Source organism: Aureimonas sp. SA4125, assembly GCF_019973775.1.
GTDB lineage: Bacteria > Pseudomonadota > Alphaproteobacteria > Rhizobiales > Rhizobiaceae > Plantimonas.
Window position 1 is genome coordinate 2,936,603 of sequence record NZ_AP025032.1, and the last position, 113,625, is coordinate 3,050,227.

At 66.4% G+C, this 113,625-nt stretch carries 104 protein-coding genes and 1 riboswitch (1 of these 105 running past the window's edge); of the genes, 46 read left to right on the plus strand and 58 right to left on the minus strand.

Annotated features, from left to right (window positions below; translation table 11 throughout):
* Positions 1–68, plus strand: the 3' end of a protein-coding gene (gene hemA, locus Sa4125_RS13830) for a 5-aminolevulinate synthase (protein ID WP_223998632.1). Its footprint begins 1,147 nt before the window's first position; 68 of the gene's 1,215 nt are visible here — the last part of the coding sequence; the start codon falls outside the window, past its left edge; it ends in the stop codon at positions 66–68.
* 156 nt (positions 69–224) lie between these two features.
* On the opposite strand, the gene Sa4125_RS13835 is transcribed toward hemA, so the two are convergent.
* The 12 genes from Sa4125_RS13835 to Sa4125_RS13890 all read right to left on the minus strand — a co-directional run bounded on the left by Sa4125_RS13835 (position 225) and on the right by Sa4125_RS13890 (position 10,936).
* Positions 225–617 (minus strand): GFA family protein, encoded by a 393-nt coding sequence (locus Sa4125_RS13835; protein ID WP_223998633.1) that lies wholly within the window; start codon positions 615–617, stop codon positions 225–227.
* A 232-nt stretch (positions 618–849) separates the two neighbouring features.
* The gene (gene pufM / locus Sa4125_RS13840) at positions 850–1,773 is read right to left on the minus strand and encodes a photosynthetic reaction center subunit M (protein ID WP_223998634.1); all 924 of its coding nucleotides are present in this window, start codon (positions 1,771–1,773) and stop codon (positions 850–852) included.
* A gap of 108 nt (positions 1,774–1,881) precedes the next feature.
* Positions 1,882–2,706, minus strand: coding sequence for a photosynthetic reaction center subunit L (gene pufL / locus Sa4125_RS13845; protein ID WP_223998635.1), 825 nt, complete (start codon positions 2,704–2,706; stop codon positions 1,882–1,884).
* 118 nt (positions 2,707–2,824) lie between these two features.
* Entirely contained in the window at positions 2,825–3,013 is a 189-nt protein-coding gene (gene pufA, locus Sa4125_RS13850) for a light-harvesting antenna LH1, alpha subunit (RefSeq protein ID WP_223998636.1), read from the minus strand.
* Between the two features lie 12 nt (positions 3,014–3,025).
* Complete coding sequence (gene pufB, locus Sa4125_RS13855; RefSeq protein WP_223998637.1) at positions 3,026–3,247, minus strand: light-harvesting antenna LH1, beta subunit; 222 nt, start codon at positions 3,245–3,247, stop codon at positions 3,026–3,028.
* Positions 3,248–3,365: 118 nt separating this feature from the next.
* Complete coding sequence (locus Sa4125_RS13860) at positions 3,366–3,602, minus strand: hypothetical protein (protein ID WP_223998638.1); 237 nt, start codon at positions 3,600–3,602, stop codon at positions 3,366–3,368.
* A gap of 50 nt (positions 3,603–3,652) precedes the next feature.
* Complete coding sequence (bchZ, locus tag Sa4125_RS13865) at positions 3,653–5,128, minus strand: chlorophyllide a reductase subunit Z (RefSeq protein ID WP_223998639.1); 1,476 nt, start codon at positions 5,126–5,128, stop codon at positions 3,653–3,655.
* Positions 5,128–6,603, minus strand: coding sequence for a chlorophyllide a reductase subunit Y (gene bchY, locus Sa4125_RS13870; protein ID WP_224007808.1), 1,476 nt, complete (start codon positions 6,601–6,603; stop codon positions 5,128–5,130). The genes bchZ and bchY overlap by 1 nt, the downstream gene beginning before the upstream one ends.
* Positions 6,604–6,775: 172 nt before the next feature.
* Positions 6,776–7,789: a chlorophyllide a reductase iron protein subunit X gene (locus Sa4125_RS13875; RefSeq protein ID WP_223998640.1), complete on the minus strand. Its 1,014-nt coding sequence runs from the start codon at positions 7,787–7,789 to the stop codon at positions 6,776–6,778.
* On the minus strand, positions 7,786–8,721 hold the full coding sequence (gene bchC, locus Sa4125_RS13880; protein WP_223998641.1) for a chlorophyll synthesis pathway protein BchC: 936 nt from the start codon (positions 8,719–8,721) through the stop codon (positions 7,786–7,788). Before bchC ends, Sa4125_RS13875 begins: the two co-directional genes overlap by 4 nt.
* A 134-nt stretch (positions 8,722–8,855) precedes the next feature.
* Positions 8,856–10,052: an acetylserotonin O-methyltransferase gene (locus tag Sa4125_RS13885; protein WP_223998642.1), complete on the minus strand. Its 1,197-nt coding sequence runs from the start codon at positions 10,050–10,052 to the stop codon at positions 8,856–8,858.
* 5 nt (positions 10,053–10,057) lie between these two features.
* A complete protein-coding gene (locus tag Sa4125_RS13890) occupies positions 10,058–10,936 on the minus strand; it encodes a polyprenyl synthetase family protein (RefSeq protein ID WP_223998643.1) in 879 nt (292 codons plus the stop codon).
* Positions 10,937–11,033: 97 nt separating this feature from the next.
* Between Sa4125_RS13890 and crtD the strand changes: the two genes are divergently transcribed.
* On the plus strand, positions 11,034–12,605 hold the full coding sequence (gene crtD, locus Sa4125_RS13895) for a 1-hydroxycarotenoid 3,4-desaturase CrtD (RefSeq protein ID WP_223998644.1): 1,572 nt from the start codon (positions 11,034–11,036) through the stop codon (positions 12,603–12,605).
* Positions 12,606–12,850: 245 nt separating this feature from the next.
* The gene (locus tag Sa4125_RS13900; protein ID WP_223998645.1) at positions 12,851–13,474 is read left to right on the plus strand and encodes a hydratase; all 624 of its coding nucleotides are present in this window, start codon (positions 12,851–12,853) and stop codon (positions 13,472–13,474) included.
* A gap of 3 nt (positions 13,475–13,477) precedes the next feature.
* Here Sa4125_RS13900 and bchO read toward each other — a convergent pair whose 3' ends face one another.
* Genes bchO through bchI form a run of 3 tightly spaced genes read right to left on the minus strand, consistent with a single transcriptional unit; the run spans position 13,478 to position 17,313 of the window.
* Complete coding sequence (bchO, locus tag Sa4125_RS13905) at positions 13,478–14,419, minus strand: alpha/beta fold hydrolase BchO (RefSeq protein WP_223998646.1); 942 nt, start codon at positions 14,417–14,419, stop codon at positions 13,478–13,480.
* Positions 14,420–14,422: 3 nt separating this feature from the next.
* Entirely contained in the window at positions 14,423–16,291 is a 1,869-nt protein-coding gene (locus tag Sa4125_RS13910) for a magnesium chelatase subunit D (RefSeq protein WP_223998647.1), read from the minus strand.
* On the minus strand, positions 16,288–17,313 hold the full coding sequence (gene bchI / locus Sa4125_RS13915; RefSeq protein ID WP_223998648.1) for a magnesium chelatase ATPase subunit I: 1,026 nt from the start codon (positions 17,311–17,313) through the stop codon (positions 16,288–16,290). The genes Sa4125_RS13910 and bchI overlap by 4 nt, the downstream gene beginning before the upstream one ends.
* On the opposite strand from bchI, the gene Sa4125_RS13920 reads away from it, so the two are divergent.
* Together Sa4125_RS13920 and dxs are read left to right on the plus strand one after the other, a co-directional pair.
* Positions 17,295–17,900: a cytochrome c family protein gene (locus Sa4125_RS13920; RefSeq protein ID WP_223998649.1), complete on the plus strand. Its 606-nt coding sequence runs from the start codon at positions 17,295–17,297 to the stop codon at positions 17,898–17,900. The genes bchI and Sa4125_RS13920 overlap by 19 nt on opposite strands.
* A gap of 162 nt (positions 17,901–18,062) precedes the next feature.
* Complete coding sequence (gene dxs / locus Sa4125_RS13925; protein ID WP_223998650.1) at positions 18,063–20,003, plus strand: 1-deoxy-D-xylulose-5-phosphate synthase; 1,941 nt, start codon at positions 18,063–18,065, stop codon at positions 20,001–20,003.
* Positions 20,004–20,353: 350 nt separating this feature from the next.
* On the opposite strand, the gene Sa4125_RS13930 is transcribed toward dxs, so the two are convergent.
* The 3 genes from Sa4125_RS13930 to Sa4125_RS13940 form a co-directional block, all read right to left on the minus strand.
* Entirely contained in the window at positions 20,354–20,647 is a 294-nt protein-coding gene (locus tag Sa4125_RS13930) for a hypothetical protein (RefSeq protein WP_223998651.1), read from the minus strand.
* Between the two features lie 160 nt (positions 20,648–20,807).
* Positions 20,808–21,404, minus strand: a complete 597-nt coding sequence (locus Sa4125_RS13935) for a response regulator (RefSeq protein ID WP_223998652.1) — start codon at positions 21,402–21,404, stop codon at positions 20,808–20,810.
* On the minus strand, positions 21,397–23,694 hold the full coding sequence (locus Sa4125_RS13940) for an ATP-binding protein (RefSeq protein WP_223998653.1): 2,298 nt from the start codon (positions 23,692–23,694) through the stop codon (positions 21,397–21,399). Before Sa4125_RS13940 ends, Sa4125_RS13935 begins: the two co-directional genes overlap by 8 nt.
* 296 nt (positions 23,695–23,990) lie before the next feature.
* Between Sa4125_RS13940 and ppsR the strand changes: the two genes are divergently transcribed.
* The gene (gene ppsR / locus Sa4125_RS13945; protein WP_223998655.1) at positions 23,991–25,379 is read left to right on the plus strand and encodes a transcriptional regulator PpsR; all 1,389 of its coding nucleotides are present in this window, start codon (positions 23,991–23,993) and stop codon (positions 25,377–25,379) included.
* A gap of 411 nt (positions 25,380–25,790) precedes the next feature.
* Positions 25,791–26,294 (plus strand): MarR family transcriptional regulator, encoded by a 504-nt coding sequence (locus Sa4125_RS13950; RefSeq protein WP_223998657.1) that lies wholly within the window; start codon positions 25,791–25,793, stop codon positions 26,292–26,294.
* 152 nt (positions 26,295–26,446) lie between these two features.
* Here Sa4125_RS13950 and Sa4125_RS13955 read toward each other — a convergent pair whose 3' ends face one another.
* Positions 26,447–26,821 carry a response regulator gene (locus Sa4125_RS13955; RefSeq protein WP_223998664.1) on the minus strand — a complete coding sequence of 125 codons (375 nt, stop codon included), beginning with the start codon at positions 26,819–26,821 and terminating at the stop codon, positions 26,447–26,449.
* Between the two features lie 510 nt (positions 26,822–27,331).
* On the opposite strand from Sa4125_RS13955, the gene Sa4125_RS13960 reads away from it, so the two are divergent.
* Genes Sa4125_RS13960 through Sa4125_RS13975 form a run of 4 tightly spaced genes read left to right on the plus strand, consistent with a single transcriptional unit; the run spans position 27,332 to position 31,295 of the window.
* Positions 27,332–28,030, plus strand: coding sequence for a GntR family transcriptional regulator (locus tag Sa4125_RS13960; RefSeq protein ID WP_224007810.1), 699 nt, complete (start codon positions 27,332–27,334; stop codon positions 28,028–28,030).
* 45 nt (positions 28,031–28,075) lie between these two features.
* Positions 28,076–28,972 (plus strand): dihydrodipicolinate synthase family protein, encoded by an 897-nt coding sequence (locus Sa4125_RS13965; RefSeq protein ID WP_223998666.1) that lies wholly within the window; start codon positions 28,076–28,078, stop codon positions 28,970–28,972.
* A gap of 12 nt (positions 28,973–28,984) precedes the next feature.
* Entirely contained in the window at positions 28,985–30,292 is a 1,308-nt protein-coding gene (locus tag Sa4125_RS13970) for an FAD-dependent oxidoreductase (protein ID WP_223998668.1), read from the plus strand.
* A 1-nt stretch (position 30,293) separates the two neighbouring features.
* Positions 30,294–31,295, plus strand: coding sequence for a 4-hydroxyproline epimerase (locus Sa4125_RS13975; protein ID WP_223998670.1), 1,002 nt, complete (start codon positions 30,294–30,296; stop codon positions 31,293–31,295).
* Here Sa4125_RS13975 and Sa4125_RS13980 read toward each other — a convergent pair.
* From Sa4125_RS13980 to Sa4125_RS14010, 7 genes are all read right to left on the minus strand, one after another.
* Entirely contained in the window at positions 31,292–31,525 is a 234-nt protein-coding gene (locus tag Sa4125_RS13980) for a hypothetical protein (protein ID WP_223998673.1), read from the minus strand. The genes Sa4125_RS13975 and Sa4125_RS13980 overlap by 4 nt on opposite strands.
* Positions 31,526–31,656: 131 nt before the next feature.
* A complete protein-coding gene (locus Sa4125_RS13985; protein ID WP_223998674.1) occupies positions 31,657–32,676 on the minus strand; it encodes an endonuclease/exonuclease/phosphatase family protein in 1,020 nt (339 codons plus the stop codon).
* Positions 32,677–32,687: 11 nt separating this feature from the next.
* A complete protein-coding gene (locus Sa4125_RS13990) occupies positions 32,688–33,602 on the minus strand; it encodes a sugar phosphate isomerase/epimerase (RefSeq protein ID WP_223998676.1) in 915 nt (304 codons plus the stop codon).
* Positions 33,603–34,712 carry a sn-glycerol-3-phosphate ABC transporter ATP-binding protein UgpC gene (ugpC, locus tag Sa4125_RS13995; protein ID WP_223998678.1) on the minus strand — a complete coding sequence of 370 codons (1,110 nt, stop codon included), beginning with the start codon at positions 34,710–34,712 and terminating at the stop codon, positions 33,603–33,605.
* 41 nt (positions 34,713–34,753) lie between these two features.
* Positions 34,754–35,668 carry an ABC transporter permease subunit gene (locus Sa4125_RS14000; RefSeq protein WP_223998680.1) on the minus strand — a complete coding sequence of 305 codons (915 nt, stop codon included), beginning with the start codon at positions 35,666–35,668 and terminating at the stop codon, positions 34,754–34,756.
* A 7-nt stretch (positions 35,669–35,675) separates the two neighbouring features.
* On the minus strand, positions 35,676–36,560 hold the full coding sequence (locus Sa4125_RS14005; protein ID WP_223998682.1) for a sugar ABC transporter permease: 885 nt from the start codon (positions 36,558–36,560) through the stop codon (positions 35,676–35,678).
* A gap of 74 nt (positions 36,561–36,634) precedes the next feature.
* A complete protein-coding gene (locus Sa4125_RS14010; RefSeq protein ID WP_223998689.1) occupies positions 36,635–37,981 on the minus strand; it encodes an extracellular solute-binding protein in 1,347 nt (448 codons plus the stop codon).
* Between the two features lie 590 nt (positions 37,982–38,571).
* On the opposite strand from Sa4125_RS14010, the gene Sa4125_RS14015 reads away from it, so the two are divergent.
* A complete protein-coding gene (locus Sa4125_RS14015; protein ID WP_223998690.1) occupies positions 38,572–39,573 on the plus strand; it encodes a 2-hydroxyacid dehydrogenase in 1,002 nt (333 codons plus the stop codon).
* 39 nt (positions 39,574–39,612) lie between these two features.
* On the opposite strand, the gene solA is transcribed toward Sa4125_RS14015, so the two are convergent.
* The 5 genes from solA to hutF form a co-directional block, all read right to left on the minus strand.
* Positions 39,613–40,755 carry an N-methyl-L-tryptophan oxidase gene (gene solA / locus Sa4125_RS14020; protein WP_223998691.1) on the minus strand — a complete coding sequence of 381 codons (1,143 nt, stop codon included), beginning with the start codon at positions 40,753–40,755 and terminating at the stop codon, positions 39,613–39,615.
* The gene (gene hutH / locus Sa4125_RS14025; RefSeq protein ID WP_223998692.1) at positions 40,752–42,287 is read right to left on the minus strand and encodes a histidine ammonia-lyase; all 1,536 of its coding nucleotides are present in this window, start codon (positions 42,285–42,287) and stop codon (positions 40,752–40,754) included. The genes solA and hutH (Sa4125_RS14025) overlap by 4 nt, the downstream gene beginning before the upstream one ends.
* On the minus strand, positions 42,284–43,564 hold the full coding sequence (hutI, locus tag Sa4125_RS14030) for an imidazolonepropionase (protein WP_223998694.1): 1,281 nt from the start codon (positions 43,562–43,564) through the stop codon (positions 42,284–42,286). The genes hutH (Sa4125_RS14025) and hutI overlap by 4 nt, the downstream gene beginning before the upstream one ends.
* Positions 43,557–45,071, minus strand: coding sequence for a histidine ammonia-lyase (gene hutH / locus Sa4125_RS14035; RefSeq protein WP_223998696.1), 1,515 nt, complete (start codon positions 45,069–45,071; stop codon positions 43,557–43,559). The genes hutI and hutH (Sa4125_RS14035) overlap by 8 nt, the downstream gene beginning before the upstream one ends.
* 130 nt (positions 45,072–45,201) lie before the next feature.
* Entirely contained in the window at positions 45,202–46,581 is a 1,380-nt protein-coding gene (gene hutF / locus Sa4125_RS14040) for a formimidoylglutamate deiminase (RefSeq protein ID WP_223998698.1), read from the minus strand.
* A gap of 108 nt (positions 46,582–46,689) precedes the next feature.
* Between hutF and hutC the strand changes: the two genes are divergently transcribed.
* The 3 genes from hutC to Sa4125_RS14055 all read left to right on the plus strand — a co-directional run bounded on the left by hutC (position 46,690) and on the right by Sa4125_RS14055 (position 49,764).
* A complete protein-coding gene (gene hutC / locus Sa4125_RS14045; protein WP_223998700.1) occupies positions 46,690–47,430 on the plus strand; it encodes a histidine utilization repressor in 741 nt (246 codons plus the stop codon).
* Between the two features lie 100 nt (positions 47,431–47,530).
* A complete protein-coding gene (gene hutU / locus Sa4125_RS14050; protein WP_224007811.1) occupies positions 47,531–49,204 on the plus strand; it encodes a urocanate hydratase in 1,674 nt (557 codons plus the stop codon).
* Positions 49,205–49,206: 2 nt separating this feature from the next.
* Positions 49,207–49,764, plus strand: coding sequence for a HutD family protein (locus Sa4125_RS14055; RefSeq protein WP_267461332.1), 558 nt, complete (start codon positions 49,207–49,209; stop codon positions 49,762–49,764).
* Positions 49,765–49,803: 39 nt separating this feature from the next.
* Here the strand turns inward: Sa4125_RS14055 and Sa4125_RS14060 are convergent, their stop codons facing one another.
* Positions 49,804–51,735: a PAS domain-containing sensor histidine kinase gene (locus Sa4125_RS14060; RefSeq protein WP_223998704.1), complete on the minus strand. Its 1,932-nt coding sequence runs from the start codon at positions 51,733–51,735 to the stop codon at positions 49,804–49,806.
* 316 nt (positions 51,736–52,051) lie between these two features.
* On the opposite strand from Sa4125_RS14060, the gene Sa4125_RS14065 reads away from it, so the two are divergent.
* From Sa4125_RS14065 to Sa4125_RS14080, 4 genes are all read left to right on the plus strand, one after another.
* Positions 52,052–52,822, plus strand: a complete 771-nt coding sequence (locus Sa4125_RS14065; RefSeq protein WP_223998705.1) for an exodeoxyribonuclease III — start codon at positions 52,052–52,054, stop codon at positions 52,820–52,822.
* Positions 52,823–52,996: 174 nt separating this feature from the next.
* A complete protein-coding gene (locus Sa4125_RS14070; protein WP_223998706.1) occupies positions 52,997–55,012 on the plus strand; it encodes an AI-2E family transporter in 2,016 nt (671 codons plus the stop codon).
* A 135-nt stretch (positions 55,013–55,147) separates the two neighbouring features.
* Entirely contained in the window at positions 55,148–55,732 is a 585-nt protein-coding gene (locus tag Sa4125_RS14075) for a TRAP transporter small permease subunit (protein ID WP_223998708.1), read from the plus strand.
* A 93-nt stretch (positions 55,733–55,825) separates the two neighbouring features.
* Complete coding sequence (locus tag Sa4125_RS14080; RefSeq protein WP_223998710.1) at positions 55,826–57,448, plus strand: TRAP transporter large permease subunit; 1,623 nt, start codon at positions 55,826–55,828, stop codon at positions 57,446–57,448.
* A 245-nt stretch (positions 57,449–57,693) separates the two neighbouring features.
* Here Sa4125_RS14080 and Sa4125_RS14085 read toward each other — a convergent pair whose 3' ends face one another.
* The 7 genes from Sa4125_RS14085 to thiC form a co-directional block, all read right to left on the minus strand.
* Positions 57,694–58,800: a TRAP transporter substrate-binding protein gene (locus tag Sa4125_RS14085; RefSeq protein WP_223998712.1), complete on the minus strand. Its 1,107-nt coding sequence runs from the start codon at positions 58,798–58,800 to the stop codon at positions 57,694–57,696.
* Between the two features lie 186 nt (positions 58,801–58,986).
* Complete coding sequence (locus Sa4125_RS14090; RefSeq protein WP_223998714.1) at positions 58,987–59,772, minus strand: hydroxymethylpyrimidine/phosphomethylpyrimidine kinase; 786 nt, start codon at positions 59,770–59,772, stop codon at positions 58,987–58,989.
* Positions 59,772–60,422: a thiamine phosphate synthase gene (locus Sa4125_RS14095; RefSeq protein ID WP_224007813.1), complete on the minus strand. Its 651-nt coding sequence runs from the start codon at positions 60,420–60,422 to the stop codon at positions 59,772–59,774. Before Sa4125_RS14095 ends, Sa4125_RS14090 begins: the two co-directional genes overlap by 1 nt.
* An 11-nt stretch (positions 60,423–60,433) precedes the next feature.
* Positions 60,434–61,225 carry a thiazole synthase gene (locus tag Sa4125_RS14100; RefSeq protein WP_223998716.1) on the minus strand — a complete coding sequence of 264 codons (792 nt, stop codon included), beginning with the start codon at positions 61,223–61,225 and terminating at the stop codon, positions 60,434–60,436.
* Position 61,226: 1 nt separating this feature from the next.
* On the minus strand, positions 61,227–61,424 hold the full coding sequence (gene thiS, locus Sa4125_RS14105) for a sulfur carrier protein ThiS (protein WP_223998718.1): 198 nt from the start codon (positions 61,422–61,424) through the stop codon (positions 61,227–61,229).
* Positions 61,421–62,458, minus strand: coding sequence for a glycine oxidase ThiO (thiO, locus tag Sa4125_RS14110; RefSeq protein WP_224007815.1), 1,038 nt, complete (start codon positions 62,456–62,458; stop codon positions 61,421–61,423). The genes thiS and thiO overlap by 4 nt, the downstream gene beginning before the upstream one ends.
* An 11-nt stretch (positions 62,459–62,469) precedes the next feature.
* Positions 62,470–64,269: a phosphomethylpyrimidine synthase ThiC gene (gene thiC, locus Sa4125_RS14115; RefSeq protein ID WP_223998721.1), complete on the minus strand. Its 1,800-nt coding sequence runs from the start codon at positions 64,267–64,269 to the stop codon at positions 62,470–62,472.
* Between the two features lie 85 nt (positions 64,270–64,354).
* Positions 64,355–64,470, minus strand: a riboswitch (TPP riboswitch).
* A gap of 275 nt (positions 64,471–64,745) precedes the next feature.
* On the opposite strand from thiC, the gene Sa4125_RS14120 reads away from it, so the two are divergent.
* Together Sa4125_RS14120 and Sa4125_RS14125 are read left to right on the plus strand one after the other, a co-directional pair.
* Positions 64,746–65,801 carry a diguanylate cyclase gene (locus Sa4125_RS14120; RefSeq protein WP_223998726.1) on the plus strand — a complete coding sequence of 352 codons (1,056 nt, stop codon included), beginning with the start codon at positions 64,746–64,748 and terminating at the stop codon, positions 65,799–65,801.
* 96 nt (positions 65,802–65,897) lie between these two features.
* Entirely contained in the window at positions 65,898–67,085 is a 1,188-nt protein-coding gene (locus Sa4125_RS14125; protein ID WP_223998727.1) for a bis-aminopropyl spermidine synthase family protein, read from the plus strand.
* A gap of 2 nt (positions 67,086–67,087) precedes the next feature.
* Here Sa4125_RS14125 and Sa4125_RS14130 read toward each other — a convergent pair whose 3' ends face one another.
* From Sa4125_RS14130 to Sa4125_RS14140, 3 genes are read right to left on the minus strand one after another with little or no spacing between them, the layout of a single operon-like run.
* Positions 67,088–67,333 (minus strand): acyl carrier protein, encoded by a 246-nt coding sequence (locus Sa4125_RS14130; RefSeq protein WP_223998728.1) that lies wholly within the window; start codon positions 67,331–67,333, stop codon positions 67,088–67,090.
* Positions 67,330–69,036 carry an HAD-IIIC family phosphatase gene (locus tag Sa4125_RS14135; protein ID WP_223998729.1) on the minus strand — a complete coding sequence of 569 codons (1,707 nt, stop codon included), beginning with the start codon at positions 69,034–69,036 and terminating at the stop codon, positions 67,330–67,332. Before Sa4125_RS14135 ends, Sa4125_RS14130 begins: the two co-directional genes overlap by 4 nt.
* Positions 69,036–69,398 carry an S-adenosylmethionine decarboxylase gene (locus tag Sa4125_RS14140; RefSeq protein ID WP_223998730.1) on the minus strand — a complete coding sequence of 121 codons (363 nt, stop codon included), beginning with the start codon at positions 69,396–69,398 and terminating at the stop codon, positions 69,036–69,038. Before Sa4125_RS14140 ends, Sa4125_RS14135 begins: the two co-directional genes overlap by 1 nt.
* 204 nt (positions 69,399–69,602) lie before the next feature.
* Between Sa4125_RS14140 and Sa4125_RS14145 the strand changes: the two genes are divergently transcribed.
* Positions 69,603–70,157 (plus strand): GNAT family N-acetyltransferase, encoded by a 555-nt coding sequence (locus Sa4125_RS14145; protein ID WP_223998731.1) that lies wholly within the window; start codon positions 69,603–69,605, stop codon positions 70,155–70,157.
* 18 nt (positions 70,158–70,175) lie between these two features.
* Here the strand turns inward: Sa4125_RS14145 and Sa4125_RS14150 are convergent, their stop codons facing one another.
* A complete protein-coding gene (locus tag Sa4125_RS14150) occupies positions 70,176–70,937 on the minus strand; it encodes an SDR family oxidoreductase (protein WP_223998732.1) in 762 nt (253 codons plus the stop codon).
* A 106-nt stretch (positions 70,938–71,043) separates the two neighbouring features.
* The gene (locus tag Sa4125_RS14155) at positions 71,044–71,520 is read right to left on the minus strand and encodes a TspO/MBR family protein (protein WP_223998733.1); all 477 of its coding nucleotides are present in this window, start codon (positions 71,518–71,520) and stop codon (positions 71,044–71,046) included.
* Positions 71,521–71,671: 151 nt separating this feature from the next.
* Here Sa4125_RS14155 and Sa4125_RS14160 point away from each other — a divergent pair, with 151 nt between their 5' ends.
* Positions 71,672–72,859, plus strand: coding sequence for a glycosyltransferase family 4 protein (locus Sa4125_RS14160; protein ID WP_223998734.1), 1,188 nt, complete (start codon positions 71,672–71,674; stop codon positions 72,857–72,859).
* 19 nt (positions 72,860–72,878) lie between these two features.
* On the opposite strand, the gene Sa4125_RS14165 is transcribed toward Sa4125_RS14160, so the two are convergent.
* The 7 genes from Sa4125_RS14165 to Sa4125_RS14195 form a co-directional block, all read right to left on the minus strand.
* A complete protein-coding gene (locus Sa4125_RS14165) occupies positions 72,879–74,534 on the minus strand; it encodes an FGGY-family carbohydrate kinase (protein ID WP_223998736.1) in 1,656 nt (551 codons plus the stop codon).
* Between the two features lie 117 nt (positions 74,535–74,651).
* Complete coding sequence (locus Sa4125_RS14170) at positions 74,652–76,118, minus strand: mannitol dehydrogenase family protein (RefSeq protein WP_223998751.1); 1,467 nt, start codon at positions 76,116–76,118, stop codon at positions 74,652–74,654.
* A gap of 153 nt (positions 76,119–76,271) precedes the next feature.
* Complete coding sequence (locus Sa4125_RS14175; RefSeq protein WP_223998753.1) at positions 76,272–77,279, minus strand: ABC transporter ATP-binding protein; 1,008 nt, start codon at positions 77,277–77,279, stop codon at positions 76,272–76,274.
* A gap of 14 nt (positions 77,280–77,293) precedes the next feature.
* Positions 77,294–78,124 (minus strand): carbohydrate ABC transporter permease, encoded by an 831-nt coding sequence (locus Sa4125_RS14180; protein WP_223998755.1) that lies wholly within the window; start codon positions 78,122–78,124, stop codon positions 77,294–77,296.
* Positions 78,125–78,127: 3 nt separating this feature from the next.
* Positions 78,128–78,991 (minus strand): sugar ABC transporter permease, encoded by an 864-nt coding sequence (locus tag Sa4125_RS14185; RefSeq protein WP_223998757.1) that lies wholly within the window; start codon positions 78,989–78,991, stop codon positions 78,128–78,130.
* 202 nt (positions 78,992–79,193) lie between these two features.
* Complete coding sequence (locus tag Sa4125_RS14190; protein ID WP_224007817.1) at positions 79,194–80,501, minus strand: sugar ABC transporter substrate-binding protein; 1,308 nt, start codon at positions 80,499–80,501, stop codon at positions 79,194–79,196.
* 181 nt (positions 80,502–80,682) lie between these two features.
* Complete coding sequence (locus Sa4125_RS14195) at positions 80,683–81,639, minus strand: sugar-binding transcriptional regulator (protein ID WP_223998760.1); 957 nt, start codon at positions 81,637–81,639, stop codon at positions 80,683–80,685.
* A 202-nt stretch (positions 81,640–81,841) separates the two neighbouring features.
* On the opposite strand from Sa4125_RS14195, the gene Sa4125_RS14200 reads away from it, so the two are divergent.
* The 4 genes from Sa4125_RS14200 (at position 81,842) to Sa4125_RS14215 (ending at position 86,072) form a co-directional block, all read left to right on the plus strand.
* Positions 81,842–83,239, plus strand: coding sequence for a circularly permuted type 2 ATP-grasp protein (locus tag Sa4125_RS14200; protein WP_224007819.1), 1,398 nt, complete (start codon positions 81,842–81,844; stop codon positions 83,237–83,239).
* A gap of 6 nt (positions 83,240–83,245) precedes the next feature.
* Positions 83,246–84,193, plus strand: coding sequence for an alpha-E domain-containing protein (locus tag Sa4125_RS14205; RefSeq protein WP_223998762.1), 948 nt, complete (start codon positions 83,246–83,248; stop codon positions 84,191–84,193).
* A 208-nt stretch (positions 84,194–84,401) separates the two neighbouring features.
* The gene (locus Sa4125_RS14210) at positions 84,402–85,151 is read left to right on the plus strand and encodes a proteasome-type protease (protein ID WP_223998764.1); all 750 of its coding nucleotides are present in this window, start codon (positions 84,402–84,404) and stop codon (positions 85,149–85,151) included.
* Between the two features lie 279 nt (positions 85,152–85,430).
* Positions 85,431–86,072 (plus strand): GGDEF domain-containing protein, encoded by a 642-nt coding sequence (locus Sa4125_RS14215; RefSeq protein ID WP_223998766.1) that lies wholly within the window; start codon positions 85,431–85,433, stop codon positions 86,070–86,072.
* Positions 86,073–86,143: 71 nt separating this feature from the next.
* Here Sa4125_RS14215 and Sa4125_RS14220 read toward each other — a convergent pair whose 3' ends face one another.
* Positions 86,144–86,509 carry a DUF971 domain-containing protein gene (locus Sa4125_RS14220; protein ID WP_223998768.1) on the minus strand — a complete coding sequence of 122 codons (366 nt, stop codon included), beginning with the start codon at positions 86,507–86,509 and terminating at the stop codon, positions 86,144–86,146.
* A gap of 138 nt (positions 86,510–86,647) precedes the next feature.
* On the opposite strand from Sa4125_RS14220, the gene moaA reads away from it, so the two are divergent.
* Together moaA and Sa4125_RS14230 are read left to right on the plus strand one after the other, a co-directional pair.
* Positions 86,648–87,676, plus strand: a complete 1,029-nt coding sequence (gene moaA, locus Sa4125_RS14225) for a GTP 3',8-cyclase MoaA (RefSeq protein ID WP_224007821.1) — start codon at positions 86,648–86,650, stop codon at positions 87,674–87,676.
* 1 nt (position 87,677) lies between these two features.
* Positions 87,678–88,157: a hypothetical protein gene (locus Sa4125_RS14230; RefSeq protein ID WP_223998770.1), complete on the plus strand. Its 480-nt coding sequence runs from the start codon at positions 87,678–87,680 to the stop codon at positions 88,155–88,157.
* An 87-nt stretch (positions 88,158–88,244) separates the two neighbouring features.
* Here Sa4125_RS14230 and Sa4125_RS14235 read toward each other — a convergent pair whose 3' ends face one another.
* The gene (locus tag Sa4125_RS14235; protein WP_223998772.1) at positions 88,245–88,817 is read right to left on the minus strand and encodes a hypothetical protein; all 573 of its coding nucleotides are present in this window, start codon (positions 88,815–88,817) and stop codon (positions 88,245–88,247) included.
* Positions 88,818–89,047: 230 nt separating this feature from the next.
* On the opposite strand from Sa4125_RS14235, the gene Sa4125_RS14240 reads away from it, so the two are divergent.
* The 6 genes from Sa4125_RS14240 (at position 89,048) to Sa4125_RS14265 (ending at position 95,439) form a co-directional block, all read left to right on the plus strand.
* Positions 89,048–90,016 carry a DMT family transporter gene (locus Sa4125_RS14240; RefSeq protein WP_223998774.1) on the plus strand — a complete coding sequence of 323 codons (969 nt, stop codon included), beginning with the start codon at positions 89,048–89,050 and terminating at the stop codon, positions 90,014–90,016.
* Between the two features lie 351 nt (positions 90,017–90,367).
* The gene (locus tag Sa4125_RS14245; protein ID WP_223998776.1) at positions 90,368–91,168 is read left to right on the plus strand and encodes an ABC transporter substrate-binding protein; all 801 of its coding nucleotides are present in this window, start codon (positions 90,368–90,370) and stop codon (positions 91,166–91,168) included.
* Positions 91,169–91,315: 147 nt separating this feature from the next.
* Complete coding sequence (locus tag Sa4125_RS14250) at positions 91,316–92,026, plus strand: ABC transporter permease (protein ID WP_223998778.1); 711 nt, start codon at positions 91,316–91,318, stop codon at positions 92,024–92,026.
* Positions 92,023–92,820, plus strand: coding sequence for an ABC transporter permease (locus Sa4125_RS14255; protein ID WP_223998779.1), 798 nt, complete (start codon positions 92,023–92,025; stop codon positions 92,818–92,820). The genes Sa4125_RS14250 and Sa4125_RS14255 overlap by 4 nt, the downstream gene beginning before the upstream one ends.
* Positions 92,821–92,962: 142 nt before the next feature.
* On the plus strand, positions 92,963–93,832 hold the full coding sequence (locus Sa4125_RS14260; RefSeq protein ID WP_223998782.1) for an NAD(P)-dependent oxidoreductase: 870 nt from the start codon (positions 92,963–92,965) through the stop codon (positions 93,830–93,832).
* Positions 93,833–94,056: 224 nt separating this feature from the next.
* Positions 94,057–95,439, plus strand: a complete 1,383-nt coding sequence (locus Sa4125_RS14265) for an IS5 family transposase (protein ID WP_223998784.1) — start codon at positions 94,057–94,059, stop codon at positions 95,437–95,439.
* 215 nt (positions 95,440–95,654) lie between these two features.
* Here Sa4125_RS14265 and Sa4125_RS14270 read toward each other — a convergent pair whose 3' ends face one another.
* Positions 95,655–96,140: an Lrp/AsnC family transcriptional regulator gene (locus tag Sa4125_RS14270; RefSeq protein ID WP_223998786.1), complete on the minus strand. Its 486-nt coding sequence runs from the start codon at positions 96,138–96,140 to the stop codon at positions 95,655–95,657.
* Positions 96,141–96,239: 99 nt separating this feature from the next.
* A complete protein-coding gene (locus Sa4125_RS14275; protein WP_223998788.1) occupies positions 96,240–96,851 on the minus strand; it encodes a glutathione S-transferase in 612 nt (203 codons plus the stop codon).
* A gap of 143 nt (positions 96,852–96,994) precedes the next feature.
* Between Sa4125_RS14275 and Sa4125_RS14280 the strand changes: the two genes are divergently transcribed.
* The 3 genes from Sa4125_RS14280 (at position 96,995) to Sa4125_RS14290 (ending at position 99,505) form a co-directional block, all read left to right on the plus strand.
* Positions 96,995–98,500: an ATP-binding protein gene (locus Sa4125_RS14280; RefSeq protein ID WP_223998790.1), complete on the plus strand. Its 1,506-nt coding sequence runs from the start codon at positions 96,995–96,997 to the stop codon at positions 98,498–98,500.
* An 80-nt stretch (positions 98,501–98,580) separates the two neighbouring features.
* The gene (locus tag Sa4125_RS14285) at positions 98,581–98,793 is read left to right on the plus strand and encodes a DUF1289 domain-containing protein (RefSeq protein WP_223998792.1); all 213 of its coding nucleotides are present in this window, start codon (positions 98,581–98,583) and stop codon (positions 98,791–98,793) included.
* A gap of 4 nt (positions 98,794–98,797) precedes the next feature.
* A complete protein-coding gene (locus Sa4125_RS14290; protein WP_223998794.1) occupies positions 98,798–99,505 on the plus strand; it encodes a TIGR02281 family clan AA aspartic protease in 708 nt (235 codons plus the stop codon).
* A 12-nt stretch (positions 99,506–99,517) separates the two neighbouring features.
* Here Sa4125_RS14290 and dusA read toward each other — a convergent pair whose 3' ends face one another.
* Both dusA and Sa4125_RS14300 read right to left on the minus strand, forming a co-directional pair.
* Positions 99,518–100,579: a tRNA dihydrouridine(20/20a) synthase DusA gene (gene dusA / locus Sa4125_RS14295; protein ID WP_223998796.1), complete on the minus strand. Its 1,062-nt coding sequence runs from the start codon at positions 100,577–100,579 to the stop codon at positions 99,518–99,520.
* A gap of 263 nt (positions 100,580–100,842) precedes the next feature.
* Positions 100,843–102,087 carry a porin gene (locus tag Sa4125_RS14300; protein WP_223998798.1) on the minus strand — a complete coding sequence of 415 codons (1,245 nt, stop codon included), beginning with the start codon at positions 102,085–102,087 and terminating at the stop codon, positions 100,843–100,845.
* Between the two features lie 487 nt (positions 102,088–102,574).
* On the opposite strand from Sa4125_RS14300, the gene Sa4125_RS14305 reads away from it, so the two are divergent.
* From Sa4125_RS14305 to Sa4125_RS14335, 7 genes are all read left to right on the plus strand, one after another.
* Positions 102,575–103,783 (plus strand): IS256 family transposase, encoded by a 1,209-nt coding sequence (locus Sa4125_RS14305; RefSeq protein ID WP_223998301.1) that lies wholly within the window; start codon positions 102,575–102,577, stop codon positions 103,781–103,783.
* A 121-nt stretch (positions 103,784–103,904) separates the two neighbouring features.
* Positions 103,905–105,040, plus strand: a protein-coding gene (locus Sa4125_RS14310) for an IS3 family transposase (RefSeq protein WP_223998800.1) whose coding sequence is annotated in 2 segments (ribosomal slippage) — positions 103,905–104,172 and positions 104,172–105,040 — 1,137 coding nt in all. Because the reading frame shifts where the segments join, the coding sequence is not laid out codon by codon here.
* A 520-nt stretch (positions 105,041–105,560) separates the two neighbouring features.
* Positions 105,561–105,842, plus strand: a complete 282-nt coding sequence (locus tag Sa4125_RS14315) for an acyl carrier protein (protein ID WP_188850385.1) — start codon at positions 105,561–105,563, stop codon at positions 105,840–105,842.
* Between the two features lie 120 nt (positions 105,843–105,962).
* Positions 105,963–107,168 carry a beta-ketoacyl-ACP synthase gene (locus Sa4125_RS14320; protein WP_223998802.1) on the plus strand — a complete coding sequence of 402 codons (1,206 nt, stop codon included), beginning with the start codon at positions 105,963–105,965 and terminating at the stop codon, positions 107,166–107,168.
* Positions 107,169–107,180: 12 nt separating this feature from the next.
* Positions 107,181–108,461 (plus strand): beta-ketoacyl-ACP synthase, encoded by a 1,281-nt coding sequence (locus Sa4125_RS14325; protein WP_223998804.1) that lies wholly within the window; start codon positions 107,181–107,183, stop codon positions 108,459–108,461.
* A 28-nt stretch (positions 108,462–108,489) separates the two neighbouring features.
* Positions 108,490–109,533 carry a zinc-binding dehydrogenase gene (locus tag Sa4125_RS14330; RefSeq protein WP_223998806.1) on the plus strand — a complete coding sequence of 348 codons (1,044 nt, stop codon included), beginning with the start codon at positions 108,490–108,492 and terminating at the stop codon, positions 109,531–109,533.
* Positions 109,530–110,447 carry a lipid A biosynthesis lauroyl acyltransferase gene (locus Sa4125_RS14335; protein ID WP_223998808.1) on the plus strand — a complete coding sequence of 306 codons (918 nt, stop codon included), beginning with the start codon at positions 109,530–109,532 and terminating at the stop codon, positions 110,445–110,447. The genes Sa4125_RS14330 and Sa4125_RS14335 overlap by 4 nt, the downstream gene beginning before the upstream one ends.
* 171 nt (positions 110,448–110,618) lie before the next feature.
* Here the strand turns inward: Sa4125_RS14335 and Sa4125_RS14340 are convergent, their stop codons facing one another.
* Positions 110,619–111,023, minus strand: coding sequence for a L,D-transpeptidase (locus Sa4125_RS14340; RefSeq protein WP_224007824.1), 405 nt, complete (start codon positions 111,021–111,023; stop codon positions 110,619–110,621).
* 285 nt (positions 111,024–111,308) lie between these two features.
* On the opposite strand from Sa4125_RS14340, the gene Sa4125_RS14345 reads away from it, so the two are divergent.
* On the plus strand, positions 111,309–113,312 hold the full coding sequence (locus tag Sa4125_RS14345; protein ID WP_223998809.1) for a bifunctional diguanylate cyclase/phosphodiesterase: 2,004 nt from the start codon (positions 111,309–111,311) through the stop codon (positions 113,310–113,312).
* Positions 113,313–113,625: the final 313 nt, after the last annotated feature.

A 113,625-nucleotide genomic window follows, 5' to 3' on the forward strand; every position in this document is an offset into this window, starting at 1 on the left:
TCGACCATCTCGTCGACGCCCTGTCGGGTCTCTGGTCGCAATGCGCCATGGCGCGGGCGGTCGCCTGAGACAGGGGCTTCACGCACGAGCGCCCGGCGCCCCTATCCAGAGCACTTGCGGCAGCGCCGCTCGGCAGTGACACCGCACTGTCGTCGCCTGCCGGTTCGGTCAGCCCCGCAGTCAGAACATGGGGGATGAGCAATACAGACCGCGCTCCTGATCAATCAGGCGAAGGCCTCGTGCTGTGGCAGGTCGTCGGTGATGTCGAACCACGGCGCCTTTGAACCGACGAAGATGTGGTGCGTCGGACGAATGCTCGGCGTGTCGACGAGCGTTCCCATGGAAACATGGACGAAGGCCCCGTCCCGAACGACGGCGTAGAGCAGCGACCCGCACTGGCCGCAATGGACGTATTGTCCCTCGTCGCCATAGCGGGCGGTGAACGCCTCCTCTTCGACGACTGCGATCTTTCCTGACGCGATTCCCGCCAGCGGCTTGAAGGCCGAGCCCGTCGCACGCCGGCAATTCGAGCAGTGGCAATTGACCGCGTAGGAGAAAGCGTCCTCGACGGCGTAGCTGACCGCCCGGCATCGGCACTGGCCCGTGAGACTTCTCATCACCTCACTCCCCCGAGATCGCCAGCTGCCCGGGGCACCGCGGCGGCTCATCGAGAGCGCTGGCGCGACGTCGGCTGTCAACATTTCCTATCCTCCGCCTGCGGACAACGCCAATGCCGATGTCGGTCTGCGTTCCGGCGACCGCGCCGGCAGACGCCGAAAACGAAGAAGCCCGGCCGCCTGCGCGGGCCGGGCTTTTTCGGCTGCCTTGCGGCCGGGATCGGCCACCCTCCTAAAGCGGGGCGAGCCCGTGCTTCTGGCCCCATTCGAACCAGTTGTCGACGACGGTTCCGCTGAGCAGAATGCCGATGGCGCCGGTCAGCGGGCAGAGGACGGCGAACCACCAGGCCCAGCGATGGATGGACTCGAAGGTGGCATTGAAGCCCATCGTCCAGCGCCAGAACAAGGCGGCCCGCTCGGCCGCGGTGCCGCGGTCGACGATCTGCTCGATCTCGCGTTCGCCGCCGAGGCGGCTGACGGCTAGGATCGTCGCCCCGTGCATGGCGAAGAGCACGGCCGAACCGTAGAGGAAGACGATCGAGAGCATGTGGAAGGGGTTGTAGAAGAGATTGCCGTGGTTCAGCGAAAAGTTGTTGGTCCAGTCGAGATGCGGGAAGATGCCGAAAGGCACCGCTTCGCTCCACGATCCCATCAGGATCGGCCGGATGAAGCCGAGGCTGAGATAGAGGAAGATCGCCGCGGCGAAGGCCCAGGGGATGTGGGTGCCCAATCCGAGCGCCCGCGCCCGCCGATACATTCGCGCCCACCACAACAGGATCGAGGCGGTCAGGAAGAAGCCGGCCATCAGCCACCAGCCGCCCTCCTTCAGCGGCGGGAAGATCTTCAGGCCGTGTTCGGGCAGCGGCGGATCCAGGGACAGCCAGAAGAACTGCTTGATGAACTCCTGGGGGCTCCAGTTCACCTTGGCCAACATGTTGAGGCCGATGATCTCGATCGCGATGAACCCGCACATCAGCGACAACAGGCCGAGGATGCCGAGGTAGAACGGCCCGATCTGGGCATCGCCGATCTTGCCGAGCCAGTAGGAATAGCCCGGCCGCCCCTGTCTTCCCCAAATGCCGGCCGGCAGGGGCACACCCAGATCGGGCTCGCCGCGTAGCTGCACGCGGGTGAAGATGTTTTGATACTCGGCCATGGAGACCTCCTCGCCTCGAAACCTGTCAGGGAATGCCGTTCGTCTCTGTGCCCGTCTCTGCGCTAGCGAGCCTGGTGGCGCGCGCCGGCGTCGCCGGCTCGCCCGCCGCTAGCTCCAGACGGGGATGCGCTGCCACCAGTCCCACCATTCCGGCCAGCCTTCGGCCCAGAGCGGTCCGGAGATGACGATGCAGACGGCGCTGAAGAAGGACGCCGAGACGGCGAGGAAGAGCCCCAGGCGGTGGATGCCGAGCGTTCCGATGGAATAGCCGATCGTGTCGCGGAAATAGGCGTTCTCGTGCTCGGCCGTCTTTACATACCGCCCCTTGCCCGGGTTCGTCGCCGAGAGGATCAGCCCGCCATGCAGCGCCAGCGCCAGGCAGTTGGTGAAGAAGAAGGCGATCGCCAGCATGTGGACGGGGTTGTAGTGGAAATTGCCGTACTGGTAGCCCGTGTTCGACACCCAGTCCAAATGCGTGATGATGCCGTAGGGAAAGCCGTTGGCCCATGAGCCGAGAAGCACCGGACGGATGACGACGAGCGTCACGTAGGAAAGGATGGCAAAGCCATAGGCCCAGGGAATGTGCATTCCCATGCCGAGCTTGCGGGCGATTTCGGCTTGCCGGAAGGCCCAGGACATGAAGGCGCCGATGGCGCAGATGGTAATCACCTGCCAGAGGCCGCCCTCCTTCAGGGGAGCAAAGCCGAGGCCGACTTCTTCCGCCGGCGGATTGATGCTGATCTGCCAGAGGTTCCACGTCGGACCGATCGCCGCGCCGTAGACGATCAGCAGCGTGCCGAGCGTGGCGAAGAAGATGGTGGTGACGCCGAAGAATCCGACCCAGAACGGTCCGACCCAGAAATCGAACAGGTCGCCCCCGACAAGGGTGCCGCCGCGCACCCGGTATTTTCGCTCAAAGCTGAGCATGGCCATGGCCTATCCCTCCCTGGAAAGCTCTTGCACAGCGTCGGCACCCCGGCGCGAGGGGGGTGCGGGCGGCGGGACATACCGGCCGCCCACACATGTTTGTCTGTCCGGACGCCTCGCCCGGTCAGGCTGCGCCCACCGTCTCTTCGATGGTGAGGGATGCCGCCGGCGCGGGCGCCTGCGGGCCTTCCAGCCAGTTGAAGCGGTTGGTGCTCAAAAGGATGAAGTGAATCACGAGCGCCAGGATGAACAGGAACCCGAACAGGGCGACGAGCGTCCTGCGGGGATCGAAAAGAAGCCAAACTCTCCACATGTCCGTTCCCTCCTAGCTCAGCATGGTGAGGACGGTGCCGGCGGCATGCCGCACCCCGTCTTCGAGCGCGGCGTAGCCGTTGGGGCCGGGAAGCCACGGACGCCACATCCAGGCCAGGATATGGGCGACCACGGCGACACCGACGAAGACCAGGAAACTGGTCATGAAGATGCTGTGGAATTCCTTGGCTTCCGGCTCGGACATGCCGGAAACGGGACCATCATGTAGGGACATTTTCTACCTCCTTCTTCAGGCCTTTCGGCCAGCCGCCGCACGAACGATGCGGCCGTCTTGCCGCAGCCCTTCTCGGGCCGCGACTTTCTCCGGACGTCGCCGGCCGGAAAGGCGCCGTTCACATGAAGGCGAACGGAATGCAGGCCGCGGTGGCCGCCCTGGCCTCGGCAAAGACCGAGCGCCGCGGTCCGGTCTCGTCGCGGCGACGATGTCCGGCAAGGCCGCCAAGGCGGCCGGCGATCGTCGTCAGGAGCATGGGCAGGTAAGCGACGCAGAAGATGAGCCAGTATTCGCGGCTCTCCGCGCGCCGGCGGCTGAGATAGTCCGAATGCTTGTGCGTTCCGACACTGGCCATCGTCGTTTCCTCCCCATCATGCCTTCCCCGGACCCGCGCGTGTTTGCGCGTCAGGCCGGTTCCGGCGATCGCTGCAATAATCGGGCGACGCGCGAGGCGCTCACCCGTCCCTCGCCGGACCGGCGCGTCTCGTCCTCGACGAGGTCGCGCAGCCTCTTGGCGGCGGAAATCCTGACCAGCACCGGCTGCGCCTCGACTTCGGCATCCATCAGCGCCAGCGCATCGGCATCCCAGGGCAGTTCACGGTGCAACCGGCTCGCCGTCGGCTCGACCTTGTCGAGCTCGGCCGCCAGCGGCAGGATCCTGAACAAAGCGTCGAACAGCGCGTTGCAGACTTCCTGGACGATGTAGGTGGCGCCGGAAAATCCCATGAAGGGCGTGCCGGTGTGGCGCCGGATGATGGCGCCGGGAAAGGACGCCGGGATATAGGAAGAGCGCCCGCCGGCCTCGGCGGCATACATGCGCTCGTTGAACGAGCCGAACAGCACCAGCGGCGCCTTGCTCTGCACGGCCTTGCGAACCGCGTCGTTGTCGGTCTTCTCGCCGGCGCGCCGGGCGATCGCGAAGGCGCAGGGGAAACCCATGTCCTCTTCGAGGAAGTTCCGGATCCCCCGCGCGTAGGTCTCGCTGGCGACGATGCCGAAGCTCGCCGTCGCGAAGAAATCCTGCGTCACCGAGCGCCAGAGATCCCAGAGCGGCTTGATCGTCGTCATCTTCTCCCGGGCGATGAAGGGTTCGGGATCGACGCCCGTCAGCTCTCCCAGCCGCCGCAGGAAGGCGGTCGTCGAATGCAGCCCGATCGGCGCCTGCAGATAGGGCTTGTCCAGCGCCTCGCAGAGTTTCCGGCCGAACTCGCGGTAGAGGCAGATGTTGACCTCGGCATCGGCGAGCTTGCCGATATCGGCGATGTCGGTGCCGAGCGGAAAGACGAGATTGACCTCGCAACCGATCCCTTCGACCAGACGCCGGATTTCGGCGAGGTCCGACGGCATGTTGAAGGTGCCGTAGATCGCCCCGACGATGTTCACGCGGGGTTTTCGTGCCGTCGGTTCACTGACTTGCGCTTGCGCCTTCGGCGTCTTGATGACGGGCCGCTTCGGCTTCTTCTGGCCGAACTCCTTCCACAGCCAGGACAGCGCCCGGTCCGCGGTCTGCCACTGGTCCTCGTCGATGGTGCGCGGCAGGAAGCGCATGATGCGCGTGCCTTCGGGCGTCACGCCGCCACCGATCATCTCGGCGATCGAGCCGGTGACGACGACGCTCGGCTTCTGCGGGTCGAGCACCGCGTGCGCCCGCTTCATCGCCTGTTCCGTGCCCGTCTGTCCCAGCTCCTCTTCGCCCAGACCCGTGACGACGATCGGCAATTCGTGCGGTGGCAGGGCGTCGGTGTAATGCAGGACCGAGGTCACCGGCAGGTTCTCGCAACCCACCGGTCCGTCGATGATGACCTGCAGTCCCTTCACCGCGGTGAAGACATAGACCGCCCCCCAGTATCCGCCGGCGCGATCGTGATCGAGGACGAGCATCAGAAGTCCTCCATCGAAACGGAGGCCTTTGCCGCCACCAGCGGCGCCTTGGCCGCCGATGGCTCTGCCGGAAGGCGCATCGCGTCGGGCCAGATTCCCGAGGTGTGACCGGCACCGACGCCCTCGAAGAAGGCAGTCATGGTGTCGAAGCGCTTCTGGTTGCCCACCGCCGCATTGATCACGGCGGCCAGCGAGCCCGCGCCGGCAGGGCCCATCAGCGGACGGGCGGAGATCAGATTGGTGAAGTAGAGCGACGGGATGCTCTTCTGCTTGGCGTGCTGGACCACCGGCGTCGTGCCGATGGCGAGCTGCGGGGCAAAACTGTCGACGGCGGCGATGTCCTTTTCCAGCGACGCCCGGAACTCGACGTGGACGCCGTGGGCGTCGAGCCAGGCGGCGTCCTCCTCGTTCCACCGCGTCTTCGGGCAGGCAGTACCGACATAGCGCAGGTCCGCCCCGGACTCCTTCAGGAGGCGACCGACGATCAGCTCCGAGCCCTCGTAGCCTGACAGGGTGATGCGCGCGGTGATCGGTGCGGCGGCAAGGGCCGCGCGCGTCGCGTCGAGGATCGGCGCCTTGGCGGCGTCCACCTTGGCGGCCGAAATGTTGCAGGCCGCGCCGATCGCGTCGAGCCAGGCGGAAGTTCCCTCGACGCCGACCGGTGCCGAGCCAATGACGCTGCGGCCGGCCGCCTGGAACTCGCGGACGCTCGCCGTGTAGAAGGGGTGCAGCGCCGCGACGACGGCGCAGTCGAGCGCGGCATAAAGCTCGCGCCATTCGCGCGTCGGCACGACGGGCCCGGCGGCCAGCCCCATCGGCTCGAGCATGCGGCCGATGGTGACCGGATCGGCCGGAAAGATCTCGCCGAGGAGCGTCACTGTCGGCAGGCCGGACCGACCGCCGCGCGGCTCGGGCACCGGGCCGGCCGCGACCTCGTTGCGGGCATAGGCGAGCATGGCGCCGGCGAGGACGTCCTTTGCCTCGGCATGGGTCGGCACGCCGAAACCGGGAACGTCGATGCCGATGACGCGCACGCCGTTGATCTCCTTCGGCAGCGCCCGGAGGGGTACGCCGGACGCGGTGGGCACGCAGAGATTGGTGACGATGATCGTGTCGTAGAGCGCGGGATCGGCGAGGAGATGGACCGCGTCGCGGATGTCCTCGTAGAGCTTGCCGGTGACGAGCGTCTCGGAACTGAAAGGCACGTAGCCGACGGTGCGCTTGGCGCCGTAGAAGTGCGAGGTGAATGTCAGGCCGTAGACGCAGCAGGCCGAGCCCGAGAGCACGGTCGCCGTCCGTCGCATGCGCAGACCCACCCGAAGCGAGCCGAAGGCCGGGCACATCGACTGCGGCTGGTCGTGCGGCCCGAGCGGATAATCGGTGCGCAGCGTCTGCAGAAGCTCGCCATTGCCCGCGGCCTCGGCCGCGCGCGTCAGCTCCGCCTTGCCGCCGTGACAGCCCGAGGCCTCCGGCATCGTCGGCGCGGCGGCTTCCTGCGAAACGACCGCGCGCCCGCCGTCCAAACCCGGCGCCGTGCTCAAGCTCTTGTCCGTCGCCTCGTCGATCGCGGCCAACCCGGCGCGGTCGTAGACGACTTCCTGCGGGGGCGGATCTCTGTGGGGAATGGTGGGGCGCTGGTTCATCGTCTCAGACCGCGTCGTAGACGACTTCGAGGGACGGCTTGGCGACGACGATGCCGCCGCGCATGTCGGCCTGGCTCGCCGGCTCGAGCACGACGTTGCCGCCGGTCTGGTCGCAGGAGAAGAGACCGAGCAACTCGTCCTGAGTCAGCGGTGTCGGGCGCTGCGGCAGCGAGGTCGCGACGTTCTCCGCCAGTTCCTCGAACAGAGGTCCCCAGCGCGTGCCGGGTTCGCCGATGATCTGGTAGTTGGCGCTTTTGCGGCGAATGTCGTCGTCGGCGGGAATGGCCGCGAGCACGGGGATGCCGACGGCGGCGGCGAAGGCCGCGGCCTCTCCCGTGCCGTCGTCCTTGTTGATGACCATGCCGGCGATGCCGACATTGCCGCCGAGCTTGCGGAAATAGTCGACCGCCGAGCAGACATTGTTGGCGACGTAGAGCGACTGCAGGTCGTTGGAACCGACGACGATGACCTTCTGGCACATGTCGCGGGCGATCGGCAGACCGAAGCCGCCGCAGACGACGTCGCCGAGAAAGTCGAGGAGGACGTAGTCGAAGCCCCAGTCGTGAAAGCCGAGCTTCTCCAGGAGCTCGAAGCCGTGGATGATGCCGCGACCGCCGCAACCGCGGCCGACCTCCGGCCCGCCGAGCTCCATGGCGAAGACGCCGCCCTTCTTGAAGCAGACGTCGCCGATCTCGACTTCCTCGCCCGCCGCCTTCTTGCGCGACGAGGTCTCGATGATGGTCGGGCAGGCCCTGCCGCCGAAGAGCAGCGATGTGGTGTCGCTCTTCGGGTCGCAGCCGATGAGAAGGACACGTTTTCCCTGCTGCGCCATCATGTGCGAGAGGTTGGCGAGGGTGAAGCTCTTGCCGATGCCGCCCTTGCCGTAGATCGCGATGATCTGCGTTTCCTTTTTCGCCTCGCCCGTCGGCACGGCGTCCGGCTCGAACGCCGCCTCCGCCCGGACACTGTCGACGAGGGCCTGGAGCCCGCCTTCCGGCGTCTTCGTCAGCGCGTTCATGCCGCTTTTCTCCAGTCGAGCACCATTTTCAGGCAGGCCGGATCGGTGAAGGCCGTGGTGTAGGCGGCCTCGTATTGATCGGGCGAATGGGTGTGGGTGATGAAGCCGTCGAGCGACAGCCGCCCGGCCGACAGGAGCTCGCCCACCGCCACCAGGTCGTTGCGCCGGAACTCCGCCGCGACGCGGATGGACGCCTCGCGCATGAAGGCCGGCGGAAAAGCAAAGGAGAGCCGGTCGTAGAAGCCGGCGAGCACGATCTCGCCGCCCGGCGCGAGGCGCTGGACCAGGCTGTCGAGGATGGTGCCGTCGCCGCTGACGTCGCAGATCCGGCGGTAATCGCGGCGATCGTCGCCCTCCGGCGCGATCACGCGGTAGCCCTCGCCGCCGCCGCGCCGCGCGGGATTGTTCTCCCAAACAGTCGGCTCGCCGCCTCCGGCAACGACGATCCGGGCAATGAGGCGGCCGAGCACGCCATGGCCGACGATCAGTTCGGGCGCCTTGCGCGTGTCGGGACAGACGGCGTGATGGGCGGTGGCCGCGAGCGCCATCAGGATGGCCCGCTCGCCGAGGCTCTCGTCGACCGGCATCGCCTTGGCACCGGCGACGACCACGCGAGACGCCGCGCCGCCAAAAAGGCCCCGCGCCTCGCGATAGCAATTGGCACCGGGCACGAAGACCCGTTCGCCGACCCGCCTGCCCGACTCGCGTCCGGCCTCGACGATCCGGCCGATCGACTCGTAGCCTGGAACCAGCGGATAGCTGAAGCCTGGAAAGGGCGGCATCGCCCCCGACCACAGAAGCTTTTCCGTGCCGGTCGAAATCCCCGTCCATTCCATGTCGACGACGACGTCGCCCGCTTGGGGGTCGTTCAGTCCAAGCTCGGAAAGGGCGAGCTGGCGGGGTGCTTCAAGGATGATCGCCCAGGCCTTCATCGCGCCGTCCCTCCCTTTCTCGCTGGCCACCGCCTCCGAACCATCACCAGAGACGAGGGCTGCAGCGGCGACTGTCAGATTATATTTACGGTATCAGTTGTCAAATAGATTATACACTTTTCACAACAGCGGGATCAGAACGGGCCGCTGCAGCGCGGTTTTGCCGTCAGCAGACGGGCGATCAACGGCGTGTGGGTCGGCCATGCGGTGACGTGTTCGAAACCGGCGACCGCCAGCATGGCGGAGATTTCTTCGAGCGTTCGCGGACGTCCCTGACCCATGGCGAGGAGGTAGAAGCCGAAATAGGCGTCGCCGCTGGCCCGTGCCCCTTGCGTGCCCGCCATCGGTTCGGCAACGAGAAGCGTCCCACCCGGCGCGATGGCCCGGCGGACGGCCCTGAGAAGGGTCAGCACCTCGTCGTCGTTATGATCGTGGAGGATGCGGTTCAGCGTCACGAGGTCCGCGCCGCCAGGCAACGGGTCGGCCAGAAAACTTCCTCCGATGACCGTCGAACGCCGGCCGAGCCCCGCTGCGGCAAGGCGTTCGCGGGCGATTCCCGCGACTTCCGGCAGTTCGAACAGCGACAGCGCCAGTTGCGGCGCATGCGCCCCCGCCGCGATCAGGAAGGAAGCGTCGCCCCCGCCGACATCGAGGATGTGACGGTGCCGGCCCAGCGGATAGGCGTCGAGGATCTCGGCGGCGACGAAAGCCTGCGACGCCGCCATCAAGGCGGTGTAGCCGGCATGGCCGAGCGAATCGGCATGGTCGGCCGGGCCGGGTAGACGAACATCACCGCCGCGGTCTCCGGCATACGCCCAAAAACGGTTCAACTCGGGCTGAAATCTTCCGGCCAGAAGCGCCACCGGATCTTCCAGATCGCGATAGAGCATGTCGTGATGCCGGATCATGGCCGCGACGCCGGGATTGGCGACCATGGCGGCGCCGAGCGGGCCGAGGGCGAAGCACCCGTCCCGCCGCGGCTCGACGAGGTCGAGCGATGAAGCGGCACGCAGCAGCCTGAGCGTGGCCTCCCGCGACAGGCCGATGCGCGCGGCGATCACCTCGGGCGCCAGCGGACCGGGTGCAAGGAGGCCGAACAGCTCCACCTCGACGCAGGCGCGCAGGATCTGCGAATAGACGAAGCCGGCCGTGAGATCGAACAGCGCCGCGGCCTGCCGCCGGGCGAACAGGCGCGTCAGCGGGAAGCGGGCGGCCCACCGGCGGAAGGCGGGATCGGCGACCTTGCGGTTGCGCAGGTCGCGCAGCCGGTCGAGCCAGCCGGACATCCTCGGCGCTGCCGGCGTACCGTCGAGGAGAGGCTCGGCCGTCACCCCCGTCAGGCCGCGTGCTGCGCGGCTTCCTTCGGCAGGAACCGGCTGGCCTGGGCAAGGATCTGCGCCCGCAGAGCATCAGCGCCCGGGCAGTCCGGCACATGCGCGGCCGCCTCCTCGACGAGCGCCATCAGCCGCCGCGCCGCGCCGGTGATGCCGAGTTCGTGCACCGCGTTCGGCCGCCCGAGCACCGCGTCCTGGCCGACCGGCTTGCCGAGCGCGCGGGCATCGCCGACGACGTCGCTGATGTCGTCGGCGACCTGATAGGCTTCGCCGAGACGATGGCCGAGCGTGCCCCAGGGCTCGGCGGCGCAACCCGCCGCAGCCGCCCCCGCCATCGCCGCCCCGGCAAACAGCGCGCCGGTCTTGGCGCGCTGGTAGAGAACCAGATCGGGATCCGCCTCGCTCTCCCAGCCCTGGCCCGCGACGATGCCGTGCGGCATGCCGACGGCCCGTGCGATGATCAGCGACAGGCTGGCCGCGCGCAGGGGATCGGCGACCGCGGCCATGGCGGCGGTCTCGAAGGCGAGCATGATCAGGCCGTCGCCGGCCAGAAGCGCCAGCGGCTCGCCAAAAGCCGCGTGCACCGAGGGCCGCCCCCGGCGCAACGCCGCATTGTCGAAGCAGGGCATGTCGTCATGCACCAGCGAGGCGCAGTGCAGGAGCTCGATCGCCGCCGCCGCCGCGGTCGCGACGACGGGCTGGTCGTCGCCGCAGGCCGCAGCAACGGAGAGGCAGAGCCGCGGCCGGATGCGCTGCCCGCCCGGAAACACCGCATGGCAAAGCGCTGACGATAGGCGCGGCGGCGCCGCGGGACCGGTCACCCGCGCCAGAGCGCGGTGGAGACCGTCCTCGATTCTTGCTGAAGCATCCTCTCCCGGCATTGCCGCTTCCTCCCAGTGTCAATTTGTGTAGACTAGGATGCATGTAAATCACAATGGACACAAGCCTGTGCACGGCACCCCCGAGACGCCCTTTCGAATGCCCCTCGCCTCCCGTCACGTCGTCGTCGTCGGCGCGGGCGTCGGCGGGCTCGTCTCCGCCCTGCTGCTTGGGGCGGCTGGCCTGCGGGTGACGGTCGTGGAGCGCGGCGAACGCGCCGGTGGAAAGCTGCGCGAGATCGACGTCGCCGGCCAGGGCATCGATTCCGGCCCGACAATCTTCACCATGCGCTGGGTATTCGAGGCGATCTTCGCCGCGGCGGGCGCGAGGCTGGAGGATCATGTCGGCCTGACCAGGGCCGGCGTCCTCGCGCGTCATTCCTTCGATGACGGATCGGTCTTCGATCTCCACGCCGACCTCGAAGAGACCGTCGCGGCCGTCGAACGGCTCGCCGGACCGGCAGAGGCCAAGGGCTACCGGGCCTTCTGCGAGCGGACCGAGGAAGTGTTCCACACGCTGAACGGCAGCTTCATGGAGCATCCCGCGCCGAGCCCCCTCGGCCTTGCCCGCTCGTCGGGCATCGGCGGGCTTGCCGCCCTGTCGCGCATCCAGCCGTTTACGCCGCTGTCCACCGTCATCGCCCGCTACTTCAAGGACCCGCGGCTGCGCCAGCTGTTCGGGCGCTATGCCACCTATTGCGGCGCCTCGCCCTTCCACGCACCAGGGCCGCTGATGCTCATCGCCCATGTCGAACGCCTCGGCGTCTGGCTGGTCGAGGGCGGCATGTCGCGCCTTGCGGAGGCGCTGGAACGCCTGGCGACCGAGCGCGGCGTCGTCTTCCGCTATGGCACCGACGCGGCCGAACTGACCCTCGGCCAGGGACGGACGACCGGCGTAAGGCTGCACTCCGGCGAGCATCTTCCGGCCGATGCCGTCGTCTTCAACGGCGATCCGGCGGCCCTCTCCGCCGGCCTTCTCGGCGCCCCGGCCAGGACGGCCCTGCCCTCCTGGCCGAAGCGCGACCGGTCGCTGTCGGCCGTGACCTTTTCGCTTCGGGCGCGCGCATCCGGATTTCCGCTGTCGCGCCATTCCGTCTTCTTCTCCCGCGATTATGCCAGCGAGTTCGAGGACATCCTCGTGCGCAAGCGCCTGCCCGAGGATCCGACCATCTACGTCTGCGCGCAGGACCGCGACGCGTCCAACGGCCCGCCGCCCGACGGGCCCGAGCGGCTGTTCCTCCTCGTCAATGCGCCAGCCACCGGCGACAGCAATCCCTTGAGCCAAGCGGAGATCGCATCATGCGAGAGACGGGTGATGGAACGGCTGGCGCGCGCCGGCCTGACGATGACGGATGGGCTGACGCCGCCGGTGGTGACGACACCGACGCAATTCGCGGCGATGTTTCCAGGGACGGGGGGCGCGCTCTACGGCCGGGCGTCGCGCGGCTGGGCCTCGTCCTTCCAGCGCCCAAACGCGCGGACGAAGATCGCCGGCCTCTATCTCGCGGGCGGTGCCGTCCATCCGGGCCCTGGCATCCCGATGGCGGCACTCTCGGGACGCCACGCAGCCGTTTCGCTGATGGCGGACCTGGCTTCGACCGCACCGTCCCGGCAGGCGGCTACGTCTGGTGGTATCTCGATGCGATCAGCGACGACGGACGCAACGCCCTGACGATCATCGCCTTCATCGGCAGCGTCTTTTCGCCCTATTACGCAGCGGCCCGCCGGCGCGGCCCGGCCGATCCGCTCGACCATGTCAGCATCAACGCCATCCTCTACACGCCCGGCGGCAAGCACTGGACACTCACCGAAAGAGGGCGCGGGCAGATTGCACGGACGGCCCATCAACTTGCCATCGGGCCGAGCAGCCTTTCGTGGGAGGATGGCCGCCTCGTCATCGACATCGACGAATGGACCGTGCCGATCCCGCGCCGCCTTCGCGGACGCATCACGGTCGAGCCCGGCCCGATCTTTTCGGAGTCGTTCGGCCTCGACGAGGCCCGCCGCCATCTCTGGCGCCCGATCGCGCCCTGCGGCCGGGCCGAGGTCGCCTTCGACCGTCCGGCGCTGGGCTGGCAAGGTTCCGCCTACATCGACATGAATGCCGGGGCCGAACCGCTGGAGGCGGGGTTTCATCGCTGGGGCTGGGCGCGGGAAGACGGCGCCGGGACGACCCGGATCCGCTACGACGTTGTCGCCCGTAGCGGCGAGCGTCGGCGCCTTGCCCTCGAATACGGTGCCGACGGCAGTGCGCGCCCGATCGAGCCGGCGCCGCTCCACAGGCTGCCGAGCACCGGCTGGCGCGTCGGGCGCGAGGCGGGAGCGGAGGGCGGCACGCCGCCGCGCGTCCTGCGCACGCTGGAGGACACGCCCTTCTACAGCCGCTCGATGCTCGGCTGCGCCGGGGATGGCGGCGAGCGCCGGGCGATCCACGAAACCGTCGATCTCGACCGCTTCGCCACGCGCTGGGTGCAGACGCTCCTGCCCTTCAGGATGCCGCGGTGGACGCGCGGCGCGACGCCGCTGCTGGGCAGCCCGTGAGCGTCAGGCCGATGCCGAGGTTGCCAGCGACCGGGTATCGGCCCCGGACGCCGCGACGTCCGTACGGATCCCGAATTCGCCGGCCAGCCGAAGCACCAGCGCGGCGATGGCCGCCGGCTGCTCCTCATGCACGAGGTGCCCGCCATGGCCGAGCGCCACGACACGGGCGGCAGGCGTGCGGGCCGCGATCAACTCGGCATCGCCGGGCGGCACCGCCCTGTCGCCGTCTGCCGTGACGAGGACAAGCGGCCGGTCGAGTCGCGCCAGCCGGCGTTCGAGCCCGGCAAGATCCCATTGCGCCATCATGCCGAGCGTTCCCGCCACATGGCCGGGACGGGAAAACAGGCGGGCGTAGAGGTCGATGCCGCGGGAGTCGATGATCGAACCGGTGTCGGCGAGAAGCTTTGCCGTCGCGCTGCGCGATCTGGCGCGGTGGGCGAAGAAACGCGGCGCCAGCGGGTTCAGGAACAGGAGCTTGGCCAGCGGCGAGAACAGCGCCGCGCCGGGAATGGGGCGGAGCGCGCCGTTGAGGGCGATGATGGCATCGGGCCGGATCCTCGCCTGCAGCGCCATGGTGGCGAGGATCGCCGCCCCGGCCGAATGGCCGATGGCAAGGCGCGGCGCAAAGCCCATGCGGGCGAGCACGCCGCCGACGAGACGCGCCATTCCGTCCAGAGACAGGCCATCGCGCGATGGCCGCTGCGTGAACCCGTGACCGGGAAGGTCGAGCAGGAGCACGTGGAATTCCCGCGCCAGGAGCGGTGCCAGATCCCGGAAGGAATGCGTCGCCGCGCCGGTGCCGTGAAGGAGGAGCAGCGCCGGCCCCTGCCCCATTTCCTGCACGTGCCAGGTGAGCCCGCCCGACGGCAGGAACCGGCTGTGCGCGCGGTTCGGCCAGTCGCGGCCGTCATGGGCCCAGACGGGAACTTGCGGTTCGCCGAGCATGCGTCAGGTCTCCATCCGCGCACCGACCTCGCGCGCCATGGCACCCGACCCCGCGCGCGGCAGCGGGAGATATTCGGCACCGAGCGCGCGGGCAAGTTCCACTGCCCGCGCCTGCGGCCGCTGCGCCGTGTCGATGAGAAGCGCGCGGATGCCGGCACCGCGGAACTGCCGCGCGGCCCGGCCCGTATCCTCATCGACCCGCGCGCGCTCCGTGCTGCCGTCGAGGGCGACATTGCCGCGGCCATCGGTAAGGAAGACGGAGATCACGCTCTGCCCGCGGCGGGTCGCGGCAAGCGCCAGGCGCAGCGACATGATGATGCCGCCCGGCAAGGGCGTGCCACCGCCGCCCGGCAGCGCCGACAGGCTTCGCTTGGCCCGCAGGAGCGAGCGTGTCGGCTCGAGCAGCGTCTCCGCCTGCCGGCCGCGAAAGGCGACGAGCGCCACGCTGTCGCGCCTGACATAGCATTGCGCAAGCAGGAGCTCGATCGCGCCCTTCGTCTCGGCCAGCCGTTCGAGCGCCGTCGAGCCCGAGGCGTCGACGGCGAAGATCGCGGTCGTTCCGGTCTTTTCGCGCCGGCGAATGTAGCGGAAGTCCTGGGCGCGCACCTGCAGCTGCCGCGGGGGTTCCCCCGTCTCGGCCCCGGCCCCGACGAGAATCTCCCGGCCGCGGAGGCGCTGCCAGGGCGCGGCCTGGCGCAGCGTCGCCAGGACATCGATCCGGGCGCGGCCCTGCGGCGGCTTGTCGGCGATGCCGAAGGCACGGCCTCGCGCGCCGCCGCGCCGCTCCGCACCCGCCTTGCCGGCCTCGCCGCGGCTTCGACCGGCGGACCGCTCCTGACCGGCAAGCAGGTCGGCTGGCAAGGCGGCAGCGACGGCGGCGATCAGCATCTGCTGCAGGTGCTCGGCCGTCGGCATGACAGGCTCTTCCTGCTCGTCGGACGCGGGATCGTCTTCGCGCCTGTCGGGAGACTCGGGGCGTTGGGGTTCTTCACCTGCCGTATCGTCGGGACCTGCCGCATCGGCGCGCGGCGGCGGGTCCTCCGGCTGGTCCGACGCTCGGTCCTCCGAAGCCGCTGGCGGAGCGGACGCGGCCCCGAGTCCGAGCACCAGACGTGCGGCGAGCGTCGCATCCTCGACGGCGACCTCGGTCCGCCCGGCCAAAGCTGCCGCGGCACGGGCCGCGCGACAGAGATGCAGGCTGGTGCGGAGCGACATCCGGCCGAAGGATGTCGCAAGGCCGCAGAGCGCCTCGACCATCGCCTCGTCCATCGTCACCGCCGGAAGAAGCGCCCTGGCTGCCGCGACCGGCCTGCCAGACGTCAAGGGCTCGCTTTCGCGCCATCCGACAGGTCCGAGATCGACGCTGAGACCGAGCCGGTCGGCAATGAGCGGGATCAGTTTTTCGTCTTCGTCGACACCCTCGTCGAGCGCGATCAGCGCGAAGCCGGCCGGCTGGCGGGCGGAAAGCCCGTCGCGCTCGATCCGCACCTGGCGCTCGTCGAGCGCTGCCGCGATCACCGCCGCGCTGGCCGACGGCAGCCGTTCGGCCATGGCAAGGACGATCAGGCCGCCGTCGGCGGCGGCAAGAACGCCCGTCTCCACCACCTTGCGGCCGGCGGCGAGCGTCGCGCCGATGTCGAGACCGCCGGTCAGGCGCGCCTCGGACGTACCGGCGGCGATGCGCCGCGTCGCGATGCCGGAACCGAACTGCGCGGAGATCTCGCGCAGGAAACGGTCCCGCACCGGTCCTGCCCGGGCGCGGACATGGATGCCGCCAAGGCCCGCGGGATCGACGGCGAGCATGGCGGCGGCCTGCAACGCGTCACCCCAGGCCGTCGGCGCTTCCGAGAGCGGATCGGCTCGTTCGGTCATGCCGCCTGCAACTCGCCGAGGGCGCGTTCGATCCGCGCGCCCGATCCCGTCTCGTCGAGGGGATCTCGGCGCAGCCGATGCCGCAGCGCCGACACCGCGACGGCATCAAGCGCATCCAGCGTCACGGCCGCACCGCCGTCGAGGGCCGTTGCCGCCCGCGCCGCGCGCATGAGGGTGAGTTCACCGCGCAGGCCGTCGACCCCGAGCGACAGGCAGAGGCCGGCCGCGCGCTCCAGCACGGCATCGGGCACGATGATTTCGCCGAGGCGCTGGCGCGCCTTGACGATCCGTCGGCGCAGGGCCGCATCGTGCCGCTTCCAGGCTTCCGCAAAACCGCGCTGATCCCTGTCGAAGGCGTCACGCCGCTTGACCACTTCGACCCGCGAGGCGATGTCGCGCGGCGATGCCACCTCGACCGAGAGACCGAACCGGTCGAGCAGCTGCGGGCGCAGATCGCCCTCTTCCGGATTGCCGCTGCCGACGAGGACGAAGCGCGCGGGGTGGCGGATGCTGAGCCCCTCGCGCTCGATCACGTTGACGCCCGAAGCCGCGACGTCGAGCAAGAGATCGACGAGGTGGTCCTCGAGAAGATTGACCTCGTCGATGTAGAGAAAGCCGCGATGCGCGCTGGCCAGAAGCCCCGGCTCGAAGGCCTTTTCGCCCGAGACGAGCGCCTTTTCCAGATCGAGCGCCCCGGCGACGCGATCTTCGGTCGCGCCGAGCGGCAGGTCGATCACGGGGACCGGCGCCATATGCGAGGAGGATCGGCCGACCGCGGTTTCGGCGCGGCAGCGGGGGCAATAGTGCTCCGTGTCGCCCGGCTCGCAGTTGAAGCGACAGTCGCTCGCGACCCGCATCGGCGGAAGCAGGCCGGCAAGGCCGCGGACGGCCGTGGTCTTGCCCGTGCCGCGGTCGCCGAAGACGAGGATGCCGCCGATCGACGGATCGATCGCGGCCAGAAGCAGAGCGCGCTTCATTTCCTCCTGGCCGACAATGGCCGAAAATGGATAGGCTTGTCCCATGCCGCACCCCCACGAGCCGCCGCGCGTGCCGGCTCGGCCGTGGCGGGCCGGCAGAAGGGGCGATCGCCCCCCTTCTGGTTCGCGCACCCGGCGCAAAGTGTCAAATAGATTTTACGTTTTTTATGTTGACACATCGGCTGTTCGTCGTAGCTTCAGGCGGCGGGGCGCTGAATGCCCCGGGGAGCGAAGGCATGAAATTCCTCACGAAAATCGTTTTTCTCGGCGGTGTCCTGAGCCTTGCGGCATCGGCCGCCAGCGGCGCAGAAGGCAATGTCGATGCCGGCAAGAAGGTGTTCGGCAAATGCGCCACCTGCCATGGCATCGGCGAAAAGAAGGGCGCTATCGGGCCAAACTTGAACGGTGTCGTCGGCCGGACGGCCGGCACTCTGGAAGAGTACAAGACCAAGTATTCCAAGCCGCTGGTCGCGGCCGGCACGGGAGGGCTGGTCTGGACGGAGGCGGAGCTCTCCGCCTGGCTCGCCGATCCGAAGAAGAAGGTCCCGGGGACGAAGATGGTTTTCCCCGGTCTCAAGAAGGAGCAGGAGATCGCCGATGTCGTCGCCTACGTGAAGTCGTTTTCGCAGTAGGAGCGGCCTGCGCGCCAGGCCGGCGACGCCTGTCGTCGCGCGGCCGAGCCGCTGAGTGAAGCATGGTCGGGATAAATCTGGCCGGGGACGGGGAAAGGCTGTGCGGAGCGCCGGCTGAACACCCGCAGAAAACCCGGCTCCGGTGAATTGGGGGAGAGACACATGAAGCGCACAGGCGGCGGCATCCTGGACAGGATCTCCTCTCCCGCGGACGTGAAGGCCCTGTCGACGCGCGAGATCGGGCGTCTCTGCGACGAGGTCCGCCAGGATCTCCTGTCGACGGTCGCCGTCACGGGCGGGCATCTCGGCGCCAATCTCGGCGTCGTCGAGCTGACGGTCGCGCTGCACGCGGTCTTCGACACGCCGCGCGACACGCTGATCTTCGACGTCGGGCATCAGTGCTACCCGCACAAGATCCTGACCGGCCGGCGCGAGCGCATGCGCACGCTGCGGCAGGGCGGCGGCCTCTCCGGTTTCACCAAGCGCTCCGAGAGCGAATTCGACCCCTTCGGCGCCGCGCATGCCTCGACCTCGATCTCCGCCGGACTCGGCTTTGCGGTGGCGCGCGACCTCAAGGGAGAAGGCGGCGACGTCGTCTGCGTGATCGGCGACGGCGCGCTGTCCGCCGGCATGGCCTATGAGGCGATGAACAATGCGGGCCATCTCGGCAAGCGCCTGATCGTCATCCTCAACGACAACGAGATGTCGATATCGCCCCCGGTCGGCGCGATGTCGAAGCACCTCATGCGACTCTACACCGAGCGAAAGTTCCAGGATTTCAAGGCGCTCGCCCGCGGTGCCGTGGCGCTCCTGCCGCCACCCCTGCGCCAGGGCGCGGTGCGTGCCCGCGGGCTGGTCAAGGATCTCGTCATCGGCGGCTCGCTGTTCGAGGACCTCGGCTTCTCCTATGTCGGGCCGGTCGACGGTCACGACGTCAAGCAACTGCTCGCGGTGCTGCGCACGGTGCGGGAGCGGGCCGACGGCCCGGTGCTGATCCATGTCCTGACGCAGAAGGGCAAGGGCTATGCGCCGGCCGAGGCGGCCGCCGACAAGTTCCACGGCGTCTCGCGCTTCGACATCGTTTCCGGCCGCCAGCACAAGCCGGCGCCGAAGGCCCCGACCTTTACCGCCGTGTTCGCCGGCAGCCTGCTGCGGCAGGCGGAAAGCGACGAGCGCATCGTCGCGGTGACCGCGGCGATGGCTTCGGGAACGGGGCTCGACACCTTCCAGAAGCGCTTTCCCGACCGGTTCTTCGATGTCGGCATCGCCGAGCAACATGCCGTCACCTTCTGCGCCGGCCTTGCCGCCGCCGGCATGCGGCCATTCTGCGCGCTCTATTCGACCTTCCTCCAGCGCGGCTATGACCAGATCGTCCACGACGTCGCCCTGCAGAGCCTGCCGGTGCGCTTTGCCATCGACCGGGCCGGTCTCGTCGGCGAGGATGGTGCGACCCATGCCGGCGCCTTCGACATCGGATTCCTCGCCAATCTTCCCGGCTTCGTGGTGATGGCGGCTGCCGACGAGGCCGAACTCGTCCACATGGTGGCGACCGCCGCCGCGCTCGACGATCGCCCGTCGGCCTTCCGCTATCCGCGCGGCGAGGGATCCGGCGTTCCTCTCCCCGAGCTGGGCGTTGCGCTGACGCTCGGCAAGGGCCGCGTACTTCGCCAGGGCAGCAAGGTGGCGCTGTTGTCGCTCGGCGGCCGGCTCGGCGAGTGCCTGAAAGCGGCAGACGAGCTCGACGCGCGTGGCCTGTCCACCACGGTGGCCGACGCGCGCTTCGCCAAGCCGCTCGACAAGGCGCTGATCCTGCAGCTCGCCCGCCATCACGAGGTCGTCGTCACCATCGAGGAAGGCGCGGCCGGCGGGTTCGGCGCGCACGTGCTGCATCTTCTGGCCGCGCAAGGCGTCCTCGATCAAGGACTGCGCATCCGCACCCTCTGCCTGCCCGACCGCTTCATCGACCATGACACGTCGACGGCGATGTATGCCTCGGCCGGGCTCGACGCCGCGGCCATCGTCGCAACGGCCATCGGTGCTCTCGACCTTCGGCAGGCACCGCAGGAAAAGCCGATGCGCGGGCTGAAGGCCGTGGTGGCATAGGCGGCGACGGATCGAGAGCACCGGACGAAATAGTGTGATCCGGTTTTTCGTGGTATCCGGCGCGCACAATTGCGACTTCGCGTTCGGGGGGATTTCGGCAGATCGCCCCGAACGTTACGCCGAAACGGCACCCGAGCCGTTCAGCATGCCGGGAAAATCCGACGGTTCATCAATCTGACGGTTCATCATTGCCAGGAGCCGCGCGTTGCGGTGCACGCTCGCGTTTCAGGCGTTCGGCCGAAGCACACCTGCGGTGACACGTCAGGTGGGATGGGATGTCCAGCCGAAGGAAAGGCCCCGCGGGCTGGGACGCCCGGGGCAAGGCACCGTGTCCATCGCGCAAACCGCAGTTACATCCAAGGTGGCCCGGCTGCCGCCTCGCCGTCGCCTGCACCGCGGCGAGCCGTGTCCGCGGATGAGCCCGCGGCTCCCGTGGCCAGCCGGTAGATCCGGCCGATCTCGCTCATCAGACCGAGAACGACAAGTTCCCCTAGGGCCTGCGACTGGTCGGCCATGCCATGCGCCTGCCGCCAGCCTTCCACGGCCGCCAGCACTTCTTCGTTGAGCGTCAGTTCGATGGAGCGCTTCGGGGCGAACGAGACGCCGGCATTTCCCTGGTCGATGGATGAGTGAAATATGGGCAAGGCACTAAGCCTTTCGTGATGCGTCGAGCGTTCTACGGCGCCCTGATCGCATTTGTTTCCTCTGCGACAGCTTACAAAGACACGCCTGGAATATTCTATCTCGGAAATACCGCTACGTAGAAAATACGTACCGACGGAACAGGCGCGATGGCACAAGGGATCACCGCATCATGCCGATCAGGTCGGAGAGGCCGCGTGCCTCCATCTTTTCGCGAATGCGCGAGCGGTGGATCTCGACCGTGCGTTGGCTGATGCCCAGCTGATCGGCGATGTGCTTGCTGGTCATGCCGAGGACGAGGTGATCGAGCACCTCCTTCTCACGGCCTGTCAGCCGCGCCAGCCGCTGCGAGACCACCCGATGGGGCACGGCCGTCGGTGGCCGATGCGCCGCGAGGGACGCGGCGGCACTGATCGCGGCCAGAAGCTGCGTCTCGTTTCCGGGCTTCTCGATGAAGTCCAGCGCGCCGCGCTTGACCGCTTCGACAGCCTGCGGGATGTCGCCATAGGCTGTGAGAATGATCACCGGCAGCGTTCGCCCGCTGTCCTGCATCAGCTTCTGAAGCTCCAGGCCACCGAGACCCGGCATGCGCAGATCGACGAAGACGCAGAGACCGGTTTCGGACGTCATGTCCGTCAGGAAGGCCTCGGCGGTCGCGTGACCCACGGCCTCGAAACCGTGAGCCTTCAGAAAGGCGCAGAGAGAAAGGCGCGCGGAGGCGTCGTCGTCGACGACATGGACACGGCAGGCCTCAACCATCATCCCCCTCCTCGGCGACCCGCAGCGTGAAGACGATCTCGGTGCCGTCCGGCGCCGGCCGTGCCTTGATCCGCCCGCCATGCGCCTCGACGATGGAGCGACAGAGCGACAGCCCGATGCCCATGCCGCTGGTGGTCGACCGGTGGAACGGCTCGAACAGCGTCGCCTGCAGTGCCGGATCGATGCCACCGCCCGTATCGCGCACTCCCACCTCAACGAAGGGCCCGAAGCGCCGGGACGAGAGGGTGAGCACGCCGCCGTCCCTGTCGGCCATGGCGGCCAGGCTGTTGCGCACGAGATTGAGCACAACCTGCGCGACCTGCACGGCATCGATGCGCAGAAGCGGCAGATCGGGCGCCAGCTGGAAGACGACCGTCGGCGTCGTGCTGCGCGCGGCGGCAAGGGCAAGGTCTGTCCCGCGCCGGATCACCTCGTTGAGATCGGACGGGTCCAGCGTCACCTCCCCCTGGCCGATGAGATTGCGCAGGCGGCGCACCAGGTCGGCGGCGCGCGACGACTCGGCGACGGCGCCGTCCATCAGGGCCCCGACATCCGGGGGAACGATGACACCGCAATTCCTCAGCTCTTGGCGACAGGCGTTCACATAGTTGCTGACGGCAAAGAGCGGCTGGTTCAATTCGTGCGCCAGCGCCGAGGCCAGCTCCCCCATCGACCGGCTGTGACCCGCGTCCATCAAGGCGAGGCGCAGTTGCGCCTCCTTGGCTTCGGACAGCGCCCGCGCGACGACCGCGGCCCGCTCGCGATCGAGACTGTTCATGGCAAACAAAGCACGCCGGACGATGCGCAGGAATTCGCCGTCTCCAGCCGTGAAAGGCTTGCTGCGCCCGCGACGCTCCTCGCGCCAGAGCGCGAAAGAACCGCGCGGCGACAGGCGCAGCGTTCCGTCTCCCTGCAGCGTCTCGCGCTTGTCAGGCTTGCCGGCCCAGCAGATGCTCTCTTCGAATTCCTGCCGGAAGAGGACGAGCCAGTCCGTCCCGTCTTCCGACAGATCCATCATCGCGGCGCCCGCTATGCCGCTGCCGGGGAGCACTGCCGGCGAAAGGCCGGCGAGATGATCCGACGTCGCAATGCCGTCGACGGACACCGTCCGAAGGCTCGCAGGATCGAACGGCGATGCCGGAACGATTCCACGCTCGAGGGTCTCTGCGCCGAGTTGCAGCAGCATGCCGTCTGCGCCTCCCTGTTCCATCAGAGCATCCGCCTGGTCGGCGATGACGGCCCGCAGCGGCTTGCCCCGCCCGGCCTCGCGTTCGATGGCGAAGGCGGTCTTCTCCGCCCGGATGCCGTCACGCAGCTGGATCCGGTTTTCGAGGCTCTGCAGCAGCGCCGAGATCGTTCCGCCGAGAAGCTCGCAGAATCGCAGCCGGCTCCAGGAGAGATGCAGCGGGCCGTAATGGTGGCAGGCGACGAGCCCCCAGAGTTCGCCATTCGCCGTGAGCGAGATCGAGGTGCTGCCGCCCACCCCCATATTGCCGAGATACTCGATATGAACCGGAGCCACCGCGCGAAGCTTGGAGAAGGTCAGGTCGAGAGGCCGGCCTTCCCCCGGCGCGCTACCCTGCGCACCGGCGACCGGCCGCATCATGATCGGAACCGGACGGGCCGCGATGTCGGGAATGGTCCGGATGACGTTCAGGACGAAATGTCGCCGGGCCGGCTCGGGAATATCGGCGGCGGGGTAGTGAAGGCCGAGAAACGTGTCGGGGCGCACCGTGCTCTCGGCGATCACTTCGCCGTGCCGGTCCGGGGCGAACCGGTAGATCATGACGCGGTCGTAGCCCGTGACGTCGCGAATGATCTCGGCCCCGACGCGGGCGAGTTCGCTCAGCGTATCCGGCTGGATCAGGTCGGAAATGATCCGCTGGCGAACGAGATCCTCCTCCCACACCACCGCCGGCGCCTCCCGGAGCGTGACGAATTCGAGGATCAGGCGGCCATCGTGGATATGGGGAAAGCATTCGAGGTCGCCGGCCGTCCCGTCGGGCCGGGCCAACCGCAGAAAGTGCGGACGCAGGAGGTCCGGCCGGGAGGGCTCGAGCCTGCCGTTGCAGAGCGCGGCGCATTGACCCTCGCCGACGAGGTCCACCAGCGACATGCCGAGCAGGTCGCCATAGGGGCGCCCCAGATAGTCCTCGGCGTTCTCGCTGGCGAAAACGATGCGGCCCGTAGGCGCGTCGACGGCGATCAAGGCACCATTCGGCTGGATCGCGCCGATGATGTGGATCGGTTCGCGGTCGCAGGCGCTGATGTCGACGGGGTGGGTCAGCATCACGCCGATCGCGCCGAGCCGCGGTGGGCGAGGCCGCCCCGCCTTGCGGTCACAGCAAGACTCCTCTCTGGCCTCGGCATTGGCATTTCCGTCCCTATGTCTCGGTGTTCGGATCGAACGACATGAAACAGTGTAACGCCCCCGTGACAAGTCTGGCAACGCAATGCTGGACAAGCGATGCGGGAAAGAGGAAAAGCAGGCTGAGACGCCGACCGCCGTGCTGCACCTGCGTCCTGCGTGCATGACGTGAGCTTCCAACCGCCGCCTTTCGAGCCCACCGAACCTCAGGCCCTTCCATGGTCTCCAGTCTCCCCACCGACCTTCAGCTTCCCGCCGTCGACCCGCGGATGCTGGCAAGCCTGCTCTCGGCGTCGGCCGATCTGGCGCTGGTGGTCGGGGGCGACGACATCATCGACGACATCTCGCTCAACATGCACGACCTCAAAGAATCGGCAATCGCCGTGTGGCGAGGACAGCCGGTCGCCGCGATCGTGCGCCACGACAACCAGGCAGCCCTGCGGACGATGCTTCTCTCGGCGCGCGAAGGAAAGCCCTCACGCCGCTTCGACATCAGCCATACGCTCGACGGCGGGCGCGATCTGGCGATGCAGTATTCGGCCATGCAGATCGGACCGGATGGACAGGTCATCCTGGTCGGGCGCGACTTGCGACCCGTTGCGGAACTGCAGACCCGGCTTCGGGCCAACCGCCAGTCGCTGGAGCAGAACAGCCGGCGCCAGCGAGAAGCCGAAGCGCATTATCGGCAACTGTTCGAGACGGCGCGCGACGCCATCCTCATCGCCGATGTCGACAAGGGCCGCATCCGCGAGGGCAATCCGCGCGCCGCGGAACTCCTGGGTCTCTCTCCGTCCGATCTCGCCGGAAAGCGGCTTGCCGCCGTTTTCGACAAGAGCCGTCAGGCCGACGTCAAGACGATGCTGGTGCAGGCTCTGGCCGCGGGAACGTCCGTTTCGCTGAACATTGTAGCACGGTCGGGCGCCGACCTTGTCGTGACGGCGGAACTCTTCAGGGCCGGCGACCTGAAGCTCGTTCTGCTGAGGCTTACGGACGCAGGGGGCGCCAGGGACACGGCACCCGACTCGCATTTCGGCGACCTCGTCCGCAATGCCGCCGAGGCTGTTCTCATCACCGACAACGCCGGCAAGGTGCTGTGGGCCAACGAGTCCTTCCTGGCTTTGGCTGGTCTGTCACTGGCTGCCCATGCCGTGGGGAAAGGCCTCGAGGACTTCTTCAACTGGAACGGCATCGAGCAGGACCTGCTGCTCGCCAATGTGCGCCAGCATGGTCGCCTCGCTCTGATCTCCGGCTCGGTCAAGGGCGCCAACGGCCAGTCGACCGAGGTCGAGGTTTCCGCGGTGGCGCGCACCGAGGGCGCACAGCCGGGCTTCGCTTTGGTCCTGCGGACACGCAGCCAGGAGGAAAAACTCATCGGCCGGGGAAACAGCGATCTGACCCGGACGGCCGAGAGCCTCGTCGAGATGATCGGCCGCGTTCCCATGAAGGACATGGTGCGCGATACGACCGACGTGATCGAGCGCATGTGCATCGAGGCGGCCCTGAAGCTGACCGGCAACAACCGCGCTTCGGCCGCTCGCGTCCTCGGCCTCAGCCGCCAGGCGCTCTACCTCAAACTGCATCGCTTCGGTATCGCCGAAGAGGAATAGGTCTGGAGGCCTCGGACCTCCCGGTCGCGCAGGGAAAAGTTCGTCGACGGGACGCAGATCCGGCCGCGTCATGTCACGCCGCGGGTCTGGTGACCCGGCACCCACGGTCTGATTTCTTCATGCGTGTTGTGATTTTTCGGTTTCGGGGTCCGCCTGGCGTCCTTCTTCTGCCGATGGCTGTGGAGACCACATCCCGGCATGCGACCTCCTGACCGAAGCACAAGCCGATAAGATCAAGAAATAACCCTGCCACTGGACCCTTTTAGGCCGCAGGGAAGTTAACCACCGACATCCTGACGCAACTCGCCCAGTGACGATGCCATCGGCACGCCCTACTGGCGGAACACGTCGCCGCCAGTCGCACATTTTCGGCACAGTCCAAGGTATCACTCTGTTCTGAGAGATAGCACCATGTATATCGAGACGACCAAGGCCCATGCCAACTCCCCGAAGCCTGGTGATGCTTCTGCAGTCGCCGAACTTGCAGGTCCCTTGATCCCGACACTGCTGTCGCTCTCCAAGACGACGCGGGCTCTCATGGGGATCAAGCTGGCGGAAGTCGGTCTGCACCAGGGACAGGACGAGTTGCTGATGTCGCTGGAGCACGGCAGCCCCATGTCGGTATCGGCGCTTTCCGAAAAGCTTTGCGTGCGACCCTCGACGGTCTCGAAAATGCTGGATCGGCTTTGTGCCAAGGGGCTGGTCGATCGCATCCCCTCGCCGAGGGACGCGCGCCTGACGCTCGTTCGGCTGACGCCGTCCGGCGACGCCATGAAAACGGAAGTGCGTCAGCTCTGGGGGATGATCGAGGCGGATCTTTCGAGCAGGATGGCGCAGGACGGGATAGACACGATGATGGGCGCACTTGGCACCATCGATGGCATCATCGGTGCGCGACTGATGCGGCTGAGGTAGGTCGGCAAGCTAGCACGGCAGGTGCTGTCCTGGGTTGTCGTCGTCCAGATGCAGTTTCTCGATCGTGCCGCATGATGCAGACCAATTACCGCATCGGTGCTTCTCGCCATAGCGCAAGATCGATGGTCCCAGTCCCGTGACTGAAGACCGAGTTAGGTCGATCTATTCGTCGAAACAGCTTCCAGCACAGCTGCCTCCAACGACTCCGCCAGGTAAGGTTTGTTGAGAACGACTGCGCCGGGAGCACCGGTCACCTCGAAGTCGCCCGTTGCAAAGACCAGTCCGATGTCCGGCTTCAATCGACGTGCCGTCTCGGCCAGTTCGGTCCCTGACATTCCCGGCAGGTTCACGTCGGTGAGAAGAACGTCGATTGATCCGGAGTCCAGCATGGCCAAGGCCTCCTCGGCGCTGGACGCCTCGATCACGTTGTGGCCGGCGTCCTGGAGCATGTCGGCACAGTTCATTCGGATCAAAGCCTCGTCCTCCACAAGCAGGACCGTCAGCGATGGCGAGAGGTCGGATGACATACTGTATCACTTGTCTTTTGTTTCAGGACGCGAACCGTCCGCAGTTGATGTGATCGCCCGTTCGGCACGGTGCCATCCTGAGCAAGGCCTTAGGCTTAGATGTCGGCCTTGCGCCTGGACCAGGGCGCATTGTGTCATCTTTCCCGACCAAAAGCGCCATCCGCGGCCAAGCTTTCTGCCGGTGGCGACATATCCACCAGCCGGATGATCTTATCCACCGATCTCGACGAATAAGCCAACTACGGCAGGTCACGCGCCGGGCCCTCACTCGCCGCGACAGCCGGCAATGGCGTCATTACCGCAAGAATGGTCATGGATGTCGCCAGATCCGGCTCGGCCCAACAAACCGGCGATGGGTCGCCCAGCACAAGGTGCTCGAAATTCGGTCCCGGCGGAGAACTCCTGCCGAAGCCGGCCATGTCGACAGTTTGTATTCTCGATTGGCAGGTGTATGCTGGGGTGGTGTCGAAGTCAGATCTCCCCCACCAGCGGCCATCGCTGCCCGACGAGATGATCCCTGCCCTGCGCGTCCGGGGATCCGGGGCGCAATTTGTCTATGACAGCCTTCGCCGCGACATTCTGGACCTGTCGCTCCCGCCGGGAAGCCCGCTGGACGAGGCTGGCCTGTCGGAACGCTTCGACATGTCACGCACGCCCGTCCGCGAGGCTTTGATGCGACTGGCTGCGGATGGATTGACCGCCACCTTGCCGAACCGCTCGACGATCGTCGCGCCAATCGATTTTGCCACCCTGCCGGCCTATTTCGAGGCGCTGACGCTGATGTACCGGGTGACGACCCGCTCCGCGGCGCGGCGTTGTCGCGACGGTCTCGACACGGTTCGGGCGCACCAGTCGGCGTTCGCCGAAGCGGTCGAGGCGCGCGACGTGCTGGCCATGATCGAGGCAAACCGCGATTTCCACGTCGCCATCGCCCATCTCGGCGGAAATCCGTACTTCACGATCCTTTTCACCCGCCTCCTCGACGAGGGGCGCCGGATCCTGCGTCTCTACTACGCCTCGTTCGACGACCGCCTGCCGCACCGCTACGTCGAGGAGCACGAGGCGATGATCGCCGCGATCGAGGCCGGCGACGCCGACACCGCGGACCAGCTGGCAAGCGCGCATGCGGCCCAGATCGTCCGGCAGATCCAGGACTATATCGCCGGCAGCGCTGCCGACCCGCTCGACCTCTCCCGAACCGGCTGTTGATCCCTCAGCCTGCCCACCCCGATCATCCCCTCGAAGGAACGCCCCATGTGGACCGGTGTCATCCCCGCCGTCACGACCAAGTTCAAGGAAGACGGCAGGCTCGACCACGCCGAGAACGAGCGCTGCTATGCGCTGCAGATGGAAGCCGGTTGTGACGGCATCATCGTCTGCGGATCGCTCGGCGAAGGCCCGATGCTGCGGCTGGAGGAGAAGATCGCGCTTCTGAAGACGGCGAAATCCGTCACCGGGTCAAAACCCGCTATCATGACGGTCGCCGCCGCTTCCACGGCGGAATCCGTCGAGATCGCCAAAGCTGCCGCGGCTGCCGGCGCGGACGGCCTCATGGTGGTGCCGAGTCTGGTCTACCATACCAATGCGCAAGAAACGCTCGCGACCTTGCGCGCCGTCGTCGAGGCGGCGGACCTTCCGGCGATCATCTATTCCAACCGCGTCGCCTACAAGGTCGACGTCACGCCGGAGATCATGGAGGAACTGGCACGGGATAACCGCTTCGAGGCGATCAAGGAGTCCTCGGACGACATCCGCCGCACCACCGAGATCATCAACCGTCTCGGCGAGCGCTACAGGATCCTCACCGGGGTCGACAACCTCGCTTTCGAGGCCCTGAGCGTCGGCGCCGTCGGCTGGGTCGCCGGCCTTGTCTGCGCCTTCCCGAGGGAGACGGTCGCGATCTACCGCCTCATCCGCGACGGGCGCAGCGCCGAGGCGCTGGCGATCTACCGCTGGTTCCGGCCCCTCCTCGACCTCGACGTGTCGCGTTATCTGGTCCAGAACATCAAGCTCGCCGAAGTTCACGCCATCGGCTCCAACGACCGGGTGCGCGCGCCGCGCATGCCGCTCTTCGGGGAGGAGAAGGCGCGCGTCGAGACGATCATCGCGGCGGCCCTTGCCACGAGGCCGACTTTGCCGGCGCTCGGCTAGGAAGAAACGGCGGTGAGCGGCACCAGAGACGACCCCATCGACGTCGCGGTGATCGGCGCCGGCATTATCGGCATCACCGCCGCCTACTTCCTCCAGGACGACCAGAAGTCGGTCGTCCTCGTCGACAGGGCGGGACCCGCGGAGGCGACGAGCGCCGGCAATGCCGGGGCGCTGGCCTTCACCGACGTCCTGCCGCTCGCCTCCCCCGGCATCTTGCGCAAGGCCCCCTTCTGGCTCCTCGATCCGCTCGGGCCGCTCTCCATTCGGCCGGCCTATGCGCTGAAGATCGCACCTTGGCTGATGCGATTCTGGGAGGCGAGCCGACCCGCCGCCTTCGAGGCCTCGACGCGGGCGCAGGTAGCGCTGATGCGGGTTGCTCGCAACGAGATGAACCTCCTTGTCGACAGCGCCGGGATGACGGAAATGGTCCGCTCCGACGGCTGCCTGGAAGTCTACGAGGGCGCCGGCCAATGGCAGGCGGCCCTGCCCGGATGGCAGGCGCGCCAGCGCGAGGGCATCGTCTTCCGACATGTCCAGCGTGACGGCATCGACGCGCTGCAGAAGGGACTGGCGCCGCGGTTCACACATGGCACCTTCGTTCCGGAATGGCAGAGCGTCAGCGATCCCAGGGAATTCGCCCTCGCCCTCTACGACCGCGTGACGAAGCGGGGCGGAACATTCCGGCGCGGGGTCGTCGAGGCGGTCGAACCGGCCGGCGACACCATCCTCGTGCGCTTCCAGGGCGGTGCGACGCTCCACGCCAGGGAGGCGGTCATCGCCGCCGGTGCCTGGTCGAAGCCGCTGGCGGAAAAGCTCGGCGACGACGTGCCGCTCGAGACCGAACGCGGCTACAACACGACTTTGCCGCCGGGGGCCTTCGACCTGAAGCGCCAGATCGTTTTCGGCGGCCACGGCTTCGTCGTCTCGGCGCTCTCGACCGGCATCCGCGTCGGCGGCGCCGTCGAGCTTGGCGGCCTCGACCTGCCGCCGAACTTCAGGCGCGCGAAGGCGATGCTGGACAAGGCCAAAGCCTTCCTGCCCGGCCTGCAGACCGAGGGTGGGCGGGAGTGGATGGGTTTTAGGCCGTCGATGCCGGACTCGTTGCCGGTGATCGGCCGCTCGAAGGTCAGCGCCCGAATTGTCTACGCCTTCGGGCATGGCCATCTCGGCCTGACGCAGTCGGCCGGCACGGGGCGGCTCGTCGCCGACCTCCTCGCCCACCGCATGCCCGCCATCCCGCTCGAAGCCTTCCGGCCCGACAGGTTTGCCGGATCCCGGCCGGCATCATCGCAACTTCCGCAATCCCCGCGAAAGGCCTGACATGGCGCGCCACAGCTTCTTCTGCATCGACGGCCACACTTGCGGCAATCCGGTTCGCCTCGTTTCCGGCGGCGCGCCGAACCTTGTCGGCACGACGATGATCGAGAAGCGCGCGCATTTCCTCGCCGAGTTCGACTGGATCCGGACCGGGTTGATGTTCGAGCCGCGCGGCCACGACATGATGTCGGGCTCCATTCTCTATCCGCCGACCCGCCCCGACTGCGACGTCGCCATCCTCTTCATCGAAACCTCCGGCTGCCTGCCGATGTGCGGGCACGGGACTATCGGCACCGTCACCATGGCGCTGGAGCACGGCCTCGTCACGCCGAAGGAGCCGGGCGTTCTCCGGCTCGACACGCCGGCCGGCCTCGTCGTCGCGACCTATCGGCAGGAGGGGCAGTTCATCGAGGAGGTGAGGCTGACCAATGTTCCGGCCTTCCTGCATTCGGAAGGGCTCGAGATCCACTGCCCGGGCCTCGGGCCTCTGACCGTCGACGTCGCCTATGGCGGCAATTTCTACGCCATCGTCGACGGCCAGCCGAATTTCCGCGACATGGCGGACTTTTCCGCCGGCCAGCTGGTGCATCTGTCGGGCCCGCTGCGCCGGGCGCTGAACGAGCGCTACAGCTTCGTTCACCCGGAAAAGCTCGAGATTCAGGGTCTGAGCCATATCCTCTGGACGGGCGCGCCCACCGTCGCGGAAGCCACGGCGCGAAATGCCGTCTTCTACGGCGACAAGGCGATCGACCGATCTCCCTGCGGCACCGGCACCTCCGCCCGCATCGCGCAATGGGCCGCCAAGGGCAGGCTCGGGGTGGGAGACGCGTTCATCCATGAGAGCATCATCGGCTCCCTGTTCAAGGGACGGGTGGAGGCCGAGGCAGAAGTCGGCGGCCTAAGGGCGATCATTCCCTCGATCGCCGGCTGGGCCCGCACGACCGGCTACAACACGATCTTCATCGACGACCACGACCCGTTCGCGCGGGGTTTCCAGGTGCTTTAGGACGCGCGTCCCTTTGGCGGAACGCCTGGGCTCGCAGGGCCGTCCGAGTCCCGCGCCGGGTCGAGGCAGCGGTCGAGCATCTCGGCGGGATCTCCCGGCAGGACATCGACCTCTTCCTCCTCTCTCTCGGGTTCATCGAGGAGGCCGATCGGGTCCAGCGACAGATCGCTGTCGCCGATGTCGAGTTCCTTGCGCGTCATGCCGTCGTTGGGTGTGGGAGTGCGCGACATCGGATGCATCCCTCGCTTCAATGAGGACATTCGGGCGCCGGCCACGCATGCCCTGGGGGAATTGTGGATAAAACCGACGCGTGTGCGACATGGTTCCGCGTCGTCGCCGACTTCTGCCGCGCGTGTCGCTCTTACCTGCCGAAATCGGCGACCACGAGGTCATGGTCCGAAATCGCTTTGCCCTCGGCGTCCACTGCCGCGACCGTCGCCGGATGGGCGGCGGCGAGGCCCCGCACAAACAGCCAGTCGAGACGCTTGTGCGGCGGCTTCGGATCGCCGTCCGGCCGCGTGCGGGTGGTGATCTCGGGACGATTGGCGGTGCGCCACTCGAAGCCGGCCTCACCCATCAGCGAAAACAGCGGCTCCAGAGCCGACGGATCGTCGAACCAGCCGGTGTCCTCGCAGAAGAGCGGCTTGGTGTTGAAATCGCCGCCGATGACGACGGGCATGCCGGCCGAGAGCGTTTCGAGATGGCCGAGCAGCCGCTTCACCTGCGCGGCCCGATCGGCCGGATCGGTCTTGCTCTCGAGATGGACCGAGACGACGAGAACCGGTCCGCCGCTCGTCTCGATGCGGCCGCCGATGGCCATGCGCCAGCCCAGGCGGCGCTGGCCCTTTTCGGCACCCAGGAACCAGATCGCCCCGTCGTCGAGCCGAACGAGGAAAGGATCGGCAAGTTTCATGCGGCTGAGGAGGGCATTGCCGTGGAAGCCGACGGCGTTCGTCCGGCCGGCACATTCGGCCTCCTCGCGCGCGTCGCCGAGGCCGAGCTCCAGAAACTCGACGCCATAGGCGTAGCCCATCCCCAACGCTTCTGCGAGTTCGGCCGTCGTGTGCCGGTTGCCGGAGCGCGCCATGCCGAGATCGGCCTCGGTCAGGAAGATGACGTCGGCATCGACCTCCGTCAGCATCGCCACCGACGCCGCATGGAATTTCAGCCGCTCGGCATTCCATGCCGCCGCACGGAAACCCCCGCGCTTCGACGCGCCCTCGGCCTGCCGCTGCTCGATCGCCCCGAAGGCGGAGACGCGGGCCGCAAGCCGATGGTGCTCGGCAATGCTGTTCTCCACCCTTTCGGCCTCGGCCAGCACCGAGGGCGAGGGCACTGCGAGTTCGGCGACGGATAGCCGGATCAGCTGGCGAAGGGGCATGTCGTTCTCTCTCAGGCTGCGGCGGCAACGCCGCGGGCATTGATCGTCGCGGCAAGACGCCGGGCGACATCCAGGCTCTCCGCCCGCTCGGTCGCGAAACGCTCGCCGATTTCCATGATCAGGGCCGTCCCCGGCAGGATGTCTATCTCGGCGAAGATGTCGTCGAACGGAATGTCGCCCCAACCGAGCGGCAGATGCAGATCGCCGATGCCGAGCGCGACGGATTCGCTCGGATGGAAGAATTCGCTCATCGTGTAGGGCAGGCCGAAATTGTCGTGGAGGTGCAGGTGCCCCGTGACTTGCGCCATGGTGCGGACCTCCTCGCGCCAGTCGAGACCGAGACGCGTTCCCTCGATATAGGCATGGCCGAAATCGATGAGGCCGACGAGGTTCGGATGAGCGACGGCGCGCACCGTCTCGGCGATCTCGGCGGGCGACTGCCGGTACTCGTCGGGCTTGACGGCAAAGATGTTCTCGAAGGCGATGCGCACGCCCCGCCCCTTGGCGATTTCCGCCATCTCGGCCAGCGCCTCGCGCTCCATGCGGTCGACGGCCTGGCGGTAGGGGGCGGTGCCGATGATGGAACTGCCGCAATGCTGCACCAGGACGGTTGCGCCGACGCGCTCGCAGAGTTCCAGCATCGCCCCTGCAACCGCCTTGTGGCGGTCGAGATTGACCGGGTCCATGAAGTTGGAAACGATTTGGCCGTGCGCGGTATAGCGCAGCGGAAACTTCGCGCAGATCTCGGCAAGCGCCTTCGCCCTCCCCTCGATCACCCGCCCGCCGGCGATGAGGTCGTGCCCGAACAGCGACAGTTCGGCGACGTCGGCGCCGAGGTCCGCGATCTGGGCCAGCGATTGTTCGAGGCGCGTCAGGTCGCCGTCGCCGGCGGTGACGTTGAAGCCGACATGCGTGATCACGGCCATTCAGGCCTCCTGTAGCTGGGTGGCAGCGGCCTGCGGCGCGGTGCGCTCGATCCGCCGGCCGGTCTCGCGGGAAAAGTAGTGAAGGTGCTCGGCCGGAAGGACGATCCCGACCGTGTCGCCGGCGGCCAGCATGGTCGGCTCGGAGAAGAGGACGGCAAAGGACAGGCCGTGGAGATCGGCATGGACGACGCGCGAGGCACCGAGCTCCTCGATGAAGTCGACGGTTGCCTCGAGGCTCTCCGGGGTCCCCGGGGCGACGAGACGCGCGAGCTCGGGCCGGATGCCGATCGCGACCTTGGCGCCGGCTTCCGGCGCGCCCTGTCCAAGCGGAAGCGAACGATGCTCGTCGATCTGGAAGCGGCCGGCCGCGACGACCTGGCCGTCGACGAGGTTCATCGGCGGTGCGCCGATGAAGCTGGCGACGAAACGGCTCGCCGGCTGGCCGTAGACTTCGGCGGGCGTGCCGACCTGCTCGATCTTCCCGGCATTCATCACCACCAGCCGGTCGGCGAGCGTCATCGCCTCGACCTGGTCATGCGTGACGAAGATCGAGGTGGCGCCGAGGCGCTTGTGCAGCCGACGGATTTCGGCGCGCATGGTCACCCGCAGCTTGGCATCGAGATTGGACAGGGGTTCGTCGAACAGGAAGACCTTCGGCTCGCGGATCATCGCTCGGCCCATGGCGACGCGCTGGCGCTGGCCGCCGGAGAGGTGCATCGGCTTGCGGTCCAGGAAATCTTCGAGGCCGACGGTTTTGGCGACGGCCAGGATGCGCGCCGCCCTTTCCACCTTGCCGACGCCGGCGACCTTCAACGCATAGCCGATGTTTTCCGCCACGCTCATATGCGGATAGAGCGCATAGTTCTGGAACACCATGGCGCAGCCGCGCTCGCGCGGTTCGAGCTTGTTGACCACCTGCCCGTCCATGGCGATCTCGCCGGCGGTAATGCTTTCGAGACCCGCGACCATGCGCAGCAGCGTGGACTTGCCGCAGCCGGATGGGCCGAGGATGACGACGAATTCGCCGGTCTTGATGTCGAGGTCGACGCCGTGGACGACGGCGGTCGCGCCGTAGCTCTTCTGGACGTTGCGGATCGCGATATCGGCCATGCGGCCTCCTCTAGTCGGTCGAAAGGGGCTTGCCGGTCGAATTACTTGTCGGTGGCGACGAGGCCGCGGACGAAGAAGCGCTGCATGGCGATCATCACGAGGAGCGGCGGCAGCATCACGAGCAGCGTCCCGGCCATCGCGATCTGCCATTCCGGCACACCCTCCTTGGCCGGGATGAGCTCCTTCAGTTCGGTCGCCGCCGTGCCGAAGCTCGGGTCCGTCGTGACGAGCAGCGGCCAGAGATACTGGTTCCAGGCCCAGACGAACATGATCGTCGCCAGCGCCGCCATGTTGGCCTTCGAGAGCGGCAACAGGATCTGGAAGAAGAACCTGACCGGGCCAGCCCCATCCATCTTCGCGGCTTCCGCGAGTTCGTCCGGCAGCGTCAGGAAGAACTGGCGATAGAGGAACGTGCCGGTGGCGGTGGCGACCAGCGGCAGCGCAAGGCCGGTATAGGAATTGAGGAGGCCCCAGTGCAGGTCGACGGTGATGCCGGAGAGCTGCGCGATCAGCCAGGTCAGGCCGGTGACGTCGAGGATCGCCTGGAAGGGCTGCAGCGCGTTTGCGGCCACCGCGTAGGTTGGCACGATGCGCACTTCGAGCGGGAGCATCAGCGTGACGAAGACGGCCCAGAAGATCAGCATCCGGCCGGGAAAGCGGAAGTAGACGATAGCGAAGGCCGCCATCGACGCCAGCGCCACCTTGCCGAAGGCGACGGTGGCGGCGAAGACGAAGCTGTTGAACAGTTTCGTGCCGAGGTCGGCGCGGACCCAGGCCGCCGCGATGTTGTCGAGGAAATGCGTGCCCGGCATGAGCGGCATCGGCACTTCGTTGACCGCGCGGATGTCGTGCGTCGCCGCGATCAGGACGATCACGAAAGGCGTCACCGCGATCAAGAGGCCGAGGAAGAGGATCGCCTGGCAGACGGCGTCGAAGACGGGGGAGCGTTCGATCATCTCGGCCTCACTTGTAGTGGATGCGCCGCTCGATGAAGCGGAACTGGACGACCGTGAGGCCCATCACGAGGATCATCAGGATGATGCTCTGGGCGGCGGCGCCGGAGTAGTCGAGGCCCTTGAAGCCGTCGAAATAGATCTTGTAGACCATGAGCTCGGTCGCCCTCGCCGGCCCGCCGCCGGTCATGATGTCGACGATGCCGAAGGAGTCCTGAAAACTCTCGGTGATATTGATCACGAGAAGGAAGAACAGCGTCGGCGTCAGCAGCGGCAGCTGGATGTCGCGCATGCGCCGGAAGGGTCCGGAGCCGTCCATGGCGGCAGCCTCCGTCAGCGCGCGCGGTATGCCCTGCAGCGCGGCCATCAGGAAGATGAAGTTGTAGCCGATGTACTTCCAGGCGAAGGCGACGATGATGGCGATCATCGCGTCCTTGCCATCGAGCGCCGGGTTCCAGAGGCCCGGCCAGACGGAGTTGATCGAGGACAGGAGGCCCGCCTGCGGCGCGAGGATGAAGCTGAAGGCAAGGCCGAGCGCCGGCGCGGCGATGGCATAGGGCCAGATCAGCACCGACTTGTAGAGGCGGTGACCGGCCAGTTCCCGGTCGGCGATCAAGGCAAGCGTCAGGGCGATACCCATTGCCAGGGCGGTCGAGCCGAAGCTGAACACCATGCTTTTGCCGATCGAGTTCCAGTAGACGGAGTCGCTCAAAAGCTGCCGGAAGTTCTGGAAGCCGACAAACGTGTTGCCCCCGCCCCAGGGCTGTTCCAGCGTGAACGCCCAGTAGAGCGCCTGTCCCGTCGGCCAGTAGAAGAAGACGAAGATCAAAAGGATCATCGGCAGGGCGAAGAGGAGCCCGGTTCCGGTCGCCGAAAATGTGACGCGTTTTTCCATTTCAGTCCCGCCCGGTGCCATGCATGTCGCTCCGGAGCCAGGGGCCCCGGAGCGTTTCGTACTTGCCGACAGGCTTACGGCAGCTGCTTGCCCTCATAGGTCTGCTCGAAGCGGCGCAGGATCGCGTTGCTGCGGGTCGCGGCTTCGTCGAGCGAGGACTGGACATCGGCATTGTTGATGAAGATCGCCTGCAGGCCGTTGGAGATTTCCTGGCGGATCTGGAGGAGACCGCCCAGGCGCTGGCCACGGGTGACGTCGGTCGGCGGCGTGAAGGTCAGGCTCTTGATGGCGAGCTCGCGTCCCTTGTACGGCGCCTTGTCATAGAAGCCCTGCGACTGCAGGTAGTCGAAGCCGGACTGGCGGACCGGGATATAGCCGGTGACCGTCGACCAGGTCAGCGCTTCCTCAGGCTTGGCGAGAAAATTGAGGAAGGCGGCGGCGGCCTTGTATTCCTCGTCCTTCTTGCCGGCGATGACCCAGAGCGAGGCGCCGCCGACGAGCGAGTTCTTGCGCTCGGTGCCCTCGTAGACGGGCAGCATGGCGACGTCCCAGTTCAGGCCTTCCTTGGCGCTGCGGCCGATGCCGCCATGGTCGCCGACCGAGGACAGGATCGTCTGGCAGTCGCCGGCGGCGAAGGCGTCGACGAAGGTCTGGCCTGTCTCCTTCGACTTCAGGACGGCGTAGCCGGCGTCGTACCAGGACTTCCAGTCGCGGACGAACTGGACCCATTTGCCCTTGTTGAAGGCCATTTCGGCGTCGAGGCCGCCATAGCCGTTGCCCTTGGTGGCGTTCGCCTCGCCGTGGACCGCGAGGAACTGCTCCTCATACTGCCAGACCTCGTCGCGCGAGATGTTGAAGCCGAGCGGGCAGGCATAGCCGGCCTCCTTCAGCGCCTTGAAGTCGGCCGCAGCCTCTTCCCACGTCGCCGGGCCATGGTCCTTGCCGATCTTGGCATAGGCGTCCTTGTTCCAGTAGAGCAGCGCCGTCGAGGAGTTGAAGGGCATCGAGTACATCTCGCCCGTAGACGTGGCGAAATAGCTCGAAATACCGGAGAAATAGTCGTTCCAGTCGACCGTGTAGCCGTTGTCGGCCATCAGCTTGTTGACCGGGTAGAAGGCGCCCGACAGCATGATGTCGAGCGTGCCGGCATCGGAGACCTGGGCGATGGCGGGCTGCTGGCCGGCGCGGAAGGCGGCGATCGTGTTCTGCAGCGAGGCGTCGTAGGTCCCCTGGCTGGTGCAGACGACCTCATAGTCGGCCTGGCTCTGGTTGAAGCGGTCACACTGCTCCTGCACGCGCTTGGAGATGTCGCCGCTGTTGCCGTACCAGAAATCGATCTTCACAGGGGCCGCCAGGGCGGCAGTCGAAAGCGTCGCCGAAAGCGCGAAAGCGCTGACCGCGCAAAGGGTCTTCGTCAGCATGAAACACCTCCTAGGGTTGAAAGAGAAGCCATTCTTCCCAAGGGGATCTGGCTGCCGCCGAACTAGGAGATCGTCCGTCTCATGTACAATGAACATTGGATGACAGGTTGGATCCCGGGCGCCCCTTTGGTTGCATTTCAAGAAAGTCTTCGCACCGACTGCAATCACACGCTGTCGAACCGAAGTGGATCTCTCGAGATATCCACCTGATCTGGAACAGATTATCGGCAAGGCGCAGAATACACTCTGAGACGGATGGAATTTCTGGGAACGAGGAAGTCGGCAGGTCGTCTGGCAATGATGCGGCCTGCGGCGACCCGGGGCACCACCAGTCGCGAGGTGTCACACCCGTTTTGCCAAGCTCTGCTATCGTGGCCTTCTATGCACGGAATGCGTGCCGTTGACCGAATCTCGGCAGACCGCATCCTCCCGCGCATTCCCTTGTCCGCGCTCCCGCGCATCATGCCGAGCCATGCCCCTTGGCCGGCTTGAGCGCGCATGCCACAACCGTCCCATGGTGCGGCGCGGTATCATCCGGCCGCGTCGCCGGGACGCCAAAGGCGCACGCCACGCTTTGAGAGGATACCCCGATGGACGTCGCCGTGTTCAGCGCCAAGCCCTACGACCGCACGTTTCTGGACGCCGCCGGCGCGTCGCGCCATCGCCTGCGCTATCTCGAGGCGCATCTCTCCCCGGCCACCGCCATTCTGGCGCAGGGCGCCGGTGCGGTCTGCGCCTTCGTCAACGACACGGTCGACGCCGCCGTCCTTGCCGAGTTCCAGCGCCTTGGCGTCGGGCTCGTGGCGCTGCGCTCGGCTGGCTTCAACAATGTCGATCTCGCCGCCGCCCGCGAGGCCGGGATCGCCGTCGCACGCGTCCCGGCCTATTCGCCGGAAGCCGTCGCCGAGCACACGGTGGCGCTGATCCTCTCGCTCGACCGCAACATCCATCGCGCCTATTCGCGTGTGCGGGAGGGCAATTTCGCGCTCGACGGGCTGATGGGGTTCAACCTCCACGGCCGCACGGTCGGCATCGTCGGCACCGGGCGCATCGGCCTCGGCGTCATCCGCATCATGCTCGGTTTCGGCTGCCGGGTGCTCGCCTACGACCCCTACCCCGATCCCGCAACGGCCGCGCTCGGCGCCGTTCACGTGCCCCTCGCCGAACTCATCGCGACATCCGACATCATCAGCCTGCACTGCCCGCTGACGCCCGAGACGCACCACCTCATCGACGCCAATGCGATCGCCGCGATGAAGCGCGGCGTGATGCTGATCAACACCAGCCGCGGTGGCATCATCGACACCCGGGCCGTCGTCGAGGGCCTCAAGGATGGCGCGATCGGCCATCTCGGCCTCGACGTCTACGAGGAGGAGGCGGATCTCTTCTTCGAGGACCTGTCCGACCAGGTGATCCGCGACGACGTCTTCGCGCGCCTGCAGACCTTTCCGAACGTCCTCATCACCGGCCACCAGGGTTTTTTCACCGCCGAGGCGCTGAGCGCCATTGCGGAGACGACGATCGCCAACATCACCGCCTTCGAGGAGACGGGGGAGCCGCTCCACCCGGTGGCCGCCCCACCGCCCGCCTGACCAAAGACCTCGGAGCGCCCGGCAGCGGCCCCCGGGACGTCAGCCCTTCTTTCCCGCCAGTGCGGCGAAGGAGAACGCGTCGATCGGCAGCGACGTCCCGCCGTTCATCGCAAGATCGGCCAGGATCTCCCCGACGACGCTGGCGAACTTGAAGCCGTGGCCCGAGCAGGGCGAGGCGACGACGATCCGCGGCTCGCCCGGAAGGTGGTCGAGGAGGAAGTCCTCGCCCGGCAGCATGGTGTACCGGCAGGTGATCGCCGCCCGCCGCTGGCCCACTGCCACCGGAATGCGCCGTGCGACGAAATCGTCGAGCATGGCAAGGTCCGCTTCGTTGACCGGCGGATTGGATTGGTCGGGATCCACCGGCTCCATGAAATGGGCGTGCTTGCCGACCTTCAGCCCGTCCGGCCCGAGCGCGGGCACGCCGAAGAAGGATCCGCCCTCCGCCTCGTCGAGGAGGAAGGGGAGCATCGGCCCGAGTGTCGCCGATACGCCATCGCGCGGCGTGTACCAGGCGACCACCTGGCGGATCGGCCGGGCGATGCCCGCCAGCGCCGGGACGAGGTCCGCGATCCAGGGGCCCGTGGCGACGATCACCTTCCGCGCCCGGACGCGCGAGTGATCCGAAACGAGGGTCACGCCCGCATCGTCCGGCTCGATTGCGGTGACCTTCTCGCCGAGCCGCAGCATGGCCCCTGCCCCCGTAGCCACTCTCAGATGCGCCATGACCGCGGTCTCGGGCCGGAGGAAGCCTCCCTGCGGCTCCAGCACCGCGACCTCGTCCGGCTCGAGGCGCACCGCCGGGAACCGCACGGCACTCGCGGCGGCATCCAGAACCTCGTGCGAAAGACCATGCAGTGTGCAGGAGGCGATGGTACCGGCGACGATGCCGCTCTCCGGTCGGCCGATCTGCAGGATGCCGGAGACGGTCAGGATGTCGGCGCCGCTCGCCGCTTCCAGCGCCCGCCAGTTGGCGTAGGCGCGGTGCAGCAGCGGCACATAGGCCGGATCCTCGAAATAGCCGAGGCGGATCAGTCTTGTATCGCCGTGCGATGAGCCGAGCGCATGCGCCGGGAACGCGGCCTCGAAGCCGATGACCCGCACGCCACGCTCCGCCAGATGCGCGACCGCGGCGCTGCCCATGGCACCGAGGCCGATGACGGCGACATCGAAGTCGCTCATGCCGGGATCGCGACGACGCCGGGCAGTGACCCACCGGCGGCGGCAAGCGCGCCGCTGACGACGAGCGCCGTCGCCTTTTCCATGTCGGGCGCGAAATAGCGGTCTTCGCCCAGCATCGGCACCTCGGCCCGGATCACCCTGCGCGCCGCTTCCAGCAGCGGGCTGGAGGTGAGCGGCGCGTGGAAATCGCAGCCCTGCGCGGCCGCCAGGAGTTCGATGCCGACGACATGGGCGACGTTCATCGCCATCGGCCCGAGGCGCCGCGCGCCGTGCGTCGCCATGGAGACATGGTCTTCCTGGTTGGCCGATGTCGGGATGGAATCGACGCTTGCGGGAAAAGCGCGACTCTTGTTTTCCGAGACGAGCGCGGCGGCCGTCACCTGCGGCAGCATGAAACCGGAGTTGAGACCGGGCGTCGCCGTCAGGAAGGCCGGCAGGCCCGACAGCACCGGGTCGACCAGCATGGCGATGCGCCGCTCGGTGATCGACCCGATCTCGCAAAGCGCGATGGCGATCATGTCGGCGGCGAAGGCCACCGGTTCGGCGTGGAAATTGCCGCCGGAAATGACCTCGCCGGTCTCGGCGAAGACCAGCGGATTGTCCGACACGCCGTTCGCCTCGATGGCGAGCGTCGCGGCCGCCTGGCGCAAGAGGTCGAGGCAGGCGCCCATCACCTGCGGCTGGCAGCGCAGGCAGTAGGGATCCTGCACGCGGCTGTCGCCGACCAGGTGCGACTGCCGGATCGCGCTTCCGGCCATCAGGCCGCGCAGGGCCTTGGCCACCTCGATCTGGCCGCGGTGGCCGCGCAGCGCATGGATACGGGGGTCGAAGGGGCCGTCCGAGCCGCGCGCGGCATCGGTCGCGAGCGCCCCGGTCACCAGCGCCGACTGGAACACGCGCTCGGCCGCGAACAGGCCGGCCAGCGCCAGGGCGGTCGAGACCTGCGTGCCGTTGAGGAGGGCGAGCCCCTCCTTCGGGCCAAAGGCCGAAGGCGTCATGCCGGCCTTGGCCAGCGCCTCGGTTGCGGGCATGCGCTCGCCCCTCAGGATCGCCTCGCCGACGCCCATCAGTACGGCGGCCAGATGCGCCAACGGCGCGAGGTCGCCCGAGGCGCCGACCGAGCCCTGGCCGGGAATGACGGGAATGAGATCGTTGTCGAGACATGCCTGCAGCGCCTGCAGCGTCTCCCAGCGCACGCCCGAGGCGCCGCGGGCAAGGCTGGCGAGCTTCATCGCCAGGATCAGCCGGACCACCGGCACCGCCAGCGGCTCGCCGACGCCGGCGGCATGCGACAGGACGATGTTCTCCTGCAGCCGGGCGAGGTCGGCATCGGGAATGCGCACGGTCGCGAGCTTGCCGAAGCCGGTGTTGATTCCGTAGACCGGCTCGCCCTTGGCGACGATCGCCGCGACGGTGGCGGCACTGGCGAGGACTCCGTCGCGGCAGGCGGGATCGAGGTGCACGGACGCGCCGAAATAGATCGCGCGCCAGTCAGCGAGACTGACGGCGCCGGGGGTGAGAAGCTTGGTCATTGGCCTTGAAAGATCCTTTGGTGCAGCGGGTTGTAGCCGATGCGGTAGACGAGTTCGGCGGGACGCTCGATGTCCCAGATGGCGAGGTCGCAGGATTTGCCGCGCTCCAGTGTGCCGATGTCGGCGAGCATGCCCAGTGCCCGCGCCGCCTCGCGCGTGACGCCGGCAAGGCACTCCTCCACCGTCATGCGGAAGAAGGTGGCGGCCATGTTCATGGTGGTGAGCAAGGAGGTGATCGGCGCCGTTCCCGGATTGCAGTCGGTCGCCACCGCCATCTTCACGCCGAAGCGGCGAAACGCCTCGATCGGCGGCTTTTGCGTCTCGCGCAGCACGTAGAAGGCGCCGGGCAGGATCACCGCGACGGTGCCGGCAGCGGCCATCGCCGCGGCGGCCGCGTCGCTGGTATATTCCAGATGATCGGCCGACAACGCACCGAATTCGGCCGCGAGCCCCGCGCCGCCGAGATCGGAGAGCTGGTCGGCATGCAGCTTGACCGGCAGGCCCAGCACTTCGGCAGCGGCGAAGACCCGCGCAACCTCATCGGTCGAAAAGGCGATGCCCTCGCAGAAGGCATCGACCGCATCGACGAGGCCTGATTTGGCGAGGTCGGGCATGACCGTATCGCAGACAAGATCGAGATAGCCTTGACGGTCCTCGGCATATTCCGGCGGCAGGGCATGTGCGCCGAGATAGGTCGTGGCGATCCGGACGGGTCGATGCCTGCCGAGGTCGCGCGCGGCTTCCAGCATGGTGCGCTCGGCCCGGGCGTCGAGACCATAGCCCGACTTCACCTCGGCCGTGGTCACGCCTTCCGCGAGAAGCGCGTCGAGCCGCTTCAGCGCCGAGGCGACGAGGTCCTCGCGGCTGGCGGCGCGGGTGGCGCGCACGCTCGACAGGATCCCGCCGCCGGCCGCGGCGATCGCCTCGTAGCTCGCCCCGTCCAGCCGCATCTCGAATTCGAGCGCCCGGTCGCCGCCGTGGACGAGGTGGGTGTGGCAGTCGATCAGCCCCGGCGTTACCCAGCGCCTGCCGAGATCGACAACGGTCGTCGCCGCGAAATCCACGGGAAGGTCGGCGCGCGCGCCGACGAAGACGATGCGGCCGTCGCGGGCGGCGATCGCGCCATCTTCGACGATGCCAAGGCCCGGCAGCGCCGGGTCGAGCGTCGCGAGGCGCGCATTCGTCCACAGCGTGTCGGCGGACGTGTTGGCAGGCGTGGAACCGGGGGCAGGACGGCCCGTCGGAGCCGTTGGTCTCGGCGCGGTCCTGTCACTCATCGTGCCCCTCCTGTCTCGGCGCATGGCCCGGCGGCGGCGCGGCGACGATGAGGTCGTGCGCGCGCGTCATCTCGCCCGACAGCGCCCGATCGTCGCCATAGCGGGCGATCGCGGCCCGAAGATGCGCGTAGACCGGTTCCGTACCCGCAGCCCGCGCGGCCACGTCCCCCAGCGCATCGTGCGCGTCGCATCCTGCCAGATATTCGATGCCGAGGATCATCGCGGCATTGTCGATGATGGCGAGGCATTTCGTCGAGGCCGCCGTGGCGTGGGCGAGAAAATCCTCCTGCAGGCCGGAGGTCACGCCACCGTCGAGGCTTGCCGGCGCCGCCAGCCGGCGGTTCTCGCAGACGAGGCCAAGGGCGGTGTATTGGGCGATCATGAAGCCCGAACCGGAGCCGGGGTCGAGGGCGAGGAAGGGCGGCAGTCCCGAAACCAGCGGGTTGATCAGCCGGTCGAGGCGGCGCTCGGCCATGGCGGCGACCTGCGCCACGGCGACGCCGAGCGAATCCAGCGCCTGACCGAGAGCCGGCGCGACGGCATGTGCCTCGGAATGAACACGTGGATCCTCGGCCGTGCCGGAGACCATCGGATTGTCGGTCACCGCCGCAAGCTCACGATCGACCACGGCGGCGGTGACGGCGAGAACGTCACGAGCGGCGCCATGGACATGCGGGATGGCGCGCAGGCTGAGCGCATCCTGCGTCCGGGCGCCGAGCGCCCTCGCGATCAGGCCGCTGCCGAAAAGCCGCATCCTGAGGCTGCGCCCGACCTGCTGAAGCCCCTCCGAGGGGCGGACGGCGAGAACCCCCTCGTCGAAGGCCGAGGTCTGCCCGCCCAGCGCTTCCAGCGACAGCGCGGCAAGGGCGTCGGCCCAATCGAGCACGCGCTCGGCGCGCGCCAGCGCCAGTGCCGCGAGCCCGGTGGCGCAGGGACTGCCGTTGACCATGCTGAGACCTTCCTTCGCCTCCAGCACGACAGGCGCCTGACCGATCCGGGCCAGCGCCCCGGCGCCCGTCATGCGCTCGTCGCCAATGCGGGCGAAGCCCTCGCCGATCAGCACCAGGCCGATATGCGCCATGTGGGTGAGATAGCCGACCGATCCCCGACCGGGGACTTCCGGGACGACACCGCCCGACAGCAGCCCCAGCATGGCCTCGACCGTGGCCGGGCGCACGCCCGAGCGTCCGTGTGCAAAATTGTTCACCTGAACCGCGATGATGGCTCTCACCTCCTCCGAGGGTAGCGGCGCGCCGACGCCGCAGGCATGGCTCATCAGGAGATTGCGCGCGAAGCGGCGCTGTGATTCCCGGTCGACGACCGTGTCGGACAGGGCGCCGACGCCGGTATTGACGCCATAGGCGCGGATGCCGCGATCAAGGATCGCCTCGACGATGTCGCGCGCGGCCGCAAGTCGCTGCCAGGCCGCGGCGGACAGCGAAAGCTCCTCCCCACCCGCCACACGGACGATGCCGCGCCAGTCGAGCCCGGTGTCGAGGATGATCATGCCCTGTCCTCAAACGCCGTCATGCGCCCGAGGCAACTTGATGCCGCAAACCCGGCGCCGCATCCGCGCCGAGCCTGTCCGAACGACCGCCCGGCGCGCCCCGGAAAGAGACTGCAGAGGTTTCGCGCGCTCATGCTGAAGCCAGCCGATCGAGCGCTGCACGAAAGTCCCGGTCGATCGCCTCCGCGTTTGCATGGCGACGGTCGCGGATGACCCAGCGGCCGGCGACCATGACGTCGCGCACGACCTTGCTGCCACGGGCGAAGATCCACCGGTCGAGCACCCGGTCGCCCTCCGAGGTCGCGATGAAGGCGTCGTCGCCGTCGAGAACGGTGAAGCTTGCTGGCGCACCGACGGCGATCCGCCCGCCGGACGCCGCCCCGAGCGCCGTGACGCCGCCGTCCAGCGCCGCGTCGAACAGCCGCCGGCCGGTGGACCGGTCGGGACCGCCGGCCAGAACATTGCGCCGCCGTGCCTGCAGCCGCTGGCCGTATTCGAGCATCCGCAGTTCCTCCGCGACGGAGGTCGCGACCTGGCTGTCCGAACCGATGCCGAAGCTGCCGGCCTTGCCGAGATAGGCCTCGGCAGGGAAGATGCCGTCGCCGAGATTGGCCTCCGTCGCCGGGCAAAGGCCAACCACCGCGCCAGAGGCGGCAAGGTCCCGGACCTCGCCATCTTCCAGGTGGGTCGCGTGGATCAGGCACCAGCCCTTGCCCGCGCCGATCTCGTCGAGGAGGAGGCGCACCGGTCGCCTGCCGCTCCAGGCGAGGCAGGCCTCGACCTCGGCGGTCTGCTCGGCGGCATGGATGTGGATCGGCCCCGAGGCAAGGCCCGCGCCGAGGATCGCGCGCATCTCGCCCGGTGTCGCGGCGCGAAGGGAGTGGAAGGCCAGACCCAGCGTCGCCGTCGTGCCGAGTTCGGTGCGCAGCCGTTCGAGCAGCGACAGAAAGGCATCCGGAGAATGGACGAAACGGGCTTGCCTTTCCTGCGGCGGCGCCCCGCCGAAGTCGGAATGGGCGTAGAAGACCGGCAGCAGGGTCAGGCCGATCCCGGCACGGCGGGCGGCATCGGCGATGCGCAGCGACATCTCGGCCGGGTCGTCATACGCGCCGCCGCCCGCCGCATGGTGAAGATAGTGAAATTCGCCGACCGCGCCATAACCGCCCTTCAGCATCTCGACATAGAGTTTCGCCGCGACAGCGCCCGCGTCCTCCGGGGAAAGCAGGCCGGCGATGCGGTACATGACATCGCGCCAGGTCCAGAAGCTGTCGGCCGAACTGCCGGCAACCTCGGCCTGGCCGGCCATGACATACTGAAACGCGTGACTGTGGAGGTTGGGCATGGCCGGAACGAGCGGCCCCGCCACCCGCTCGGCACCCGCAGGCTCGGCGCCGACCGCGATTGCGGCGATCCGGCCGTCGGCGCCGATGTCGAGGCGCACATCGCCAGCCCAGCCGTCCCGGAGAAGCGCTCTTCCGGCGAACAGCGAAGAGGGGTAGACAAGCGACATGCGAAACCCATCAGCTTACATATACAAGCACCATATCCAGCCCGCTCTCTCGCGCAAGCCATTTTTGACGTGTGGTTTGATCGAGGTCGGGCCCGAGCGGCCTGGGTCATGAGCCAGAAGCGCGCCGCCTTCCTCATCCGAAACGGAGACAACCCGCTCTACGCCGGGGTCAAGCAGGCGATCACCGCCCGCATCCGTTCGGGGGAGTGGCAGCCGCGCGGCCGCATCGCCTCGGAAAACGAACTCGTCGCCGCGCTCGGCGTCAGCCGGATGACGGTGAACCGGGCCGTGCGGGAGCTGGCGGCGGAGGGCGTTCTCGTCCGAATCCAGGGTCTCGGCACCTTCGTAGCCGAAGGCAAGGGCCAGTCGAGCATGTTCGAGGTGAAGAACATCGCCGAGGAAATTTCCGCACGAGGACATGTCCACCGCGCCGTGGTGACCCTGCTCGACGCCGTCAAGGCCTCCCCCGAGGTAGCCGAAGAACTCGGCATCGCCGTCGGCGATCCGGCCTTCCACTCGATCATCGTCCACCACGAGAACGACGTGCCCGTCCAGCTCGAGGACCGCCACGTCAACGCAGCCATCGCACCCACCTATATCGACCAGGACTTTACGCAGACGACTCCCAACGCTTTCCTCACCGCTCTCGTCGCCTGGACCGAAGCCGAGCACGAGATCGAGGCGACACTGCCGGCGAGCTGGGAGGCGCGGCTCCTGTCGATCGGCCGCGCCGATCCCTGCCTTCTGATGCGCCGGCGAACCCTTGCCTTCGACCGCGTCGTCACTTCGGTTCGCCTGCTCATTCCCGGCGGACGATACCGGCTGCAGGGACGCCACCAGCCGCAGTGAAAGGATGGCGGATCGGGATGCCGGTCCACCGCGTTGCATTGACAGAGCGCCGGAATTGATCCTAGCTTGTCTATACAAGTTCTACAGGATGGCCGAGATGATGAGCAATACCCGCTACCGCGACGTCGAGATCCGGGCCCCGCGCGGTCCGGAGATCTCCGCCAAGAGCTGGCTGACCGAAGCGCCGCTGCGCATGCTCATGAACAATCTCGACCCCGACGTCGCCGAGAACCCGAAGGAGCTCGTCGTCTACGGCGGCATCGGCCGGGCAGCGCGCGACTGGGAGAGTTTTGACCGCATCGTCGCCTCGCTGAAATCACTGGAGGCGGACGAGACGCTGCTCGTCCAGTCCGGCAAGCCCGTGGGCATCTTCCGCACCCATGCCGATGCGCCGCGCGTCCTCATCGCCAATTCCAACCTCGTGCCGCACTGGGCGACCTGGGAGCACTTCAACGCCCTCGATCGCGAGGGGCTGATGATGTACGGCCAGATGACGGCTGGCTCCTGGATCTACATCGGCAGCCAGGGCATCGTGCAGGGCACCTACGAGACCTTCGTCGAGGCGGGGCGCCAGCACTATGGCGGGTCGCTCGCCGGCCGCTGGATCCTCACCGCCGGCCTTGGCGGCATGGGCGGCGCGCAGCCTCTGGCGGCAAGCTTTGCGGGCGCGGCCTCGCTCACCATCGAATGCCGCCAGGACGGCATCGATTTCCGCCTCCGCACAAAATATGTCGACGTCCAGGCGAAGGATCTCGACGACGCCCTGCGCCTCGTCACCGAAGCCTGCGCGGAGAAGAAGGTGCTGTCCGTCGCCCTCCTCGGCAATGCTGCGGAGATCCTGCCCGAACTCGTGCGGCGCGGCGTCAGGCCGGACATGGTCACCGACCAGACCTCGGCGCATGATCCTTTGAACGGCTATCTGCCGATCGGCTGGACCTGGGCCGAGTACCGCGAGCGTTCGCGCTCGGAGCCGGAGGCCGTGGTCAGGGCGGCGAAGGAGTCCATGGCCGTGCATGTGCGCGCCATGCTGGACTTCCACGCGCAAGGGGTGCCGACGCTCGACTACGGCAACAACATCCGCCAGATGGCGAAGGAAATGGGTGTTGCCGACGCCTTCGATTTTCCCGGCTTCGTCCCCGCCTACATCCGCCCGTTGTTCTGCCGGGGTGTCGGGCCGTTCCGCTGGGTGGCGCTGTCGGGCGATCCCGAGGACATCCGGAAGACCGATGCGAAGGTGAAGGAGCTCCTGCCCGACAACAGCCATCTCCACCGCTGGCTCGACATGGCGCAGGAGCGCATCGCCTTTCAGGGCCTGCCGGCGCGGATCTGCTGGGTCGGCCTCGGCGACCGCGCCAAACTCGGCCTCGCCTTCAACGAGATGGTCCGGAGCGGCGAACTGACGGCACCCATCGTCATCGGCCGCGATCATCTGGATTCCGGCTCCGTCGCGTCGCCCAACCGCGAAACGGAATCGATGCGCGACGGCTCGGACGCCGTCTCCGACTGGCCGCTCCTCAACGCCCTCCTCAACACCGCCTCGGGCGCGACCTGGGTCTCGCTGCACCATGGCGGCGGCGTCGGCATGGGCTTCTCGCAGCATTCCGGCATGGTCATCGTCTGCGACGGGTCCGAGGATGCCGACCGGCGGCTTGCCCGCGTCCTCCACAACGATCCCGCCACCGGCGTCATGCGCCATGCCGATGCCGGCTACGACATCGCCATCGACTGCGCCCGCGAAAAGGGCCTGAACCTGCCCATGCTCGGGGGCGGCTGAACATGGCGGTAACGGTCATCGGAGCGACGGATCATGCAAGGATGCCCTGGGCGAACGGCAGGGGCATGACAGTCGAGCTGGTGCGCCGGGAGGACGCGGATGGGCGCCTCCTGTACCGGCTGTCGGTGGCGGACGTCGTTGCGGCCGGACCGTTCTCGTCGTTGCCCGGCGTCGATCGCCAGCTTGTCCTCATCGAAGGAGCCGGATTCGACCTCATGCACGAGGGCGAGACGGCGACGATCCTGCCGCTGGTGCCGGTGGCCTTTTCCGGCGATGCAGATGTCGAGGCGGTGGACGTCCGCGGGCCGTCGCGCGATCTGAATGTCATGACGGGACGCGGCCTTGCGACGGCAGGCGTGACCGTCCACCGCCACGGCGTCCGCCACCAATGCGCGGACATCACCTTCGGCTACGTCGTTTCGGGAAGCTTTGCCTGCAAGGGGCTTGCCATCGCGGCGCGTGACCTTGTCGCGCTGGAGGGCGAGGACATGGTCGACATCAGCGGCGACGGCTGCCTTGTCCTGGTCGACATTTCGCTCCCCGCGCCCGAGAAGGTCTGAGCGCGGCGCGAGATCGCCCTCGTCTTGGACCCTGTGCGTTCAGTCCACCATTACCTGGTCGATGAGCCGCACCAGATCCTTCTGGCGGAAAGGCTTGGACAGCATCGGCAGCGCCGAGTCGATCCCGGGCGGAAGCTCGATATAGCCGGTTGCCAGCACGACCGGCAGTTTGGGACGCTCGGCATGGGCGACCGTGGCAAGTTCCAGGCCGGTCATGTGCGGCATCGCATAGTCGGTGATCAACAGATCGATCGACTTTTCTCGCCGCAGGATATCGAGCGCCTGCTTGCCCGAACAGGCATCGAAGACGGTGTGGCCGAGATCCTCGAGCAATGCGACGGTGTTCATGAGGACGAGCGCGTCGTCGTCGACCGCCAGGATGACGAACTTCCGCCCTTCGCCTGACTCAGTCCGCCCCGCTGCGCATTTTGAGGACTTGGCGACGAGGGGCATTGCCGGCAGCCATAGCTCGGCTGTCGTTCCCTCCCCCTTCACGCTTTTCAGGACGAGGCGTCCGCCAGATTGGTCGGTCAGGCCGTCCACCATCGACAGGCCGAGGCCGGTTCCCTTGCCGATGCCCTTGGTGGTGAAGAAGGGTTCCCGGACGCGGGCCAGCGTCTCGGCGTCCATGCCGTCGCCCCTGTCGGTGACCGACAGGCAGATATAGGCACCCGGCTTCAGCCCGGTGCTGTGGCCCGGAAGCACCTTTTCAGATCGCGCGGCGATGACGATCGGCTCCCTGCTGCTGTTGGCGTCGGAGGCATTCATGGTCAGGTTCAAGAGCGCCAGTTCGATCTGGTTCGGGTCGGCGAAGATCGGTTCGATGTCCTCCGGAATATCGAACTTGAGGGCGCCGACGGACCCGAGCGATCGGGTGAGAAGGTCGGTAATGCCGCTCACCAAAGTCTGCAGGTCGACCGACACGGGTTCCAACGCCTGTCGCCGGGCGAAGGCAAGCATGCGCTGGGTCAGCGCCGCACCGCGCTCGGCGCCCTTGATGGCGTTGTCGATGAGCGGCCGGACGCGCGGATCGGGCGGCAATCGCAACTTCAAGAGTTCCAGGCTACCGAGGATGGCCATCAGCAAATTATTGAAATCATGGGCGATGCCGCCCGTCAGCCGACCAATGGCTTCCATCTTCTGCGCCTGGAAGGCGATCTCCCGAGCCTCCAAGAGAGCCAAATCGGCGTCCCGCTTGGCTGTGGTGTCGCGCGTGACCTTGGCAAAACCGACGAGCTCGCCGCGATCGCTGCGGATGGGGTTGATGACGACGGTCGACCAGAAGCGCGACCCGTCCTTGCGCTGGCGCCACCCCTCCCCCTCGTAGCACCCATCGCGCTTGGCTGCCTGCAGCGACCAAGTCGGCAGCCCGCTTTCCCGATCCTCGGGCGTGTAGAAGCGTGAGAAATGCTCACCGATGATCTCGGCTGGCGCGTAGCCGCTGATGCGCTCGGCGCCGAAGTTCCAGCTCGTGATCCTGCCGAAGGTATCGAGCATGTAGAGGCCATGATCCTTCACGCCCTGCACGAGCAGGCGGAACTGCTGTTCGCTCTGCTGCAGCGCCTCCTCGGCGATCTTGCGCTCGGTCAGGTCGCGGGTGATCTTGGCAAAGCCGAGGAGCTTTCCATCCGGCGAGCGAATTGCGTCGATGACCACATGCGCCCAGAACCGGCCGCCGTCCTTGCGCAGGCGCCAGCCCTCGGCTTCAAATCGCCCGACGGACGCTGCCGTATCCAGCGCTCTCTGCGGAACGCCCGACGCGCGCTCCTCCGGCAGATAGAAGCGCGAAAAATGCTCGCCGATGATTTCGAAGTCCGCATAGCCCTTGAAGCGCTGTGCCCCAGCGTTCCAGCTGGCGACGACACCGCTTGGATCCAGCATGTAGATCGCATAGTCGGTCACAGCCTCGACGAGAAGCTGGTAGCGGCTGGCTGCCAGTTGGGGCGGTTCAAAGCAGTCGGAATATTCCATAACGAATCACCTCGGCACCCAACTGAGAGTTCGTCTCATTAGCAGCCCTAAATCACTGAAAGCAAAGAGTGGTTTGGATCGTTACCCTGGCACGGGATCTGAATCTCGAGGTGACTTCGCGGAAGAAGGCACGCTCGGGCACCGAAAGAGAATAACATTCGCGGTGCCCAGACTACTCAGGGCCTCGCTGCGCAATGCGTGCGCCAGTGGAGGCAAATGCCTCTGCCAGAAGAGAATGCCGACGGGGTACCGAGTAAGGTCTACCAAAGGCCGCGGGGACCGGTCGCGTCGTCCTGTCTGCAAGCGGGAGATCTGCATGAAGGTAGCCAGCTACAATATCAACAACGTGACCAGACGCCTGCCCAATCTTCTGGCGTGGCTGGACAGGGCAGGCCCTGACCTCGTCTGTCTGCAGGAACTGAAGGCCGCCCAGTCCAAATTTCCGCAGCAGGAGCTCGCGGCAGCCGGCTATCACGCGGTATGGCGGGGAGAAAAGCAGTGGAACGGCGTCGCCATTCTCGCCCGCGGCTCCCTGCCGATCGTCACCAACGATGCGCTCCCCGGCGACCCTGGAGACGGGCAGAGCCGCTACATCGAGGCCGCCTATCAGGGGGTGCTCGTCGCCTCGATCTACCTGCCGAACGGCAACCCGCAACCCGGGCCCAAATTCGACTACAAGCTTGCCTGGTTCGAGCGACTGATCGATCATGCCGCGACGCTGCAGGCGGCCGGCCTGCCGGTGATCCTTGCCGGCGATTACAACGTCGCTCCGACCGATCGCGACATCTACTCCGTGAGGTCGCTGGCGGACAACGCATTGGTGCAGCCGGAAAGCCGCAAGGCATTCGCGCGCCTCCTGGCGGCCGGGTGGACCGATGCCGTCCGGACCCGGCATCCGGATGCGCCCATGTACAGTTTCTGGGACTACAAGCGCGAGGCCTGGGAACGCGATCACGGCATGCGTCTCGATCACCTTCTTCTCAGCGACAGCATCGCGCCGCGGCTTCTTGATGCCGGGGTCGACCGGAATGTCCGCGGGGAGAAAGGCGCCAGCGATCACGCACCGGTCTGGGCAACGTTCAGATGAGGCCATTTGCGGCGGGGGCAAGGGGCGATTGGGATGAGACACCACGAGGGGCACCTCATCGGCGCTGTCTCGAATACCTTGGCGACGCAGCGCAACCTCCGTCCGGACTGACCGTTGAACAGGGCCGCCGAAAGTGCTCCAGGGGTATCGCATCCCGCCGCGACGAGGACCTCCATGCCGACACCTTCTCGCCTGCCGGAAACGATGCGCAGCGACATACCAGCCATTGCGCCCGGCGCGGGCCTCCAGAGCCTTGCCGTTTCCGTCGTGGTGATCGCGGCGCTCTACTTCGGGCGCGACATCTTCGTTCCGCTGGCGCTGGCGACGCTTTTGAGCTTTGCCCTCGCGCCGATCATCTCGAAGCTTCGCCGCCTGCACGTGCCGCGCACGCCGGCCGTGATCTTCGTCGTCCTCATGGCCTTCATCGCCATTCTGGGATTTGGCGCGCTGGTGGCCGGACAGGTCTCGCAGCTCGGCAGCAACCTGCCGAAATACCAGTACAACATCCAGACGAAGATCCGCGACCTGCGCTCCAGCGCCACCGGCGGCGGCGTCATCGAACATGCTTCCGAAATGCTTCAGAAGCTGAGCGAGGAGATCGACGAACCCGATGAGGCGCCGGCCAGCACCCGGGCGACCACATCCACGTCGACCGAGCCCGCACCGCCGGAACCGATCCCCGTCCGGATCCAGCAGCCTGATCCCGCACCGTTCGAGATGCTGCAGACCATCGTCGGACCGCTGATCTCGCCGCTGGCGACGGGCGGCGTCGTGATCGTCTTCGTCATCTTCATCCTCCTGCAAAGAGAGGACCTCCGTGACCGCTTCATTCGGCTTGCGGGCGGCAATGACCTGCACCGTACGACACGAGCGCTCAGCGATGCTGGCAAGCGCGTGGCGAAATACCTGCTGATGCAGCTCGTCGTGAACACCACCTACGGCATCCCGATCGGTGTCGGCCTCTGGTTCATCGGCGTCCCCAATCCGCTTCTCTGGGGCATGCTCGCCACCGTCCTGCGCTTCGTTCCCTATATCGGCCCCTTCATCGCCATGCTCTTTCCCATGGTGCTGGCGGTGGCGGTCGACCCCGGCTGGTCCATGCTGTTCTGGACAGCGTCTTTGTTCATCGGCATCGAGCTGGTCAGCAACAATGTCGTCGAACCCTGGCTTTATGGCGCCAGCACGGGTCTTTCGTCGGTGGCGATCATCGTCGCCGCGATCTTCTGGACATGGTTGTGGGGTCCTATCGGGCTGCTGCTGTCAACGCCGCTGACCGTCTGCCTCGTCGTCCTCGGCGAACATGTTCCGCAGTTTTCCTTTCTGCATGTGCTTCTGGGAAGCCAACCCGTGCTCTCCCCGCATGAGCAGATCTACCAGCGGCTTCTGGCTGGGGACCCCTATGAGGCGACGGAAAAGGCCGAAGACTACCTTGAAGAGCACTCGCTGCGCGACTTCTACGACGACGTGGCGCTGCCAGCGCTCGCGCTTGTCGAGCAGGACCGGGCACGCGGCGTGCTGGACGAAGTCCGCCGGGCCCGGGTCGCCGACGGGGCACGCACCCTCGTCGACAACCTGTCCGACCATCAGGATGTCGTTCCCGCCGAGGCTGACGTAGAGCCCAAGGATACCCCCGAAAGCATCGTCGTTGAAGGCGAGGAGGTTCCTCCCCTGGTCTACGCGACGCGCCCCGGCTGGGAAAAAGACGCCGTGCTGTGCGCAGGCGGACGCGGCAATCTCGACGACGTGGCGTCGGAAATGCTGGCGCAAGTTCTCTCGCAGGATGCGATCGGAACGCAGGCCGTGTCCTTCGAGGAACTTGCGGCAGAAAAATATACGAGGCTGGACCTGCAGGGTGTCCAGATGATCTGCCTTTCCTTCATGAATGCCGAGTCCGTCGTGCATGCCCGCTATCTCGTCCGGCGCCTGCGACGCCGCACGAGCGTTCCGATCCTCGTCGGCTTCTGGTCGTTACCTCCGGGGGAAGCTGACCGGCTGGAGCTCGTGAAGACGACGCGCGCGGACATGTCGGCGACGACTTTGGCCGAGGCGATCACGCAGATCGAGGCGCGCGCCAAGGTCGCCGTCGAACAGGAGGCGATCGTCACGCCCGAAACGCCAGACGCGGCGACCGTCGTCGCAGAAGATCCCACCGAGCCGCTGGCGCCCGGCTGGCAGCCTCTTCCTGGCTGACGGATCAACTGAGCCGCGAGGTTGAGAGAAACGGCACAGGAGAAGGCTGGTCAACGGGACCCGCCTCCCTTAAACACGCGGCATGTGCCGCCAAAGGTCGAAATTCTTCGAACTGCCGAACCGTCCCGTCGCCCCATGCAGCCCCTGCTCCTGATCAGCCGTTCCATCGACCGAATGAATGCCGGCTTCGCCGTGATTGCCGACTACTGCGTGCTGTTCGCCGTCCTCATCAGCGCGGCCAACGCGGCGGTGCTCTGGCTGGTCGGGCGCATTCCGTCCTGGCTGAACCCGGTTCCCGACGGCATCATCAACAATTTCTCCAACAGCTTTCTCGAGATCCAGTGGTATCTCTTCGCCGCGGTGGTGATGCTCGGTGCATCCTACACGCTGAAGCTCAATGGGCATGTGAGGGTGGATATCATCTATTCCTCCCTCAGCGACCGCGGCCGGCTCAAGGTCGACATCTTCGGGATCCTCGTCTTCATGATGCCGATCCTGACATTCTTCCTCTGGCTTTCCTGGCCGTTCTTCTGGCAATCCTTCGTATCGAGCGAGATGTCGAACAATGCCGGCGGGCTGATCCTCTGGCCGGCCAAGCTGATGTTGCCGCTGGGATTTACGCTGCTGTGGCTGCAAGGCGTGTCTGAATTGATCAAGCGTGTCGCCGCCATGATGGGCCTGATCCGGCTCGAAACGAGATACGACAAGCCGACGCAATAGCGGCGCTGGCGACACCCCTGGATCACCGCACCCCGGACGAGCCGAGCGGTCAAGCATCCAGCCTCTGAAGCACTGGGCGGAACGCAGAAGCACATGTTCGAGTACGGAATTATGCCACCGCTGATGTTCGGCGGGCTGATCGTGTTTCTCCTGGTCGGATTTCCCGTTGCCTTCTCGCTCGGCGCCGTCGGCATCTTCTTCGCCCTGATCGGCGTCTCGATCGACCAGTTCGACTTCGTCTTCATGAACGGCCTGCCGGCGCGCTTCTTCGGCATCCTGTCGAACGAGCTCCTGCTGGCGATCCCCTTCTTCACTTTCATGGGCGCCATCCTCGAGCGTTGCGGCCTGGCCGAGGACCTGCTCGAGGGCGCAGGGCAGCTCTTCGGCCCGCTGCCCGGGGGGCTTGCCTATGCCGTCGTGATCGTCGGCGCCATTCTCGGCGCGATCACCGGCACGGTCGCCGCCTCCGTCATCGCCATGGGCGTGGTCTCGCTGCCGGTGATGATGCGCTACGGCTACAACATGCGCGTGGCCACCGGCGTCATCGCCGCATCCGGCACGATCAGCCAGGTCATCCCGCCCTCGCTGGTGCTGATCATCATCTCCGACCAGCTCGGCCGCTCGGTCGGCGACATGTATGCCGGCGCGATCGGACCGGCCATGCTGCAGGTCTTCCTGTTCCTCCTGTTCATCTTCGCGCTGTCGATTTTCAGGCCGCGGCTTATGCCGCCGCTGCCGGCCGAGGCCCGCACGGTTCACGGCTGGGCGCTGGCGGCCAAGGTCGCCAAGGGCATGGTGCCCTCGCTGTTCCTGATCTTCCTCGTCCTCGGCACGATGATCCTCGGCGTCACCACGCCGACCGTGGCCGGCGCCATGGGCGCCTGCGGGGCCATGCTGCTCGCCGCCCTGCACGGTCGGCTGTCGTGGACGCTGCTGCGCCAAGCCATGGCGACGACGGCGCGGCTGACGGCGATGATCATCTTCATCCTCGTCGGCTCGACCGTCTTCTCCTTCGTGTTCCAGGGCATGGACGGTGGCAAGTGGATCGAGCATCTGCTGACGGGCCTGCCGGGCGGCGTGCTCGGCTTCCTGATCTTCGTCAACGTCTTCATCTTCCTGCTGGCCTTCTTCCTCGACTTCTTCGAGATCGCCTTCATCATCATCCCGCTGCTGGTCCCCGTGGCCAACGCGCTCGGCATCGATCTCGTCTGGTTCGGCGTCTTGATCTGCGTGAACATGCAGACCTCCTTCATGCACCCGCCCTTCGGCTTCGCGCTGTTCTACCTGCGCGGCATCGCCCCGGCCGAGGTCAAGAGCTCGGACATCTACTGGGGTGCGGTCCCGTGGGTCTGTCTGCAGATCGTGCTGGTGGTGATCGTCATCGCCTTCCCCGGCACGGTGACGCACTTCCTGAAGAAGGAGGCGGTGGTCGATCCCTCGACGATCCAGCTCAACGTGCCGATGCCGGGATTGGGGCAAAATCCCTACGGCGTTGCGCCTGTTCCGGGCCAAGGCGCGGCACCCAGTTTTGGCGCGCCTCCGGCGCCGAGTTTCGGCGCGCCACCCGCGCCTGCCTCAGGAAGCGTGGTGGCGCCGAGCTTTGGAGCGGCTCCAGCCTCAGCGATCACGCCAGCGCCGACATTCGGCACGCCGTCACCGACGCCGTCAGCGCCGGTAACCGCCGCGCCGCCGACCTTCGGTGCGCCACCGAATTGAGTTTTGAAGTTTGGGCAGCAAGCCGTGGCGCATGCGCCCAGGCCGCCGCCGCCATCTGGTCGTCCTCGCGCAAGGCGCGGGGATCCATGCCGAAACGCCATCATCGCTGATCTGGATCAGGACGGCACCGTCTACCGTCCTCGAACGCGAATGGCGGGTTGGCATGGATCCCCGGGGCGACAGCCCCGAGGAGGACGAACTGAGGAGGCGCCCCTCGCCGCCACCAGACGGGGGGGCGTCTTGCTTTACTTGCCCGCCGCCTGCTGGGCGTAGGCGTAGCTGTCATTGGTGTATTCCGCCACGCGGAACCACTCGTAGGACTGGCTGCGGAAGATCTTCCACGGCTCGTACATCTTCTTCCACTCGGCGTTTTCCGCCGACAGGCCGTCATAGAGCTTCTGCGCCTGATCGTAGGCCGCGTCCAGGACGTCGCGTGGCAGCGGCCGGAGTTGCACGCCCTTGCCGACGAGGCTGCGGATCGCCTTCATGTTGTTGACGTCGTACTGCGCCAGCATGTTGATGTTGGCGACCTTTGCGGCCGAATCCAGCACCGCCTTGTAAGCCTCCGGCAGCCCCTCATACTTCTCCTTGCCGAACATGAAATGGACGCTCGGGCCGGCCTCCCAGAAGGCCGGATAGTAGTAGAACTTCGCCACCTGGTAGAAGCCGAGCTTCTCGTCGTCATAGGGGCCGACCCATTCGGTGGCGTCGATCGTTCCGCGCTCCAGCGCCGGGTAGATGTCGCCGCCGGCGAGCTGCTGCGGCACGACGCCGAGCGGCTGCATCACCCTGCCGGCGAGACCGGCAATGCGCATCTTCAGGCCCTTGAGATCTTCCAGGCTGTTGACCTCGTTGCGGAACCAGCCGCCCATCTGCGTGCCGGTATTGCCGCCGGGCATGGCGACGATGCTGTAGTTGCCGAGAAACTCGTTGATGAGCTCGTTGCCGCCGCCGTGGTAGAGCCAGGCGTTCTGCTGGCGGGCATTGAGGCCGAAGGGGATGGCCGAGGGAATGGCGAAGGTCGGATCCTTGCCGACATAGTAATAGGCGACCGTATGCGCCGCTTCGACCGTGCCGTTCTGCACGGCGTCGAGCGCCTGCAGGCCAGGCACCAGTTCGCCGGCCGGGAAGACGTCGATGGTAAACTTGCCGTCCGTCATCGCCGAGACGGCCTTCGACAAGACCTGCGCTCCGCCATAGATGGTGTCGAGCGTGTTCGGAAAGCTCGACGTCAGGCGCCAGCGAATCTCCGGATTGGCCTGCGCCAAGGCAGGCGCCGCGAGCGTGACGCTCGCCGCTGCCGCGCCGCTGGCGGCAACGCCGGCCTTGGTGATGAATGTACGCCGATCCATGAGTGATTCTCCCCCTCGATTGCATGCGGACGGGGGCACTACCGGCAGCGGCAGTCGCCTCCCCTCGACCGGCGCGAAGTGAAGCCGATCGAACGTCGACGCACAAGCGCTAGACCGGCGATCGGCCACGCGTCCGCAAGTTTTTGTCAAACCAGCAGACGGTCAGCCCGAGATGGCCATTTTCGCTCAGCTGCCGCACGCCCCCAGACTTGCCCGACCGTCCGTTGCCGCAGCTTCCAGAAGGCCGGACAGATAGGACTTGGCTGCCGCACAGGCATCAACGAGCCCGTCGCCGCGTGCAAGCCGGACCGTGATCGCCGTGGCAAGGCGGCAGCCGGTACCGCGCAGATTCGCCGGCGCGCGCCGTGACGAAATGCGCCGGGGCGCGCCGCGGTGGCGCTCGAATAACAGGTCCTCAGCCTCCGCCCCTTCCGCATGCCCGCCCTTGACGAGAATCGCCCGTGCACCCGCGCGCATCACGACGACCGCCTGCTGCGCGACCGAGTCTGCCGGGGATGCGCCGAGGAGAAGCGACAGATGGCGCAGCTCCAGAAGGTTCGGCGTCACCAGCGCGGCGATGGGCAAGAGGCACTCGACGAGCGCCAGGACGCCCGCATCGTCCAGAAGCCTTGCCCCCGAGCTCGACATCAGCACGGGATCGACGACCACGGGGCGATGTTCGGCAAAATTGTGCAGCGTCGCGGCAACGGCCTCCACGCAGGCGGCGTTGCCCAGCATGCCGATCTTGATGCCGCGGACGAGCCCGTCGGCGAGCGCCATGTCGATCTGCCGGCAAACAAGCGCCGGCGGCAGGTCGTGCACCGCGCCGACGGCGTCGTCTGTCTGGGCGGTCACGGCGGTGACCGCCCAGCGCAGCCTCGCCCCGAACGCCTCGGCCGCCAGAAGATCGGCCGCAAGGCCGGCGCCGCCGCTGGAATCCGATCCGGCAATGGCAAGGACCGTCGGCGCCATCACGGCAGCACTCGCCGCGGCATGGCCTCGGCGCGGATGGAGCCGGCACGCCGCGCCGCCGTCGCGTCGAGCCATTGCCGGCAGCGCGCTCCCGGATCGGCATGGCGGGTGATGTCGGTGACGACCGCGGCACTGTCGGCGCCTTCGGCAAAGACGAGCGGCAGCCGCTCCACCGTGACGCCGCCGATCGCGACGAGCGGCAGCGCGCCGATCCGGGCCCGCCAGGCGCGCAGGCGCTCGGGTGTCTGCGGTGCCCAGGGCATCTGTTTCAGGATGGTCGGCCAGATCGGTCCGAGCGCGACATAGTCGGGCCGGGCGGCCAGCGCGGTCTGCAGTTCGGCCTCGTCGTGGGTGGACAGGCCGAGTTTCACGCCGGCGCTTGAGATCGCGCCACGATCGGCCGCGGCGAGATCCTCCTGCCCGAGATGGACGATGTCGCAGCCCTCCTCGATCGCCAGACGCCAGTGATCGTTGACGACGAGTTGGCAGCCATGCGCCGTGCAGACGGAGCGGGCAGCACGGATCTCGGCTCGCAGCGCCGGTGCCGGCAGGTCTTTCACCCTCAATTGCACGAGCCTGACGCCGAGCGGCACCAGCCGCTCGATCCACGCTGCCGTATCGACGATAAGGTAGAACGGATCGAGCCGCAGCGGCGCCGCGCTCACGCCAGCACCGCCTGGCCGAACACCGGCGTCGAGGGGGCAGCCATGTCGCGCGGGTTCATCAGTCCTGCCTCGTAGCCGAGCCGTCCGGCCTCCACGGCAAGTGCAAAGGCCTTCGCCATCCCGGCGGGATCGTCGGCGCCCGCCACCGCCGTGTTCAGGAGCACGCCGTCGAAGCCGAGTTCCATCGCCGCAGCCGCATGCGAGGGAGCCCCGATGCCGGCGTCGATGATCATCGTGACACCAGGAAAATGCGCACGCAGCGAGCGCAGGCCGTAGACGTTGTTCAACCCGCGGGCCGAACCGATCGGCGCGCCCCAGGGCATCAGCACGCGGCAGCCGGCCCGCAGCAGGCGCTCGGCGGCGACCAGGTCCTCCGTCATATAGGGCAGAACGTCGAACCCCTCGCTGACAAGAATGCCGGCCGCCTCGACGAGGCCGAAAAGGTCGGGCTGCAGGGTATCGGCCTCGCCGATGACCTCGAGCTTGATCAGCGTCGTGCCAAAGACCTCGCGCGCCATGTGGGCGGTCGACACCGCCTCCTTCACCGAATGGCAACCGGCGGTGTTCGGCAGGATGGCGACGCCGAGGTCCCTCACCAGCTGCCAGAAGTTCTGGCCCGCGGCATCCTGCCCCGCCCCACTTTGCCGGCCGAGCGTTTCGCGGCGGAGCGACACGGTGACGAGCGCCGGGCCCGCCGCCCTCACAGCCCCGGCGAGGATCGCGGGCGAGGGATATTGCGCCGTGCCGAGCATCAGCCGCGACGAAAAATTCTGTCCGTAGATGTCCATCTCAACCTCCCTGCATCGGCGCGAGGATCTCGACCGCATCGCCATCCAGAAGCCGCGTCCCGGGCCGGTCGCATGCCGGCACGAATTCGCGGTTCACCGCGGTGCCGACGACCGCTCCGGCAAGACCGAGCTCCAACATGGCCTCGTCGAGTGTCCCGGCGCTGAGCTCCCGGCTTTCGCCATTGACGGTGATCCTCATGCGACCCTCCTCGGTCCTGCGGCCGCCCTGATCTCGTCCGCGATGCGCTCGGCAAAGGACGGCGCGAGGAGAAAGCCGTGGCGGTAGAGGCCATTGAGGCTGAGACCTTCGGCTCCCCGCCCGATCCGGGGCAGGTTGTCGGGAAAGGCCGGTCGGAGGCCCGCGCCGGTCTCGATGATCGCGGCCTCGCCAAAACCCGGATGCAGCGCCACGGCGGCGTTGAGGAGATCCATGATCGAGCGGGCGGTGATGGGGCCGGCCGCCGCACTCTCGATCTCGGTCGCGCCCAGCATGAACACGTCCTTGCCGCGCGGCACGACATAGAGCGGATGGCGCGGATGCAGGAGCCGCACCGGCCGGGAAAGCGAGACGCCGGGGGCATGGAGGATCAGCATCTCGCCGCGGACATGCCGCAGCGCCGGGTCCGGCGCCGCCGAACCGCGGCAGTCGATCACCCGCGCACCTTTCCCCACCGCCAGGTGCACCGGGTCGACGGCGGCATTCATAACCAAGGTCCCGCCCAGTGCGATGAATCGCTCGGCCAGCGCTTCGAGGGCTGTTCGCGGATCGAGATGGGCCTCGTCGGCGAAGAACAGGCCGGCGGCAAAGCGCCCGGCGAGATCCGGCTCGATGGCGGCAAGGCCGGCCGCGTCGAGAAGCTCTCCGCCCTCCGTCCGGCGGGCAAAACGCGCCACCTCCCCGGCGTCGCGCGAGAGCGCGACGACGAGGGTGCCGCGCCGTTCGACGCCGGGCACGCGGTCGGCCCACCACTCGATGGCGGCGAGCCCCGGCGCAACGATCGAGGCATCCGCCTTTTCCGCCTCGCAATGCGGCGCCAGCATGCCCCCGGCAAGCCAGGATGCCGCGCCTTGCCCCAGCCTCGCGGTGCGGTCGTAGAGCGTGACGGGCATGCCGCGCTCGGCCAGCGTGACGGCCGTCGTAAGGCCGGCAACGCCCGCACCGACGATGGCGATCGCCCCAATTCCCTCATGCCGAGCCTGTCGAAGCACGAGGGACCGGCACGCCCCCGGCATGCCCGACACCCCTACTCCCCCGCCGGCATATAGAGGTCCCCGCCGTCACGGTACTTCTGCGCCATGGCCGCCATGCCCTCCTTCTGCGCCTCGGCGCGGATGTCGTGGCTGATCTTCATCGAGCAGAATTTCGGGCCGCACATGGAGCAGAAATGCGCCGTCTTGTGCGCTTCCTTGGGCAGCGTCGCGTCGTGGAAGAGCCGCGCCGTTTCGGGATCGAGCGAGAGGTTGAACTGGTCCTCCCAGCGGAACTCGAAGCGGGCGCGGGAGAGCGCGTCGTCGCGCAGCTGCGCGGCCGGATGGCCCTTGGCGAGATCGGCGGCATGCGCGGCGATCTTGTAGGTGATCACCCCGACCTTCACGTCGTCGCGGTCGGGAAGGCCGAGATGTTCCTTCGGCGTGACGTAGCAAAGCATGGCGGTGCCGAACCAGCCGATCATCGCCGCGCCGATCCCCGAGGTGATGTGGTCGTAGCCGGGCGCGATATCGGTGACGAGGGGTCCGAGCGTATAGAACGGCGCGTCGCCGCAGACCCGCATCTGGCGGTCGACGTTCTCCTTGATCTTGTGCATCGGCACATGGCCGGGGCCCTCGATCATCACCTGGCAGTCTTTGGCCCAGGCGATCTGCGTCAGCTCGCCGAGCGTATCCAGTTCGGCGAACTGCGCGGCGTCGTTGGCATCGGCGATCGAACCGGGACGCAGGCCGTCGCCGAGCGAGAAGGAGACGTCGTACATCCGGCAGATGTCGCAGATCTCCTCGAAATGCTCGTAGAGAAAGCTCTCGCGGTGATGATGCAGGCACCACTTCGCCATGATCGACCCGCCGCGCGACACGATACCGGTGACGCGCTCGACGGTCAGCGGGATGTGGCTAAGCCGCAGGCCGGCATGCACGGTGAAATAGTCGACGCCCTGCTCCGCCTGTTCGATCAGCGTGTCGCGGTAGACCTCCCAGGTGAGGTTCTCGGCGATGCCGTCGACCTTCTCCAGCGCTTGGTAGAGCGGCACCGTGCCGATCGGCACCGGCGCGTTGCGGATGATCCAGTCGCGGATGTTGTGGATGTTGCGGCCGGTGGAAAGGTCCATGACGGTGTCGGCGCCCCAGCGGATGGCCCAGACCATCTTCTCCACCTCCTCGGCCATCGACGACGTCACGGCGGAATTGCCAATATTGGCGTTGATCTTGACCAGGAAATTGCGCCCGATCGCCATCGGCTCGAGTTCGGGATGGTTGATGTTGGCGGGGATGATCGCCCGGCCCGAGGCGATTTCGTCGCGCACCCATTCCGCAGTGATGAAGTCGGGCGTCACCGCCGAATACGGCTCGCCGTCGCGTTTCAGGGCAGCGGCAGCGCGCTCGCGGCCGAGATTCTCTCGGATCGCCACGAACTCCATTTCCGGCGTGACGATGCCGGCACGGGCGTAGGCGAGCTGCGTCACCGCCTTGCCCCCGACGGCGCGGCGCGGGCGGTGCTGGACGGGAAAGGCCGGTGTCACCTTGTCCTGCGGCAGGTTGCCATTGTCCTCGGGCCGCAGGGGGCGGCCGTCATAGGTCTCGACGTCTGAGCCGAGCCAGCCATGCCGCAGCCGTGGCAGTCCCCGGGCGATGTCGACGGCGTAGGCGGGATCGGTGAAAGGGCCGGAGGAATCATAGACCGTGACCGGCGGCTCGCCGGCCGTGGGGTGGACCGCGATTTCCCGCATCGGCACGCGGATCTCCGGGTGGATGGTCCCGGCTCGATGGACTTTGGTGGAGGCCGGCAGGGGGCCGGACGTGACGGCGACGGCAGGTGGTATCAGGGCATTCATGAGGGATTCTCCTTCGACGACGCGTTGGAGACCCAGCTCTGCTTTCGGTGATCGAACGAGTCGCGGATGGACATGGCCTTCGGCCGCCAGCGACTCTCCCCATCCCTACGCCAGTATGAACTGGATCAGGTTCGTAGGGTCGCCACGCGCTTTTAGCCGTTGGCCTCTCAGTTCCCTGCCGGAACTCCCCTTGGTACGGATGCGAGCCTAGCGAGCTGCACCATTCTGTCAAGCAAGGCTTCCAGTCAGGCATTCATAAGGTGGCGGCCCTGCGGGCCGGCTTCGCCGGCTCGCCTTACGCCAGGAAATACCCGGTAGTTTCAAGGGCTTGTGAACAGCACGTTAGGCCCCTACAGAATGTCTTCATATGCTGGCGTTACCGTCGGCCTTGAACCTGAACGGTCTGGTAGTTCGCAATGGCAGGCACATCGTCCTTCGCTTCCGTCGTCCTCGTTCCGTCAGGCGGGAAAGGGGGCTTGGGAAGCATCGACTCGCGGGCGTCCTGTCCGCTGCTGGATCCCCTGGCCTCGCCATCGCGCGCGCCCCTGGAGGGCGAGTTCTGCCCGTTGCACGAGAGCCCGCTGGGCGTCGTCGGTCGTCTGGAGACGTTGGTCCGCGAACAGGAGGCGATTCTGCGCCAGCAGGCCGACGCGCTTGCCGAGGGGCGCCGGAGCTTCGAGCGCGCGTCTGCCGCCGCCCGGATCGGGTTCTGGGAATGCCGGCTGGCAGACAACGTGCTGACATGGTCGGATATGGTCTACGATCTCTTCGACATTCCCCAGGGATCGAGCCTCGATCGTGCGAAAACGGTCGAGTACTACAGCCCGGCCTCCAAGGAGGCGCTCAACGCTCTGCGGAGTCAGGCGATCGCGCAGCGTTCCGGCTTTTCGCTGGATGCCGAGATCATCACACCGAAGGGGCGGCACCGCTGGATCCGGCTGACGGCGACCGTCGAATCCGATCGAGGCGACGACGGCCGCATCTTCGGAATGAAGCAGGATATCACCGAGGAGAAGATCCGCGCCGACCGGACGCGGTTTATGGCAGAGTTCGATTGCATGACGGGACTGGCGAACCGTCACCGCTTCCAGGATCGGCTCTCCGCGAGCCAGAGCGACCCGGCGGCCGCCCTCGGCGCGCTGCTTCTCGTCGATCTCGACGGGTTCAAGCAGGTCAACGACACGTTCGGCCATGCGCTGGGAGACGCGTGCCTGATTGAAATGGCGGCGCGCCTTGCCAAAGAATGCAACGGCGCCGAACTCGTCGCACGGATCGGCGGCGACGAATTCGCCGTGCTGATTGGGCCCGATCTGAGCGATCTGGTGGTCGCCGGCTACGCTGCACGCATCGTCCACGCGCTGAGCCAGCCGGTCAAAACCGCCGATGCGACGGTCGCGATGAGCGCCTCTGTCGGCATCGCCTACGTCCGCGGGTGTCAGCCGTCCGAACTGTTTCGCAACGCCGATAGCGCCCTCTACGCAGCCAAGGCGGCCGGGCGGAACACATTTCGGTTTTTCCGGCAAGCCCGTTGAGCCGAGACGCGCGGAGCGAGCGGGATCGCCCGGTCCCCCGGGAGGGCGGCGCCGGGCTGAATGGACATCCCCGATGATTCACGCTTTAGCTCGGGCATGACAGATCGATCGGGCGCCGAGACGCCGTCACGCCTTGCCGCCATCGCTGCGGCGACCGACCTTCGCGAAGGCGCCGAGGGCGTGGCACTGATCCTGCGCACGGCGTTCCGCGACGGCCCGCTGCTCCTGCGCGACCTGGCAAAGGCCGTGCGCATGCCGCTGCCGGTCGTCGGTGCCGTCCGGCGCGAACTGGAGCGGACGGGGCTGCTCGATCGTGGCCAGGGCGTCGAGCTCAGCGTGACCGGCAAGGCGTTCTGCCGCGACACTCTCGGCATTTCCGCCCGGCACGATCCGCGCTGCGCATGCTGCCACGGGCACGGCGTCGTCGTGGCGCCGGAGCTGGCGCCGGCGCTGCGCCTCATCGAAGAGCACGCGGCCCTCGGCCCCCCGGTCGACGTGACGCTCGATCAGGCGCCCTGCACGCCGGAAACGGCCCTGCGGCGCGCGCTCGCGATGCACGAGGCCGGCGCGCTGGACGGGCGCTCGATCATCATTCTCGGCGACGACGATTCCATGTCCGTGGCGCTGACGCTGCTGGCTCGGGCTATCGGTGCAGCGCCGCGGCGGGTGACGGTCCTCGAGCTCGATCCCGGTCGCATCGCCCATCTCGACGCCGCGCGGCAGCGGCACGGCCTCGATTTCGAGGTCATCGCCCATGACCTTCGCGATCCGCTGCCGGCGGATCTGCGCGGACGCTTCGACGTGTTCGAGACCGATCCGCCCTACACGGTCGACGGCATGAGCCTGTTCGTCTCGCGTGGTCTGGAGGCCCTGCGCTCCGAGCCCGGCCTGCCCGGCTTCCTGTCCTATGGCGATCTTGCCCCCGACGATCTCCTCGACCTGCAGTCGCGGCTGACGGACATGGGGCTCGTCGCGACGCGCATAAGACCCTCGTTCAACGCCTATCAGGGCGCCTCCATCCTCGGCTCGGTCGGCCAGTTGATCGATCTGCGCACGACCCGCCGGACCAAGGCCCTGACGGAGGCGGAAGCGATCTTCGCCGCGCCGATCTATACCGGCGAGGTTCGCCCGCGCGAGCGGCGCTATCAATGCCGGGCCTGCGGCGCGGTCACCGGTATCGGAACGGGCGAAGCCTTCGCGACGATCGAAGCACTGAAGACGGCAGGCTGCCCGGCCTGCGGCGAGACCGTCTTCAAGCGCCTGCACGCCAAGACGACCTACTGACGCTATCGGCGCAAGGCTGCCGCCTCGAGGGCGGCGAGAAGTCCGCGGATGCCGCCCGCGGTCTCGATCTCCGCCATGGTCAGCGCAACGCCGAACTGCGCTTCGGCTGCCAGGACGATCCGGACCTGGCCGAAACTGTCCCAGGCGGCGATGTCGGCGCCCTGTGTTTCCAGGCCGAGGCTGGTCGCCGGCACTTGCAGCACGTCGGAGACGAGCTGGACGACGGCGTCGAGGTTTACATCACTCACGCATGTCTCCCGTTCAGTCGATCGATCATCGCAATGCCCTGCGGCGGGCTGTCGAGTGCGGCGGCCCTGCCCGTCAGATCCACCTGCCATTCGCCATTGCGCTCGGCAAAGCCGTGGCGCGCCAGGCAATCGCGCGCCGGCTCATTGCGTTCGAGGATTTCGATCCGGCCGAGGATGCGCGTGAGACCGAGTTCCCTCGCCCGGAGTGCGAGGGCATGGAGCATGGCGCTCTCGACGCGCCGCTGCAGCGCACGGCAGCTGAGGCAGAAGGCGTCGATCATGGCGGCATCGCCGCGCTGCGACGCCAGTACCAGGCCGACGAGGCCATGCGCGCCGAATGCGTCGTCGAGCCGCGCCATGAAGTCGAGCCCGCTCTGCCGGGTGCCGAGCTGCACGAGATTCGGGCGAAGCGCGGTGAACCGGAACTGATTGACGCGCGCCGCAAGCTCGGCCGCACGTGGCAGGAGGTCGGTCGCAAGCGGCTCGATCGTCACCTCGGTCTTCAGGCTGTGAAGAAAAACCGCATCGTCCGCCGCATCCGCCCGCAACCGCTCGACGGCCGCCCTGCGACCGTACTGCTCGGCCCGCAGCGGCGCATCGGCAGGCTGCGCTCCCGCCAGCAGCGGGTCCGCCAGAAGCGCCTGCGCGAAACTCTCGCCGGCATAGCGGCGCACGTCCATGTCCGGAAAACGGGCGGCGACCTTGGCGCAATTCACCGGATCGTCGTCGATGAAGACCGTATGCCCGGACGAAAGTCCCAGCCTTTCCAACACGTCCGCGACGAGGCTCGGCTTGTCCGACCAGCCGATGGAGCAGGCGGAAAAGTCGTCGATGCCGAGCGGCGCGTCGTCGAGCGTCGCAAAATGTCGCTCGACCTCGGCCGCATCGTTGCGACTGGCCAAGGCGAGGACGAACCCCCGTAGCCGAAGCGCTGCCAGCGCCTCCGCATAGGCGTAACGGAGGGTCGGCGCCCCGCCGCCCGCCTCTCCGAGGACGCCGCCCCACAGCGTCTCGTCGAGATCGGTGACGACGAGCTTGGGCGCCTTTCCCTTCAGCCGGGCAGCAAGGCCCGCCGCCGCATCGGCGAGCCGGTCGGCCGCATCGGGCTTCAAAATGGTACCGAAGGTCGACGCGAAACGGGTATCGAAGACCGCAGCCCCACCCGTCGGCAAGTCCAGCGGGATCACGCCATGGCCGGCCCCATGCGGTACCGCGCCGCCGGCGGAAAAGCGCGCGACGGCAACCGGCGCCAGCGTGCGTGCCGCGAGCCTTGCGGCGAGATCGGCAACGAGCGCATCGCTCTCGCCCGTCGCATCCGGCACGAAGACCAGGCTGAGGTCGGCGTCCGCAAGACGGTCCGACGAGGGATCGGCCAGCGTTGCGCGGAGGTCGAGAAGGCCTTCGATGGCGCGGATCTCAACGGAAAACCCGGCAATGGCAAAGGCAAGACGCAGGGTTTCTTCCAGCGCCTGCGGCTGCTGGGTGGTGACGAGCAGCAACCGGAACGGCTCGCCGAACGGTCTCGGCGCCTCGGCTGAGGCCAGACGCAGCAGCGACGCCGCCCGCGACGTCCCCAGAACGGCGCGTGCCTCGCGCAACTCCCGCCCCAGGGCACCTCGACCGATGGCGGCAGCGCCGGCGATCGCGCTCGCCGACGGCAGCGCGTCCCCGGACGGTACGAAGCGCCACCAGTCGGCGGTCATCAGGCGACCGGCGTCTCGAGGGATTCGATCGAGCGCGTGACGTAGCTGCGTTCGACGAGACCGTCGGGGCAGAGCCAGCGCGCCACTTCGTCGACGGCCGCATCCTCCGACATGTCGGGATTGCACAGGAGGATGTCGACCAGCACCATTCGATATTCCGGCCAGGTCGTCAGCATGATGTGGCTCTCGGCGAGAAACACCACCAGCGTGATGCCGTGCGGCACGTAGCGCTGGGCGTGCTCGCCGATGATCGTCGCGCCGGCCGCCGTCGCCGCGGCGAGCGCCGCATCGCGCAAAACGATCTCGTCCTCGATCTGGGGACCGCAATTGCGCATGTCCGCCAGGACCTGCCGAATTTTCATGGCGTCACCATCCCTTGGGAGGCTTGTCGCCCGTCCCGGGGTCCGCAGCCCGTGTCGGCCGCGTCCTGCTTCGTCTGGCGGTAGCCCGCCGGGTGGGCTTTCTATAGGGGCTGCCCGGCAGAGCGGCAAGACTTGCGGAAGGCGGCGGCGGCTTGGTACGACATCCCGGCGCCGGAAAGCCCCGCGCCCTGGAAGAAAGCTGCGATGTCCCGCGAGAACGAAACCGTCGATCCGGCCTCGCCCCACGGGTCTCCCTTTCGCCCGACACCAAAAATCCGCAACTTCAAGCCGGCCGACATCGATGCCGTCGCCGGCTTCGAGGCGGAAATCGCCGTCCGCTCCTTCGCCGAGGAGGCGGTGACCGATCTCGACCACTACCGCAAGAAGCTCGGCAAGCTCCTGAAATACGGCGACGACTGGACGAAGGTGCTCGTGCTGACGGACGACCGGGGAGCGGAGGCCGTCGTCGGCTGGGCCTGGGTCGCGCCGCGGCAGAACTTCATCACCGGCGATACCTATGCCGATTTCCGCAGCCTTTACGTCGACGGTGCCAAAGCCGGCCCGTCGGCCGCCATCATGCTCCTACGCGCCGTGCTGGCGCACTGCGAAGCGAAAGGTTTCACCCGCATCGTCGGCCGCACGGCAACCAGCAACGCCGCGATGCGCTCGCTCTACGCGCTGGCCGGATTCCAGGAGCGCCATGTCGTCTACGAACTGGACATCGGCCCGTCGGCCGAAGGACGGCGCCCGACGGGCTGACCGCTCCCGGCCAGTGCTTCAGATCGAGCCGGCCTCGACCATGAAGTTGTTCGCCGTGCACATCGCGGCATCGTCGGAGGCGAGAAAGAGCACCATGCGGGCGAGATAGACCGGCGCGATCTCGACGGGCAGGCACTGACGCTCGAGATTGGCCGCGAGCGATTCCGGGGTCACCCAGAGTTCCTTCTGGCGCTCGGTCATCACCCAGCCCGGCACGACCGTGTTCACCCGGATGAGGTGCTTGCCGAGGTCACGGGCGAAGGAACGCGTCATGCCGTGCACCGCCGACTTCGCCGTGGTGTAGACCGGCATGTTGCCGACAGCCTGCCACCAGGAGTTCGAGCCGAGATTGATGATCGAGCCCTTGCGCGCCGCGATCATCCCCGGCGCTACGGCCTGGATGGCAAAGAACATATGGCGAAGATTCGTGGCGATGCGCTCGTCGTAATAGTCGGGCGTGACGTCTTCCCAGCCATGCCTGTCGTCGCGGGCGGCATTGTTGACGAGAACGCCCGCCGGGCCGTTGGCGGCTTCGAGGGCCGAAAAGGCGGCCTTCAGTGCGTCGATATCCTTGAGATCGCAAGCCTCGAAGGCGACCCGCCCCCCTGCATCCGAGATCTCAGCGGCCAGCGCTCTGCCACGCGCATCATCAATGTCGACGAACCCGACCTTGGCATCCTGCGCCGCAAACGCGCGGACGATGTCGGCCCCGATGCCCGAGGCACCTCCCGTGACGATGACGGCGACGTTCTTCAAGCTGGGATAACTGGCAAACTGCATCTTCGACTCCGTTATCGGTCCGCGCGATCGGGCTGCGGCCTGTCACCGGCTTGCAGCATTCCTGCTGCGACCGGTCAAGAGAACCAGCAAACCCCGCCCGAACGGATCAGGACGCGACAAAACTATTCGGATTACGGCGCCAGACCGAGCGGTTGAGGCAGCCGGCGATCGTTACCCAGCAGAGATAGGGCACGAGCAGCCAGGCGGCCGTCGCACTGATCGGCGCGAAGGCCGCGATGGTGGCGGCAATCGACAGCCAAAGCGCCACGAGGTCGAAGAAGGCGATGTCCGGACGTCGCCGACGGAAGAAGATGTAGGACCACAAACCGTTGAAAAGATACTGCAGGCCATAGGGAATGAAGGCCGCTGTCAGTCCGGCCGCGCCCCAGACGATCCAGCCGGAGACCGCAATCATCACGTAGAGCACCGACCAGACTAGGGGGAAGGCCCAGTTCGGTGGTGTCCAGGAAGGCTTTTCGAGGTCACGGTACCATTCATCCGGCTTGAAGATCGCACCGCTCGACGCGACGGCGAAGGCGATGACGATGAAGACGAAAAGCGCAAAGGCCGAGGCGAGGGTCATCGGTCTGTCCGATCGGTTGAAGAGATGGCTGGAGATAGTGCAGCACAGCATCGCGTCAGTAGTGACACGTCGTCACCACCGCGTCACGGCTTTGCCTGCGACCGGCAAAGCCGCTAAGGCAGACGACGTCAGTCGCCTCCCGGACACGCCCATGCCTTCCGCTCCCGCTCGGGGAAAACTCGTCTTCGTCGTCACCGAGGACTGGTTCTTCGTCTCGCATTTCCTGCCGATGGTGCGCGCCGCGCGAGAAATCGGGCTCGCCGTCGTCGTCGTCACGCGGGTGCGCGCCCATGCCGACCTGATCGAGGCGGCCGGCGCGCGCGTCGTGCCGCTCGAGGCCGAGCGCCGCAGTGTGAACCCGCTGGCGATTTCGGCGACGGTCGGGCGACTGGCCCAGATCCTCCGGGAAGAGCGGCCGGACATTGTCCACTGCATCGCGCTGAAGTCGATCCTCGTCGGCGGCATGGCGGCGCGGCGTACCGGCATCGACCGCCGCATCTATGCCCTGACGGGATTGGGTTTCATCGGCGCCAAGCGCGATCTCGTCGGGCGCCTGGCGCGGGCCGGCCTGCGCCTGGCACTCCGCGGGGCCCTGCAGACCGCGCAGACGCGCTATCTCTTCGAAAATGTCGACGACCCCCTTCTTCTCGGGCTCGATCCGGCCGGCGAAAGGGTGACGATCGTCGGCGGCGCCGGCATCGATCCCGACAGGTTGACACCGAGCCCCCTGCCCGGTCTGCCGCCGCTGAGGGTCGCCGTCGTTGCCCGGATGCTCTGGTCGAAAGGCATCGACGTCGCGGTGGAGGCAACGCGGCTGGCACGGCTGGCGGGCGCCGACGTCACGCTGTCGCTGTTCGGGGCACCGGATCCATCCAATCCCAGGGCCATTCCGGCGGAGACGCTGGAGGCCTGGTCGCGGCAGGACGGTGTCACGTGGCATGGCCGGGCCGACGACATCGCCACGGTGTGGCGAGATCATCATGTCGCCTGCCTGCCGTCGCGCGGCGGCGAAGGCCTGCCACGCACGCTGCTGGAATCGGCAGCCTGCGGGCGGGCAATGGTGACGACCGATGTTCCGGGCTGCCGCAGTTTCGTGCGTGAAGGACGGGACGGCCTGATCGTGCCACCGGGCGATGCCGCCGCCCTCGCCGCCGCCTTCGCAAGACTGGCCGGAGATCCGGGAGAGGTCGCCGACATGGGACGATCGGCGCGCGCGCGCGCGCTTTCAGGCTATACCGAGCGGCACGTCATGGACGCGGTCGCGGCACTCTACGAGAGCATGCTGAACCGCCGAGCGACAGACACGACCGCTCCGGCTGCCCGGCGTCTGGAACCCTGACCGGGGGGCGGGGCCGCCGTCACGCTTCCGCGGGCGCCACGCCGGTGCCCTGCATGATGCGGCGAACCTCCCGCTCGGCGCGCTGCAACGCCTCGAAGGCAGCGAACTTGCGGGCGTGGAACCCGGCGATCGCCCCGCCCACCGGCAGGATCTCCTCGCTCACCCTGCACATTCCGGCTGCAGCCGCGTGGAGATCCGGATAGGCGCCGCCCGCGACCGCCCCGACCATGGCGCTGCCGAGGAGCACCGGCTCGGCCGTCGCCGGCAGCGCCACCTTCAGGCCCGTCGCATCCGAGAGGATCCGCCTCAACAGGGCGCTGCGCGCCGCGCCGCCGCTGACGACGATGGTCTCGATGGCGACGCCCCGATGCCGCAACGCCGCCTCGATCTGCCGCGTGCCATAGCAGAGGCCGCAGAGCGCGGCGACGAACAGCCGGACGAGACTGTCGCGGCTGGTCCCGAGCGTCAGGCCGGCCAGAGCCGCCGTCGCCTTGGGATCGGCTTCCGGCGACCGGTTGCCGAGGAACTCCGGCACGACGTGGACGCCCTCTGCGAGGCGCGCCGCCTCCTCCAGCGATCCGGCCAGCGCGATGGCGCGCCGTTCGAGATAGTCGAGGACCGCGATTCCCTCTGTCGCGGCCGCCTCGCGGGCGGCCGGAAAGGCAGGGTGCATCGCGACGAGGTAATCGATCGCCGCGCCATAGGCCGACTGGCCGCCCTCGAGCAGCCAGTGACCCGGCAGCATGGCGCCGTAATAGGGCCCCCAGACCCCGTCGACGAAGGCCGGATCGCGCGTCGCCGCCATGACGCACGAGGATGTGCCCATGATCAGCGCCGCCTCTGCCGAAGCATCCGCGACCGTTCCATCCGGCCGACGCCCCCCCAGCGTCCCCACGCCGCCGGCATGGGCATCGATCAGCGATGCCCCGACCGGCACCCCGGCGCGCAGTCCGAGTTCGGCGGCAGCCTTTTCGGTCAGCCCCGATCCGATCGGTGTCGCGATGTCGACAACCTCCGTCCCGATCCGGTGAAAATTCTCGTCGGCCAGCTCACCAAGGCCGATCGTGCGGAAATAGTCCGCGTCCCAGCGACCCTCATGGGCGAGATAGGTCCATTTGCAGGTGAGCGTGCAGACCGACCGCTGCAGGCTGCCGGTCGCCCGAAAGGACAGAAAATCCGCAAGATCAAAGAAATGGCCCGCCGCGGCAAAGGTGGCCGGCCGATTTTCCTTCAGCCAGAGGAGTTTCGGTGTCTCCATTTCCGGCGAGATCTGCCCGCCGACATAGGTCAGAACCTTGTGCCGGGTCGCGTTGATCCGCCGCGTCTGGTCCATGGCGCGGTGGTCCATCCAGACGATGACGTCGCGGGCCGGGTCCTCGGACGGGCCGACCGGCAGGGATCCGCCCTCCGCATCGAGGACGACGAGCGAACAGGTCGCGTCGAAGCCGATACCTGCGACATCGCGGGCCTCGGCGCCCGACAGATGCACCGCCTCGCGCACCGAGGCGGTCACCGCCGTCCATATGTCGACCGACGACTGCTCGACGAAGGAGTCATCGTCCTGCCAGGTCCGGATCGGTCTCCTGGCCGTGCCGAGGAGGGCTCCGCGCGCGTCGAAGACGCCTGCGCGGGCGCTTCCGGTGCCGACATCCACCCCAATGAACACGCCCGTCATGGTCCCTCCCGCGATCGTTCAGAAAGGAACTAGAACATCGCGGGGTCAAGCGGAAGCGTGTCGCTCCCGAAGCCAGGCGTCACAAATCCTTTGGCCCGCCCTGGCAGGGCCGACGTCTCAGGCGAGATACGACTTCAGCGTCGCTTCGACGCCCTTTTCCCAAAGCGATCGCAGCATGAAGGCAAAGCGCTCGCGGAAGATCGCGTCATCGGCGAGGTCGCCATAGACCTCGGTCAGCGCCAGGAAGGCGTCGGGATCGGTCCTGGCTGCCTCGGCGGCTGCGCGGATGCGGCCGAGATTGGGATCGACCAGCGGCATGTCTTGCCCGGTCTCCGACTGTCCGCCGAGGGCCCGGCACCACATCGCCGAAACGAGCGCGAGGCCATCGATGCCCTGCCCCGCCGCCAGCCGGTCGCGGATGGTCGGCACGATGAATTTCGGCTGCCGGTTCGAGCCGTCGAGGGCCAGGCGGGCGACGGTGTCGGCGATCTTCGGATTGAGGAAACGGTGTTCGATCAGTTTCCGGTAGTCTTCCAGCGCCGTCCCCGGCACGGGCGGCACGACGGGGATGATCTCGTCCTTCGTCAGCTTCTCCAGGAAGGCGGCGATGAGCGGATGCTCCATCGCCTCGTGGACATACTGGATATCGAACAGGATGCCGGGATAGGCGATCGCCGCATGGCCGCCATTGAGGATGCGGATCTTCATCAGCTCCCACGGCGCGACATTGTCGACGAAGGTGACGCCGACCTTATCCAGCGCCGGCCGCCCGGCGGGAAAATTGTCCTCCATCACCCACTGCTTGAATTCCTCGCAATAGACCGGCCAGTTATCGGCGATGCCGAACTCCGCCTCGAGCATGTCGATCTCGCGCGGGCTGGTCGCCGGGGTGATGCGGTCGACCATCGAATTGGGGAAGGCGACGTTCTCTCGGATCCAGTTGGCCAGCGCCGGGTCCGACAGCGCGGCGGTGCCGGCGACGGCGTCCCGGGCGACGACGCCATTGTGCGGAATGTTGTCGCAGGACATCACGGTAAACGGGACAAGACCCTTCTCGCGCCGGGCTTTCAGGCCCGCGGCGATGAGGCCGAAGACCGTCTTCGGGTTCTCGGGGTTGTGGCCGTCGTCGACGATCGGCTTTTGCGTCGGGTCGAAATGACCTGAGGCATCGACGAAATAGCCGCCCTCGGTGATCGTCATCGAGACGATGCGGATCGCGGGATCGACGAGCTTTTCGATGATCGCCTTGCCGTCGCCGATCGGCAGATAATCGATCATGGCGCCGGTGACGCGCGCCGCGGTACGGTTGTTGTCCTGTTCGACGACGGTGGTGAGAAAATCCTGCGCCGCGAGCTTGTCGCGCATCGCGGTCTCGAAAGGCAGCATGCCGGCGCCGACGATGGCGAAGTCGTGCCCTTCGCCGAGATTGAACAGGTCGTCGAGATAGACCGCCTGATGCGCCCGGTGGAAGTTGCCGACGCCGAAATGCAGGATGCCGGCGGAAAGAGACGACCGGTCGTAGCCCGGGATGGCAACGGTCTCGGCCGCCGCAGGAAGGGTCGCGGAGGACAGCCTGACGCTCATGGTTTCGGTTCCTGAAAAGGGTCGGGAGCGGCCACGTTCAGTTGAAACCGGACCGCCCTCTCCTGCTGCGTATCATTCGTTGCCCCGGGAAGCGCCTTTCGGCACCCAGAGCGGAGCGCTCCCGGGCGGCCAAACCGACCGGGCTCGATGGATTCAGGCCTTGCCGCTCGCCAGCCCGGCCGCATCGAAGAGATGCATGCGGCCGGTCTGCGGCGTCAGCCAGACCGGATCGCCATGGCTGATGCGGTAGTCGCCAAGCCCCCGCGCGGTGACCTGTTCGCCATTGTCCATCTTGATGTGGATGAAGGTGTCGGATCCCAGATGCTCGGAGACGCCGGCGATGCCGCGCAGGGCGCCGCTTTCCTTCGAGATGGTCAGGTGCTCGGGCCGGGTGCCGAGGGTCTTGGCGCCGTGTGCCTCGGCATAGGCCCCGGTGAAGAAATTCATCTTCGGCGAGCCGATGAAGCCGGCGACGAAGAGGTTCTTGGGGTTCTCGTAGAGTTCGAGGGGCGAGCCGACCTGCTCGACATTGCCGCGGTTGAGGACGACGATCTTGTCGGCCATCGTCATCGCCTCGACCTGGTCGTGCGTGACGTAGATCATCGTCGTCTTCAGCTGCGCGTGGAGTTCGGAAATCTCCAGCCGCATGTTCACGCGCAGCGCCGCGTCGAGGTTCGACAGCGGCTCGTCGAAGAGAAAGCCCTTCGGCGAGCGCACGATGGCGCGTCCGATGGCGACGCGCTGGCGCTGGCCGCCGGAAAGGTCCTTCGGCTTGCGGTCGAGATAGTCGGTGAGGTTCAGCGTCGCCGCGGCCGCCCGCACCTTCGCCTGGATCGCGTCCTTGCTCTCGCCGGCCATCTTCAGGGGAAAGCCGATGTTCTGTCCGACGGTCATGTGCGGATAGAGCGCATAGGACTGGAACACCATGGCGAGCTGGCGCGCGGCGGGCGAGACGCTGGTCACGTCCTTGCCGTCGATCGAGATGACGCCGCCGGAAACGTCCTCGAGGCCCGCGATGAGACGCAGCAGCGTGGACTTGCCGCAACCGGACGGACCGACGAAGACGACGAACTCGCCGTGCTCGATGTCGAGATCGATGCCGGGAATGATCACCGCATCGCCGAAGCGCTTCGAGACCTGCCGGAGATTGATGGAAGCCATGGCGATCCCTTTCCCTACTTGACGGCGCCGAAAGTCAGACCGCGCACCAGCTGCTTCTGCGAAAACCAACCGATGATGAGGATCGGGGCGATCGCGAGCGTCGAGGCGGCGGAAAGCTTGGCGTAGAAATTCCCCTGGGGGCTCGAGAACGACGCGATGAAGGCGCTGAGCGGCGCGGCGTCCGTCGTCGTCAGCAGCAGCGTCCAGAATGCCTCGTTCCAGGCGAGAATGACGTTGAGGAGGATCGTCGAGGCGATGCCGGGGATCGCCATCGGCGCCAGCACCTGCGTCAGTTCCTTGCGAAGGTTCGCACCGTCCATGCGCGCCGCCTCGAGGATGTCGACGGGGATCTCCTTGAAGTAGGTGTAGAGCATCCAGACGATGATCGGCAGGTTGATCAGGAAGAGGATCATGATCAGGCCGAACCGCGTGTCGAGCAGGCCGAAGTTGCGGAACAGGATGGTGACCGGAACGAGCGCGCCGACCGCCGGCATCATCTTCGTCGACAGCATCCAGAGCAGCACGTCCTTCGTGCGCCGGGTCGGCGAGAAGGCCATGGCCCAGGCCGCGGGAATGGCGAAGCAGAGACCGACGAAAGTCGAGCCGAGCGCCAGGTAGATCGAGTTCATCAGGAAGGCAAAATAGTTCCGTTGCTCCTGGATCGCGACGTAGTTCTCGGTCGTCCAGTCGAAGAACAGGAATTTCGGCGGGATGGAGATCGCGTCGAGTTCACTCTTGAACGAGGTCAGGATCGTCCAGAGGATCGGGAAGAAGATCAGGAGACCGACGACCCAGGCGAGAGCCGTCATGCCGATCTTGCGACGTGTCGAGATGGCGCGCGCCATGTCTCAGCCCTCCAGGTTCTTGCCGACGACGCGGATGAGGAGAAACGCGACGATGTTGGCGACGATGACCGCCACGATACCGCCGGCCGACGCCGTCCCCACATCGCCTTCGAGCGAGATGATCGAGGCGATGAGGAAGGGAAGATTGGAGGAGGCCTCGCCGCCGCCCGTCGTCACCGCGATCTCCGCATAGACAGACAGAAGGAAGATCGTCTGGATCAGGATGACGACGGTGATCGCCCGCTTCATGTGCGGCAGCGTGATGTAGAAAAAGATCGAGAGAGCGCCCGCGCCGTCCATTTCGGCGGCTTCCTTCTGGTCCTGCGACAGGGACTGCAGCGCGGTCAGAAGGATGAGGACGGAGAACGGGAGCCACTGCCAGGCGACGATGATGATGATCGAGGTGAGCGGCAGATTGGTCAGCCAGTCGACCGAGCCGATCCCGACAGCGTTCAGCATCTGCCCGATGACGCCGTAGACCGGATTCATCATCATGTTCTTCCAGACCAGCGCCGCCACCGTCGGCATGACGAAGAACGGCGCGATCACGAGAAGCCGCACGATCGTCTGCCCGAAAACCTCCTGGTCGAGGAGAAGCGCGATCAGGATGCCGCCGATGATGGTGATGCAGAGCACCCCGAAGACCAGCAGCAGCGTGTTCTGGAAAGCGCTGAGGAACCGCGGGTCGGTGAGGAAATAGGTATAGTTCTCGAAACCGACGAAGGGCGTTTCCGGATTGTAGAACCCGTAGCGCAGCGTCGAGAAATAGAGCGTCAGAAAGAGCGGAACGATCATCCAGATGAAGAGGACGATCACGGACGGCGTCATCATCAGCCGTGCGACGGACTTCGTTTGGGTTGTCGCCATGGTCCTGTTCCGACAAGGGGCCGCGCACAAAGGCTGGGGCGGCCGAAACCAGTCTACGGGCGGCGGGGCTCGGCCCGGCTTGCCGGGTAAAGACGGCCATCGTCAGCGGATCGCCGAGAACCGCGTCTCGCGCTGAGCGGTGTGTTTTTTGGAAGCTCGACAGGCCGGCAGATGCCGGCCTGTCGATGCGGGCCTTTGGAGCTTACTTGATGTAGCCGCCGCGGGTCATTTCGCGGACCGCCTGAGCCTGGGCGGCGGCGAGCGCCGCTTCGACGGTGGTGGAGCCGGACAGCGCGGCTGCCATCTGCTGGCCGACGGCCGTACCCAGCCCCTGGAACTCGGGAACGGCGGCAAACTGCAGGCCGACATAGGGCTTGCCCTCGCCGATCGACGGATCAGCCTTGTTGATCGCCGCGAGCGTGGCTTCGGCGAACGGCGCCGCCTTCACATATTCCGGGTTCTCGTAGAGCGAGGTGCGCGTGCCCGGAGGAACGTTCGCCCAGCCCTCCTTGGAAGCGACGAGTTCCAGATAGGCCTTGGACGTCGCCCAGGAGATGAACGTCTGCGCGGCTTCCTGCTTGCCGGACGAGGCCGGAACGGCGAGCGACCAGGCCCAGAGCCAGTTTGCGCCCTCGTTCGGGCAGTTCTCGATGCCGCAGGGGCCGGGCGCGAAACCGACCTTGTCGGGGACCTGGCTCTGCTTCGGATCGGTCACGAAGGAGGCGGCGACGCTCGCATCCATCCACATGCCGCATTTGCCCTGGCCGAACAGCGAGAGGTTCTCGTTGAAGCCGTTGGCGGCGGCGCCCGGAGGTCCATACTTGGTCAGCAGGTCGACGTAGAGCGTGACGGCCTTCTTCCAGCCTTCGCTCTCGAACTGCGGCTTCCAGTCGGCGTCGAAGTAGTTGGCACCGAAGGAACGCGCCATATTGCCGAGGAAGGCCATGTTCTCGCCCCAGCCCGGCTTGCCGCGCAGGCAGATGCCGTAGACCCCGGTCTCCTTGTTGGTCATCTTCTCCGCGGCTTCCGCGATGAAGTCCCAGGTCGGCTTCTCCGGCATGGTGAGACCGGCGGCTTCCAACAGGTCCTTGCGGTACAGCGTCAGCGTGCTCTCGGCGTAGAAGGGCGCAGCATAGAGCGTGCCGTCGGTCGACAGCGCATTGCGGATGGCGGGGATCAGGTCGTCGGCGTCGTAGTCGGCGCCGAGCTTGTCGAGCGGGGCGAGCCACTGCTGCTTCGACCAGATCGGGACCTCGTAGGTGCCGATGGTCATCACGTCGAACTGGCCGCCCTTGGTGGCGATGTCGGTCGTGACGCGCTGGCGCAGGATATTCTCCTCGAGCGTCACCCAGTTCAGCTTGATGTCGGGATGGGCGGCGGTGAAGGCGTCCGTCAGACCCTGCATGCGGATCATGTCGCTGTTGTTGACGGTGCCGATGGTCAGCGTGGTCTCGGCCTGCGCAACCGCAGCGAAGGCCAGCAGCGACGCGGCGCAACCAAGGGTTTTCATGGCGGACATTCGGTGCCTCCCAGCAATTTTGAGCATTTGACCAGTGTCCGGGCAAAATCCCACCGACACGCTTGGCTGTCAAATGAATCCCGTGCGGCGTCGCAGCAATTCTGTGGGCATCTTCGGGATGGTTGTCGCCGAAGGTTGAAAATCCAAGCCGTGAAATACGGCAACGCGCGGATCAGATGCCGATGAGGATCCGCGCCGTCGCCTCGTCGGTGATCAGCCCATTGACGAGCCGGCCGCTCATCGCTGCACGGATCGCCGGCGCTTTCGCGGAGCCCATCGCGACGAGGACCACCTCGCTTGTTTTCGTCGAGGGGATTCTTGCGCTGGCGACGCGATCGTTGAATGGGCAGTCGATGATCTTGCCGGCTTCGTCGAAGACCCAGCCGACGATCTCGCCGACCCCGCCGACGCTGTTGAGGAGATCCCGGTCCTCCGCAGTGATGAAACCGTCGACGACGAGGGGTGCCTTCAGACCGAGTTCACCGACGCCGACGAAGGTGAGGTCGGCCTTTGCGGCGAGCGCCAACGTGCTCTGGACGACCTTCTGCTCGTGCAGGAGAGCCCGTTCTTCGGGACTGGAGACGACGACGGGCAGCGGCATCGGATAGTGCCGCGCCTGGATGGCGTCCGCCATGGTGAAGATGACGTTGTAGACAGATGCCGAGCCATCCAGCGCGATGTTGCCGGTGAGGGAGACGATCCGGTGCTGGCTGCAGGTCATCTTCGGCAGGCGCTCCACCGAGGCCTTCAGCGTGCGCCCGGTGCCGAGCGCCATGATGACGGGTTCGGCCCGCATCAAACGGCGTTCCATCTCGGCCGCACAGGCCTCGGCGATGCCGATGGTCGTGGACAGGGAACTGGGATCAGACGGCACGACCTCGCAGAACGACAGGCCGAACGTCTCCCGCAGGGATCGCGCCTGCTCGAGGCACGAGGCGATCGGGTGGTCGATCCGCACCTTGACGAGACCCGCCGAGACCGACAGCGACACCAGCCGCTGCGCCGACTGGCGCGACGTGCCGAGCTTGGCGGCGATCTCCTCCTGGGTGTTGCCGGCGACGTAATAGAGCCAGCCGGCGCGCGCCGCCTCATCGAGGCGCAACAGATCTTCTTCCCGTCTCTTTGCCAATGCCGCCTCCTGCCAGCGTCATTGTGTAGGGCTGAGATCGGGGATTGCGCAAGTCGGGCCGGCCTCGCCCGCGACGATGCCCACCCCGGTCAGATTCCCATGTTGCCGTTATTCGTCGAATGGGTCCCTTGATTTTCCGGCTTTGGGCTTCTCTTCTAGGGCAAGAATCGCAAGGAGAGTTGCCGTGAAGCCGTTTGACGAGATGCTGACGGAAGTGGAGGGGGAAGTCCGGCAGCCGTACGAGCGTTTCCATGCCTGGTTCGGGCAGCAGGACCCGGAATCGCTCGTCGAAAAGGCCAGCGAGGCCGAAGGCTTCTTCCGGCGCACCGGCATCACCTTTGCCGTCTACGGCGAGGCGGAAGCAGCCGAGCGGCTGATTCCCTTCGATCTCGTGCCGCGCATCATCAACAATCGCGAGTGGCAGAGGCTGGCCGAAGGCATCGAGCAGCGGGTCCGCGCGCTCAACATGTTCCTGCACGACATCTACCACGACCAGGAAATCGTGAAGGCCGGCATCATGCCGGCGCGGCTGATCGAGGGCAACGACGCCTTCCTGCCGGAGATGATCGGGTTCACGCCTCCCGGCGGCGTTTACACGCACATCATCGGCACCGATATCGTGCGCGTCGGCGAGGACCGGTTCTACGTTCTGGAGGACAATGCCCGCACCCCCTCCGGCGTCTCCTATATGATCGAGAACCGGGAGACGATGATGCAGATGTTTCCCGAACTGTTCGCGCAGAACCGCGTCAGGCCGGTCGAGACCTATCCGAACCATCTCCGGCGCTCGCTTGCTGCCGTCGCCCCGCCGCTCTGCGAGGGCGCACCGACGATCGCGGTGCTGACCCCCGGCATCCACAATTCCGCCTACTACGAGCATGCGTTCCTTGCCGATCAGATGGGCGTCGAGCTCGTCGAGGGGGCCGACCTGAAGATGGTGGACGGTCGCATCAAGATGCGCACCACCCAGGGCTTCAAGACGATCGACATCCTCTATCGCCGCGTCGACGACGAATATCTCGACCCCGACGTGTTCAAGTCCGACTCCATGCTCGGCGTCGCCGGGATCATGAAGGTCTACAAGGCCGGCGGAATCACCATCGCCAATGCTCCGGGGACCGGCATTTCCGACGACAAGGCGATCTATTCCTACATGCCCGAGATCGTCGAGTTCTATACCGGCCGGCCGGCCCTCCTCGAAAACGTTCCGACCTGGCGCTGCGCCGACGAGGACAGCCTTGCCTATGTCCTCGATCATCTCGACGAACTGGTGGTGAAGGAAGTGCACGGCTCCGGCGGCTATGGGATGCTGGTCGGGCCGACGTCGACGGCCGAGGAGCGCGAGATCTTCGCCCACAAGCTGCGCGGCAGGCCGAGCAACTATATCGCCCAGCCGACGCTGGCGCTGTCGACCGTCCCGATCCTCGGCGAAAAGGGCCTGTCCCCGCGGCACGTCGATTTGAGGCCCTTCGTCCTCGTCTCGGACAAGGTCAAGATCATCCCGGGAGGGCTCACGCGCGTCGCCCTCAAGGCAGGCTCGCTCGTCGTCAATTCGAGCCAGGGCGGCGGCACCAAAGATACCTGGGTTCTGGAGGACTGATTTCGCATGGCTCTACTTGGACGGACGGCCCAGGGCCTTTTCTGGATGCACCGCTACATCGAGCGTGCCGAGAACATGGCGCGCCTGATCGATGCGGGCCTCAGGCTGTCGCTGACCAACCTCTCTTCCGAGCAGGACGAGTGGCAGTCGGTGCTGGTCACCGCCGGCGTCGAGGCCGCCTACAAGGCGAAATATGCCGACTTCGAGGCCCGGCAGATAATCGACTTCATGCTGTGCGATTTCGACAATCCGTCCAGCGTCCTGTCCTCCATCGAATCGGCACGCACGAATGGCCGCATGGTGCGCACGGCCCTCACCCGCGAGACCTGGGAGGCGCTGAACGAAAGCTGGATTCTCCTGAAGCGGCGCCTGCAGATGCCGCTGCGCGACGGCCAGCTGCCGGCCGTTCTCGACATGGTGAAGAAGCAGACCGCCTACATGCGCGGCGCGTTCTACGGCACCATGCTGCGCAACGAGATCTTCGACTTCTGCAATCTCGGCACCTTCGTCGAACGCGCCGACAACACCGCCCGCATTCTCGACGTGAAATACTGGGTGCTGCTGCCGACCCATTCCTCCGTCGGCTCCTCGCTGGACAACTTCCAGTGGGGCTCGATCCTGCGGTCGGTCTCGGCGCATCGCTCCTATATCTGGGAGTACGACGCGGAGTATCGGGCCTCGGACATCATCGATTTCCTGATCTTCAACGAGCGGATGCCGCGATCCCTGGCCTATTGCTACAGGAACATCGTCGAGATCCTCGACCGCCTCGCCCGGACCTATGGGACCGAGCATGTCTGCCGGGAGACGGCGGACCGGTTGTGTGTTGGATTCACGGACTCCGACGTCGGCAAGGTCATCGAAGGCGGTCTGCACCAGTTCCTGACCAAGTTCATGGTTGATCACAACCGGCTTGCCGTGGAGATCGCGCAAGGATACCGCTTCTACTTGTGACCGGACAGGCGCGGCGGGCCCGGGCGAAATGGTAGGCAATCCGTCCCGCTTCGCCCCCCGGACTTGAGAGGTCGGCTGGGGAGAATGTCGGTCTGCGCTTGCGGCGGCCGATCATCGATCGTAGACCGGGCGTCCGACGGGTGCGGGCCCGCGTCTGGTTGCGTCATTCGCACCGCGCGCCCGGCCGTCCTTGAGGGATTTCAAACCCATGACGTATTGCGTCGGATTGCTCGTTGACCGCGGTCTGGTGTTCATGTCCGACACGCGGACGAATGCCGGCATCGACAACATCTCCGTGGTCTCCAAGATGAAAACCTGGTCGGTGCCGGGCGAGCGCTTTCTGTGCCTGCTCAGCGCCGGCAACCTCGCGACGACCCAGTCGACGGTCTCGCTGCTCGAGGAGCGGGGCATTGCACCCGCGGACCGCGAACCGGCGATTCTCAACCAGCCGTCGATGTTCCAGACCGCCAAGCTGATCGGCGATACCCTGCGCGAGGTGATCTCCTATACCAGCCCCTCCGGGCAGAAGGCAGACGGTCGTTTCTCCGCCTCTTTCGTGCTGGGCGGCCAGATCAAGGGCGGCCGCCCCCGCCTCTTCATGATCTATCCCGAGGGAAACTTCATCGAGGCCGGGGCCGACAATCCCTTCTTCCAGATCGGCGAGCACAAATACGGCCGCCCCATCATCATCCGCACCTACGATCCCGGGATGGCGCTGGAGGAGGTCGCCAAGCTGCTCCTGGTCTCCTTCGACTCGACGATTCGCTCGAACCTCTCGGTCGGCCTGCCGATCGACCTGCAGTTCTACGAGGCCGATAGTTTCGAGCCCGGCTATCGTCACCGCTTCGATCAGCGCGATCCCTACTACCAGCTGATTTCCGAAGGATGGTCCGACTCGCTGAAGTTTGCCTTCGACCAACTGCCGGCTTTCCAGAAATCCAGCGACGACGCCGCCTGACAGGCCGACGCGCCGGAGAATGCAGGCTCGGATTATCTGCTGCGCCGCACCACAACCATGAGTGATTGCATTAACACTTTTTGATGAAGATGGCGGGCGGGGATAACCGGTCCAGATCACATGGCTTTTCAGAGCGCGGGCAGTCCGCTGACATGGCGAGAAGTGTATAGCCTGACCTGGTTGACGCTGGGCGGCATCGCTGTCTGCATGGCCGTATCGGTTGTCTTCAATCTCTGGCTTTTTTGGACGTCGGGGCCCGACGCGTTCTTCAGGAGCATGTTGGGCGCGATCGTTCTGCCGGTGCTTCTCGCCGGTCCGCTGTTCGTCGTCATCTCGCTGAAACTGCGCCAGGCGGCGATCCTCAATCGGGAACTTCAGCATACCGCCAGCCATGACGGCCTGACATCGATCCTCAACCGCAGCGCGTTCACGCGGATCGTGCATGGAAAGCTCGACGAGATCGACAATGCCGAGGGCGGGCGAGGCGCGCTGCTTCTGGTCGACGCAGACTTCTTCAAGGCGATCAATGACCGCTGGGGTCATCCCGTCGGTGACGAGACCCTACGCCGGATTGCGAGACTATTGGTCGAGGTCACACGGGCCGGTGACGTCGTGGGGCGTCTCGGCGGCGAGGAATTCGGTATCTTCCTGCCCGGCGCCGGCCTGCTGTCGGCGGAAGCGACGGCCGAGCGGCTGCGTGCCGTCGTCGCCGAGACCGACATCGTCACACCGACCGGCGAGGCCATTTTGGTGACGGTCAGCGTCGGCGGCGTCTTCTTTCGCAATGCCATTACCTACGAGATGCTGTTTCACCGCGCCGACCGCAAGCTCTACGACGCCAAGGCGAACGGTCGAAATCGCGTCGAGATCGAGGAATTCCGCCCGGAGGGCGTTACCAAGAGGCTCGCGACGACCATCTGAACGGGGCGGCAACGTGCTCCCGTGGGGCGCCACCGTCACGCAGCAACCGTGAGGGCTCTCGCCCCGCTCGCTCAGCCCTCCCGCCGCAGACCCTTCGCCTGCAGCTCCGCCAGATATTCCGCCCACAGCTCCCCGCCGCTCTTTCCGAGTTCGGCAAGATAGTCCCAGGTGAACAGGCCGGTGTCGTGGCCATCGTCGAAGACGATGCGGATGGCGTAGTGACCGACTGGGACGATGTTGGCGATCCCCACATCCTTCTTGCCGCCGACGGTCACCCGCTGTGCGGCCGAATGCCCCTGGACTTCGGCCGAAGGCGACAGGACGCGCAGCATCTCGGCCGAAAACTGATCGCTGGCGCCGTCAGTCGAGCGGATGGTCAGCGTCCGCCTGTCCTTGGAAACGCGGATCTCCTGCGGTGCGGTGGTGGATGAGGACATGGCTTCTTCTCCTTGGCGGCCGGGAACTGCACCCGGCAAAGGGGCCACGACCGACTTGACCGGAGGCCTGTGACCTTCCATCTCTTTGCAATGACCGATGCTATGAACCAAGTGCCCGGACGCCGCAATCTCCTGGGGATGACGAGCGACATCGAGGTTCCCGCAAAGCCGGCCGAGATGATCGACCCTTTCGGTCGGGCGGTCACCTATCTGCGTGTGTCGGTGACCGACCGCTGCGACTTTCGCTGCGTCTACTGCATGGCGGAGGACATGACGTTCCTGCCGAAGCGCGATCTGCTGACGCTGGAGGAACTCGACCGGCTCGCCAGCGCCTTCGTCGACAAGGGCGTGCGGCGCCTTCGACTGACCGGCGGCGAGCCGCTGGTCCGCAAGAACATCATGCACCTGATCGCCGGCCTGTCCCGCCATTTGCAGAGCGGCGCGCTGGACGAGCTGACGCTGACCACCAATGGCTCGCAGCTGCAGCGCTATGCGTCGGAGCTTGCCGGGCACGGGGTCAGGCGCCTGAACGTCTCGCTCGACACACTCGATGCGCAGAAGTTCAAGGCGATCACCCGCTGGGGAGAACTCGACCGGGTGCTCGCGGGCATCAAGGCGGCGCAGGCCGCCGGCATCAAGGTAAAGCTGAACGCCGTCGCGCTGAAGGGTTTCAACGACCTCGAGATCCCGGAGATGATCCGCTGGGCGCACGGTGAGGGCATGGATCTGACGCTGATCGAGACCATGCCGATGGGGGAGATCGACGAGGACCGGACCGACCAGTACCTGCCGCTGAGCCAGGTGCGCGCCGATCTCGAGGGACGATTCAGCCTGCGGGAGAACGACTACAAGACCGGCGGCCCCGCCCGCTACGTCACCGTGGCTGAGACCGGCGGGCGCCTCGGCTTTATCACGCCGATGACGCACAACTTCTGCGAAAGCTGCAACCGGGTGCGCGTCACCTGCACGGGGACGCTCTATATGTGCCTCGGGCAGGAAGACGCCGCCGACCTGCGCGCGCCCTTGCGCGCCTCGGAGGGCGACGAGCTTTTGTCGCAGGCGATCGACGAGGCGATCGGGCGCAAGCCGAAGGGCCACGACTTCATCATCGACCGCACGACCCGCCGTCCCGCGGTGTCACGCCATATGAGTGTCACGGGAGGCTAGAATGACGGCTTGGCGGCAGCTTTTCCTGGGATTGACCGGCACCTTGGTTCTCGGCGCGACGATCGCGGTCGCCGACGACGTGACCTATCGCAACGACCGTTTCGGCACTGAGGCACGCTTCCCCGCGGAGGCTTTTCCGGTCGCACAGCCCGAGCCGGTCAACGGCGACGGCCGCGCCTGGACGGCCCCGAACGGCGCGGAGCTCTTCATCTATGCCCGCGCCAATCGCGGCGGCGAGACGCCCCGCTCGATCATCGCCGATCGGGCGGCCGATGACACTGTCACCTACAAGAAGGCGGGCAAGCGCTGGGTCGTCGTGTCCGGCTACCGCGACGGCAAGATCTTCTACGAACGCTATATTTTCCGGGGCGACCTCGTCCACTCCGTCGCCATCCGCTATCCCGAGGCGGCACGGAACCGGTACGACAAGCTGGTCGGCCCGATTACCAACTCGCTGCGAGCCAGGGCATCGTCGTCGTAGGACATCCCGCTTGCGGCAAGCGCTCTTCATGCCCCTGTCGGGAACGGCGTCTGGGACGACGTCGCACGCTCATTTGGGCAGCGCGTTTCAATCGGACCGGTAGAGGTCCTTGACCGCTCCCACCGAAACGATGCCCTTTGTCGACGACCGCACCGAGACAGTTTCCCTGAGATCGCCAGCCTGCCGATAGGCAAAGGTAATCGGCAGGAACTCGTTGCGGCTGATGAACCAGTCGATGAGATGTCGGACACGCTCGGGGTCGGGGCCATAAGGCAGGACAACGTTTTCGGCCTTCGCCGCGCTGGCCGCCTGCTTCTCGACTTTGTCGTTGTTCTGAGGGACGGTCGCCAACGACCAGGTATCCCCAAGCCCCGTGAGCCGCGATCCGGCCGCGCCCGGTTCTGCTGCCTTCATGGCGATGTCGAGCGTGGATGACGTCGGTGGCGTCGGGCCGCTGGAAAGAGCTTCCGGTGTCAGCGAAACGGCTGAGTGCGGCAGGACCCATGTCTCATCCACGGAGGCGATCGCCGTCTCGACGCGCGCGTCGCCCGAAAGGTGAGCTGTTTGAACCGCCGCGGCCTGCACGGGAGCCGGATCGGGTTCCGGCCGCCGCTCGGGACGCACGGCCGATAGAGGCTGGATGGCATCGAATGCCCCCATGGCGATTTCCTTCGTTTCATATGCAGCCGCATAAAGGTCGCAGGAAAAAATCGATGGATCGCTACACCAATCGTTAGGATTTGCTCGATTCGCGGTTTTCCTCGCGGACGTCGGCCAGCCGGATGCGGGCGGAATCGCGCGGGTGCCGAAAGACTTTCTGCCGCGATGGTCGCGCTCTTGGGGCGCAGGGAGTAGAGGATGGTCGCCTCTCTCGCTGTCCTGGAATCCGCATGCCCTCCCTTCCCTCCCCGCCGATGTCGGCCAATCTGCGCGCCGGTCTCTGCATGCTGGCCGCCATGGCGGCCTTCGTCGTCAACGACAGCCTCGTCAAGCTCGCCTCCAGCGACATGGGCGTCGCGCAGATCATGGCCGTACGCGGCGTGATGGCGACGGCGATTCTGACCGGACTCGCCGTCTGGCAGGGTGCGCTTTGCCCGCTCGGCACCATGCTGCGGCCCATGCTGCTCTTGCGCACCCTCGCCGACATCCTGGCGACGCTGACCTATATCTCCGCCCTCCGCTCCCTTCCTCTCGCCAACACGACGGCGATCTTCCAGGCATTGCCGCTCGCGGTGACGCTGGGTGCCGCCCTGTTCTTCGGCGAACGCGTCGGCTGGCGGCGATGGACGGCGATCCTGGTCGGCTTTCTCGGCGTGATGATCATCGTGCGTCCGGGCCTGGAGGGCTTTACCGTCGCCTCGATCTACGTCCTTCTGTCCGTCGTTTGCGCCGCGACGCGCGATCTTGCGACGCGGCGTCTGCCGAAGGGCATCCCGTCGCTCTACATCTCGATGACGACCGCGCTCGCCGTCTCGATCACGGGCTGGGCGCTCCTGCCCTTCGACGCATGGCGCCCGATGGCGGCGCCGCAGTTCCTCACGCTGGGCGGCGCAGCGGTCCTCATCACGATCGGCTATTTCTTCATCGTCGAAGCCATGCGCGGCGGCGACATCAGCTTCGTCGCGCCGTTCCGCTATTCCGTCCTCGTCTTCGCGCTCCTGATCGGCATCGTCGGCTTCGGCGAACGGCCGGACGGCTTCGTCGTCCTTGGATCGCTGATCATCGTCGGCAGCGGCGTCTACACGCTCTACCGCGAGCGGGTTCGCGGCGGCAGCCTCCCGGCGACGACATCCCTGCCGGCAGAGGCTGGAGCGATGCCGCTCGTCGCGAGCACCAGCGACAAGGTGGAGCCGAGATGACGAGGCATGCGCCTGCCGCGCTTGACCCCGGCGAGCGCGCCCGGGATCTGCCGACCGGCGGCTGCGCGCCGGCGGCCTCGCCGGCAGCCAAGGCTGGCCGGGAACCTTGAGTTGCTCGGTATATGTCGGCGAAGCATCCTGAAAACGGGGCAAGCTGGTGGCCCCGCGGCCGGGCGACACGCGTGCCAAACCAGCGCGCTGCGCGGACTTTTTTCGCGACAGGTTGAAAACCAAACGAAGCGTGATCTCGCCTGTTGCGCTCCCCGCGAAAACAGTGGGAGTATCGCCTGCATAAGAGGCATGCCCAATGCAGAGGCTGGGCGTGGTTCGCACTCACTTTCGGAGAACTCCATGCGTTTTGCCCGTACCGTCACCCTCGCCGTCGCGGCCCTCGCCATGGCGGGCAGCTTCGCGCCCGCCCGTGCCGACGATTCGGCCAAGGACTGGTCGACGATCAAGATCGGCACGGAGGGTGCCTATCCCCCGTTCAACTTCCTGACCGCCAGCGGTGAGCTGACCGGCTTCGACCTCGACATTGCCAAGGCCCTTTGCGACAACATGAAGGTCACCTGCACCTTCGTCGCGCAGGATTGGGACGGCATGATCCCGGCGTTGCAGAACAACAAGTTCGACGCCATCATCGCCTCGATGTCGATCACGCCCGAGCGCCAGCAGCAGATCGACTTCACCAACAAGTACTACAATACGCCGCCGGCGATCGCTGTCCCGAAGGACAGCGCGATCACCGAGACGACGAAGGAAGCTCTCGCCGGCAAGACCATCGGAGCGCAGGGCTCCACGACCCATTCCCAGGCGGCCGAGGTCCTGTTCCCCGACAGCGAGATCAAGGTCTATCCGACCTCCGAGGAATACAAGCTGGACATCGGCAATGGCCGGCTCGACGCCGTGATGGACGACGTCGTCGTGCTGTCGCAGTGGATCGACAGCCCGGATGGCGCCTGCTGCAAGGTTCTCGGCACGCTGCCGGCCGATCCCAAGATCTACGGCGTCGGCGCCGGCATCGGCCTGCGCAAGGGTGACGAGAAGCTGAAGAAGATGTTCGACGACGCGATCGTCGCCATCCGCAAGGACGGCACCTACAAGACGATCCAGGACAAGTACTTCAAGTTCGACGTCTACGGCGCCGAGTAAGGTCGCAGGCGCGGCGGCACTGTTGCCGCGCCGTTTCGCTCGGGTCCCGGGCCGCGTATGCACTCCCGCACGTCGCAGGTCCGGTCCTCAGGCGCCGGCCCGGACCATCCGGTTGTAAAGATCGAAACATGACACTGCGGGGCGTGCATGGAGAGTAACTGGGCGCTGATCGGCTTTGGGCCGAACGGTTGGGGCGACGACATTCTGGCCGGCGTGCTCGTGACGGTGTCGCTGGCACTGGCGACCCTGCCGCTCGGCATCGCGTCCGGCTTTCTCCTTGCCCTTGGCAAGATGTCCGAGGACAAGGCGCTGCGCCTGTCCGCCAACATCTACACCACGATCTTTCGCGGCCTGCCCGAGCTTCTGACGCTGTTCCTCGTCTATTTCGGCGGCCAGAGCGCAATCAATGCCCTGACCGGCGCGGTCGGCCTGCCCGAGCTCACCGTCTCCTCCTTTCTCGCCGGGATGATCGCGCTCGGGCTCGTCTTCTCGGCCTTTGCCAGCGAGGTCTTTCTCGCCGCCTTTCGCGCCATCCCCCACGGACAGACCGAGGGCGCCATGGCGCTCGGCCTGTCGCGCTGGCGGATCATGCTCCTCGTCCTCATTCCGCAATTGATCCGGATCGCGTTGCCGGGCCTTGCCAACCTCTGGATGAACCTCCTGAAGGACACCGCGCTCGTCTCCGTCGTCGGTCTTGCCGACACGCTGCGCCAGGCGGGCATCGCTTCGCGCGTGACCCGCGAGCCCTTCCTGTTCTTCGGCGTCGCCTGCGCGATCTTCCTGGTGCTGACCATGCTGTCGTCGATCGTCATCGGCCGGATCGACACCTGGACACGGCGCAGCGGGGTCTCCCGATGAGCCTGGCGCCACCGCCGGTCGTCCGGCGCCCCTACGGCAAGGCCGGCGTCATCACGCTCGGCCTTTGGCTCCTCACCGGCCTCGGTCTCGTCTACTATCTCGTCTCCGCCTACAATCCCGAGCTGATCGCCCGCTACTTCCCGCTCTACCTGAAGGGGCTGTGGACGACGATCTCGCTCGTCCTCATCTCCTTCGTCATCGGCGCCCTGATCTCGATTCCGATCGCGCTCGGCCGGCGATCGCAAAGCCGGATCGCGCGGGGCCTCTCCTTCGTCTTCGTCTATTTTTTCCGCGGCACGCCGCTGATCGCCCAGATCTTTCTCGTCTATTACGGATTTGGCCAGTTCCGCGGCGCCTTCGAGAGCATCGGGCTCTGGTGGTTCTTTCGCGAGGCCTGGTACTGCGCCATCTTCGCGCTCTCCCTGAACACGGCGGCCTATCAGGCGGAGATCCTGCGCGGGGCGATCGAGAGCGTCGGCCGCGGCCAGTGGGAGGGAGCGCGCGCCCTCGGGCTGCCCCGCCTCGTCATTTTCTGGAAGATCGTCCTGCCGCAGGCGATGATCGTGGCGCTCCGGCCCTATGCCAACGAGATCATCCTGATGATCAAGGCCTCGGCGATCGTCGCCATCATCACGGTCTACGACCTCTTCGGCGAGACCCGAAGAGCCTATTCCCGGACCTTCGACTTCCAGACCTATATCTGGGCCGCCATGTTCTACCTCGCTATCGTCGAAGTCCTGCGCAATCTGACCGCCATCGCCGAGAAGCGGTTGATCCGCCATCTCAAGCGGTAGCAACCGGGCTCGCCCGGATCCGGAGCGACGCGGGCCACCAGCGCGACGACAGGATTTTTCGCTTTGTGCACCGGCGTCATTCGTCTAACCCCTGACAGGGCAAGAGGCGCGGAAAGCGTCTGGGACAGGGAGACGGCAGGCAATGGCAAAGGTCGCATTCATCGGACTGGGCGTGATGGGCTATCCCATGGCGGGACATCTCAAGACGAAAGGCGGCCATGACGTCACCGTCTTCAACCGGACAAATACCAAGGCCGAGAAATGGGCCGCAGAGTTCGGCGGGACGGCGGCTGCTACCCCGCGGGCGGCGGCGGAAGGCGCGGATTTCGTCTTCTGCTGCGTCGGCAATGACGACGACGTGCGCTCCGTCCTCCTCGGCGAGGACGGCGCGATGGCCGGCATGGCCCCCGGCGCGACGCTGATCGACAACACCACCGCATCGGCAGAGCTCGCCCGCGAATTGGACGCTGCCGCGCGCGAGAAAGGTCTGAAGTTCCTCGACGCGCCCGTTTCGGGCGGACAGGCGGGCGCCGAGAACGGCGCGCTGACCGTCATGGTCGGCGGCGATCAGGCCGATTTCGACGCGGCCCAGCCGGTCATCGCCGCCTATGCCAAGATGGTCGGGCTGATGGGTCCCGCGGGCTCCGGCCAGCTCACCAAGATGATGAACCAGATCTGCATCGCCGGCCTCGTCCAGGGTCTCTCCGAAGCCATCGCCTTCGGCCAGAAGGCCGGCCTCGACATCGAGAAGGTGGTGGGCGTCATCTCCAAGGGTGCCGCGGGTTCCTGGCAGATGGAGAACCGCCACAAGACGATGGCAGCGGGACAATACGATTTCGGTTTTGCGGTCGAGTGGATGCGCAAGGATCTCGGCATCTGCCTCTCAGAAGCCCGTCGCAACGGCGCGGCACTGCCGGCGACCGCGCTGATCGACCAGTTCTATGCCGAGGTCGAGAGCATGGGCGGCAAGCGCTGGGACACGTCCTCGCTCCTGGCGCGCCTGCAGCGCTGAAGCTTGGCTCACCTGCGGTAGCAGGCAGTTGAATCACCAAGTGAGGAGGATGATTCGTCGCCCGTGAAGTATCCCTAACCCGTTGATCTTCGAGTATTTCTTGATTTCGGGAAGATCTCGTTTTTGCCAGTTTCTGTCTCTGTGGAGCGCGGAAACTTGCAAATTGCGCGCGGCGTGAAGGCGTGATTCCATGGCTTTGGAGCAACTGGAAACGGAGCCAGGGGATGCGGCCGAGGGAGCGTCGGGACAGCGGTCAGAGCGATCTTTTCCGAGCCCGGCTCGACCAGATCGTCGACATGAGGCACCCGCTGGCCAGGCTCGGCCGGGTGATCGACTGGCGGTTTCTGGAGGAGCGCTTCGGCACGGTCTATTCGGATGGGCCGGGCCAGCCGCCTCTGCCGACGCGGCTGATGGCGGGCCTGGCGATCCTGAAGTCGATGCACGATCTCTCCGACGAGGCGCTGTGCGATCGCTGGGTGGAGAACCCTTACTTCCAGCTCTTCTGCGGCGAGGAATTCTTCCGCCACGCGCTGCCCTTCGACCGCTCGTCGATGACGCGCTGGCGCCAGCGGATGGGCGAGGAGAGGCTGAACGCCCTGGTGCAGGAGAGCCTCGCCACGGCGTTGCGCACCGGCGCTGCCAAGCCCGCGGACTTCACCAAGGCGGTGGTCGACACGACGGTGCAGCCCAAAGCCGTGGCGCATCCGACCGATGCCAGGCTGATGCACCGCGCCCGCGAGCGCCTGGTGCGGCTGGCCAAGACGCTGGGGCTCGATCTGCGCCAGTCCTACGCCCGGCTCGGCAAGATCGCCTTGATCCGGCAGCAGCGCTATGCCCATGCCAAGCAGTTCAAGCGGGCTGGCAAGGCGTTGCGGACCTTGCGGACCTATCTCGGCCGCGTCATCCGCGACATCGTGCGCAAGGCCAAGGGCGACGCCGAGCTCGAGGCGGCCACCGCGCAGGAACTCATGCTCGCTCGGCGGGTCCATGCCGGCAACCGGAACCTCAACCGCGTCAGGGGCATGCCGAGGGATGCCGACCTCAGGGTGTTCAGCCTGCATGCGCCCGAGGTCGAATGCATCGGCAAGGGCAAAGCCCACCGGCCTTACGAGTTCGGCGTCAAGGTCTCGGTCGCCACCACGCTCACGCGCTCCAAGGGCGGCCAGTTCGTCACCCACGTCGCGGCCCTGCCGGGCAAGCCCTATGACGGGCATACGCTGGCCGCGGTCATCCCCGCCATCGAGGCGCAGATCGGCGCGACGCTGACGCGGATCATCGCCGACGCCGGCTACAAGGGCCACAACGCCCCGCAGAGCCACCGCTTCAAGGTCTACACCGCGGGCCAGAAGCGCGGCATGACCGACCAGATCCGCCGCGAGATGCGCCGCCGCTCGGCCGTCGAGCCCGTCATCGGCCATCTGAAAGAAGACCACCGCATGGGCCGCAACCACCTCGCCCACACAATCGGCGACGCCGCCAACGCCGTCCTCGCCGCCGTCGGCTACAACTTCAGACGGATCCTCGCCTGGCTCTCGCTTTGGCTGGCCATTCTCTGGTCAACTCTCATCGCCTCGACAGGCCAAAACCTTCAGCCCGAAACCGCCTGATGGGCGTTCTTCACGGGCGACTGATTCGTCGCGCGAATTGTCAGGCGCAAGGGATTCAGGCAACACGCGTTTCCGGCCGCTCCCTGCCTTCCCTCCTCAACGGTCGTCATCCCGGCCTTGCGCCGGGATACACGCCAGGCCCTGAAAGGCCCGAAGGCGACTGGAGCGCGGCCATCGTCGGCAACACCCCGCCCCGCCCGCGCGACAGGCAGCCGTCAAACCTCGCGCGGCTCCTTGTCGAGGATGATGTAGTCCAACGGCATTTCGGTCGTGTATTTGATCTGCTCCATCGCGAAGGACGAGGATACGTCGCGGATCTCGATGCGGGCGATCAGGCGCTTGTAGAAGGCGTCATAGGCGGCGATGTCGGGCACCACGACGCGCAGGAGATAGTCCACGTCGCCGCTCATGCGGTAGAACTCGACCACCTCGGGAAAGTCGCCGACGACTTCCGAAAAGCGCTTCAGCCACTCGTTCGAGTGCGAGTTGGTCCGGATCGAGACGAAGACGGTAACGCGCAGGTTGACCTTTGCCGGGTCGACGACGGCCACGCGCCGGCGGATCACGCCCTCCTCCTCGAGCTTCTGTATCCGCCGCCAGCAGGGCGTGGTCGACAGGCCGACGCGTTTGGCGATCTCTGCCACGGCGAGCGTCGCATCCTCCTGCAGGAGCCGCAGAATCTTCTTGTCGAGCCGGTCCATCGTGCTGCCTCGTTGCCGCGTCCGCCGTCCTTATAGCAGGTCGGCCGGCTGCGTCAGATTCATCACCAAGCTTCGGGCGCCGGTGCCGGCAACCCGCCGTCAGGCTCTGGCGCTCGGCCGCGCCGACATCTCGGCATGCCAACGCCTGACATGGACGAGGCCTTCGGGCAACGCGATCCGTGCCGGCTTCATGAAGTCGATCGCGACGAGGCCCGTGATGTCGGCGATCGAGAACGCCTCCCCGGCGACAAAGCGGTTCTCGGAGAGACGAGCATCGAGAATGCGCAGAAAGGCTTCGGCCTTCGGCTTGTTCGCTTCGCCCCAGGACGCGATCTGCGGCACCTCCCATTCGCGCATGGCGGGATGGAGATGGCGGAAGGCGGCGGCGACGCTGGCGAGGAGATTGAGTTCGAGCCTCCGGTTCCACTCCTCCACCCGTGCCCGTCCGAGCGCCCCGGTGCCGAACAGCGGCGGCTCGGGGTGACGCTCCTCGAAATATCGGCAGATGGCGACCGATTCCGTCAGAACGGACCCGTCGTCGAACTCGAGCACCGGCAGCCGCTGCAGAGGATTGCGAGCGGTGACACCGTCGCCGCGATGCTCGAATGCCGCCATGTCGACAGGCACGAGCGGAACGTCGATCCCCTTTTCGGCCAGAAAGATCCGGACGCGGCGTGGGTTTGGCGCCAGCCCGCCGTCGAAAAGCTTCATCCTGTCCTCCCACGACCTCACGGCTAAGCACTCAGTGCATCGACACGGCGCATTTTCGCGATTGCTTAAGGTATTTTTTTAAACTTTCGGAAAGATGATGGATCGGTCGAAGCGCGAAGTTGGAAGCGATCCAAACCCCCGTCATGTCCGTCGCAGCCCCCCCCAGTTACGACAAGAATATTGTCGAGCGCCGCAGGGTTCCGCGCAATGCGGATGTCTCGCGCACGCTGAGGATGGCGCGCGGGCGCTTGACCTCGGGCAGCGGCATCGAGCCGCGATTCGATCGAGAATTGCTGCTTCAGCACGCTCAGGCTCTGAAATCCTGCGCCGTCGTCATGCCGCTGCCGATCCTCTTGATCGGCTTCGGGCTGATGTCCTTTCTCGGCAACGAGATCGCGGCGCTCTGGGTCGCCATTGCGGTGGCCGGCTATGCGGTCCTCTACCTGATCACGCGAGACTTCCGGTCGCTCGGCGACCAGCCTGTCGACGCCGTGCAATGGAATCGCCGCTTTCTCGTCGGACATTTCGCCGCCGGCGCCGGGTGGGCCTATCTCGCTGCCGTCGGATGCGAGGCCTGCGGGCCGCTGCGTTTCGAGATCTTCCAGCTCGCCGTTCTGCTCATCGCCGTCGCGATGACAGCGATGGTCTCCTCGACCCTTCGTGGGGGCGTCGTCGCGGCATTCCTGCCGCTGATCGCCGTTCTCGTCTTTAAGATGGCCGACGAGGCCGAGCCGATCGCGATCGTCATGCGGGCCGTGATCATCGGTGCCGTGCCGTTCTTCACCTTCGTCGCCGAGCATCTCCGGCGAATCAGCATCGAGCGGATGCGGCATCAGGCGGAAAAGGATGAGCTGATCGCCGAGCTGGACACGGCGCGCGTCATCTCCGACGAGGCGCGCCGGCGGGCGGAAGAGGCCAATCTCGCCAAATCGCGGTTCCTTGCCACGATGAGCCACGAACTGCGCACGCCGCTCAACGCGATCCTCGGCTTTTCCGAGGTGATCGCCAAGGAAATCCTCGGACCGATCGGCAACCCGACCTACAAGGATTACGTTCAGGACATCAACGCATCGGGACAGCACCTCCTCGACCTGATCAACGAGATCCTCGACCTGTCGAGAGTCGAGGCCGGACGCTACGCCCTCGACGAGGAGGCCGTCGATCTCTCGCGCATCGCCCGCGATTGTCTGGCTTACGTGCAGTTGAAGACCGAGGCGAAGGGCATCGTGCTGCAGATCCAGTTCGAACCCGAGCTGCCGCAGCTCTGGGCCGATGAACGGTCGATCCGGCAGATCATCCTGAACCTTCTGTCCAACGCGGTGAAGTTCACGCCGCGCGGCGGCACGATCACCATCCGCGTTGGCTGGACGGCCGGCGGCGGACAATATGTGTCGATTCGAGACACCGGACCCGGCATTCCCGAGGAGGAGATCCCGATCGTCCTCTCATCCTTCGGCCAGGGCTCGATCGCCATCAAGAGCGCCGAACAGGGAACCGGGCTTGGCCTGCCGATCGTGCAGGCCCTCGTTCACCTGCACGACGGCGAATTCGTCCTGAAGTCGCGCCTGCGCGAAGGCACCGAGACCATCGCCATCTTCCCGCATGCGCGCGTGCTCGAGGTGATGCCCGCCTACCAGGACATGGTCTGAAACTTCCAAGCTCTTGTCTGGGAAACGGCGATCCTTACATTGCGCTCTCCAGCCCACCGGGCCGCCGGCGACGGAGCGACATGTCGATCGAATCCCCTTGCACGAAGATCTGCGTCATCGAGCCTGGCAGCGGGCACTGCCTCGGTTGCGGGCGCAGCGGCGAGGAGATCGGAAGCTGGATGGCCTATTCGCCGCAACAGCGGCGAAGTGTCATGGCCCTCCTGCCGGCACGGATCGCAGCCCTGTCGGGCAGAGAACCGGAGGCGCCCCCCTCCCCGGCGAAAGGGGCCTGACGGCATGCGCGACAATCGCCTCCTGCTTTTCCTCCTTGCCGCCATCGCCGTCGTCGTCGCATTCCTCGTCTTCAACGACGACGGCACGGTCGCAGGGATCGGGGAAGGTCAGTTCGCCGATGTCGCCTACCTCTCCGTGTGGGTCCTCGTCCTTGCCTCGAGCATGTTCTTCGTCTTCCGCGGCAACCTCAGCGGCGCCGTGAAGAGCCTTGCCATCTACGCCCTCGGCTTCGTCCTCCTGATCGGGCTTTACGGCTATCGCGCCGAACTGAGGGAGGTCGGTGACCGCTTCCTGGCGGAACTCATCCCCGGGCGCGCCATCGCCATTGCCGGCACCGACGGTCGCCAGTTCATGGTCATGCGCGGCGACGACGAGCATTTCCACGTCGCGGCCGAGGTCGACGGCAGGCCGGTCGAGTTCCTCGTCGACACCGGCGCCAGCGTGGTCGCGCTGGATCGCCGGGCGGCGGCCGCGATCGGCATCGACGTGGCAAGCCTTGCCTATACCAGCCGGGTGATGACCGCCAACGGCATCGCCCGATCAGCGCCCGTCGTTCTCGGCACCGTGCGAATCGGCGAGATCGAGCGCGCCAATGTCCAGGCGGTGGTGATGGACCGCGACGACGATGGCATCAGCCTGCTCGGCATGAGTTTTCTCGGTACGCTGTCGTCCTTCGATTTTCGCGGCGAGAGGCTCGTTCTCAGCGACTGATCGGCTCTGCGATCAGGCCGCTTCCCGGACCGGGACGTCCAGATCGACATGCGACAGCGCCTCGAAGAAGAGCTCCGGGCCCGCGTCCCGGCGGCTGCCGGCGTCCGACAGGGTCTGGCGCCAGCGCCGGGCTCCGGGCAAGCCGGTGAAAAGTCCGGTCATATGGCGGGCGACATGGACGAGGCGCCCGCCGGCGGCGATGTGCCGGGCCGCGTATTCCGCCATCGTCTCGACCAGCTGCCGGTAGTCAGGAGCATCCGGTTGGGCGCCATAGAAAAGCGTGTCGACGACCGAGAGCTGCCCGGGCGTCTGGTAGGCGCCCCGGCCCATCATCACGCCGTCGACCAGAGACAGTTGCTCCAACGCTTCCTCGACCGTGCGGAGACCGCCGTTGAGGCCGACGAACATGGCCGGCAGCCGCGCCTTCAGACGATGCACGCGGCCGTAATCAAGCGGCGGGATGTCGCGGTTTTCCTTCGGGCTGAGCCCTTGCAGCCAGGCCTTCCGCGCATGCACCCAGATCCCGGAGACGCCTGCCGCCACGGCGCAATCGGCGAGCGCGTCGAGCGCGGCCTCAGGATCCTGATCGTCGACGCCGATGCGGCATTTCACCGTCACCGGAACATCCGAGGCCTCGCGCATGGCCTGCAGGCACTCGCCGACGAGCAAGGGCTCGCGCATGAGACAGGCGCCGAACGCTCCCGACTGCACCCGGTCCGAGGGGCAGCCGACATTGAGGTTGATCTCGTCATAGCCATAGGCCGCCGCAAGGCGTGTCGCGCGCGCCAGCTTCTCCGGATCCGAACCGCCGAGTTGCAACGCGACCGGGTGCTCCTCGGCGTCGAAACCAAGGAGGCGCTCGCGATCCCCGTGGATCACCGCATCCGCCACCACCATCTCGGTATAGAGCAGCGCCCGGCGCGTCAGCTGGCGATGGAAGAAGCGGCAGTGTCGATCCGTCCAGTCGATCATCGGCGCGACGGCGAAGGCGACCGGGCGAGCCGGCTCCACGGCGGAAGCGCTTGTGGCCGCCGAGCGCTGGTCTCCGGTCAGGGGCTGGTTGTCTGAATGCATGGCGCTGCCGTCGATCTCCGTTGAATGTCCATACGGTCCTCGCCGGCTGGACGCAACGTTGGCGAAGCACAGGGAAGCTAAGGCTGACCGGCGTTCCCCTGCACCATGGACCGGAGTTTCCTCATACGCGCCCGTTCGGCAGTCGCCGTGTTGCCCACCGCTACCGTCACACCGGACATAACAAAAAACCCCGCCGAGAGACTCGGCGGGGTCTAGCAATTTCCCGAGGTTGCCCGGCTTACGCCGAGCCTCTCTCGAAAGATTTAGAACGTGCGGATGAACTCAACGTAACCGAAGGTCTGGTCGGCGTCGTTGATGCCTGCGTCGCTATCGATGTCGCGGTACGACACTTCGGCGCTAACCGCAAAGTTCGAGGTAACCTGGTAGCCCAGGTTAGCAGCAACGCCCCAGTACTCGCCGCCGTCAAGCCCGACGACGGTGTCGACCAGCAGGCCGCTGTCCAGCGTGTCGAGGAAGAGGTTGGAGTCGAAGAGCTCGCCGTACACACCGGAAACGATACCGGTGAACTTGCCGAACGTCTGCTGATAGGCAGCGCCCACCTGCCACTCGCTCGGGGTTGCCAGACGATTCGCGCCGCCGAGGTAACCACCTGGCTCGAGCGAAGCGTATTCGGTCGGATCGAAGGCGTAGTGACCCTCGATCTTGAACATCGAACCAGCCGCCAGCAGATCCTTGAGCTCAATGCCGGCCTTCAGAGCAAAAGCGCCGTCCGAAGCGTCGTCAAAGTTGTACTCGTCGAGGAAGTAGAACGAGTTGATGCCGACGTTGGTCGTGTAGAAGCTGCCGCTATAGGCATCTTCGTCGTAGACACCGGAGATGTAAGCACCGCCCCAGGCGCCTTCGTAGGCCAGCTGGGCAACGATGTCCGGCATGAAGTCGCCGTCGCCATCGTCTTCGAGCGAGGCCGCGGCAGTGAAGCCGTTCGCGGCATAGGTGTAGGAAATGCGGTTCACCGAGATATCGCCAACCGACCAGTCGTTGTCGGTGAAGAGACCGTCACGCTCGGCCCAGAGCGAGTCGAGCTTGCCCATGGTCAGGCCACCCAGCTGGATGTAGGCCTGGTCCATGATGTAGCCGTTGCCCTCGGTGCCGTAGCCACGGTTGTTGAAGCTCGTGTTGGTGGCCTGGACGCGGGCATAAGCGCGGAGGGTACCGAGCTCGGTCTCTTCGCGAACGTCGAAGTTCAGACGAGCGCGGACGCGGCTGTGGAAATCGTAGCCTTCGCTGCCGTCGAGGTTAGAGGCGTCGAGGAAGTCGGCGTCGTCCGAAACCTTGCCGGTCGTCTCGAGGCGCATGCGGACGTAGCCGCCGATCTTCAGGCAGGTCTCGGTGCCGGGGATGTAGAAGAAGCCCGTGCCGTAGACGTCGCAAACGCGGACGTATTCAACCGGCTCCGGCTCAACCATCACAACGGCGTCGGCAGCGCGGGCGCCGGAAACTGCGACGAGTGCCGCAGCGGATCCGAGCAGGATGCTCTTGATGTTCATGTCCTGACCTCCAGTCAAGTTGATAGGTGAGGGTTGGGCCTTGTTGTGAAGGACAAAACCTTCCCTGCCCCGTCCCCTGCGTCGAAAGTCCGAAGCAACTGCTGCGTCCTGTCGAGACAGAACATCCAACACTCGGCCCCCCGATGCAATCCGCAAACCGTGCGGCGGCAGGCTTGGGAGCATCTTGGCCACACCGCTGTTGCGGCAATGTCACAAGTCGATCGAGGGCCGGTTCGGTTAAGTTAAGATAAGGTTAACGCGGGTCAGATAAATGCACCGAATACGCCGTTGCACGGCCCTTCCCTTGGCCACCGTGGCATGACGGCCACCGATCCCGCCGAGCCACCAGCAGCGGTTCGCGGACGCGTCGCTTGGTAGTGTCCGCGCTCGTGGTGGAAATTCCGACATTGAAAGGTGTGGCTGAGGCGGTCACCGGATAGGGCGGCTAAGGTGGAGTTGCGAGACTTCAACCTGACCGGAGAACCCGATGACCGAGGACAGACTACCGCTTGCCGAGCTTTTTGCGAAAGCCGGGGACGGCGATTTCCTGAGAACGATAGCCGAGAGCGTGATGCAGCTCCTTATGGAGGTCGACGTTGAAGGCATGATCGGCGCCGGGCGCCACGAACGGACGCAGGAACGGGCGACTTATCGCAATGGCTACCGCGACCGCTCGCTCGACACGCGGCTCGGCTCGTTGCAGCTTCGGATACCCAAGCTTCGGCAGGGCAGCTACTTCCCGCCGTTCCTGGAGCCGAGAAAGCTCTCGGAGAAGGCCTTGGTTGCCGTCATTCAGGAAGCTTGGATCAGCGGCGTTTCCACCCGGCGGGTCGACGATCTGGTACAGGCCATGGGGCTGTCGGGGATCGGCAAGAGCACCGTATCGAAGCTGTGCAAAGACATCGACGAACGCGTCGGCGGCTTCCTCGACCGTCCTCTCACTGGCGACTGGCCCTACCTCTGGCTGGATGCGACCTACCTGAAGCAGCGCGAGGGTGGACGCATCGTTTCGGTCGCCGCCATAATCGCCGTGGCCGTGAACACGGACGGCAAGCGCGAGATCGTCGGCCTTCACATCGGCCCCTCGGAAGCGGAGACGTTTTGGTCGAGCTTCCTCAAGAGCCTCGTGCGCCGCGGCCTGTCCGGCGTGAAGCTCGTGATCTCGGATGCTCACGAAGGGCTGAAAGCCGCCATTCGCCGGGTGTTCAGCGCCTCCTGGCAGCGCTGCCGGGTGCATTGGATGCGCAACGCCCTGTCGTATGTCCCGAAGGCGCAGCAGAGCATGGCGGCGGCCGCGCTGCGCCAAGCCTTCGCCCAGCCCGATCGTGCTAGCGCCAGCCAGGCGCTGCGCCACGTCGCCGACCAGCTTCGGGGAAAGTGTCCAAAGCTCGGGGCCTTCATCGACAACAGCGAGACCGACGTGCTGGCGCACATGGATTTTCCCAGTCAGCACCGGACCCGGATCCATTCGACGAATTCCCTGGAGCGCCTGAACAAGGAGGTGAAGCGGCGTGCCGACGTCGTCGGAATCTTCCCGAACGAGGGATCCATCATCCGGCTCATCGGCGCCGTCCTTCTCGAGGCCAACGACGAATGGCAGATCCAGAACCGCTACATGCAGACCGAACCCATGGCCGACCTCATGGCCATGGGCAACACTGCAAAACCCGAACAGATTTCCACCGAAGTCGCCTGAAACGGAGCCGCTTCAGCTACACTCAATTTCCACCACGTTGACGGACACGACCCGAGAGGTGGTCCCGGAAAACCGGACCAGCATTTAGGGTGGATCGCCTGATGAGAAGGACGATCCGAGCATGTCGAAGAGGGCGCGGTATTCCGCGGAATTCAAAGCCAAGGTCGCGCTGGATGCGATCCGAGGCGAGCTGACGCTGGCCGAATTGGCGAAGAAGCACGGGGTGCATCCGAATGTAGTCGGCCAGTGGAAGCGCCTGGCCATCGAGAACATGGCGACAGCGTTCGGGGGCGGCGTTGCCGAGACGGCCCAAGATCGCGATGCGGAATTCGAGAAGCTCCACGCCAAGATCGGGCAACTCGTTGTGGAACGGGATTTTTTGCAGAAGGCCTTCGGTCGATGAGCCGGGATCGAAGGCAGGCAGGCATCGAGAAGGACCATCCTCGTCTCAGCGTCCGGCGCCAATGCCGTCTTTTGTCGTTGACGCGCTCGACGCTGTACGCCACGCCCGCGGGCGAGAGCGCCGAGAACCTCGCTTTGATGCGACGGATCGACGAGCAGTTCCTGGAGACGCCATGGTATGGCTCTCGGCAGATGGCGCGCTGGCTGCGTCGGCAGGGTTATCTCGTCGGGCGTCATCGCGTTCGGCGGCTGATGCGCAAGATGGGCCTGTCGCCGATCTACCAGGCGCCGCGAACCAGCCAGCCGCACCCGCAGCACCGGATCTATCCCTATCTCCTGCGGGAACTGACGATCGAGCGGCCGAACCACGTCTGGTGCACAGACATCACCTACATCCCGATGCGGCGAGGCTTTCTGTATCTCGTGGCGATTATGGACTGGGCGACAAGGAAGGTGCTGGCCTGGCGGCTGTCGAATACGATGGACGTCGGCTTCTGCATCGAGGCGCTGGAGGAGGCCATGGCCCGCTTCGGCAGACCGGAGATCTTCAACTCCGACCAAGGCTCGCAGTTTACCAGCGCCGACTTCACCGACAAGCTGAAGGCGGCCGGGATCAGGATCTCGATGGATGGCAGAGGTCGCTGGATCGACAATCGGTTCATCGAGAGGCTCTGGCGGTCGTTGAAATACGAATGCGTCTACCTGAATGCGTTCGAGACGGGCTCCGAAGCCCGGCATGGGATCGGCTCGTGGATCAGCTACTATAATGCCGAGAGGCCGCATTCGAGCCTACATGACGCGACACCGAACGAAGCCTATGCGATGAGCTGGGCCGATGAGAAACTGGCGGCATAACCACAACCGCGTTCCACTCTAAATCCGCCGCTGGATGGTCTGAAAACCGGGACCACCTCTCCGTCGCTTCGGACTTTCGGGTCAGAGACTTCTGTCCGCAGCCACGTCTGATACGTTCCGCGGCTTCTGCCTCGGAGCCACCGACGTTCCGCAGTTCGCGGCCCCTTCAAGGCACGAGGACAGCGGAAATGTGGACTGCCAGGCCGGGACCCCGCAGCGAGCGACATCTTTCTATGGGCAGCGCCGGTCAGACCTTCGAACAAGAAGAGGACACGGGCTCACAGAGGAGAGGCGGCGTGCCCATCTATCGAGGCCAGTGGTATAGAGTGCCATCGTCTCCTCGCCCGTATAGAAGGAGCGTGAAGACAAGGGCCGCATGGCCGGGACGGGCTCCTCCGGCCGCGGGCGCGCGCCCCCGCATCCCAACTTTGCTTTTCGCCACCGACCCCCTATAGCTTCGCAAATTCGCACTGCACACGAAACGGCGGTCCCGCATCGCCATCACAAACGGGGTAAGCCTTTGTCTTCAACGTTCGACAAGGTGGCGGACATTATCGCCGAGACCAGCGAGATCGACCGCGACCAGATCACGCCAGAAAGCCACACGATCGACGATCTCGGTATCGATTCGCTCGACTTCCTCGACATCGTCTTTGCCATCGACAAGGAATTCGGCATCAAGATCCCGCTCGAGCAGTGGACGCAGCGCGTCAACGAGGGCGAGGCTGCGACCGAGGAATATTTCGTCCTGAAGAACCTCTGCGCCAAGATCGATGAGCTGCGGGCCGCCAAGACTGCCTGAACGGCGACGACACCTCGACAGGGGCGGCCGCCGGGCAGAGGCTCCCTCCCCGCTGGGCAGCGCCGAGGCCCGGCAGGCATGCGCGGCAGGCCCTCCGGTTTCGAAACAGTTGGAAGCGTCATGAACAAGCCCGCGCGCGAAGTGCTCATCACCGGCATTGGCCTCGTCTCGTCGCTGGGCGAGGGCATCGAGGCCCATCTCGACCGGCTGGGCGCCGAGAGCGTGCCGCAGCCCGAGATCGAGACGGAGCTCTACGCCCCCTACTTCGTCCATCCGCTGCCCGCCATCGACTGGTCGCAGCAGATCCCGAAAAAGGGCGACCAGCGTCAGATGGAGACCTGGCAGAAGCTCGGCACCTATGCCGCGGGCCTGGCCCTGCGCGACGCCGGCATCGAGGAGGGCGAGGAGACCCGCTCCAAGATCGACATGATCGTGGCGGCCGGCGGCGGCGAGCGCGATGCGGCGGTCGATGCACTGGTGATGCAGCGTGCCCGGGGCCTCGACGACCCACAGGCCATGCTCAACGAGACACTGTCATCCGAGCTGCGGCCGACTCTCTTCCTGGCGCAGCTGTCCAACCTTCTCGCCGGCAACATTTCGATCGTCCACAAGGTGACGGGGTCCTCGCGCACCTTCATGGGGGAAGAGGGGGCGGGCATCTCGGCCGTCGCCACGGCAGCAGCGCGCATTGCTGCCGGACAGAGCGACATCTGCCTCGTCGGCGGCGCCTTCTCGGCCGAGCGCAAGGATCTTTTGACCAATTACGAGATGGGCGGCTACCTCCTCACCGGCGAATGGCGCCCGGTCTTCGCCCGCACACCCGGACACGACGGCCTCACGATCGGCAGCGTCGGCGCCTTTCTGGTCCTCGAATCGGCCGAGCATGCGGCAGCCCGCGGCGGCGCCGGCTATGCCCGCCTCGACCATGTCCGCGGCGACCGCGGGCCGCGCGATCCCGATTCCCTGGCCGAGCGGCTTGATTCCCTTCTCGCCACCAGTGGCGTTGACGACGACGACCTTCTGATCCTGTCCGGAGCGACCGGCATCGCATCCCTGTCGCAGACCGAACGCCAGGTTCTGCGCGCGCGGTTTCCCGATGCGGCCCTGCGCAGCTATGGCTCGCTCCTCGGCCAGTCCTTCGAGGCGCAGTTTTCGGCCGGCATCGCGCTGGCGGCCGCCGCTCTGGCGCGCCGCAAGGGATTGCCGCCCTTCGACGGCCGGGTCGAGAACGCCGTCGGCTTCACTCCGTCGACGGCCCTCGTGACGACAGTCGGTCATGCGCAGGCAGAAGGCGTCTGCGTCCTCCACGCCCTCGACGGCCGCTGACGGGAGCCCGCCATGACTTCTTCCTCCACGGACTTCAAGGGTCGCCCGATCGTCGTCGTCACCGGCATCGGTGTCGTCTCCTCGCTCGGCCAGGGCGTCGAAGACAACTGGGCGGCCCTGACCGCCGGGCGTTCGGGCATCCATGCCATCACCCGCTTTGCCACCGACAACCTGCGCACCAGGATCGCCGGGACGGTGGACTTCATGGATGCATCGGCGGTCACCGCCATCGACCTGTCCTTCGCGCTGGCCGAGTCGGCAGGCCTCGAGGCCTGCCGCATGGCCGGCTACGACGGGGATTTTCCAGGCCCCCTGTTTCTGGGCGCGCCACCGATCGAACTGGAATGGCAGCATCGCTTCAGGCTCGACGCCTTGCCGGGCAAAGCCCGCGAGGAGGCCGGCTACGACCGCCTGATCGAGCTGGTGCGGCAGAACCGCGACCCGGCCATGTATCGCCAGACGCTTTTCGGCGGCATTTCCGAGCGCCTCGCCGACCGGCTCGGCACGCGCGGGCTGCCCGTCACGCTCTCGACCGCCTGCGCCTCCGGCGCAAGCGCCATCCAGCTCGGCGTCGAGGCGATCCGCCGCGGCGACACCGATCGCGCCATCTCGGTCGGCACCGACGGTTCGGTCGGCGCCGAGGCTCTTATCCGTTTCTCGCTGCTGTCGGCCCTCTCGACCCAGAACGAGCGGCCGGAAAAGGCTTCGAAGCCTTTCTCCAAGGATCGCGACGGCTTCGTCATCGCCGAAGGAGCCGCCGCCCTCGTGCTCGAATCGCTCGAATCGGCCAGGGCGCGCGGTGCGACCATCCTCGGCGTCATCATGGGATGCGGCGAGAAGGCCGACGATTTTCACCGGACCCGGTCGAAACCCGACGGCTCGCCCATCATTGCTACCATCCGGCACGGGCTCGCCGATGCCGGGCTTCAGCCGGAAGACATCGGCTACATCAACGCCCACGGCACATCGACGCCCGAGAACGACCGGATGGAAGCGGGCGGCCTGGCCGCGGTTTTCGGCGAGCGCATCTCCAGTGTGCCGATCTCCTCCAACAAGTCGATGATCGGCCACACGCTCACCGCCGCCGGCGCGATCGAGGCGGTGTTCTCGCTTCTGACCATGCGCGAGGGCGTCCTGCCGCCGACGATCAATTACGACGTTCCAGATCCGGCGATCCCGCTCGACACCGTGGCCAACGTAAAGCGTTCCGCCGATGTCGCCGCCGTGCTCTCCAATTCCTTCGGCTTCGGCGGACAGAATGTCAGCCTGGTCCTTGGCCGCGAACCCGGCTGAGGCAGTCGACCGCTTCAAAGGTATCTTCATGCGCGCATTGCAGCTCATCGGCGACAAGGATCTTCGCCAGACGGAGATCGACGAGCCGCCGGCGCCGGGGCCCGGCGAGGCGCGGGTTCGCATCCAGGTGGTCGCGCTCAACCATCTCGACGTCTGGGGCTGGCGCGGGATGGCATTTGCCAAGCGCAAGCTGCCGCTGGTCATCGGTGCGGAAGCATCCGGCGTCGTCGAGGCGCTCGGCCCGGGAGCCGGCGGCCTCCTGCCGGGACAGCTGGTATCGATCTACGGCGCGCGCACCTGCGGCCTGTGCAAGGCATGCCGCGAAGGCCGCGACAACCTCTGCGAACATGTCTCGGGTGTGCACGGCTTCCATCTCGACGGTTTCGCCTGCGAATATGTGAATCTGCCGGTCCGCCTGCTGGTCCCTGCCCCGCCCGGCTGCGACGCCGTCGGCGCCGCACTGGCGCCGGTCACCTTCGGCACGGTCGAGCACATGCTGTTCGACAATGCGCAGCTGACGCCCGGCGAAACGATTCTCATCCACGCCGGAGGATCGGGAATAGGCTCCGCCGCGATCCAGCTCGCCAAGCGACAGGGCGCGACCGTGATCACCACGGTTGGCTCGGATGCCAAGATCGAGCCTGCCAGGGCGCTCGGCGCCGACCACGTCATCAACTACCGCTCCGACCGGTTTGAGGGCGTCGTGCGCAAGCTGACGAAGAAGAAGGGCGTCGACGTTGTCTTCGAGCATGTCGGCGTCGATACCTGGGCGGGCTCCATGCTCTGCCTGAAGCGCGGCGGACGGCTCGTCACCTGCGGCTCGACCTCCGGCGTCTCCGCGCCGACCAACCTGATGATGCTCTTCCAGCAACAGCTGAGACTGATCGGCTCCTTCGGCTGCCGGATGGAGAACATGGCGGACGCCATGCAGAAGATGGCGCGCGGGCTCGTCAAGCCGGTGATCGACACGGCGATCGGGTTCGACGAGATCGACGTGGCGCTGCAGCGCATGGCCGGGCGGGACGTGTTCGGCAAGATCATCCTGCAACTCGAGGACCGGCCGGCCGCATGAACACCTTCGTCAAGAAGGCATGGAAGCGCTGGCGCATCGTTTCCGACTGGACGACGGCGCAGGCGGTCTTCGCCGTGCTGCGGCTGCTGCGGCTGATGCCGCCGCAGGCAGGCCTCAGCGCCGCGGCAGCCCTCGGGCGCTGGATCGGCCCCTTGACGAGCCGTCACAAGGTGGCGGCCGCCAATCTGCGCCTCGCCTATCCCGACCGGGACGAGGCCTGGATCGACGCGACGGCGCGCGCCAACTGGGAGCAGATGGCCCGGCTTGCCGCGGAGTTCGTCTTTCTCGATGAAATCTTCGATTTCGATCCCGACCGCCCGGGCGAGGGCTTGATCGAGGTCGAGGGAGCCGAGATCTTCGCGGAACTGCGGGACCGCAAGGGCCCCTTCATCTTCTTCACCGGCCATCTCGGCTGTTTCGAGCTTTTGCCGATCTGCGCCGCGGCCTTCGATCTGGAGGTCACCGCCCTCTTCCGCAAGCCGAACAACCGCTACATCGCGCGCGAGATCCTGTCGACGCGCAAGACCAGCGGCGGACACATGGTGCCGTCGAAGGCAGGCGCTGCCTGGGCCCTTGCCGGCACGCTGGACCGCGGCGGTGCCGTCGGCATGCTCGTGGACCAGAAGTTCAAGAAGGGCGTCAAGACGACCTTCTTCGGCCGGGAGTGCCGGACGAACCCGCTGGTCCCCAAGCTTGCACGCCAGTTTGCCTGCGAGGTCTACCCCGTCCGTTCCATTCGCCTGCCGAACGGCCGCTACCGCCTCGAACTGAAGCCGAGGATCGAGCTGCCGCGCACGCAAGAGGGCGTCGTCGACATTGCGGCCAGCTGCCAGATGTTGAACGACATCGTCGAGTCCTGGGTGCGCGAGCATCCGGAACAGTGGATGTGGTTTCACCGCCGCTGGCAGCAGTGATTCCTCCCGCTCCGGCGCAGCACGCCATCCCCGCATGGCGGCGCCGCGAGCCGTGCCCGCGGAGCCGTCGACAGATGGAAGCCTCTGGTCGGATCTACCGGGGACAAGAGATGGCTGCACGACCGGTGGTTGACCGAGCCGCCCCGCCTCCCTGTCTTCAGGTATCCCGAGTCAGCGGGCGATGACGATGGACGTATTTCGGGGGCCGACTTCCTTGACCATCGAATAGAGCTTGGCGGCATTGGCCGGATGGAGCCGGATGCATCCATGCGAGGCGGGACGCCCAAGACGCGAGATCGACTGCGTCCCGTGGATGGCATAGCCCCCACGAAAAAAGATCGAATGGGGCATCGGAGACTGGTTGTACTTCTGCGAATACCACATCCGGTGCATCCGCGTCGGCCGATAGCGTCCGACGGGCGTGCGATATCCAGACCTCGCCGTCGACACTTTCCAGCGATCGACGACAGTCCCGTTGCGCGTAACCGTCATGACCTGCGAGGAAATATCGACTTTGGCGACCAGGGATGCTTTTGCCGACGCGCTCCCTGTCTCCAATGCAAACACAAACGCCATCGCTGCCGCAAAGATATTGATGGACCTCACTATATCTACTCCCCACTAAACGCCTACTCCACATCTAACATAAGGGGGCCTCGGAACGGTTTTAGCAATAGGTCGGATTTGACTGGGGTGATTGAGAAGTATTTAAAAGACTCTGTGACCTTATCGCAACGGCAGGTTTTTTCTGCAGCGCCGGCCAGCGATCGTGGGACGGCTGGATCTTCGTTTGCCTGACGAGAAAAATTTTTACCTTCTGCCGATAGCCTGCAAAGACAGAAATCTGGTCCAACGCACCCAATGCTGAATGTACTGAAACGATATTGGGCAACGATCCTCGGCGCGGCGATCATCGCCGGCGTGGTGACGTTGGGCACGCTCCATATCGGCGCCACGACGATCGGCGCTCTGGTCGAGACCGCCCTGCGGACGAAGGGAGAGAAGTTCTCGGAGCTTCTCCTGTCCACCGACGGCAATGTGGATGCGTTCCTCACCGGGGTTTCGCGGGCCGCCGACGCGGAAACCAAGATCCGTCAGTTGGCCGCCCTTGCCGATATCGACACCTTCTCCGTCTTCGACCGCAACGGCGAGGAAGTCTTCCGGTCCCGTTCCGACCGATACGAGTGGCTGCTGCGCGATCGTCCGGGCGGGATCAGCTCCAAGGATCGGCTTTCCGACCGCATTCTGAACAGTCCCGGCAAGTGGCAGATCGTCTACGACGACGGCCGCACCAACCCTTCCCTGGTGACGCCGCTCATTCGGGACGGGCAGACGATCGGCTACCTCTCCGTCGTGGCCGACATGATCGACGACCGGACGTCCTACGGGATCACGCTTCGCGACGCGTCGCTGTCCGTCCTCGCTTTGCTCCTGATAGCCACCGGCGTTCCGTCGCTGATCTACATCCGGCGTCACCGCAAGATCGCGGAGGCAGACGATCGCATCCAGTTCCTCGCCAATCACGACCCGCTGACGCACCTTTTCAACCGGACAAGGATGCAGGAGGAAACCCAGCGGATCCTGGCGACGTCGCGGGCGACGCGCGAGGAGATGGCGTTCTGCTTCATCGACATCGCCGGGCTGTCCGACATCAATGACAGCCTCGGACAGGGGGCCGGCGACGAACTGCTCCAGATCGTCGCCAACCGCCTGACCTCGACCGTGGACCGGACCGACCTCCTCGCCCGTATCGGTGCCGACGACTTCGTTCTCCTGCGCCGCCGCGTCACCGGCGCGGACGACCTTGCCGCCGTCGCGCTCAGCATCAAGCGCGCCGTTGCCGAGCCGGTCGAGCTGAAAGGCCAGATCATCCGGCCAAACGTCTCCATCGGCGTCGCGATGATGCCCAGGGATGGGCGCACCTATGGCGAGCTCGTCAACCACGCCGAACTCGCCCTCTTCCAGCACAAGACTTCGAAGACCGGCGACTGTGTCGTTTTCGAGCAGCATATGGACGAGGAAGTTCATCGGCGGCGGCAGATCGAGGCGACGGTCCGCGATGCGCTCGCCAATGACGGCTTCGAGCTTTTCTACCAGCCCATCGTCGACCGTGCGGGCACCCAGCTGCTGGGATTCGAGGCGCTGCTGCGGCTGCCCGACCCCGCCGGCGGCTACATCTCCCCGGTGCTGTTCATTCCGATCGCCGAGACCCGCGGCTACATCAAGGAAATCGGCACCTGGGTCATCCGCAAGGCGGCCGAGCAGATCGCTCACTGGCCCGATCATCTGTTCGTCTCGGTCAACCTCTCGGCCGTGCAGTTCCGGGACGGGGACCTCGTCGGGATCGTGAAGCAGGCGCTGTCCAAGGCCGGCATCGAAGGTCGGCGGCTTGAGATCGAAGTGGTGGAGTCCCTCCTCCTCGAGCGGTCCGACGATATTCTCGGCCAGCTGAACGAGCTGAAGGCGCTGGGGGTCTCCATCGACATGGATGATTTCGGAACCGGTTATTCGTCGCTCGGCTATCTCTGGCGCTTCCCCTTCGACAAGCTGAAGATCGACCAGTCCTTCATGGTGGCCTTCGATGCGGGCGAACAGAACGTCAGCGAAATTCTCGGCACCATCGTCTCGCTGGCCCACCACATGCACATGAAGGTGACGGCAGAAGGCGTCGAGACGAAGGAACAGGCCGATCTCCTGGCTTCGCTCGGCTGCGACCAGCAGCAGGGCTACTATTTCGGCAAGCCGATGCCCGCGAACCGGATCGCCGGCGAAATCCTGGCGCGCTATCAGACCCGGACCGGCCACGCCAGAGAGGCGACGACGCCGATGTCTGCCCTCGGCATGCGCACCGTCCCATCGGCCTGACGCGGGATATCGACGAGGCGCGAGCCACAGGTATCCCCGCGATCCGCCAGACCTCCGTGCCGATGAGGCCCGTAGGGGGCGGCCGCATCCATCCACACCATGGTGCTGCGCGTCGCGGGACGCTGCTGCGGACGACAGCGATGTGCAGCGTCTGCGTCGCGGGCAGACCGCCGCTGCAGGATGGGATACGCGACCGACGGCACCGGCCGGGAGAGCGGCAGAGAGGGAATGGCGGCAGGGCATCGTGCGGCATTCGATCGACGCGAAAAAACCGCGCCGTCCGAAGAAGCGGCGCGGTTTTCTCCACAACGTG

Coding starts and splice junctions, on each gene's coding strand:
- Sa4125_RS13835 (WP_223998633.1), bottom strand. CDS start 617: ATGAGAAGTCTCACGGGCCAGTGCCGATGCCGGGCGGTCAGCTACGCC.
- pufM (WP_223998634.1), bottom strand. CDS start 1,773: ATGGCCGAGTATCAAAACATCTTCACCCGCGTGCAGCTACGCGGCGAG.
- pufL (WP_223998635.1), bottom strand. CDS start 2,706: ATGGCCATGCTCAGCTTTGAGCGAAAATACCGGGTGCGCGGCGGCACC.
- pufA (WP_223998636.1), bottom strand. CDS start 3,013: ATGTGGAGAGTTTGGCTTCTTTTCGATCCCCGCAGGACGCTCGTCGCC.
- pufB (WP_223998637.1), bottom strand. CDS start 3,247: ATGTCCCTACATGATGGTCCCGTTTCCGGCATGTCCGAGCCGGAAGCC.
- Sa4125_RS13860 (WP_223998638.1), bottom strand. CDS start 3,602: ATGGCCAGTGTCGGAACGCACAAGCATTCGGACTATCTCAGCCGCCGG.
- bchZ (WP_223998639.1), bottom strand. CDS start 5,128: ATGCTCGTCCTCGATCACGATCGCGCCGGCGGATACTGGGGGGCGGTC.
- bchY (WP_224007808.1), bottom strand. CDS start 6,603: ATGCCGGAGGCCTCGGGCTGTCACGGCGGCAAGGCGGAGCTGACGCGC.
- Sa4125_RS13875 (WP_223998640.1), bottom strand. CDS start 7,789: ATGAACGCGCTGACGAAGACGCCGGAAGGCGGGCTCCAGGCCCTCGTC.
- bchC (WP_223998641.1), bottom strand. CDS start 8,721: ATGAAGGCCTGGGCGATCATCCTTGAAGCACCCCGCCAGCTCGCCCTT.
- Sa4125_RS13890 (WP_223998643.1), bottom strand. CDS start 10,936: ATGCCGGGAGAGGATGCTTCAGCAAGAATCGAGGACGGTCTCCACCGC.
- crtD (WP_223998644.1), top strand. CDS start 11,034: ATGCCCCTCGCCTCCCGTCACGTCGTCGTCGTCGGCGCGGGCGTCGGC.
- bchO (WP_223998646.1), bottom strand. CDS start 14,419: ATGCTCGGCGAACCGCAAGTTCCCGTCTGGGCCCATGACGGCCGCGAC.
- Sa4125_RS13910 (WP_223998647.1), bottom strand. CDS start 16,291: ATGACCGAACGAGCCGATCCGCTCTCGGAAGCGCCGACGGCCTGGGGT.
- Sa4125_RS13920 (WP_223998649.1), top strand. CDS start 17,295: ATGGATAGGCTTGTCCCATGCCGCACCCCCACGAGCCGCCGCGCGTGC.
- bchI (WP_223998648.1), bottom strand. CDS start 17,313: ATGGGACAAGCCTATCCATTTTCGGCCATTGTCGGCCAGGAGGAAATG.
- dxs (WP_223998650.1), top strand. CDS start 18,063: ATGAAGCGCACAGGCGGCGGCATCCTGGACAGGATCTCCTCTCCCGCG.
- Sa4125_RS13935 (WP_223998652.1), bottom strand. CDS start 21,404: ATGGTTGAGGCCTGCCGTGTCCATGTCGTCGACGACGACGCCTCCGCG.
- Sa4125_RS13940 (WP_223998653.1), bottom strand. CDS start 23,694: ATGCTGACCCACCCCGTCGACATCAGCGCCTGCGACCGCGAACCGATC.
- ppsR (WP_223998655.1), top strand. CDS start 23,991: ATGGTCTCCAGTCTCCCCACCGACCTTCAGCTTCCCGCCGTCGACCCG.
- Sa4125_RS13950 (WP_223998657.1), top strand. CDS start 25,791: ATGTATATCGAGACGACCAAGGCCCATGCCAACTCCCCGAAGCCTGGT.
- Sa4125_RS13955 (WP_223998664.1), bottom strand. CDS start 26,821: ATGTCATCCGACCTCTCGCCATCGCTGACGGTCCTGCTTGTGGAGGAC.
- Sa4125_RS13960 (WP_224007810.1), top strand. CDS start 27,332: ATGATCCCTGCCCTGCGCGTCCGGGGATCCGGGGCGCAATTTGTCTAT.
- Sa4125_RS13965 (WP_223998666.1), top strand. CDS start 28,076: ATGTGGACCGGTGTCATCCCCGCCGTCACGACCAAGTTCAAGGAAGAC.
- Sa4125_RS13975 (WP_223998670.1), top strand. CDS start 30,294: ATGGCGCGCCACAGCTTCTTCTGCATCGACGGCCACACTTGCGGCAAT.
- Sa4125_RS13980 (WP_223998673.1), bottom strand. CDS start 31,525: ATGTCGCGCACTCCCACACCCAACGACGGCATGACGCGCAAGGAACTC.
- Sa4125_RS13985 (WP_223998674.1), bottom strand. CDS start 32,676: ATGCCCCTTCGCCAGCTGATCCGGCTATCCGTCGCCGAACTCGCAGTG.
- Sa4125_RS13990 (WP_223998676.1), bottom strand. CDS start 33,602: ATGGCCGTGATCACGCATGTCGGCTTCAACGTCACCGCCGGCGACGGC.
- ugpC (WP_223998678.1), bottom strand. CDS start 34,712: ATGGCCGATATCGCGATCCGCAACGTCCAGAAGAGCTACGGCGCGACC.
- Sa4125_RS14000 (WP_223998680.1), bottom strand. CDS start 35,668: ATGATCGAACGCTCCCCCGTCTTCGACGCCGTCTGCCAGGCGATCCTC.
- Sa4125_RS14005 (WP_223998682.1), bottom strand. CDS start 36,560: ATGGAAAAACGCGTCACATTTTCGGCGACCGGAACCGGGCTCCTCTTC.
- Sa4125_RS14010 (WP_223998689.1), bottom strand. CDS start 37,981: ATGCTGACGAAGACCCTTTGCGCGGTCAGCGCTTTCGCGCTTTCGGCG.
- Sa4125_RS14015 (WP_223998690.1), top strand. CDS start 38,572: ATGGACGTCGCCGTGTTCAGCGCCAAGCCCTACGACCGCACGTTTCTG.
- solA (WP_223998691.1), bottom strand. CDS start 40,755: ATGAGCGACTTCGATGTCGCCGTCATCGGCCTCGGTGCCATGGGCAGC.
- hutH (WP_223998692.1), bottom strand. CDS start 42,287: ATGACCAAGCTTCTCACCCCCGGCGCCGTCAGTCTCGCTGACTGGCGC.
- hutI (WP_223998694.1), bottom strand. CDS start 43,564: ATGAGTGACAGGACCGCGCCGAGACCAACGGCTCCGACGGGCCGTCCT.
- hutH (WP_223998696.1), bottom strand. CDS start 45,071: ATGATCATCCTCGACACCGGGCTCGACTGGCGCGGCATCGTCCGTGTG.
- hutF (WP_223998698.1), bottom strand. CDS start 46,581: ATGTCGCTTGTCTACCCCTCTTCGCTGTTCGCCGGAAGAGCGCTTCTC.
- hutC (WP_223998700.1), top strand. CDS start 46,690: ATGAGCCAGAAGCGCGCCGCCTTCCTCATCCGAAACGGAGACAACCCG.
- hutU (WP_224007811.1), top strand. CDS start 47,531: ATGAGCAATACCCGCTACCGCGACGTCGAGATCCGGGCCCCGCGCGGT.
- Sa4125_RS14055 (WP_267461332.1), top strand. CDS start 49,207: ATGGCGGTAACGGTCATCGGAGCGACGGATCATGCAAGGATGCCCTGG.
- Sa4125_RS14060 (WP_223998704.1), bottom strand. CDS start 51,735: ATGGAATATTCCGACTGCTTTGAACCGCCCCAACTGGCAGCCAGCCGC.
- Sa4125_RS14065 (WP_223998705.1), top strand. CDS start 52,052: ATGAAGGTAGCCAGCTACAATATCAACAACGTGACCAGACGCCTGCCC.
- Sa4125_RS14070 (WP_223998706.1), top strand. CDS start 52,997: ATGCCGACACCTTCTCGCCTGCCGGAAACGATGCGCAGCGACATACCA.
- Sa4125_RS14075 (WP_223998708.1), top strand. CDS start 55,148: ATGCAGCCCCTGCTCCTGATCAGCCGTTCCATCGACCGAATGAATGCC.
- Sa4125_RS14080 (WP_223998710.1), top strand. CDS start 55,826: ATGTTCGAGTACGGAATTATGCCACCGCTGATGTTCGGCGGGCTGATC.
- Sa4125_RS14085 (WP_223998712.1), bottom strand. CDS start 58,800: ATGGATCGGCGTACATTCATCACCAAGGCCGGCGTTGCCGCCAGCGGC.
- Sa4125_RS14090 (WP_223998714.1), bottom strand. CDS start 59,772: ATGGCGCCGACGGTCCTTGCCATTGCCGGATCGGATTCCAGCGGCGGC.
- Sa4125_RS14100 (WP_223998716.1), bottom strand. CDS start 61,225: ATGGACATCTACGGACAGAATTTTTCGTCGCGGCTGATGCTCGGCACG.
- thiS (WP_223998718.1), bottom strand. CDS start 61,424: ATGAGGATCACCGTCAATGGCGAAAGCCGGGAGCTCAGCGCCGGGACA.
- thiO (WP_224007815.1), bottom strand. CDS start 62,458: ATGCCGGGGGCGTGCCGGTCCCTCGTGCTTCGACAGGCTCGGCATGAG.
- thiC (WP_223998721.1), bottom strand. CDS start 64,269: ATGAATGCCCTGATACCACCTGCCGTCGCCGTCACGTCCGGCCCCCTG.
- Sa4125_RS14125 (WP_223998727.1), top strand. CDS start 65,898: ATGACAGATCGATCGGGCGCCGAGACGCCGTCACGCCTTGCCGCCATC.
- Sa4125_RS14135 (WP_223998729.1), bottom strand. CDS start 69,036: ATGACCGCCGACTGGTGGCGCTTCGTACCGTCCGGGGACGCGCTGCCG.
- Sa4125_RS14140 (WP_223998730.1), bottom strand. CDS start 69,398: ATGAAAATTCGGCAGGTCCTGGCGGACATGCGCAATTGCGGTCCCCAG.
- Sa4125_RS14145 (WP_223998731.1), top strand. CDS start 69,603: ATGTCCCGCGAGAACGAAACCGTCGATCCGGCCTCGCCCCACGGGTCT.
- Sa4125_RS14150 (WP_223998732.1), bottom strand. CDS start 70,937: ATGCAGTTTGCCAGTTATCCCAGCTTGAAGAACGTCGCCGTCATCGTC.
- Sa4125_RS14155 (WP_223998733.1), bottom strand. CDS start 71,520: ATGACCCTCGCCTCGGCCTTTGCGCTTTTCGTCTTCATCGTCATCGCC.
- Sa4125_RS14160 (WP_223998734.1), top strand. CDS start 71,672: ATGCCTTCCGCTCCCGCTCGGGGAAAACTCGTCTTCGTCGTCACCGAG.
- Sa4125_RS14165 (WP_223998736.1), bottom strand. CDS start 74,534: ATGACGGGCGTGTTCATTGGGGTGGATGTCGGCACCGGAAGCGCCCGC.
- Sa4125_RS14170 (WP_223998751.1), bottom strand. CDS start 76,118: ATGAGCGTCAGGCTGTCCTCCGCGACCCTTCCTGCGGCGGCCGAGACC.
- Sa4125_RS14175 (WP_223998753.1), bottom strand. CDS start 77,279: ATGGCTTCCATCAATCTCCGGCAGGTCTCGAAGCGCTTCGGCGATGCG.
- Sa4125_RS14180 (WP_223998755.1), bottom strand. CDS start 78,124: ATGGCGCGCGCCATCTCGACACGTCGCAAGATCGGCATGACGGCTCTC.
- Sa4125_RS14185 (WP_223998757.1), bottom strand. CDS start 78,991: ATGGCGACAACCCAAACGAAGTCCGTCGCACGGCTGATGATGACGCCG.
- Sa4125_RS14190 (WP_224007817.1), bottom strand. CDS start 80,501: ATGAAAACCCTTGGTTGCGCCGCGTCGCTGCTGGCCTTCGCTGCGGTT.
- Sa4125_RS14200 (WP_224007819.1), top strand. CDS start 81,842: ATGCTGACGGAAGTGGAGGGGGAAGTCCGGCAGCCGTACGAGCGTTTC.
- Sa4125_RS14205 (WP_223998762.1), top strand. CDS start 83,246: ATGGCTCTACTTGGACGGACGGCCCAGGGCCTTTTCTGGATGCACCGC.
- Sa4125_RS14210 (WP_223998764.1), top strand. CDS start 84,402: ATGACGTATTGCGTCGGATTGCTCGTTGACCGCGGTCTGGTGTTCATG.
- Sa4125_RS14220 (WP_223998768.1), bottom strand. CDS start 86,509: ATGTCCTCATCCACCACCGCACCGCAGGAGATCCGCGTTTCCAAGGAC.
- moaA (WP_224007821.1), top strand. CDS start 86,648: ATGACGAGCGACATCGAGGTTCCCGCAAAGCCGGCCGAGATGATCGAC.
- Sa4125_RS14230 (WP_223998770.1), top strand. CDS start 87,678: ATGACGGCTTGGCGGCAGCTTTTCCTGGGATTGACCGGCACCTTGGTT.
- Sa4125_RS14235 (WP_223998772.1), bottom strand. CDS start 88,817: ATGGGGGCATTCGATGCCATCCAGCCTCTATCGGCCGTGCGTCCCGAG.
- Sa4125_RS14240 (WP_223998774.1), top strand. CDS start 89,048: ATGCCCTCCCTTCCCTCCCCGCCGATGTCGGCCAATCTGCGCGCCGGT.
- Sa4125_RS14245 (WP_223998776.1), top strand. CDS start 90,368: ATGCGTTTTGCCCGTACCGTCACCCTCGCCGTCGCGGCCCTCGCCATG.
- Sa4125_RS14250 (WP_223998778.1), top strand. CDS start 91,316: ATGGAGAGTAACTGGGCGCTGATCGGCTTTGGGCCGAACGGTTGGGGC.
- Sa4125_RS14255 (WP_223998779.1), top strand. CDS start 92,023: ATGAGCCTGGCGCCACCGCCGGTCGTCCGGCGCCCCTACGGCAAGGCC.
- Sa4125_RS14260 (WP_223998782.1), top strand. CDS start 92,963: ATGGCAAAGGTCGCATTCATCGGACTGGGCGTGATGGGCTATCCCATG.
- Sa4125_RS14265 (WP_223998784.1), top strand. CDS start 94,057: ATGCGGCCGAGGGAGCGTCGGGACAGCGGTCAGAGCGATCTTTTCCGA.
- Sa4125_RS14270 (WP_223998786.1), bottom strand. CDS start 96,140: ATGGACCGGCTCGACAAGAAGATTCTGCGGCTCCTGCAGGAGGATGCG.
- Sa4125_RS14275 (WP_223998788.1), bottom strand. CDS start 96,851: ATGAAGCTTTTCGACGGCGGGCTGGCGCCAAACCCACGCCGCGTCCGG.
- Sa4125_RS14280 (WP_223998790.1), top strand. CDS start 96,995: ATGTCCGTCGCAGCCCCCCCCAGTTACGACAAGAATATTGTCGAGCGC.
- Sa4125_RS14285 (WP_223998792.1), top strand. CDS start 98,581: ATGTCGATCGAATCCCCTTGCACGAAGATCTGCGTCATCGAGCCTGGC.
- Sa4125_RS14290 (WP_223998794.1), top strand. CDS start 98,798: ATGCGCGACAATCGCCTCCTGCTTTTCCTCCTTGCCGCCATCGCCGTC.
- dusA (WP_223998796.1), bottom strand. CDS start 100,579: ATGCATTCAGACAACCAGCCCCTGACCGGAGACCAGCGCTCGGCGGCC.
- Sa4125_RS14300 (WP_223998798.1), bottom strand. CDS start 102,087: ATGAACATCAAGAGCATCCTGCTCGGATCCGCTGCGGCACTCGTCGCA.
- Sa4125_RS14305 (WP_223998301.1), top strand. CDS start 102,575: ATGACCGAGGACAGACTACCGCTTGCCGAGCTTTTTGCGAAAGCCGGG.
- Sa4125_RS14320 (WP_223998802.1), top strand. CDS start 105,963: ATGAACAAGCCCGCGCGCGAAGTGCTCATCACCGGCATTGGCCTCGTC.
- Sa4125_RS14325 (WP_223998804.1), top strand. CDS start 107,181: ATGACTTCTTCCTCCACGGACTTCAAGGGTCGCCCGATCGTCGTCGTC.
- Sa4125_RS14330 (WP_223998806.1), top strand. CDS start 108,490: ATGCGCGCATTGCAGCTCATCGGCGACAAGGATCTTCGCCAGACGGAG.
- Sa4125_RS14335 (WP_223998808.1), top strand. CDS start 109,530: ATGAACACCTTCGTCAAGAAGGCATGGAAGCGCTGGCGCATCGTTTCC.
- Sa4125_RS14340 (WP_224007824.1), bottom strand. CDS start 111,023: ATGGCGTTTGTGTTTGCATTGGAGACAGGGAGCGCGTCGGCAAAAGCA.
- Sa4125_RS14345 (WP_223998809.1), top strand. CDS start 111,309: ATGCTGAATGTACTGAAACGATATTGGGCAACGATCCTCGGCGCGGCG.